This is a genomic window from Leuconostoc citreum (genome assembly GCF_007954785.1).
Classification (GTDB): domain Bacteria; phylum Bacillota; class Bacilli; order Lactobacillales; family Lactobacillaceae; genus Leuconostoc; species Leuconostoc citreum.
In genome coordinates, this window is sequence record NZ_CP042410.1 from 288,356 (window position 1) to 403,698 (window position 115,343).

Consider the following 115,343-nt stretch of genomic DNA (forward strand, 5'->3'; position numbering starts at 1 on the left):
GTTATTATGTTGTTATCGCCATTCTTGATTTATTGGGCAGCTGAAGATATTTTTCACTCATCAGGTGTGATTGCCGTGGTGGCTGGGGGAATCATTACCAAAATTTTGAGTGATCAACAGATTGATGCGCGTAACCCTGAAATTTCGGTGACAGCAGTGCGCACTTGGGAAATATTTGTTTATTTACTGAATGGCGTTATTTTTGTATTATTAGGCATCGAATTACCGCAAGCAATTGATGTTGTGATTAAAAGTTCGCAAATACATACCGGACGTGCCATTTTTTACGGCATTGCCGTTTGGGTAATTATTTTTGTTATTCGAACACTTTGGGCGTATGGTAATCAAGTGATGTTGTACATTAAAAATGGCGAACATAAGCCAGATATGAAAACGTCGTTAACACTTGGTTTATCTGGTGTACGTGGGGCAGTAACCATGGCCGCTGTTATGACCATTCCAACGGTTGTAGCCGATGGTTCAGAATTTCCACAACGTAATCTTCTCGTATTTGTGGCGGCAGTTGTTGTTATTGTGAGTTTATTGGTTGCTACCATAATGTTGCCATTTGTGACCAAGGAACGGTCAGCCCATGATTTTACGCAACCAGAAATGTTAGATGCAGAAGTAGATAGTACCAGTGAGGCGCACAAAGCAGATTTATCTGAAGCACAAGCACGTATTTTTGCGATGCAGATTGGTATTCAGACGTTACGTGAATCCCAGCGAGATGATAATCGTGCGATAGTTTACGAATTGGTGACACGTAAGCAGGGCACGATTACACAAATCCGTCGCCAAATGCCAATGGCACAAACCAAAAAGCCACTAAGTGATGATTCAGAGTTGCGCCGTGTTGCACTCGATGCACAACGTGATCGCCTGCAACAGCTTTTAGTTAATGAGGAAATATCGCCGTTAACATTTTCATCTCAATCACGACGTTTAGAGCGCTTGGAAAATTTGATTGCTACTGATAAGACATACAGAATGTCAACGCAATGGGCATGGGAACTCATCAGGCGTGGACTACGTAGTATCCGGATATGGTTCTCTGATGAAACAACTGATAAGGTAAAAAAAGAAACCTCGTTAGCAATTCGAGAAACCTCTAAAGCAGCGATAAAAAAATTATCAGAGCATATGACGCGTTATAATGGTGATACGGTGTCTCATCGTATTGAACGGCAAAATGCATATAATCTAATTGTCGCTTATCGTTATCGGATTGAACATGATAAGCATCTTGATACACCACAACAACGCGAAATCGACGAAAAGCTACGCATGGAGTTGGAATTAAAAGCGCTTAATGTTCAGCGTGAGACAATTCAAAATCTTTATGAACAAGGTAGAATTACGCGACAAGTAGGCATTAACATCAGGCAATTTATTAATTTTGCGGAAACCGCTGCATTAGCTGGTAAAAATGAATCATAGGTGCTTAATATACCATAAGACTTGTTCATAAATTAGGAAAAGGAATTTATATGTTACCATACTTAACAATCAGTAATATGATGCATGCTGTTGATATTGCTATCATTTGGTTTTTACTTTATAAGATTATTCAATTTGTTGAGGGCACACGTGCTTTGCAAATTTTGCTTGGCGTAGGCGCAGTTATCTTAATTAAAGTCATTAGTTGGTATTTGGGTCTAGGAACAGTATCTTGGGTAATGGATCAACTCATTACTTGGGCGCCAATTGCTTTGGTAGTCATTTTCCAACAAGAAATTCGCCGTGGCCTTGAAACATTAGGACGACGATTGACGCTCAGACGTGCACATATTGATAATACGTTTGAGCACCAGCTTATCAAAAGCTTAGATGTCGCATTACAATATATGTCAAAACGTCGTATTGGGGCTTTAATTACGATTCAAAGAGATGCACAACTTGACGAGTACATTAAGACAGGCATTAAGTTAGATGCCTATGTGACGGGGCAATTATTGATTAATACGTTTATTCCTAATACACCCTTGCATGATGGGGCTGTTATTATCAGTAAAGCGCGTGTGGCAGTCGCTTCAGCTTATTTACCATTATCTGAAAGTACACGTATTCCAAAAGAACTTGGTACGCGACATCGTGCAGCTGTAGGTATATCCGAGGCCAGTGATGCTATCACTGTTGTTGTGTCTGAAGAGACTGGCGAAATTTCGATTACACAAAATGGTGATTTATTACGGCATATGGATCAGGAAAGTTATATGAACTTTTTTGAAAAGCAATTCTTAGCTGAACGTACCGCACCTGTTAGGAATCGTCATTGGTGGCAAAGAGGGGGACGTGCACAGTGAAAAAGATTGGACAATCAAAAATTGTAAATCTCGTGATTTCTTTACTTATTGCATTGCTGTTGTTTGCCTATGTTATCAGTACAAAGTCAGGAGTAGCTAATTCAAGGGGAGCAGATAATTTTTCAACATTAATTCCTGAGAAAAAAGCAACGCTAAAAATCCCATTGAATTTGCAGTTTGATAGTGACCGTTATGTTGCAATTGGCGCGCCAACAACTGTACAAGTATCTATTGAGGGGGCAGGCGCTCTAATTTCGGCAGCACAAAGTCGTAATGATATACAGGCTAGTGCTGATTTAAGAGGCTTAGCCCCAGGAAAGCATACCGTTACAATCGCATTGCGCGGTGTGAATTCATCATTGACCTCAACCGTTGATCCTCAGAAGATAACGGTCACTATTGCTAAACGTACTACGACAACATTACCTGTCAATGTGACTTATGATAAAAATGCTATTGCAAAAGGCTATACGGTTAGCGATACAAGTGTTGATCCTAAGCGAGTGACTATTAGTGGCCCTAAGACTAATGTCGAGTCAGTTGCGACAGTGATAGCTCGGGTACCATTGCAAAATGGCGTCAAAGACACTGTGACGCAAAGTACACGGCTTGTTGCCCTTGACAAAAATGGTAACGAAGTAGAGGTTGGATTTAGCCAACGTGTGGTCAATGTGACCGTCAACATTGCACCAGAAGATTCAAAAAAACTACAGTTAAACGCAACGATAAAGAATGGGGATGCGAGTCAGTATCAAGTGACCTTTGACTCTAAAAATGTGACGGCATTCGGCTCTTCTGATATACTTAATGCTATGAATAGCATTAGTGTGCCAGTTGATGTGGCGAATATTCAAAATCAAGGTACTGTCAAAATCAATTTACCAAGCATTGACGGCATTGCTCGCTATGATTCATCGACGGTTACTGCTAACGTGACGCATAATGGTAGCAATACGAATAACGGTGGTTCGTCCGCCAAAGAGTCTACTAGTTCATCAAGCAGCAGTAATAGCAGTAGCAGTGCAAATTCAAGCAGTAAGTAAAGAAAATAGGACAAGAAGATGTCAGAAATTAAGTTAAAATATTTTGGAACAGATGGTGTACGTGGCATAGCTAACGAAACATTAACACCGGAATTGGCATTCCGCTTAGGACGAACTGGTGGGGCAATTTTAACACGCCACGCTGAATCAGATAAAAAGCCGGTTGTTATTGTGGGTCGAGATACACGTATTTCTGGTGATATGTTGCAACAAGCCATGATTGCCGGGTTCTTATCAGTTGGTATTGACGTGTTGCGGTTAGGGGTTATCACAACACCTGCTGTTGCTTTCTTAGTTCAGAATTTGGAAGCAGATGCGGGGGTACAAATCACTGCTTCGCATAATCCTGCTGCTGATAATGGCATTAAATTTTTTGGTAAGGATGGATTCAAGTTATCCGACGAATTGGAATATGAAATTGAACAATTATTGGATTCACCAGAAGACACTTTGCCACGACCAAGTGCTAATGGTTTAGGTGTTGCTAGTAATTATCCTGAAGGTGCTTTGAAGTACATGAGTTTTTTGCAGAAAACCATTCCAACGGATTTATCTGGTATGCAAGTTGCTTTAGATGGTGCTAATGGCGCAACAAGCGACTTACTGCCAAGATTGTTTGCAGATTTAAATGCGGATTTTGTGACTATGGGCACTGAACCCAATGGGCTTAACATTAATGATGGTGTGGGATCAACACATCCAGAAGCACTGGCCGACTTAGTAAAATCTAGTGAAGTGCAAGCTGGCTTAGCGTTTGATGGTGATGGTGATCGTTTAATTGCTGTAGATGAAAATGGTGACATTGTCGATGGCGATAAAATCATGTATATCACTGGCAAATTCATGAATGAACAAGGCCGATTAAAGCATAGTACTGTGGTATCAACTGTTATGAGTAATATCGGCTTTTATAAGGCATTAGCGGCTCATGACATGACGAGTGTGAAAACAGCAGTTGGTGACCGTTATGTTATGGCTGAAATGATTAAGTCTGGATACAATTTAGGCGGCGAACAATCTGGTCATATTATTTTTAGAGATTGGGCAGCTACTGGTGATGGCCTGCTGACAGCATTACAATTATTGTATGTTATGAAAGAAACTGGCCAAAAATTATCTGAATTAGCTGCTGATGTCCAAGTTTACCCACAAAAATTAGTTAATATCGCAGTTGCTGATAAAGTTGCTATACAAAAAAATCCAGCTGTCCTCGCAAAAATTGCTGAAGTAGAAGCTGAAATGGCTGGCGATGGTCGCGTGCTAGTTCGCCCGTCTGGCACAGAATCGTTACTACGTGTTATGGCGGAAGCACCAACAACTGAACTAGTTGAGAAATATGTTGAAGCTATTGCAGCGGTTGTAAGAGATCAAGCAAATGTATCATAAAGTAAGGAAGTGCCAAGTTTATTAAAAACGAGGTGCTTTTTTTGATATAATAAAGTGTAAAACTATATTTTCAAAGGAAAAAACCGTGTCACAAGACAGTTTTAAACAATATTTATTATCAGAGTTCAACATTCAATTTAATAATGAGACATTGTTGCTCGAAGCACTAACACAACGTAACTATCTGAATGAACATCCTGATGAACCAGGACGTGATTATCAAAGACTAGAGTTTTTAGGTGATTCAGTCATGCAGGTTTCTGTGGCAGAGTATCTTTTCAAGCGCTATCCTAATTGGCATGAAGGGCAATTAACGGAAATGCGTATTGCCATGGTTCAAACACGCTCTTTTGCTCATTTTTCCAGGGTAGCCCACTTAAATGAGGGTATTCGTTTAGGTAAGGGAGAAGAAATGTCGGGTGCACGTGATCGTGATTCCTTATTAGAAGACATTTGGGAAGCTTTTATTGGGGCCTTGTACTTAGATCAAGGATTCGAGGCAGTCAGAAAGTTTTTGGATCAGACATTGTTTGCTGCTGTAGATACGGATTTTTTTGATCGCTTTATTGATTTTAAAAGCCGTTTACAAGAGAAACTACAAAAAAACGGCGCTGTTGATATTGATTATCGGACTGAAAATGAACAGCAATTGTCTCATAACGCACAATTATTCGAGGCAAGTGTTTCTGTAGATGATCACGAATTAGCACGTGGAACAGGTAAGTCGATTAAAGACGCCGAAAAAGCGGCAGCGCGAGCGGCACTAAAATTATTGGAAGAAAAATAAGTTATGAAACTTAAATCACTCGAAATCAGTGGCTTTAAGTCTTTTGCTGATAAAACAATTATTGAATTTATGCCGGGTATGACAGGTATTGTTGGCCCCAATGGTTCTGGTAAGTCAAATATTATTGAAGCGATGCGTTGGGTAATGGGCGAGCAAAGCGCTAAAGATTTACGGGGCACTAAGATGACCGATGTGATTTTTGGCGGGACAAACATGCGGGGCGCGTTAAATCGGGCCGAAGTCTCAATGACTTTTGATAACACAGATCATTATGTTAATTCTGATTTTAGTGAAATTAGAATTACACGTAAACTTTATCGTTCTGGAGACAGTTCATATCAAATTAACGGTGTTGAAAGTCGCTTGAGAGATGTTCACGATTTGTTCATTGATACCGGTTTGGGCCGTGAGAGCTTTTCTATTATTTCTCAGGGTCGGGTTGAAAGCATATTCAATGCAAAACCAGAAAATCGGCGTGCCATTATTGAAGAAGTGGCTGGTGTTCATAAATATAAGCAAAATAAGGATCGGGCACAAAAGGAACTCACACAAACGCGGGACAATTTAGCACGTGTTGCAGATATCATACATGAAATTCAAGGGCGGATAGACCCACTCGCAGAACAATCAGCACAGGCAACTGATTATCTAGCACAGAAAGAACGCTTCGAAGCACTTAATCGTTTACAACTCGCCCTGACACATCATGACTTAGAGCTGAAAATTATTGAAGCCACGCGACGTGCTGAATCCAACGACGGGCTTGTCAATCAAGATAAAACTAAACTAGATGTGCTAAATAAAGCCTTGGCCGATAAACGTCAAGAACGTATCAGTGCACAATTATTACGTGATAAACTACAACAAAATATCTTACATGACACGCAAGTACGAGAACGTTTAATTGGTGCGAGCAATTTAAGTGCGCAACAAATCAAGTCACTGAACGATAGTCTAACAATTCAGGCACAACAGATAACACAGTTACAATCAGAACAAGATGATTTAACGAAGAAAAAAGACAGCCTGATAATAGAAAAGCAAAAACTGACAGTCGCTGCAGATGAATTAAAAACGCAACTCAAAAAATTTGACCGGCACCACCAGTTAGCGCAACAAAAAGACACGCAGCAAAAATTAGAACAGAATCGACATAATTATATTGAAGTAATGCAAGATATAGCAACTGTTCATAATACATTGCAGACTGAAGAAAAAGCCAAAAGCAACTTAACCGCGCGCTTGGCTAAATTGACTAATCAATTAGAAAGTGAAACGGCTGCTTTGCACGCATTGTCAGCTGATTTACCTAGCAGTGATTCGGAACAACAGACGAGTCAAGTATTAAAAGATTTGCAGAAAGCACTCGCCAATTGGCAACAACAAATTGACACTGCAGAAGCAAAATATCAGGCTGATGAACAAAACTGGTACCGATTGTTGAGCGATTTAAATAAGGTACGTAGCCAGTTGGATGCACGCAATGCACTTGATGAATATGCTGGCTTTTATCAAGGTGTTCGTGCATTAATGAAACCAGACATTCGTCAGGCTTATCCAGGCATTCAGGGTGTTGTTGCTGAATTGCTGACAGTACCGGTTGATTACACTTTGGCTATTGAGACTGCATTAGGGGGCGCTTTACAGCAAGTGGTTGTTGATACAACTGATACAGCTAAACAAGTTATTTCTTATTTGACGAAAAAACGTGCTGGTCGTGTGACAATTTTGCCGATGGATACCATGAAATCTCGACAGTTATCGGGACTTTATCATGTTGAGTCAATTAGCGGTTTCATTGGTGTGGCAGCTGACTTAGTGACAATGCCCAAAGATATGCGCCAAATCAAGTCTAATTTGCTTGGACAGACAGTTATTGCTAAGAATCTCGATGCGGCAACACACATTGCAAAGGCTGGGCAGCATCGTTTTCGTGTTGTGACATTAGATGGCCAGATTATTAATACTGGTGGTTCTTTGACCGGTGGTGCGAATCAGAAACAAGGGGCGACTATTTTAAGCCGACAAGCCGAAATAAATCATCTTAATCAACAAGTGGCGCAATTAACAGCCGCATCACAAAAACAAGAAAAGTCATTGCAAGAAGAACGCAAGCGTTTGAACGCGTTAAGAGAAGCTAGTCAGGCTGCAGAAACAAAATATGCAACGGCAAAAAATCAAGTGAACCAAGTAGATTATGAATTGACGCGACAGCAAGATGCCTTAAAACAGCAACAGCGTACAGTTGATGCGCTAAAGTTTGAATTGACTGATATCAAGGCACAACAAGCTGATCTTTTAGAAAAATTAGTTGCTGATGAAAAGTCATTGCAACGCTTAACCAATCAAAAAGCAACGTTAGAGTCAGAAGCTACTGAATTGAAAACAGCGTTAGCACACTTGTCAGAGCAATCACAGGTTGATCAAACACAACAAACGCTTGTTCAGACGCAACATGTTACAATGAAGACACGCGTTGATGGCTTAAATGAGCAGCTTGAACAACTCACTAACCAAAACGACACTGTAACAAATCGTTTGGCGGCATTACAAGCGCAACACAGCGCAATGAAAAAACAGCTTGTTATGGCGCAAGATAACGATGATCATGATGCAAAAGTGGCCAATATATCAGCGCGTTTAGTGCAAGCAGAAAATGATTTTGATAAGCAAACTGAACAGTTTAATAGTTTGACAGATGTCACAACGAGTTTAGAAGAACAATTCGAAGCTCAGCAAGCAAATTTACGAGTGCACATTACAGCTCAGAGTCAGACTGCTGCTGCCTTAGCACGATTGGAAACACAACTAGACAACATTAAAGGGCAATTATTGACACAATACGATTTAGTTGATATTAGTGATGTCTTAGGGCAACACCAAGTTGATGAACTACCAGAAATCACCTCACAATTGACGTTAGTCAAAAAAAGTTTGGATGAGATTGGATCGGTTAATATTGGCGCTATTACTGAATATGAAGAAGTCAAAACTAGATTTGATTTTCTAAATCAACAGCGAGATGATTTACAGTTAGCCAGCGATACGCTGTTACAGACCATTGATGAAATGGATGAAGAGGTGCAAGTGCGATTTAAAGCAACCTTTGACCAAATCGCGACACATTTTTCAGCAGTATTTTCTAAAATGTTTGGTGGCGGCCGAGCAGAAATTCGACTGACAGATTCAAAACATTTATTAACAACAGGCATCGATATTATTGCACAACCACCTGGTAAAAAGTTCCAACAAATGAGCTTACTTTCTGGTGGTGAAAAAGCTTTAACTGCTATTACGCTTCTATTTGCTATTTTACAAGTTAGACCGGTACCTTTCGTGGTATTAGATGAAGCAGAAGCAGCTTTAGATGAGGCAAACGTTGACCGCTTTGCGCAATATTTATATCATTTCTCAGGAGAGACACAATTTATTGTAATTACACATCGTAAAGGCACAATGATGAAAGCTAATCTTTTGTATGGGGTTACCATGCAAGAAGCAGGTATTTCCAAAATGATTGCGGTCGATTTAGATAAAGCAAGAGAAAGCGTGGGATAACTATGGGACTATTTGATATTTTCCGTAAGAAAAAAACTGATAATCAAGAAGAGGAAAGCAATCAACAAGCTAGCCGTGTATCGTCAGAATCGCTCTCAGATCAAACATCGGATCAATTGTTAGAAGAGCAACATGATGTACAATCAGAACTTGACAAATCTGAGGCACCGGTAGTAAAATCGCCAGAAACAGAAACAGAAACAGAAACAGAAACAGAAACAGAAACAGAAACAGAAACAGAAACAGAAACAGAAACAGAAACAGAAACAGAAACAGAAACAGAAACAGAAACAGAAACAGAAACAGAGTCAGAACAGCAGGTCTATAATAAGGGTCTGGAAAAAACGCGGACAGGCTTTGCCGCTCGTTTCAATAAGTTTTTAGCTAACTTCCGTTCAGTGGACGAAGATTTTTTTGAAGAGCTTGAAGAAACGTTAGTTGGTGCCGATGTAGGCTTTGATATGGCCATTAAAATTTCTGATGAATTACGTGAAGAGGTTAAATTAGAAAACGCTAAACGTAAAGAAGACGTACGTGATGTCATCATTAAGAAAATGGTTGATTTATATGAGGCTGACGGCGTTGATGAAGATGCAACAATGCACTTTAATGCGAACGGGACAACAGTTATTCTATTTGTCGGTGTCAATGGTGTGGGTAAAACCACAACTATCGGGAAGTTAGCTACAAAATATCGGCAACAAGGCAAATCGGTCTTGCTTGCTGCTGCAGACACATTCCGTGCGGGGGCAACAAAACAGTTACAAGAATGGGGCGAACGTGCTGGGGTACCGGTCGTTGCTGGAAAAGAAAAAGCAGATCCAGCTTCGGTAGTGTTTGAAGCTGTTGCCAAGGCACGGGATGAACATTATGACATTTTGTTTGTTGATACAGCTGGTCGTTTGCAGAACAATGTCAACTTGATGCAAGAGTTAGAAAAAATGAAACGCATTATACAACGTGAAATTCCGGATGCCCCACATGAGGTTTTGTTGGTCTTAGATGCCACAACAGGACAAAATGCGTTGCAGCAAGCAAAGCTTTTCAAAGATTCATCAGATGTGACAGGTATCGTACTGACTAAGATGGACGGTACTGCTAAGGGTGGTATTGTGTTTGCTATTCGTAGCGAGATGCATTTGCCTGTAAAATGGATTGGCTTTGGTGAAAAAGCGAGTGATTTGCGCGTATTCAAACCGGAGGAATTTATTTATAGCTTGTTTAAGGACTTGATTGAATGAATTTTGAAGAAAAAAATCGCATAAATGGGTTATTTGGTTTCTATGGTGAATTACTCACAACGAAACAGCAGGATTATTTGCGTTATTATTTTGAAGATGATTACTCGATTGTTGAAATTGCAGAAGCAGAGCTTGTCAGTCGACAAGCCGTCTCTGATAATATTAAGCGTGGCATTGATCAGCTTGTAAAATATGAACATGTCCTACATTTACAACGGAATTTTGAAGCCAGATCGGCAATTGAAAAGCAAGTACAAGCCTATATTGATTTACATTATCGTGACGATGAAACGTTGAAACAATTGGTTTCACAATTATTGGCACATGAAATAGAAGATTGACTTGTGGCGTGATACGCTAATAAATCAGGAGGAAATACACAACTCTTTAACGAGTTGTATAGTAAATATTATGGCTTTTGAAAATTTAACTGAACGCCTGTCCAAGGCAATGAAAAACTTAACCGGTCGTGGTCGTGTTAGTGAAGAAGATTTACGTGCAACGATGCGCGAAATACGGTTGGCCTTATTGGAGGCCGATGTCAATTATGAAACTGTCAAAAAGTTCGTAGCTAATGTTCGTGAGAAAGCGAGTGGTGCGGATATTTTAGAGGGTTTGAACCCAGCGCAACAAGTAGTTAAAATTGTCAATGATGAGTTAACAGCAACGATGGGTGAGGAAGCTGTCCCACTCAACAAATCCCCTAAAATCCCGACAGTTATTATGATGGCTGGATTACAAGGTGCCGGAAAAACAACGACGGTAGCCAAGTTAGCCTACAAATTAAAAAACGAACAGCATGCGCGACCATTACTCATTGCGGCCGATGTTTATCGCCCTGCTGCCATTGATCAATTAGAAATTTTGGGGCGTGATTTAGGTATTCCTGTCTTCCAATTGGGAACAGACATTAACCCACGTGACATTGTTCGACAAGGCCTAGCTGAGGCCCATAAAAATAAAAATGATTATGTTTTTATTGATACGGCTGGTCGCTTGCAAATTGATGAAACCTTAATGCAAGAATTAAAAGATATTGCCGATATTGCGTCACCAGACGAAATTTTATTGACAGTAGATGCTATGACCGGACAAAATGCGGCAGAAACGGCTAAAGGTTTCTCTGCTGCTTTGGACTTAACTGGTGTTGTTTTGACCAAGTTAGATGGCGACACGCGCGGTGGTGCAGCATTATCCATACGTGATGTTACTGGCAAGCCAATCAAGTTTATTGGTCAGGGCGAAAAGCCAACAGATTTGGATGTTTTTTATCCTGACAGAATGGCGTCACGTATCTTAGGCATGGGTGATGTGCTGACGTTGATTGAAAAAGCACAACGTGATTTTGATGAAGAAGCACAAGCTAAACAGCTAGAAAAGATGCGACAAAATACATTTGATTTCAATGATTTTGTTGCGCAACTTAAACAAGTACAAAAAATGGGTCCGATGGAAGATTTGTTAAAGATGATTCCAGGAATGGCAAATAATCCAGCCTTAGCTAATGTGAATATTGATGCTAAACAATTTTCTCATCTTGAAGCCATTGTTAGTTCAATGACACCAGCCGAACGTGAAAATCCTGACTTAATTAATCCTTCTCGTCGTCGTCGTTTGGCTGCCGGTGCTGGCCGACCAATTGTGGAAGTTAATCGCATGATTAAGCAATTTGACCAAATGCGTAAGATGATGAATCAAGCCACCAATGGTAATTTTGGGGGCCTTGATAAAATGATGGGTGGCTCGGGTATGGATATGTCTGCCATGATGGGCGGCATGGGTGGCGGTATGCCAAAAGGCAACTTTGGTCAAAAGGTTCAAAATTTTGCCATTAAACAAGCAGCTCGACGCTTACAAAAGGCAAAAAAGAAGCGCGGTAAAAAGTGATGAATAAATTGGCAATTGTGCTACCAATATTTGTATTTGTGGTGGTCTTGGGCTCGAATTTGCTAAACATGCCACACGTCTCAATTTTAACTATTTTATTATCAATTTTTTGGGCAGCTGTTGTAGCGTTAGTCATCTTTGGGCTAATTCGATTTTTATCATGGTGGATGTTACACTAATATGGGGGCTGATGTTGCAACGGTAGTGTACTGGATAGAATAAAGGAGAAATATGTCAGTCAAATTAATTGCTTCAGATCTTGATGCGACTTTTTTAAAAAGTGACAAGACCTTCAATGAACCACTTTTTCAACAAGTGCTCGATCAATTACATGCGCAAGGTGGTCAATTTATTGTGGCCACAGGAAATCATGTTCAAAAAGTGCACGACTATTTCAAAAATTTTAAAGGGCAATATCAGCTTATTGCTAATAACGGTGCAGAAGTGATTTTAGATGGCGAATTAAAGCACGTCTGGTCTGTACCTAATGAAGCGTTAGCTGTGATTGATAACTTAGCAGATAAGTTTACTGAAAGTTTGCAGTTGGGGGTATCATTCGTAGCCGCAAGACGTGCATATATGATTGTTAAACAACCTAATGATGAGTATCTATCTTGGGCACATACTTACTTTGAGAACTTGACCATTATTGAGTCTGTTGATGAAATTACTGAACCTATTTTAAAAATATCGCTGGTGCTGCCACAATTAGAATATGAGTTTATGCGTGAGGCAAAAGCTGTGTTAGGCAACAAGGTGCATGTAACGACCTCTGGTTATGGGGCAATTGACATTGTGAACCCAGATGTTAATAAGGCGAATGCCTTATCTTATATCGCAGAAACACTAGAGATAGCACCGGAAGAGATTATGGCCTTTGGCGATGGTCTCAATGATTTGGAAATGTTGGAGTATGTGGGGCAACCTGTTGCAATGACCAATGCCGACGAAGAATTATTTAAACATGATTTTGCGATTAGTGTTGCTGATAATGATCATGATGGTGTATTGCGAACCATACTAGAAAAAATTTAACACGCTGGTGCGTGTTTTTTTGTGGTTAAAATGTTATGATTAATTAGAAAAATAAGTATTTAATGAGAGTGGTGTTAATATGAAAGAAACAATCAAAAATATGGCAGCGTATGAAGCAGAATTACCTGTAGCAGAAGTGAAAGCAACTTATGGTGTCAGTCACGTGGCACGACTATCGGCCAACGAATCTCCATATGGCCCATCACCAAAGGTTGGTCCAGCAATCAGAGATGTATCAGATGATGTTTTAGGCTTTTATCCTGACGGGCAAGCCACAGCACTAAGACAGGCAGTTGCAAAGCTAGAGCAAGTGAACCCAGACTCACTTGTGTTCGGGGCAGGGGCTGACGAATTAATTGAGTTGTTGACGCGAGTTATCTTAACGCCAAATGATAACGTTATTGTGCCTAATCCTACGTTTGGTGAGTATGCCATGCACGCTCAAATTGAACAAGCGACAACTAAAAGTATTCCTGTGAATCAAGATACTGGGCATGTTGATTTTGATGCAATGTTTGATGCGGTCGATGAACATACCACGATGGTGTGGCTAGCTAATCCAAATAACCCAACAGGTGTTTTTGAGACAAGATCAGATATTTTATCTTTCTTGCAGAAATTACCACAATCAGTTGTTTTAGTTGTTGATGAAGCCTATTATGACTTCGTAGATCAAATAGATGCTACCGTTATACGAGACGTTAAGGATTATCCCAATCTAGTCGTTTTGCGTACCTTGTCGAAAGCTTATGGTCTGGCAAACCTGAGAATCGGCTATGGCGTCATGCAGGGACCACTTTATCAGGTTATACAGGCCGTACGTTTACCATATAATTTAAATACCTATCAAATCACAGGTGCAGTAGCTGCCCTTAGTGATCAACTTTATCTGCAATCAGTTGTCGCTAAGGTGAGATCTGAACGTGAAAAATTTGAACAATTTTTGACGAAACACCAGTTTAAGTATTATCAATCACAAACCAACTTTCTCTGGATTAAAGTTGGTGATGCGAAACGTGTTGGTGAGGCTCTTCTGTCAGAAGGGTATCAAATTAATGACCGCCTAAATGCCGAATGGATTCGCATTGCATTAGGAACTGTGTCTGATAATGAGGGGATGCAGCGCATTTTATTGAATTTTTAAAAAATAGCTAAGAGAATATGTTCTTCTCTTAGCTATTTTTATTTGTAATTCCTATTATTTAATTTTGCATGACAATATTAATAGCGTGTTACGATTCTACTATTTAATGTTAATAAAATTAATAAATATGGTATTATCTTATTGTGGTGATAGATGCACCAAATACTGTATCATGTTTGGTCACATGAAAGGGAGAGTAATTAATGAAACAACAAGAAACAGTTACCCGTAAAAAACTTTATAAATCCGGTAAGGTTTGGGTTGCAGCAGCTACTGCATTTGCGGTATTGGGGGTTTCAACTGTAACAACAGTCAATGCTGATACAAATCCGAATGTCGCTGTTAAGCAAATAAATAATACAGGAACCAATGATTCTGGCGAAAAAAAGGTACCGGTTCCATCAACTAATAATGATAGTTTGAAGCAAGGAACAGATGGTTTTTGGTATGATTCAGACGGCAATCGTGTCGATCAGAAGACCAATCAGATTCTGCTTACTGCGGAACAACTTAAAAAAAATAACGAAAAAAATTTATCAGTAATCAGTGATGATACATCAAAAAAAGATGATAAAAATATTTCTAAGCAGACCAAAATTGCTAATCAACAAACAGTAGATACTGCTAAAGGCCTGACTACCAGTAATTTATCTGATCCCATCACTGGGGGTCACTATGAAAATCACAATGGCTACTTTGTTTATATAGATGCTTCAGGAAAACAAGTAACAGGTTTGCAAAATATTGATGGTAATTTACAATATTTTGATGACAATGGATATCAAGTCAAGGGATCCTTCCGAGATGTCAACGGCAAGCATATCTATTTTGATTCAGTAACAGGGAAAGCTAGTTCAAATGTTGATATTGTTAACGGTAAAGCTCAAGGATATGATGCGCAAGGCAACCAATTAAAGAAAAGTTATGTCGCCGATAGTTCTGGGCAAACTTACTATTTTGATGGTAATGGCCAACCGTTAATCGGCTTGCAAACAATTGATGGGAACCTACAATATTTTAACCAACAAGGGGTTCAAATAAAGGGTGGTTTCCAAGATGTTAACAATAAACGTATTTATTTTGCACCAAACACAGGTAATGCCGTTGCCAATACTGAAATAATTAACGGTAAATTACAGGGCCGTGACGCAAATGGTAACCAGGTAAAGAATGCATTTAGTACAGATGTTGCAGGGAATACATTTTATTTTGACGCAAACGGTGTGATGTTAACAGGGTTGCAAACTATTTCAGGAAAGACATATTATCTTGATGAACAAGGCCACCTGAGAAAAAATTACGCGGGAACATTCAATAATCAGTTTATGTACTTCGATGCTGATACAGGTGCGGGTAAAACAGCGATTGAATATCAATTTGATCAAGGATTGGTATCACAAAGTAATGAAAATACTCCTCACAATGCCGCAAAGTCTTATGATAAAAGTAGTTTTGAAAATGTTGATGGTTACTTAACAGCAGATACATGGTATCGTCCAAACGATATTTTAAAAAATGGAGATACTTGGACGGCATCTACCGAAACTGATATGCGTCCGCTTTTAATGACATGGTGGCCTGACAAACAAACACAAGCAAATTACTTGAATTTTATGTCTAGTAAAGGACTTGGTATAACGACCACTTATACAGCAGCTACGTCACAAAAAACACTAAATGACGCAGCCTTTGTTATTCAAACAGCAATTGAACAACAAATATCTTTGAAAAAAAGTACTGAGTGGTTACGTGATGCAATTGATAGCTTTGTGACGACACAAGCTAATTGGAATAAACAGACAGAAGACGAAGCTTTTGATGGATTGCAGTGGCTTCAAGGGGGATTCCTAGCTTATCAAGATGATTCACATCGGACGCCGAATACTGATTCAGGAAATAACAGAAAACTAGGACGTCAACCAGTTAATATAGATGGTTCGAAAGATACAACTGATGGTAAAGGCTCTGAATTCTTATTAGCTAACGATATTGACAACTCAAATCCGATTGTTCAAGCTGAGCAGTTAAACTGGCTACACTATTTAATGAATTTTGGTAGTATTACAGGTAATAATGACAATGCGAATTTTGATGGCATTCGTGTAGATGCTGTTGATAATGTTGATGCCGATTTACTAAAAATAGCTGGCGATTATTTTAAAGCTCTATATGGTACAAATAAAAGTGACGCCAATGCCAATAAGCATTTGTCTATTTTAGAAGACTGGAATGGCAAAGATCCTCAGTATGTTAATCAACAGGGCAATGCGCAATTAACAATGGATTACACAGTTACTTCACAGTTTGGCAATTCTCTAACACATGGTGCCAACAACAGGAGTAACATGTGGTATTTCTTAGATACTGGCTATTATCTTAATGGAGATCTTAATAAGAAGATAGTAGATAAGAACCGTCAAAATTCTGGCACTTTAGTTAATAGAATTGCTAACGCAGGCGATACACAAGTTATTCCAAACTACAGTTTTATTAGAGCGCATGATTACGATGCTCAAGATCCAATTAGAAGAGCCATGATTGATCATGGTATTATTAAAAACATGCAGGATACCTTCACTTTTGACCAACTGGCTCAGGGAATGGAATTCTACTATCAAGATCAAAATAATCCGTCTGGTTTCAAAAAGTATAACGATTATAACTTACCTAGTGCCTATGCAATGTTGCTGACGAATAAGGATACTATTCCGCGTGTCTATTATGGAGATATGTATTACGAGGGTGGGCAATATATGCAAAATGAGACGATTTATAATCGTGTTATTTCAGCGTTGCTCAAAGCTAGAATAAAATATGTTTCTGGTGGGCAAACAATGGCTACCGATAGTTCTGGAAAAGACCTTAAAGATGGCGAAACTGATTTGTTAACAAGTGTTCGATTTGGTAAAGGAATTATGACATCAGATCAAACCACAACACAAGACAATAGCCAAGATTATAAAAATCAAGGCATCGGTGTCATTGTTGGTAATAACCCTGACCTTAAGTTGAACAATGATAAGACCATTACCTTGCATATGGGAAAGGCGCATAAGAATCAACTTTACCGTGCCTTAGCATTATCAAATGACTCAGGAATTGATGTTTATAATAGTGATGATGAAGCACCAACTTTGAGAACAAATGACAATGGTGACTTGATTTTCCATAAGACAAATACGTTTGTGAAGCAAGATGGAACTATTATAAATTACGAGATGAAGGGATCATTAAATGCTTTAATTTCGGGTTATTTAGGTGTCTGGGTGCCAGTTGGAGCTAGTGATTCACAAGATGCTCGTACAGTGGCAACTGAAGCATCATCAAGTAACGATGGTTCTGTATTTCATTCAAATGCTGCATTAGATTCTAATGTTATATATGAAGGTTTTTCAAACTTTCAAGCGATGCCGACTTCTCCTGAGCAAAGTACAAATGTTGTTATTGCAGCAAATGCTGAAATGTTTAAGAAATTAGGTATTACTAGTTTTGAGTTAGCACCTCAATATAGGTCTAGTGGTGACACTAATTACGGTGGCATGTCATTCTTAGATTCTTTCTTAAATAATGGTTATGCATTTACGGATAGATATGATTTAGGCTTTAACAAGGCAGACGGGACCCCTAACCCAACAAAGTATGGAACGGATCAGGATTTACGTAATGCAATAGAGGCATTACATAAAAACGGCATGCAGGCTATAGCTGATTGGGTTCCCGACCAAATATATGCTTTACCAGGAAAGGAAGTTGTTACTGCTACTAGAGTAGACGAACGGGGAAATCAACTAAAAGACACGGATTTTGTCAACTTACTCTATGTTGCTAATACTAAAAGTAGTGGTGTGGATTATCAGTCAAAGTATGGTGGCGAATTTTTAGATAAACTAAAAGAAGAGTATTCATCATTATTTAAACAGAACCAAGTATCGACAGGTCAGCCAATTGATGCTTCTACAAAAATTAAGCAATGGTCAGCTAAATATATGAACGGGACCAATATTTTACATCGGGGCGCTTATTATGTTTTGAAAGACTGGGCTACCAATCAGTATTTTAACATTGCAAAAACTGATGAAGTATTTTTGCCACTACAGTTACAGAATAAGGATTCTCAAACTGGTTTCATTAGTGATGCCTCTGGTGTGAAATACTACTCAATTAGCGGTTACCAAGCAAAAGATACTTTTATTGAAGATGGTAATGGTAATTGGTATTACTTTGATAAAGATGGTTACATGGCGCGTTCGCAGCAAGGCGAAAATCCTATAAGAACAGTCGAAACTAGTGTCAACACACGAAACGGTAATTATTACTTTATGCCAAATGGTGTCGAGTTGCGCAAAGGCTTTGGAACGGATAATAGTGGTAATGTCTATTATTTTGATGATCAAGGTAAGATGGTGAGAGATAAATACATTAACGATGATGCTAATAATTTTTATCACCTAAATGTTGATGGGACTATGTCTCGCGGACTATTTAAATTTGATTCTGATACTTTACAGTATTTTGCTAGTAATGGTGTCCAAATAAAAGATAGTTATGCGAAGGATAGTAAAGGCAATAAATATTATTTTGACTCAGCTACAGGAAATAACGATACTGTGAAAGCCCAAGCTTGGGATGGTAATGGCTACTATATTACTATTGATTCTGATGCGAACAATACAATTGGGGTTAACACAGACTACACTGCCTACATCACTAGCTCGCTACGCGAAGATGGCTTATTTGCTAACGCACCTTACGGTGTTGTAACAAAAGACCAAAATGGTAACGATCTTAAGTGGCAGTATATTAACCATACGAAACAGTACGAAGGGCAACAAGTGCAAGTCACGCGCCAGTACACAGATAGTAAGGGTGTGAGTTGGAACTTAATTACCTTTGCTGGTGGTGATTTACAAGGACAAAAGCTTTGGGTGGATAGTCGTGCGTTAACTATGACACCATTTAAAACGATGAACCAAATAAGCTTCATTAGTTATGCAAACCGCAATGACGGGTTGTTCTTGAATGCGCCATACCAAGTCAAGGGGTATCAATTAGCTGGGATGTCCAACCAATACAAGGGCCAACAAGTGACCATTGCCGGGGTGGCGAACGTTTCTGGTAAAGACTGGAGTCTGATTAGTTTTAATGGGACACAGTACTGGATTGATAGTCAGGCATTGAATACCAATTTCACACATGACATGAATCAAAAAGTCTTTGTCAATACAACTAGTAATCTTGATGGGTTATTCTTAAATGCGCCATACCGTCAACCGGGTTATAAGTTAGCCGGTTTGGCTAAAAATTACAACAACCAAACAGTTACCGTTAGTCAACAGTACTTTGATGATCAAGGCACGGTCTGGAGTCAGGTTGTCCTTGGGGGTCAGACGGTCTGGGTTGATAACCATGCATTGGCACAGATGCAAGTCAGTGATACAAGTCAACAGCTCTATGTGAATAGCAATGGTCGTAATGATGGGTTATTCTTGAATGCGCCATATCGTGGTCAAGGGTCACAACTCATAGGCATGACGGCAGATTACAATGGGCAACATGTACAAGTGACCAAGCAAGGGCAAGATGCCTACGGTGCACAATGGCGTCTTATTACGCTAAATAATCAACAGGTCTGGGTTGATAGTCGCGCTTTGAGCACAACAATCATGCAAGCCATGAATGATGATATGTATGTGAATAGCAACCAACGGACAGATGGTTTGTGGTTAAACGCACCTTATACGATGAGTGGGGCTAAATGGGCTGGTGATACGCGTTCGGCTAATGGGCGCTATGTCCATATTTCAAAAGCTTATTCAAACGAAGTCGGCAACACATATTACTTGACGAATTTGAATGGTCAAAGCACATGGATTGACAAGCGGGCGTTTACTGCGACCTTTGACCAGGTGGTGGCATTAAATGCAACGATTGTGGCACGCCAACGACCAGATGGGATGTTTAAGACAGCACCATATGGTGAAGCGGGGGCGCAGTTTGTCGATTATGTGACAAACTATAACCAGCAAACCGTGCCAGTAACAAAGCAACATTCAGATGCCCAGGGTAATCAATGGTACTTAGCGACAGTGAATGGGACACAATACTGGATTGATCAACGGTCATTTTCACCAGTAGTAACGAAGGTGGTTGATTATCAAGCTAAGATTGTGCCACGGACAACACGTGATGGTGTGTTTAGTGGCGCACCCTATGGGGAAGTGAATGCTAAGCTAGTTAACATGGCAACTGCGTATCAAAATCAAGTTGTCCATGCGACAGGAGAATATACGAGTGCTTCAGGGATCACATGGAGTCAGTTCGCGTTAAGCGGACAAGAAGACAAGCTATGGATTGATAAGCGTGCTTTGCAAGCTTAAGGGAAGGATTCAACAAAGGAGGGTAACATTATCAGCGGATGGTGTTACCTTTTTTTGTTGTGCTAAATATTTCTCGCATAATTGAGACAGTTTCATGACAAATAAGCAAAACTAGTGTCAATGCTTCGGTTATGGGGTAAACTACTATTAACTATATTTAAGAATGAAATAGATATTAGCTGAGATATCTTTGAGGATGATTATGTTTAGTAGCAAAAAAATATTTTTGTTAATTATGAGCTTTTTTTGTGTTGCAGCATTGTTGTATAATTCCCCATCTGTAAGTGGGAATAGCACAGGTGTGGTTATGAATGGTAATTTTAAGGATTGGGAAGGAAAGTATCAGAATGTGCGTGCCAATAGTGACGCCTTTAGGCATGTGGGTATTTGGGCAGATAAAGAGAATATTTACTTTTATATGGACTCGGCGCCAGATTTTAGGACTAATAACCAAGGAGGAGATAACCAACTCTATTTGAATACTGATTTTACTATAACTGTTGGAGATGAGGCATACCCAGTTAGTTCAGGACACGGATTCATGGATAACCAAATTATGAACTTTAATAATAGTTCTAAATCAATGAGCCAAGTATTTGATATTAAGTATTGGGTTTGGCGACAAGAGTATGGTTATCAACCACCTACAGTAGGTAAAGCCTATGCACAGCATATAGTTGCTGGTAACCGCTCAAATAACATTTTTGAGGCGCAAATCCCATTCTCTGCTTTAGGCATAAAAGAGATACCTGAGAATACAAAAATTGCGATTTCAAATGAGTCAATTTGGCGAGGAAACGTGTCAATTAATTATGCTGGTTCACCAACAGGGCCATGGTTACTTGCCGGTATTGGTTTGGTTTTTGCTGGTGGGGGCTATTACCTACAAAATCAGCGCCGAAAAAGGATTGCGGCATCATTAACAAACGAGGTAATCCATGCTTAATAATGCGGTTATTATTGGTCTAATTATTATTTGGGTCTATGTATTATCTGTTTTGAAGCGTGCTAAAACGGATGCTTTTTATTTTTTGGCTGGCAGCGCAGGCTTGTTCGTCATTCTTCTTTTATGGAGTAAACCTTATGGTGTCTGGTTGTTTTCGACCATTCTCACTTGGTCGGCCGGAGTTGTTGGTCATCTTACTGGCTTATTTGATACTTTCTATGCGTCACATGTTATTCAGGTGGTGGCGAATCATCATACCAGCATTTTATTGGTTGATTATGAATGTTCAGGCATTATTGAAACAACGGCATTTTGGGGATTAATTGCCTTTTATCCTGTGTATGATGCACAAAAGCGGTTAATGCTGGCGCTTATTGGGGCATTATGGTTTTTCCTTGCAAATACGTTACGACTATCTTTTGTTGCAATTGTAATTTATTATTTTGGCGATGGCGCTTTTTATGTTGCTCATTCAATTATCGGACGCCTGTTGTTCTATTCAATTGCAATCTTGCTTTATTATCTAGTCTTCACAAAGGGGCAACTTGTTAATCAAATGCTCAAAAAACAGGGATAAACTATGTCATTTTATTTACATCAATTTACTTATCAGTTAGGTTTTTGGTTCACTTGGTTGCTCATTCCGATTGTTGTGGAAATTTTCCCAGCTATTTATTTCAATCTAGTTTTGATAAAAACATCAAAAAAGCATCAAGTGATGCAAGAACCATTGAAATTACCAATGGTATCTATTGTATTACCTATATATAATTCAGGACAAACATTATACCAGTGTATTCAGTCGATTAGTCAATCAACCTATCCAAAACAATTAATCCAAATTATTGCCGTGAATAATCAAAGCACTGATAACAGTTTTACAGTGTTTAATCAGGCTCAAGCTGATTTCCCAATACTTAGAATGCAGTGGATGAACACAGATCAAGGTAAAGCGCGTGCACTAAATGCTGCTATTTATAATAGTATGGGGCAATATATTATTAATTTGGATACTGATGGTTGGTTAGAACCCAATGCCTTAAAACGGTTTGTGCTTTATTTTGAAAATCACTCAGAAATTGATGCAGCAACTGGTACGATTCTGACACAAAAAAAAATGATTCAAAAAACGCAAAGTAAATGGCTTAAATTGCTACAGTTAAACGAATATTTTGAGTATGCACAATCATTCTTATCGGGCCGTAGTATTGAAAACCGTGGTAATCGTTTGTTCACAATGTCAGGTGCATTTTCAGCGTTTAGACGAGATGTATTAGTTCAGACATTTATGTATAATGTTGACACGGTTGGTGAAGATACTGATATGACATTTCAACTGCGATTCCGCCTAGGCAAGCGTATAGGTTTCTGTGATGATGCCATGTTTTATGTTGAACCAATATCAGGTTATAGTGAACTTTATTTACAACGGCAGCGTTGGCAGCGTGGGCAAATTGAAGTCGCACAAAATTTCATGCAGAATAAGTTGAGTGTCCGTCAGATTTTTACTAACTTTATGATTAGTCGATTAATGATTGATCACACGTTTATATTTCCACGCTTGGTTTGGATTACTGGGCTTGCGATGTTATTATTTTTCGGTTACTCACCTGTCGTTGTGTCTATGTCAGTTGTGATGATGTACGTGTTATATGTTGCTTATGGGTTGATGAACTATACTAGTTCATATATGCTTTTGAAAGCGTTTCCCACTGAACGCGCTTACTTTAAAAATAAATGGTGGATAGCATTCACTATGCCACTTTATAATGGCATTAATACGTTAATTCGTTTTATTGGAATTATTAATACAATGACTAGAAATGCGGCTTGGCAGACAAAAACTTTTAAATCTGAAACACGTGATATTAAAAACATTCTGATGGCTGATTGGTCGCAGTTATGGAAGGATAAAAAATAGTTATGAGTAACAAGGTTTTAACATATAGGTTACGAACTTTTATTAATGCCACGCATGCAGTACGTTGGCAAGGAGTACAAGGTGTAGCACATCATCACACGTGGGAATTGATTTTGGATATCCAACCGATGACTTATCCACAACCAATGAAGTTTGAAGATATTGAGACAGTGATTAATGATAGCATTGCAGTTTTTTCAGGTGAATTTCTAAACACTGTCGCACCATTTGATGACATTAATCCAACGCTTGAAAATTTTGCCGAAGTGCTATTTGATATTTTAACTACAGCTTTACTCAAAATATCATGTCAATTGCTGGATTTGTCTGTCGGTGAATCGCCAACACGATTTATTAATATTGCTTTGGCGCAAGATTGAAGAGGTGGGTGGTGATGCGGACTAAATTACAACGGTGTGCTTATAATATACAAAAATGCCTAGATAGCATATATCTATTGTTTATTTTTATAACGTTATATTTTGCGGTGACTTCGACTAATTTGAATTTAAGAAGTAATTCAGGTGATGAATTTATTGGTATTGGCACGACTTGGGTATCCATCGTTTTTTTGTTGATAATCATTGCAATTGTATTGGCTTTTGCTGTTAATCAGACGTTTAGAACGCTTTGGCGACGAGTATTTATACAGCATGGCGTGCTAGTAGCCACTATCATGGTTGTTTTAGCATTACTTTGGCAATTAATTGTCATTCTACAGACACATCCAGCCATTGGTTTTGATCCCGGTGCCATTCATGAAGCATTGACGCAAACGAGTTCAGCTAATATAAGATCTTATTATAGCTACAATACGAACAATTTATCATTATTATTGATTCAACATGAAATTGCAAAAGTAATGCATAATACTTCTTGGCTAATGTTTGACTTAGTCAACTGGTTATTGTTAATTGGGACTGTCCTCGTTAATATGACGACAGTCTGGTTCGTTGATAAACGTAAATTAGCGATTGGCCTGTATACACATGCTGTTTGGTTAATGCTTTTTCCAATGGTGTTGGTACCTTATTCCGACATTTATGTTTTACCGTTTGTAGCGCTTTTGATACTGTGTTATGTAATCATATCAACAACAAAATGGCATATAGTGTTAAAGGTGGGCATCAGCATTATAGCTGGTTTGACCTTGTCTGGCATTTACTTTCTCAAACCCTCAGCAATGATTCCTATTATTGCTATATTTGTTGTAGAATTTTTACACATTTTGATAACTAGAAATAATAATCAAAAAATAATGTTGATGAAAATTTTAGTGGTGACTATATTTTTGCTGACAGCAGGATTCAGTTATCAGTTAGGCAACAAGGTATTACAAAATCAAACTTATATGGTGATTCAGAAAAATCGTACCTTACCACCAATTCATTTTATTAGTATGGGTGTGAGTGGCGATGGCGGTTATAATGCACAAGATGTTTTAGCAATGGCTAAACAACCTTCACAAGCTGCTATGTCACGCTATTCAAAAGACAAGTTAGTTGAAAGGTTACAACAGAAAGGGTTCATTGGCTATCTCATCTTTTTAATTCACAAACAAGATAAAAATACATCAGATGGTACATTTGCTTGGCTGAAAGAGGGACGCTTTATCATCGATAAACCAGCAAAAAATGGTGTAAAAAGTGTGATACAAAATATTATTTATCCAAGTGGACATTATCTTTCTGACTTTCATTTTATTGCGCAATTCTGGTGGGTTATGTGTATCGGAATTATTAGTCTGGGATGGCGGCAAAAAGACCGACTGACAGCTGTGTTACGGCTAGCTATTGTTGGGGGCTTTTTGTACCTGTTGATTTTTGAGGGCGGCCGCTCGCGATACATTATTCAGTTTTTACCGATATTTTTATTATTAACAGTGTTTGTTTGGCCACAAACAGTTGCACTAATTCAAGAGAAATTATCATGGCTTAATGTCAATAAAAAAAACATGTGATACTTTTTTAGAAACAACATTTTTTATTTGTTTTTCTATATCTTATCTCTCTTTTGTATGGTAAAATGTTTAGGTAAAAGGCGTTTATTGTTTTATTGTTCGTGTTTTACTAAAAAATAAAACGTGCCGTTACAGAGGGACACTCACGGATGGGCGCAAACAGGTGTTATCACGTTTGACTGACAACACTTTCTCCGACAAACCTATCCCGTCTGAAAGCAGCTGTGGCCGTACTAGGAGAAAAATATGTCTGGTGTAATTGTTGTTGGTTCGCAATGGGGCGATGAAGGTAAAGGTAAGATAGTAGACTTTTTTGCAGAGCATGCAGATGCAGTTGTGCGCTATCAAGGTGGCAATAATGCCGGTCATACTATCTGGCATGGCAATACAAAATTTGAGTTGTCAGCTTTACCTTCAGGAATCCTAACAGAAGGCCAATTAGCAGTTATTGGTAATGGTGTTGTGGTAAACCCTGAGGCTTTGCTTGCAGAAATTGCGGAAGTACAGTCTCAAGGTATTGCAATTGATAATTTGCGAATTTCAAATCGTGCGCATGTTATCATGCCTTATCACATTGCGCTTGATAAAGCTGCAGAATCATCAACAAATAATCGTATTGGTACAACTAAAAAAGGAATTGGTCCGGCTTATACAGATAAAATTTCACGTGTTGGTATTCGTGTGGCAGACTTAGTTGATCCTGATGTATTTGCTAAGTTGCTAAAAGAATACTTACCGTTTAAAAATGCACAATTGACCAAATTGTACAATGAAGAAGCACTGAACTACGATGACATTTATGAAACTTATGTTGAATATGGTCGTCAATTGGCACCATATGTGACTGATACTTCCTATTTGCTTGGTCAGATGATGGCCAACAAAAAGCGTGTCGTTTTTGAAGGTGCCCAAGGTATTATGCTTGATGTTGATCATGGCACTTATCCTTATGTTACTAGTTCAAATCCTACTGCTGGTGGGGTTATGAATGGTGCTGGCGTAGGACCAAAACAAATTCAAGACGTGGTTGGGGTCATCAAAGCCTATACGTCACGTGTGGGGGAAGGCCCTTTCCCAACGGAATTACATGACGACATTGCTGATCATATTCGTGAAGTTGGTCATGAATATGGGGTGGTTACTAAGCGACCACGTAGAATTGGTTGGTTAGATGCTGTTGCGTTGCGACATGCGGTACAAGTATCTGGCTTGACAAAGTTAGCAATTAACTCACTTGATGTTTTGACCGGATTAAAAACGCTTAAAATCGCTACATCATACACCTATAAAGGCGAAGAAATTCATCATTTTCCAGCATCAGACACATGGTTTGAAGGCTTAGATGTTAACTTTGAGACACTACCTGGATGGGATGAGGATATTACTGGTGTGCAATCATTTGATGAATTACCAGCTAATGCGCAAAACTATTTAAAGCGTATTTCTGATTTATTGTCGGTCGACTTGTTAAGCTTTGCTGTGGGACCAAAGCCTGAGGAAACCCATTTACTCAGTGACGTTTGGCAATAATGTCTTATAACTTAGAAGGTGAGTAAGCAATGGTAACATTACAAGCAGCAGATTTGTTATTCGTACGAAATCAACATGATGGCATGGATGATGCTATTGCAGCCGCAACTGGCGATTATGTTCATGTTGGTATTGTGGTTGATGAGACACATGTTATTCATGCTAGTCCAAAATATGGTGTGGCAACGCAAACACTGGCACAATTTTTGTCGGATTCACCACATCCTGATCTTTATCGACCAGAAATTCAAAAACATCAAGCTGAGAATGTGATTGCGCAAGCCAAGACATACGAAGGTTTATCTTATAATAAAACTTTTTATCCAGATGGTGACGGTATTTATTGTTCACAGTTAGTAGAATTAGCCTTTCAGGGTATGATTACATTTCCGACACAACCGTTACATTTTAATGATGATAAACAAGAAGTGTCAGATTATTGGCAGCATTATTATGACAAGCTAAATGTTGCTGTGCCAATTAACCAGCCTGGCTCAAACCCAGAAGCCATGGCAAAAGATAAAAATTTAAAGTTTATTGACAAATTGTAAAAAACACGATTCCGCAACGACTAATCATGAGTCGCTAAGAATCGTGTTTTTCTTATGCTTTAACAGGAGATGCTTGATTTTCAGTGATAACAATATGATTGGCATCATCTAAATCAGCAAGTAATACGGTACTTGCTGGATGTGCCAAGTAGTAATCTGCCAGTTGATCTGCAATCTTATCTTGCAAGACACGCCGCAGAGGTCTTGCCCCTAGTGCAGGATTATAACCAAGTTCAGCTAACTTAGCTTTTGCTGAATCGCTAACAATGACATTCAGATTATTATCAGCTAAATTAGCGTTCATGTCAGCTAGGAGTAAATCAACAATAGTCAGTAAATGCTTTTGAGTGAGTGTTTGGAATTCAATAATATCATCAAAACGGTTCAAAAATTCAGGACGGAAATAATTTTCTAGGTGTTGCAAAAGTCTGCTTTGCGCATCAACTTGATTGAAGCCCATTGGTGTATTACCAGTATCTGTTGAACCGGCATTAGAAGTCATAATAACAATAGTATCTTTGAAACTAACAACATGTCCTTGAGCATCCGTTAAGCGACCATCATCTAAAATCTGCAAGAACATATTCATGACATCAGGATGGGCTTTTTCAGCTTCATCAATTAAAACTAATGAATAAGGGTGACGGCGAACTTGCTCTGTTAATTGACCGGCTTCTTCATACCCAACATAACCAGCAGGAGCGCCAATGAGCTTAGATACGGCATGCTTTTCCATATATTCTGACATATCAAATCGAATTAAAGCGTCTTTGCTACCAAACATCTCTTGCGCTAACTGCTTGGCGAGCTCAGTCTTACCAACACCCGTTGGACCAACAAAGAGGAAAGAACCAATAGGACGACCAGATTTTGTTAAACCAATTCGGTTACGACGAATGGCTTTAGCAACCGTTGCCACTGCATCATCTTGTCCAATAATGTGCGTTGATAGATTTTGATCAAGTGTCTGTAGTTGATTAGCTTCGTTTTCTTTTAGTGCACCTACAGGAATATCGGTCTTATCTTCAATGATTTGTAAAATATCTTTTTCTGTAATTGCTTGAGGTTTAAACATTTCAGGGTGCGCCTCAACTTGCGCTTTCTGTGATGTTAGCTGGTTGGCTTGATCGCGCCAGTAGCTTGCTTTTTCAAAATCCTCTTTATCAATGGCTTCTTGCTTTAGGCTCTCAGCGTGATCAATTTTTGCCTGGATTGTTTTAGGGTCAGCGATTTTCATTGACAGGTTCTTACGTGAACCAGCTTCATCAATGAGATCAATGGCTTTATCAGGTAAAAAGCGTTCTGTGATATAACGATCTGAGAGCTCGACGGCAGCTGTTATTGCTTCGTCAGTAAACGCAACGTGATGATAATCTTCATATCGCTTTTGGATACCTTTTAAGATTGTAATTGTGGCTGACTTACTTGGTTCGTTAACCTGTACAGGTTGAAAACGACGCGCAATGGCACCGTCTTTTTCGATTTTACGGTACTCGTTTAAGGTTGTGGCACCAATGAGTTGAAATTCCCCTCGGGCCAGAGCTGGCTTTAATATATTGCCAGCATCCATACCGCCTTCAGCGTTACCAGCACCCATAATTTCATGTATTTCGTCGATGAATAAAATGACATCATCATTACTTGCCACTTCCTTCATTAGTTGACGCATACGTCCTTCAAATTGTCCTCGCATGGCTGTACCTTGTACCATGGCGGACATATCTAGACGAATCACTTCTTTGGAACGCAATTTTTCAGGGACTTTGTTAGCAACAATGGCTTGGGCCAAGCCTTCAACAACGGCCGTTTTACCAACACCTGCTTCACCGATTAAAACAGGATTGTTTTTTGTGCGTCGGTTTAAAATTTCAATTGTTCGGGAAATTTCTTGATCACGCCCGATAACAGGATCAAGCTTACCTTCACGGGCTTGCTGCGTTAGATTTATACCGTATTCTTCGAGTAAAGTAGGGCGTTTATTTTGTTTGTTTTTTTTATCTTGTGTTGTGTTTGACGTTGACTGGTTGGCTGAACTTGTTTGCATTTGTTCATTCATAGCCCGCATCATCTCATCAAAATTGATGTTACCAAATCCAAATGGGTCTTGTGATGCCATAATATCACCGTGTGTGATCCTGAAAAAACGTGATGCACACATTTTCCTTTCTTAATTATGTCTCAAGTATAGCACCTAAAGATTAAATTGCAATTAAAATTAGCACTCTTTTATTTAGAGTGCTAAAAAGAAAATGTTGTATAATAATTGTGAGGTAAAATTATGGATTATGAACAACAATTAAATGATTTGAGAGATGGTAAAATTGACGAATTAGCCATTACGCCAGAAACCTTTCCCGCCTTTCAAAAAGTTTGGCGTGACTTTCCGTCTCAAAATAAAATAAGAGGCGTTGCAAGTAAGCAGGGTCATGTTAAATATATTCGCGTAAATTAGTCGGCAATATCGTCGATTTTTATGCTACAATACTATAAGTTAAGCATTTTTAAGATATGCATATTTTAAAAAGTAAAAAGGGGCAGCGTCGTGGCATTTTCATTTGGACAACGAAACGTCGGTATCGATCTTGGTACTGCCAACACATACGTATATATTGAAGGTCGAGGCATTGTACTACGAGAACCTTCAGTGGTTGCACGTAATACGCAAACCAATGAGGTTGTAGCTGTCGGCTCTGAAGCAAAAGACATGCTCGGCCGTACACCAGCTAGTATCGCAGCTATTAGGCCAATGCGTGATGGTGTTATTGCAGACTATGATACAACTGTTGCAATGATTCGGTACTACCTTCAAAAGGCACTTGGTGGACGTATCGGTAAACCATACGTTACAGTTGGCGTACCTTCAGGTGTGACAGCTGTTGAACGTCGCGCCGTGATTGATGCCGCCCGTGTGGCCGGCGCACGCGACGCCTATGTTATTGAAGAACCATTTGCCGCTGCTGTTGGTGCAGGTTTGCCTGTAATGGATCCTACTGGTTCAATGGTGGTGGATATGGGTGGCGGTACTACTGATGTCGCTACTATTTCTTTGGGTGGTATTGTGTCGAGTCGTTCGATTCGTATTGCCGGAGATAAATTAGACGAATCAATTGCCAATTTTGTACGGAATAAGTACAATGTAACAATTGGCGAGCCAACTGCTGAACGTCTTAAGATAGAAATTGGCGCTGCGTCACTGGCGCTTGCACGCACATTACCAGATGCTTCCGTGCGTGGTCGAGATTTGTTAACTGGTTTACCTAAGACAATTGATGTGACTGCTGAAGATGTTGCTATGGCGATTCAAGAGCCTGTCAGAGAGATTGTTATCGCTATTCGCGAAACCTTGGAATCCACGCAACCTGAATTGGCAGCTGATGTCATTGATCATGGTATGGTGTTAACAGGTGGCGGCGCTATGTTGCGTGATATGGATAAAATTATTCAAGAAGCAACGAAGGTACCAGTTTTGATTGCAAACGAACCATTAGATGCAGTAGCTATTGGCACAGGCGAAGCCTTGAAGTCAATCGACGTTATGCGTCAAAATTAATCATTTATTAAGATAAAGAATTAACATTAGCGTGGCGGCTGGCGCTACGCTTTTATTTTTGAAAAAGGGGACAACAACATGCGTAAAATATTTTCTTCACGTACCGTTGTGACAATGATTATTGCGTTTATTGTGATTATCGGATTAATCACAGGTTCTAACTGGTTAGCAAAACGTACCAACACACCGCCTTTTATTCAACGTTTTGGTAACGATTTGGCTGGGGGAGTCAGTCGTATTATTGCGGTACCTACGACAGCAATTGGGCGAACAGCCAATAGTATCGGTAATTTATTAGATACTTTTAAAGAAAACCGCACGTTAAAGTCAAAGCTCGACCAGTTTGCGCAAGATAAGGTGCGACTACAAACCGTTGAAGAAGAAAATCGATCACTGAAAAAACAATTAGGGCTACAGGCGACTTTAACCGACTATAAAACAGTTTCTGCTGTGACAATTAGTCGTTCACCAACAACTTGGCAGTCACAATTAGTGATTAATAAAGGCACGAACACTGGCTTAAAAAAAGGTATGCCAGTGTTGTCAGGTGCTGGAATTATTGGTCGTATTAGCGAAGTCAATACAACAAATGCAAAAGTGGCTTTAATTTCAGACACCAGTGAAGATGCTAATCGCTTTGCCATCACGATTAAGGGTGGTAGTGGCGATGTTAATGGTATTGTGACTGGATTTAATCGAGAGAAAAATCAATTAATTATGGGACAGGTTACCTCAGATAGCACAATTAAATCAGGTGATTTGGTTGAAACGTCTGGTTTAGGTGGTGTGATACCTGCTGGACTGTACGTGGGTAAAGTTGCGCGTGTGACAAAGGACGACTACGGTTTGTCAAAACGTATATATATTGAACCAGCAGCTGATTTAGGCAATATTACCACGGTTATGGTTGCTGTATCTCAGTTAGGAGCAAAATAATGGCATTTTGGCAAATAACACGGCTAAGGGTTGTTTATCCCGTTTTACTTGTACTACTTCTTTTTGTTGATGGCGCTTTAATGGCTGGTATGGGCGGTATTTTTACCGCTTTTCCTTGGCATGTTTTACCAGTGACGACTTTAATTTGGTTATTTTACGGTGTGCAGTTTGACGTTGAGGCGGATCTACCGTTCTGGCTTTACACTGTCTTAGTGGGTATCTTATTTGATATGTATTATACTGGCATTTTTGGGACCTACACAGTAGCCTTTGTTGCCGCGACAGCTTTAATGAAACAACTTAAGCGAGTATTAGATGAACGCTTATTAAGTGGGGCAACAATCTTTCTCATCGGTCTAGTCGTCTATTTGTTGATAACTTACTTTGCTGGCTTTGTCATTGGGATTGCCAATGTCAGTGTTGCCACTTTTCTTCTGTATGAAGTGTTGCCCACGGTAATACTAAATACTATAATTGCCACAGTTGGCTATTATCCTGTCTGGTCACTTTTTCAGTTTTTAAGATAGGACTTGACAAGTTGGCATAAAAAGGATATATTATTGTCAATATTAAAAACGTTGAGCAGAAGAGTAGTTTGATTAATTTTTCAGAGAGTTTGCGGTTAGTGTGAGCAAATAAGTTATTCAGATGAACCACATCTGTGAGTATGTAGTTGAATTGAAGTAGGCTGCATCGGAAGTGCCCGTTATCGCATACAGTCTTTGGACTTATTGAGGTATTATCAGTGATGGTTAATACATTTAAGAGGTGGCACCGCGGTAACGCCCTCTGAGTAGTGATACTCGGAGGGCGTTTTTGCTACTATGACAAAGACTGAGTAAGTGATTTTGTGTGAGCAAGGTCAGAACATGAGGTGGCACCACGCTCGAGCGTCCTCTTGCAATATTTTGCAAGAGGGCTTTTTTAATATATAACATAATATTTAAATGTGATAAGGAGAAAAAAATGAACTATTTCCTCAATATTTTACCCAGCTTATTATCAGGCTTGAAAATGACACTGGGGGTGTTTTTTCTAACAATTGTTGGGTCTGTGCCACTAGGAATTATTGTTTCCCTAGGTATGAAGTCGGAGTACTTTACAATTCGTTGGCTAATTAATGGCTACATATGGATTATGCGAGGGACACCATTACTCCTTCAGCTCATATTTGTTTATTATGGTTTAGGCATGATGGGTATTACATTTCCTCGATTTGAAGCTGCTGCTATTGCCTTTATTATTAATTATGGCGCTTATCTAGCCGAAATATTCAGAGGGGGGCTACAAGCGGTACCCCGTGGTCAATATGATGCGGCTAAGGTTCTTGGGCTCAATAAAGTACAAACTTTTTTTAAGATTATATTGCCACAAGTTATTAAAATTGTTGTACCATCTTTTGGAAACGAGATTATCAATCTGGTGAAAGATACGTCGTTAGTTTATGTTATTGGTTTGGGTGATATTCTGCGCGCTGGTAACATTGCTGCAAGTAGAGATGTTACGCTAGTGCCTTACCTATTAGTCGGCATGATTTATCTGTTGATGACGGCAATTGTGACTGTGTTGCTAAAACAAAGTGAAAGTCGTTTGAATATTTGGAGGTAACTGATGTTAGAAATTAAAAACTTAACAAAAAAATATGCTGATAACACGATTTTTAAATCACTAGATTTAACTGTTCAGGATGGTGAAGTATTGAGTATTGTAGGCCCATCAGGTATTGGTAAAACAACCCTAATTAAAATATTAGCTGGCTTAGAAACAGCTGACAGTGGTGAAATTAAACTAAATCATGACGTGCTAGCAGTCGATGGTTCTAGATTTGATGCGAAAGTGGGCCTCATCTTTCAAGATTTTAACTTATTTCCAAATTATTCAGTTTTAGACAATGTGGCTTTGGCACCGATTAGTGTTATGAAATTATCGAAAAGCGAAGCAAGACAAGTAGCCAAACAATTATTGGAAACATTAGGTATGAGCGATAAAGTTGCCCTCTATCCTTTCCAGTTATCGGGCGGGCAAAAACAACGAGTGGCGATTGCGCGAGCACTAGCGATGCAACCGCAGATTTTGGCTTATGATGAACCAACGAGTGGGTTGGATGAAGCGTCAACACGTCAAGTGGCTGAGGTTGTTAAGACATTAAAACAACAAGGTGTGACGCAGATGATTATTACACATGATCAATTCTTTGCCGAATTAGTGTCTGATCGTGTATTCGACTTTGCAACGGAGGTGAAACGATAATGGTCAGTATGAAACGTAAAATCATTGTGAACACGTTGGTTGGTTTAGCTTTTTTAGCCATTGTTATTTGGGCAATTCTGTCCCTTGGCGTTGGTAATAAGCAGAACAAAGACACGCAAGCTACAGCGCAAAAAGATGATTGGCAACGTATTAAGCAAGAAAAACAAATTACTATCGGATTAGATGATACCTTTGTGCCAATGGGATTTAGAAACAAAGAAGGTAACATTGTGGGGTTTGATGTTGACCTAGCAAATGCAGTGTTTAAAAGCATGGATATTAAAGTTAAGTGGCAACCTATTGATTGGTCTATGAAAGAAACTGAACTAAACACGGGCAACATTGATGCGATTTGGAATGGTTATACTAAGACGACGGCGCGCGCTAAACAGGTGGCTTTTTCTGACACGTATCATCGGGCAACACAAGTTTTAGTGACATTAAAGAAAAATAATATTAATCACTTTTCAGACATGAAAGGTAAAGTATTAGGAGATCAAACGGCTTCGAGTGGCGATGAGGGCTTTAATAAATACCCTGATGTTTTAAAACAGTACGTTAAAGACCAAAAAGTTGTTGGTTATGATACTTTTGATAAAGCATTTAACGATCTAAATGCTGGAAGAATAGATGGGTTACTCATTGATGAAGATTATGCGCGTTACTATGTGGCCCATCAGCCAAACCCTAAAGATTATACTGTGACTGTTGGCGCATTTCCTGTTGATATGACAGCAGTTGGTTTCAGAAAATCGGATAATAAGTTGCGTGAAGCAGTTAATAAAGCTTTAACACAATTCAAAAAAGATGGCCGTTTACAACAAATTGAAAACAAATGGTTTGCTAATTAAAACACAAAATCAAAGCTAAACAATAGCTTTGATTTTTTCTTTAGAAAATAAAGATGATTTTGTCATGAATGTCTGAAAAATGTTACACTAGTAGTATTATGAGTTGAGAGTCGAGAGGTGACAAATGCTGAGAGATTCATTGTGGATAATTGTGATTTTGCTTTTAATCGTCAATACCCTCGGTGCCATCGTGACTGTATTCAGTCAGAAAAGAGATATTGCAACAATTTGGGCTTGGTTATTAGTGTTAATAACGATGCCGGTTGTTGGCTTCTTTATTTTTTTTCTAGTTGGCAGTCGTATTTCCAATAAGAAAATATTTCGTTTGCGAACCCAAGAACAACGTGGGTTAGAACAGATTGCTGACAACCAAAGGCAACAATTACAAAAAATTGAACAATTGCTACCTGTTCCAGATGCTGCGTCAGAGCTAGTCAATTTATTTTTGTCATCCGATGAGGCTGTTTTAACACGTGGAAACGATATTAAAGTTTATAATAATGGCCAAGATAAATTTGCGGCGCTGTTCGAAGATATTAGACAAGCCAAACATCATATTCATCTTGAGTATTTCACAATTTATGATGATCATATAGGCAATCAATTGATTGATTTATTGACTGCTAAAGCACAAGAAGGCGTTGAAGTTCGCGTGATATTTGATCAATTTGGCTCACATGGTCAGCACAGACGGTTATATAAACGCTTAAGGCTAGCCGGTGGTGTCGCTACATCATTTCTTATGAGACCGTTTCAATTGCTAACACTACGTTTTAACTTTCGAAATCATCGTAAGTTAGCCATTATTGATGGTATGATAGGGTATATTGGCGGTTTTAACGTGGGCGATCAATATCTTGGTCAATTCAAAAAATTTGGTCATTGGCGAGACACGCATTTGCGTATTCATGGTGATGCAGTCCTGTCTTTACAAAGTCGTTTTTTAATGGATTGGAATGCCACAGCCGAGCCTAATGAGCTGTTAGTTAAAACAACACAGTATTTTCCAGTGATATCAACATTACCTGGCCGTTCAATGGTTCAAATTGTATCGAGTGGGCCAGATAATGACATGAAGCAAATTAAACAGGGATTTATGCGAATGTTTGCTTCAGCTCGAACAGAAATAACAATTCAAACACCATATTTTATTCCGGATGCGGCTATTTTAGAGACATTAGAGATTGCTGTGATGTCAGGTGTACGTGTACGCCTAATGATTCCCGACCGCCCAGACCATCCTTTTGTGTATCGTGCAACGCAGTATTATGCGAAGGAATTAATTGATTTAGGTGCCGAAGTTTATCGTTATGATGGTGGCTTCTTGCATAGTAAGGTTGTTATCATTGATCATGAAATTGCCACAGTTGGTTCAGCGAATATGGATATTCGATCGTTTGCCTTGAATTTTGAGACCAACGCTTTCATGTATGACCCAGCGTTTGCTGGACAACTTGAAGCGCTTTTTGAACAAGATGTATCACAATCAACACAGTTAACAACTGTGGATTATGAGGAACAGTCTATTTGGATGACTATATTACAAAAATTCAGTCGTTTATTCTCACCAATACTATGAAAAAAATACAACTTAAACCAGGGGTGCACCTTGTTGTGATGCCCACAAAACAATTTAAAACACTAAATATTGCCGTCGATTTTGCAGCACCTTTGTTAGCAAGCACAACCTCGGCTAGGGCACTTTTGACGTACTTAACAGCGGTTAGTGCCCAAAAATATCCCAATCAACAAGCCGTGGCGCAAAAGACCATTGATTTATATGGTGCACAATATCAAACAGATGTCACGCGTTTTGGTCAGACACACCATATTCGCTATCAATTACAAATGCCAGCGCCCATTTATCTCAATTCTGCGGATGCAGGATATCATCTATTAACTGATGCTTTTGATTTTATGCGCGACATGATTTTTGAGCCCCTTGTTACTGACAAAGCTTTTAATCAGTCTGTGTTCCTGCAAGAGCAGCAAAGTTTAATCAACGAAATCGATGGCTTAATTGACGATAAAAAACGTTATGCAGCACTAAAACTCAGAGAATTAACTTATAGTTTACCCGCAATGCAACGGCCCACATTAGGGACGGTTGAAGATGTTAAAGCGTTAACACCGGCTAGTGTGTATAGTGCTTATCAAAGTATGGTGACATCAGACGAAATTAATATTATTGTATTTGGGGATGTGTCTGAAACCGACATTCTACCTCTCTTAGATAAATGGACACTTCATTCTCGTACACAGCAACCGCTTCAACCATTTTATAGGCAGGGTCTGCGCCCAGCTACGGTTGAAATTACTGAAACGCAAGCTAACTTAACACAGGCTGTCTTGATGTTAGCTTACCAGTTGAGTTTAGCGCCAGACGATCCTCAAAGATTTACAGCAGTTATTTTGAATGCGTTATTTGGTGGATCGCCTTTGTCCAAATTATTTGCAAATGTACGTGAAAAATCGTCGTTAGCCTACACTATTTATTCACGATGGCAGCATGATACAGGCTTTTTAACAGTAGCCGCCGGACTGGCCTCTGATAAAGTTGAGTTAGCTGATCGCATGATACAGGCAGAACTTCAGGCCATTAAGCAAGGAAATATCAAACGAGAAATTCTCGAAGCCATTAAAACGAGTGTTGTCAATGATTATTTAAGTCAACAAGATTCACCTAATAGTGAAATGACCTTGGCTTTCTCAAGATTATTAACACGACGTGAAACGCCAACAAATGAATGGGTTAATGCCATTATGGCAGTTTCTGTGGAAGATGTCGCACAGCTAGCGCAAGCAGTTGTTTTACAAACACGATTTACATTATTGCCTGAGGCAGTCGAATGAAAGAACAACACTATCAACAATTACAAGAACATGTATTAATTGAAACGCTAGATAATGGCTTAAAAGTGGTCATGATACCAAAAGAGAATTACCACAAGACTTTCGCCGTATTGACAACGCCATTTGGTTCATTAGATCGTCATTTTAAAATCAATAATTCAGAAGTAATTGATATTCCTTCTGGTACGGCTCATTTTTTGGAACACAAGCTTTTTGAAAAAGAAAGCGAGGATGCTTTTAAACGTTTCGGAGAATTAGGTGCTGATGCCAATGCTTTCACAACAGCTTATCAAACGAGTTATCTTTTTTCCACGACTGATAATTTTGAATTATCTTTGGTCCATTTACTAGATTTTGTTCAAACACCATATTTTAGTCTGCAAACGATTGCCAAGGAACAAGGTATTATTGGACAAGAGATACAAATGTATGAAGACGACCCCAACTGGATTGTATACATGGGATTATTGCAAATCCTGTATCCTAAGTCACCATTGGCTGATGATATTGCGGGAACACAAAAGACGATTTCAAAAATCACACCGCAATTGTTATATAATATTCACAAAGCTTTTTACCAACCAAAGCAGTTAACATTACAAATTGTTGGTCATTTTGAGCCAAAAACGGTACTGGCTTTAATTCGTGACAATCAAGCGCAAAAAAGTATTGAAGATATTCAAGTCGATAGTCTAGCTGATCAACTTGAAATACCAACTAAAGTCACAGAAATCAAACATTTCAATGTGGTGAGACCTAAGATTGCTTTGGGTATTCGTCTAGAAAATACTAATTTGAAGTCTATGGATGGTACCAAAGCAGGGTTAATAGCTGATATTTTAGCCGATATGATGTTTGGAGAGCAGACAGATTGGTATCAAAACCTGTATAATAAAGGTATCATCGATACTGAATTTGAGACATCATTTGATATAATCCGTGATTATCAATTTGTTAGTTTTTTTTCAGAAACGACGGAATATGAAGCTTTAACAGCAGCTATTCAAAATCAGATTGAAAATTATAAAGCGATATTGTTAGGACAAGAATCAATGTTTGAATCCTTAAAGCGGGCAACGCTGGGTGAGGGTATTCAGCGTCTCAATAGTTTGGAAAGTATAGCGTTACGAGGGGATGACGTCTTATTCAATCACAACTTGTTTGATAAAATTATGTTACTTCAAGCACTAACATATACCGACATATTAGACTTTGCTAACAAAATCTATCAAAATGTTACACTACAGCGCTTTATCTTGAAGAAATAATAACTGGGAAAATTATGAGTGAAACTTTAACGAATCAAATAGGGGAACAACTTAAAGCTGCTCGTCTAGCTAAAAATATGTCTTTGGATGATGTCCAACAGATTACAAAAATTCAAGTACGTTACCTTGAAGCCATTGAAAGTAATAATCTCAGTGTCTTACCAGGGGACTTTTATGTGCGCGCCTTTATTAGGCAATACGCGTTAGCCATGGGTTTGAATCCTGAAGATTTGTTGGGAGAAACACGCCCAGCTTCAATTTCACGAACAAATGATTTGAGTCGTGCGCACCGAGATAATGACGGTATTGTGCGTGCAGGAAATGATACACAATTATCCACAAAATCTCGTTTATCGAACTTGTTACCAACGATTTGGGTCATTTTATTAGTGGTCATTGGGTTAATTGTGGTATGGTTTGCTTTGACACACTTAACACAAGGCAAGCAGCAGTCAAATGACAGTGGCAATGTCTCAGTGTCAACATCAACGGTGCCAGCATCACAATCATCAAGCACAGCTGCTTCATCGTCAAGTCAAAAGGAAAAAAAGCCGGCTAAGCCAGCCTTGAATTTAGGAACGCCAGAGCAGAATACGGCGTTACAAACAACAATTTATAATATTTCTGGACAAAATAATACGGCGCATACTATCAAAATTAACGGTCAAGGTACAGGAACGAATGTTAAGGTGACAGTGGGACAAAATATTTTGTTTAATGAGATGGTTACCACAAATAAGTCAATTACTGTGCCTACTGGAACGAATGCTGTCAATGTTCAATTTACAAATGTTGGCAACGCAGTAATGACGCTTGACGATCAAAAAATATCAGTAATTAATACTGCGACACCGTTTTGGAATGTGTTAATTAACTTAAATAAGTAAAGAGGCAATGATGAATCTCCCTAATAAATTAACAGTTTTTCGAATTGTTTTAATCCCAGTTTTCATTCTTATTCTATCCGTACCCTATCAATGGTCGGTCATTAATATGGGATCTGTACATTTACCAGTTAATTGGCTAATTGCGGCAATTGTTTTTGCAGTGGCAGCGTTTACTGACTTTTTGGATGGTCAAATTGCGCGACGTCAACACCTTGTTACTAATTTTGGTAAATTTGCTGATCCTTTAGCAGATAAGTTACTGGTAATGACAGCGTTGATATTTTTAACGGGTTTCCATGTTGTACCAGCATGGATGACGGCAGTTATTATAATTCGTGAGTTAGCGATAACTGGTTTACGGACATTGATTGTTGAAAATAATGGGCAAGTGTTGGCAGCGCAGATGCCTGGAAAAATTAAGACATTTTCTCAAATGTTTGCCATTTTATTTTTGTATCTCAAAGACATGCCATTCACTTTTGTACATGTGCCTGTTGGTGGCATATTATTGTGGATTGCCGTTGTTTTCACCATCTACTCAGGGGTAGATTATTTTTGGCAAAATAGAGCAGTTTTTTCTGATGGTATGTAAAGCGCTAATAGCGCTTTTTTCGTCTAATAAAAGAAAGGGGAACATAAACGAACAATTGTTCGTTTATTTGCTTGCTTTTACTGTCATAAACAGGTAAACTAATGAAGTAAGATAAAAGGAGTAGCCACACATGGTCACAAAAAAGACGACTAAAAAAGATGATAAAGATAGCCAAGCTAAAGGCCGAAAAGCCGCTTTAGATGAAGCCTTAAAAAAAATTGAGAAAAATTTTGGTAAGGGTTCAGTCATGGTTTTAGGTGACAATGCTTTGACGCAAATTGAGACTTATCCTTCTGGGTCGGTTAAGCTAGATGTTGCGTTAGGTGTTGGTGGTTATCCCAAAGGCCGAATTATTGAAATATATGGACCAGAATCCTCTGGAAAAACAACTTTAGCTTTACATGCGGTGGCTGAAGTGCAAAAGGCTGGTGGTACAGCAGCTTATATCGATGCGGAAAACGCTTTAGATGTAAAGTACGCTGAGGCATTGGGCGTACAAAAAGATGAATTGCTGCTATCACAACCAGATACTGGCGAACAAGGCTTAGAAATTGCTGATGCGCTAGTACAATCAGGTGCGGTCGATATTATTGTTGTTGATTCAGTCGCAGCCCTTGTACCTCGAGCTGAAATTGAAGGTGAAATGGGTGATTCGCATGTTGGTTTGCAAGCACGATTAATGAGTCAAGCGCTTCGTAAATTAGCTGGGACTTTAAATCGCACAGGAACCATTGCTATTTTTATTAACCAAATTCGTGAAAAAATTGGTGTGATGTTTGGTAATCCTGAGACAACACCTGGTGGACGCGCGCTGAAGTTCTATTCAACAATTAGACTTGAAGTTCGTCGTTCAACTCAAATTAAAGATGGTACGGATGTTACAGGTAACCTCACTAAGGTGAAGGTTGTAAAGAATAAAGTTGCGCCACCATTTAAAGTGGCAGAAATTGACATCATGTATGGCAAAGGTGTTTCTCAAACTGGTGAAATTTTAGATTTAGGTGCAGAACAAGAAATTATTCGCAAAGCTGGCGCTTTTTACTACTATGACGATGTGAAAATTGGTCAAGGCCGTGAAAAGGCAAAAGAATTTTTGGATGATCCAGAAAATGCCGATATGCGACAAACAATCTATGAAAAAGTTCGCAATGCTTTTGGTATAGGTGATGGTGAAACAGCCGAATCCGATGAGACGACTGCAGACAAGCAAAAAGGCGCTGAGACGATAGAACTTGTTAGTGATACAGATGACTTGACAGATGAGCCAATTGTATAATTCCTGTAAAGAATAAAAGGAAACGCTAGGGCGTTTCCTTTTTTTTTGTTACAATGCAATTAAGTAAAGAATTGGAAGGACTGCGCGCCATAAAAGGTGTGTCTGGAAATCATGGCAAAAATTTTAGTAGTGGATGATGAAATCGCAATCTCAACGTTGTTAAAGTATAATTTAGAAGAAAATGGTTATGATGTCACGGTAGCTTCTGATGGCCAAACAGCTTATGATTTAGCCAAACAAGAAAGTTTTGACGCTATATTGTTGGATTTGATGTTACCGGTCATTGATGGTATGACGTTATTAAAAAATTTACGTCAAGATAAAGTGAGTACGCCAGTTATTTTGGTTACTGCAAAGGGCGACGAATTTGATCGCGTTTTCGGATTAGAATTGGGCGCAGACGATTATATTACTAAGCCTTTCAGTCCACGTGAAGTGGTGGCACGTGTCAAAGCTGTTCTTCGTCGTTCACAGGTAGATCATCAAGTTTTGGCTGAATCAGATGTCATTAAGGTTCAAAATGTCGTCATTGACGATAACAAAAAAGTTGTGACTAGGGACAATCAGATTTTAACTTTAACCCCCCGCGAGTATGAGTTATTACTTTATTTTGCTCACAGAATTGGACGTGTAATCGACAGAGAAACAATTTTGACAGCTGTTTGGGGTTATGAATTCACTGGTGAAAGTCGAATGGTTGACATGCATATCAGTAATTTAAGAGAAAAAATCGAAACCAATCCTAAATCGCCACAATTATTAAAAACGGTTCGTGGGTTTGGCTATACATTAGTTGTGTAAGTCGTTATGTAAAGACGTTTTTACAAACATTTACATAACGACAACACTTTTGATGGGGATTCTTTGACATAAGGTATGTAGTATATAACTTGTAAGCAAGGACAGGCACCCAAGAGCCTCTACTACAACCCCTGTTTACACTACATACGCTTCTTTGAAGCCTAGTCAAAGGGAGAATCACTCATGAACAAAACAGTTGTCGGAATCGTAGGCGGTGTCGTTGTAATCGCAGCGGGTTTCGCGTTGTATAGTAGTGCCAATCATTCAGGTAATAGTGGTGCTAAAACATCATCAAGTGCAACAACCAAAGTTAGTGGTAAAGTGCTTGCTTTAGGTTCAACAGCTTTGCAGCCATTAGCTGAACAAGTTGCAACGTCTTTCCAAGAAAAAAATCCTGGTGCTACAATTACGGTTCAGGGTGGCGGTTCAGGCGCTGGTTTGAGTCAAGTTTCAAGTGGGTCAGCCCAAATCGGTAACTCAGATGTCTTTGCTGAAGAAAAGTCTGGTGTTGACGCATCAAAACTACAAGATCATAAGGTAGCAGTGGTGGGTATTGCTCCAGTTGTTAACTCTGAAGTACAAGTATCTAGCTTGTCAAAAGATCAGTTACGCGATATCTTCACAGGGAAAGTCACTAACTGGAAAGAAGTTGGTGGTAAAGATGAAAAAATTGTTGTGATTAACCGTGCAACTGGTTCAGGCACACGTGCGGTCTTTGAAAAGAATGTCTTAAACGGGCAAGCAGCCATTAAGACAACAGAACAAGATTCAAACGGTACGGTGCAAAAGATTGTTTCAACAACACCTGGTGCTATCTCATACCTAGCATTTGCTTACCTAGATGCTTCAGGTATCAAGGCACTGAATATTGATAAAGTAACTCCTGATAAGAAAAATGTCGAAGATAATTCATGGCCAATTTGGGCTTATGAACATATGTACACTAAGGGTTCCGCAACAGGAACAACTAAAGCATTCTTAGACTATTTCTTGACAAAAGATGTTCAAAAGACGTTAGTTCCTAAGTTGGGTTATATCGGCTTAACTGATATGAGGGTAACTCGTGACGCTGCTGGTAAGGTTACAAATAATTAAAAGATTCAAATTAACAAAGCTCGCGATAGCGAGCTTTTTTGTTATGATATAAATGAGGTAAAGACTAGATGAAAAAAAATAGCCTAAAATTTTTGAGTTTTTTATGTGTGAATATGAGCGTCATTTTATTGTTTAGCGTGTTGTTATTTCATCTCAGTGTTAAACAATGGCTTCTTTTATTATTGGCGATTTTTTTAGCAACTATTGGCGAATATGCTGTCTCACTTTTTTGGAATGGGCGAAGACAACGTGAAATAGATGTTATGACAAACCGCATGTTAGCGACTCAAAATAATGAAGAGCCACGTGGTGTATTAGCTGAACCACAATCACCCTACTATGATTTAATCAATGCCTTTAACCAGTTGCAAAGCTATGTTAAACATATGCAATCGACGATGCAACGTGATCTAGCAAATTATCAATCTTTATTAACTAGTTTACCCGTTGGCGTTATTCATGTTAACCGGCGGCATATTATCGATGTTTTTAATCAAACAGCAGCGGATTTATTAGCTGTAGATCGTCCTGAAACACCTATTGCTGAGAGCTTAGTAATTCGCCAATTTGCCTTATCAGAGCTAATTACTCAAACTTTTAATACCCAGCAAAACCAGCAAGCGATCTTAAATTTGGCAGTTGACAACGGTATGAAACAGTATGAAGTGAGCACATTTTATCAAAAAGGCGATGTTCAGCACGCTGAAGTCATGATTATTTTATATGATTTAACAACTGTTCTTCAAATTGAGCGTATGCAGTCTGACTTTCTAGCGAATGCGTCACACGAATTAAAAACACCTTTAACAGCTATTACAGGATTTATAGAGACACTTCAAGGTCCTGCTGGTGAAGATGCAACCACACGGCAACAATTCTTGCAAATTGTCTCTGACGAAGCACAACGACTATCCTTGTTAGTGAATGATATTTTGTCTTTATCACGTGCACAGCAACGTGATGATACACTACAAAAAGAATTAACAATTAGTGACATGATTGATAAACAATGGGAACAAATTGGAACACTCTACACAGATAAGGCCATTACTCTAAGAAACGATGTACCACGGGATTTTGTTGTCCATAGCATTTACGCAGATGTTAATACAATTTTGCAGAATTTATTAGTTAATGCTGTGAAATATAATGTTCAGGGTGGTAGCATTCAAGTGACAGCATTTAAGGACCATCAACATTGGCAATTGAATATTAAAGATACTGGCATTGGTATCCCAACGAGTCAGCAATCACGCATATTTGAACGCTTTTATCGTGGGGATGAATCACGACAACGTAAAATTGCAAATGGAACGGGTCTTGGCCTGGCAATTGTTAATGAAATCGTCAGTAAGCATAACGGGACGATTAAGGTTCAGTCACAAGTCGGTGTTGGAACAGTTATGAGTATGACGATGCCATTGTAAACGTTTCCTTTACGATTTCTTTACATAAGACCGTAGTGACATTTACATTGTTTTAAGATAATAGAGGAGTAGTAGTTAAATCTTGGGAGGCATGAATATGTCGAAATCGCATCGCGGAACAATTGTGTCTGCAATTGTAGCCGTGGGTATTGTTGCGGCTATTGGAACAGCTTATGCAACACGTGACAAAGGAAATTCTGGCACATCTATCACAGCAGTTGGTTCAACGGCGTTGCAGCCATTTGTTGAATCAGCAGGCGAAGAGTATGCAAAGGAGAACCTAGGCACATTCATTAACGTACAAGGTGGTGGTACTGGTACGGGATTAAGTCAAGTTGCACAAGGTGCAGTTGATTTAGGTAATTCTGATGTGTTTGCAGAAGAAAAAGCTGGTATTGACGCTAAAAAATTAGTTGATCATCAAGTAGCTGTTGTCGGTATTGCGCCATTGCTAAATAAAGACAATGGTGTTAGTAATTTAACCACTAATCAGTTACGTGACATTTTCACAGGTAAAGTAACCAATTGGCAGCAGGTAGGTGGCAAAAATATAAACATCGTCATTATTAACCGTGCAGCTGGTTCGGGGACACGTGCCACTTTTGAAAAGTGGGGACTAGGTGGCGCGCAAAGCCTTTCCGCGCAAGAACAAGATTCTTCTGGTATGGTGCGTTCCATTGTTGCAACAACACCAGGAGCCGTTTCATATGCTTCGTTTGGTTATATTGACCGTTCAGTCACTGCACCTTCGGTAGATAACATTGCCCCTACTAATGCAAATGTTATTGACGGTAGATACCCAATTTGGTCTTATGAGCATGTTTATACGAAGGGTAGACCTAATAAAGAAGTCGCGCGCTTCTTAGATTACTTAATGTCAAAGAAAATACAAAAGACACTAGTGCCAGAGCTGGGCTATATTTCAATTCACGATATGCATGTGACGCGACAATTAGATGGACAATTAGTTAAAAAATAAAGTTTAAGATTCAATTAGAAGAGAACATGAGATATGATACCTGTGTTCACAAATCCTGAATATAGGCTAAGTCATACTTTGGAGAAAAAATGGATAACATTACACAGAAGTTGATGCAAAAATCTGAATCAACGAAAAAAGATTCAATGGGCCGAGCAGTTAGTTTGGCAGCCTTAGCCCTTATTGTAATAGTCGTTGTATCGATTTTTGCTTTCGTTATGAGCCGCGGATTGTCAACATTTTTACATGATGGCGTTAGCGTGAAAGATTTCCTATTTGGCACCAATTGGAATCCATCCGTTATAGATCCACACACTAAGCAACCCTATATTGGGGCGTTGCCAATGATCTTGGGATCGTTTTTGGTTACCTTATTAGCAGCTATTGTAGCTACACCATTTGCAATTGGGACATCACTGTTTATGACAGAAATTGCCCAAAAACGTGGTGCTAAAATTATGCAACCAATTATAGAGTTGTTGGTAGGTATCCCATCGGTTGTTTATGGTTTTATTGGTTTGACAGTAGTTGTACCCTTTATTCGAGCAACTTTTGGTGGCTCAGGATTTGGTATTTTGTCTGGTACGATTGTCTTGTTTGTTATGATTTTACCAACAATTACTTCTATGACAGTCGACACATTGAAGTCGGTGCCACGTCATTATCGTGAATCAGCGTTGGCAATTGGGGCAACGCGTTGGCAAATGATTTACAAAGTCGTTTTACGCGCGGCAACACCTGGTATTCTAACAGCAATTGTCTTTGGTATGGCACGTGCTTTTGGAGAGGCTTTGGCTGTTCAAATGGTCATTGGAAATGCGGCATTGATGCCTCATAATCTGATTTCTCCAGCTTCAACGTTAACATCTGTTTTGACAATGGGTATTGGTAATACAGTGATGGGATCGTTACAAAACAATGTTTTGTGGACGTTGGCTATGATTTTATTGCTGATGTCACTGGTCTTTAATTTGATTGTTCGCGCTATTGGACGCAGAGGAGAAATGAAATAATGAACGCAAAAACTGCTGATAAAATAGCCACCGGCGTTATTTATGCCATTTCAGGCATTGTTGCTTTAATTCTTATTGCAATGCTTGCCTTTATTTTAGTCCGTGGCGTGCCACATTTGTCATGGCACTTTTTAACATCACCAGCAAAGGCCTTTGAAGCCGGCGGTGGTATTGGCATACAATTATTTAATTCATTTTACTTATTAATTTTGGCGATGATTATTAGTTTTCCTATTGCGCTGGGCGCTGCCATTTATTTGAATGAATACGCACGTAAGGGTAAATTCACCACGATTGTTCGTACAGCAATTGAAATTCTAAGTTCTTTGCCTTCTGTTGTTGTGGGACTGTTTGGCTTCTTGTTGTTCGTTGTTAAATTTCATTTTGGTTTTTCAATTCTATCTGGTGCTGTGGCGTTAACATTGTTTAACTTACCATTGCTAACGCGTTCAATTGAAACCAGCTTGGCGCAAATCCCTAATTTGCAACGCGAAGCAGGTTCAGCGCTTGGCTTGTCTCGATGGGAAACCGTCATCCATGTTATTTTACCAGCGGCTGTCCCATCAATTGTGACCGGTGTGGTGCTATCTGCAGGTCGTGTTTTTGGTGAAGCTGCCGCGCTAATTTATACGGCTGGTCAATCTGCACCAGCTTTGAATTTTGCTGACTGGAATCCATTTAATATTTCTAGCCCACTAAATCCAATGCGACCAGCAGAAACATTAGCGGTTCACATTTGGAAAATCAACTCTGAAGGTATTATGCCAGATGTCAGTGCAGTCTCAGCGGGGGCTTCAGCTGTTTTGATTATTGTTGTCTTACTATTCAACTTTAGTGCGCGCAAGATTGGTGCTAAGTTACATCAGAAACTGACAAGTGCCTAAATAGTGCTGGGTTAGTAAGGATACTAATAATGAAGTGGCTATGAACAATTATTTGATGTGAATAGCATGATGGAGAAAATATGGCTAACAATATTGACTTGAAACCAGTCAGTGAATTTATTTCAGAAAATGCACCAGAACGTTTTATTTATGATATGCCAGCGGAAAAACACGAAGTGGCTATCTCAACAAAAAATTTACAAGTATTTTATGGTGATAACCTTGCCTTGAGTGAAGGCGACTTGTCATTTGAACGCTATAAGATTACGAGTTTAATTGGCGCATCAGGATCCGGTAAATCAACATTTTTACGTTCATTAAATCGTATGAATGATGGTGTAGCGACCGTTAAAGGAAATATCATGTATCGTGGCGTTGACATCAATACTAAGGCAATTGATGTTTATGAAATGCGTCGTCATATTGGCATGGTATTTCAACGACCAAATCCCTTTGCCAAGTCAATCTATAATAATATTACTTTTGCATTGACACAACGTGGGGTGACCAAGAAGCAAGAGCTAGACGAAATTGTTGAAACAAGTTTGCGGCAAGCAGCGCTATGGGATGAAGTTAAAGACGAATTGAACAAGTCGGCATTAGCATTATCTGGTGGGCAGGCACAGCGGTTAGTTATCGCTCGTGCACTGGCATTAAAGCCAGATATTCTATTACTGGATGAACCCTCTAGTGCATTAGACCCAATTTCATCGGCACAAGTGGAAGATACATTATTGGAACTCAAAAATAAGTATACAATTATTATTGTGACTCATAATATGCAACAAGCAGCGCGAATTAGTGATTATACAGCTTTCTTCCATATGGGAAAAGTAATTGAATATGATTTAACACGTAAAATATTCACGCGACCAAAAGTTGCGTTAACAAATGATTATATATCGGGGAACTTCGGATGACAGAGACAAAACAAAACAACATTCTGGAAACACGTGATGTTAAGTTGTGGTATGGTCAAAAAGAAGCATTGCATGGTATTAATTTAAGTTTTCCTGAAAAGGGTATTACTGCATTAATTGGGCCATCTGGATCAGGTAAATCAACTTATTTACGGGCATTGAATCGGATGCATGATCTGGAAGACAATATTACGGTTACGGGGACGTTTGATTTTAAGGGCACCGACATTTACGCACCAACAACAGATACGGTTGAACTTCGTAAACGTATAGGAATGGTATTCCAACAACCCAACCCATTTCCATTTTCAATCTATGAAAACGTTATTTTCGGCCTGCGTCTGGCTGGTGTTAAAGATAAAGCTGTGTTAGATGAAGCAGTTGAAAAAGCATTAAGGCAAGCCTCTGTCTGGGACGAAGTCAAAGATGATTTGCATAAATCGGCATTGGGCCTTTCAGGAGGTCAGCAACAACGTGTTTCAATTGCACGTGTCTTAGCAACTTCGCCTGATTTGTTATTGTTAGATGAGCCAACATCAGCCTTAGATCCAGTATCAAGTCACAATATTGAAGAAACACTATTGAATTTGAGAAACGATTATGCGATGATTATTGTTACACACTCAATGTCACAGGCATCTCGTTTATCAGATCGTACTGCTTTTTTCTTAAGTGGTGATTTGATTGAAGTAGATGCGACAAAGCATATTTTCCTAAATCCCCAGAGACAAGAAACACAAGATTATGTGAGTGGCCGATTTGGTTAATAACTAAAAGTTTAACAATAAGGAGAAGTATGATGCGTCGATTATTTGATGAAGAATTAGCTGATTTGGATAACTCATTTACTGAAATGGGTATGCTTGTTGCACAAACGATACAAAAGTCCGTGCAATCATTTGTCGATCATGATCGTGAAGGGGCAAGAGCCATTCTTGATAATGATCACCAGATTAACGAACGAGAAGCAGCAATTGAAAAGAAAACCTTTGAGATGATTGCTTTGTATCAACCAGTGACAACTGATTTGCGTGAAATTGTGACTATCTTAAAAGCAGTCTCTGTTCTTGAAAGAATGGGTGATCAGGCCAGAAATATTGCCAATTCAACGATTCGCGTGAAGGGGACAAAACATATTGCCAACGTTGAAGAAAAACTTGGTGAAATGGGAACACAAGTAGCTAAGATGGTTTCTGCAGTCATGGATTACTATGTTAAAAATGATGCACTTGGTGCTGAATCAATTGCTGAAGAAAATCAATCATTATCAAAGCGGGCAGCACAAGTGCGTTCAGATTCAGTTGAAGGCATGAAAGAAGATGCTGAATTAGTTGATTCGGCAGCTGATTATCTGGTTATTGCTGGTTATCTCAAGCGTATAGGTGACTATACTACTGATATCGCTGAGTGGATTGTTTATAAGCGCACAGGTAAAATCATTGAGTTAAACCCAGGTTATAATTACTTTATTTAATATTATTTTACGAGATGAATGACTGAACGCTAAGTTTAGTCATTTTTTGTTTATCAGACGTCTTTTTGGTATAATGAAACTACTGGCACGAGTGAATAAGTGCATTGCAACAATGCGTTAAGCGCTTACACTAGTCAATGAAGGGAGGCTTCAATGCGTTTTCTTGCACGATTAGCAACAACAATGTTGGCCTTCTTAGTTATCGGCGCGTTATTTCCAAACGGATTTAGAGTTGATAATTGGTTAACTGCACTCGGGGCGGCGTTAGTGTTAGCAATATTAAACACCATTATTAAGCCGATCTTAGTGTTGCTTACCTTACCGCTAACGATTCTTACATTTGGCTTATTCACAATAATTATTAATGCCGTAATGCTTGAATTGACTGCCGACTTGGTTGGTGGATTCGATTTTGAAAGTTTTGGATGGGCAATTTTAACAGCAATTATTTTATCAGTTGTGAATACTATTTTAACAACTGATGTGTATATGGATTCAGGAAGATAACAGCATGGCACAAAATTCAGTTACAGTAAAACAGTTAGTGGACAATACACGGTTAGAAATTGTCGCTGGCAATCAATATTTAGAACGGCCAATTACAACATCAGATATTTCACGACCTGGCTTGGAAATGACAGGTTATTTTAATTATTATGCTCCTGAACGTGTGCAATTATTGGGTATTACTGAAACATCGTTTTCTGAACGTATGGGGCATGAAGAATTGTTGATGGTTTATCGACGTATGGCTGATGCTGCGACACCAGCATTTGTCGTTTCTACCGGTTTGCCAATCAGTGATGAACTCAAACAAGCGGCTGATGAAGCAAAAATTCCTATATTAACCTCAACGTTGACTTCATCACGAATTCTATCTAATATGACATATTATCTCGGTGGACAACTAGCACCACGTGAAAACGTTCACGGTGTGCTGATAGATGTCCACGGATTAGGTGTTTTGATTACTGGTGATGCGGGTATAGGAAAAACTGAAGCAGCGCTAGAACTCATACAACAAGATAAAGCACGTTTGGTCGCTGATGATCGCGTTGATATTTATCAAGAAGATGAAGAGCGTTTAATTGGTGAGCCCAATGGTGTGTTACGCAATATGATGGAAGTGCGTGGTGTTGGTATTATTGATGTTCAACAAGTATATGGTGCCGTTTCAGTACGATCACACGCAACGATTGCCTTAAACATTCATTTATCAAATGGTAAGATTGGTGAAGCTAATTTTGACCGACTAGGGAATGATAACGACACATTAGAAATTTTGGGTGTCAAAATTAAGCGTATGGTCGTACCGGTCACACCGGGGCGAAATACAGCCAGCGTGATTGATGCCGCTGCGGTTAAGTTCCGTACAGCTAATATGGGTATTGACGCACTCAAAACGTTGGAAGAGCGAATGTCTGCCGAAATGATTAAAAACGAAAAGAAAGACTTGGAGAACAAAAATGACTAAAATTGCTGTGCTGGGCGCTGGCTCATGGGGGACAGCACTAGCCAATACTGCTGCTGAAAATGGTCATGATGTTCGCTTATGGACGCACCACTCTGATCAAGCAGTAGAAATTAATCACAACAAAACAAATACAAAATATTTACCAGATGCAACGCTCTCAGAGCAGTTATTTGCTACTGATGATATGGCAGTTGCCGTAAAAGATAGTGATATTGTGTTATGTGTTGTTCCAACTAAGGCTGTACGGGAGGTTGCTAAACAGTTGGCTGATACACTGGCACAGTTAAATCACCAGGTTATTTTGGCACATGCGACAAAAGGACTTGAGCAGGGCACTTATAAACGCATTTCTGAGATGTTATCGGAAGAAATACCGGAAACCTACCGTTCTGCATTAGTCGTTGTATCTGGCCCATCACATGCAGAAGATGTTATAACACATGATTTGACAGCAGTTTCTATTGGTGGAAGTGATGAAAATGCAACTAAGCTGCTACAGCGCGTGTTGTCAAACAAAACGTTTAGAGCTTATACCAATCATGACTTACTTGGTTCCGAATTGTTTGCTGCATTAAAAAATATTGTTGCTATAGGATCAGGTGCTTTAGTTGGTTTAGGTTACGGTGCAAATGCACAAGCTGCGCTTTTGACTAGAAGTTTAGTTGAGATGCGTCAGTTGGGCCTAGCAATGGGGGCACAAGAAAAAACATTGTATGAACTAGCCGGTATCGGTGATTTAATTGTGACGGGCATGTCACCAAATTCTCGTAACTATCGTGCTGGCTTAGGATTAGGTCAGGGAAAAAGCTTAAAGCAAGTGTCTGATGACATGGGCATGGTAATTGAGGGTGTCAACACAACGAAAGCAGTATATGATTTTTCACAACAGTACCATGTGGACATGCCGATTACCAAAGCAATTTATCAGGTTTTGTATGACAATAAACCGTTATCTGAAGCCATTAATGATTTGATGTCACGGCCTTTGAAATCTGAAGACGCGTTGTAACTATGATGAAGTGTTAAGAAAGAGAGTAAACTATCATGAAACCAGTACGTAAAGCAGTTATTCCAGCCGCAGGATTAGGCACACGTTTCCTGCCAGCAACAAAGGCACTTGCCAAAGAGATGCTCCCAATTGTTGATACGCCAACAATTGAATATATTGTGCGTGAAGCCATCGCCTCAGGAATTGAAGATATTGTGATTGTTGATGGTAAGTCAAAGCGCTCAATTGAAGATCATTTTGATTCTAATCCTGAACTAGAGAATAATCTGCGTGAAAAAGGTAAAGATGAACTATTAAAGATTGTTCAAGAAACTACCGATATTAACATGTACTTTATTCGTCAGTCACATCCGAATGGGTTAGGCGATGCTGTTTTGACTGCAAAAGCTTTTATCGGCGACGAGCCATTTGTCGTGTTACTAGGTGATGACTTAATGCAGGATGAAGTACCACTCACAAAGCAACTAATAGAACGTTATGAAGAAACTGGCGAATCAACGCTAGCGGTTATGAAGGTACCACATGATCAAGTTTCTGAGTACGGGGTAATTGATCCAGCTGCTGAAGCTTCTGATGGTTTATACCGTGTTAAGACATTTGTGGAGAAGCCTAAGCCAGAAGATGCACCATCTGATTTGGCGATTATTGGTCGCTACTTGTTGACACCAGAAATTTTTGAAGAATTAGAAAATACGAAACCTGGTAAAGGTAATGAAATCCAATTGACTGATGCAATTGATTCTTTGAACAATCGTCAACACGTTTATGCACATGAATTTAAAGGTAGCCGATATGACATCGGATCTAAGATTGGTTTCTTAGAAACTAATATTGAATTTGGTTTGAAGCATCCACAGACACGTGATCAGTTGCGTGCTTATATTAAGGAATTAGCTGCAAAATTATAAATTGATACCACATTGTCAGTGTAAACATTTGATTAGACAAAGACCGTTGTTTTGTGTAAAATTATACTAATAAAAGGTAAGTAAAGTGAGGCGTGTCAAATGGCAGATTTAAAACGATATGATGTTATCATAGTGGGTGCTGGACCAGCAGGAATGACAGCGGCGACGTATGCGTCACGGGCTAATTTGTCTGTGCTGATGTTAGACCGTGGTATTTATGGTGGCCAAATGAATAACACTGCTGACGTTGAAAATTATCCCGGATTTGATACAATTCTTGGACCGGATTTAGCTGAAAAAATGTATGCGTCTTCTACTCAATTTGGCGCTGAATATGGCTTTGGTAGTGTGGAAAGTGTTGAATTGCAAGGACAAGACAGGATTGTTCATACAGATATGGGCGACTATGTGACGAAAGCAATTATTATTGCCACAGGTTCAGAACATATTCATTTAGGAGTTGATGGCGAAGAACAATACCAAGGACGTGGTGTGAGTTATTGTGCCGTTTGTGATGGGGCCTTTTTCCGTGATGAGGATGTGTTAGTTATCGGTGGTGGTGATTCAGCTATTGAAGAGGGTCTCTATCTTACTAATTTAGCCAAATCAGTTACTGTATTGCATCGCCGTGATAAGTTACGTGCACAGCAAATTATTCAGGATCGTGCCTTTGATAATGAAAAAATGGCATTTCGGTGGCATACAGAAGTACTGAAAATCACTGGAGACGATGAAAAGGTAACTGGTGTAGATGTTATTAATAACCAAACACAAGAAGTGTCGCACATTGATGCCAGCGGTATCTTTATATATGTTGGCTTGATGGCAAATACACAAGGGTTTGAAAATCTCAATATTACAGACAGCGAAGGCTGGATTCTAACCAACGAAAAAATGGAAACGACCATTCCGGGTGTCTTTGCTGTTGGTGATGTTCGTGCAAAGACATTACGTCAGATTACAACAGCAGTTGGCGATGGTGGTATTGCTGGACAGGCAGCTTATGACTATATTAGTAGTTTGCCATCTGTCAATGAGGCAACAACCAACGTAAAAGCAAATTCTTAGAATTTGCTTTTTTTGTTAAATTTAATAAGCTTTATTTTATCTTGTTTTTTTCTCATAAATAGTTGCTATAGACAGTTTTTATATGATTTGAAAAACTTATGAAAATTCATGTAAATTAACATTACTATTTTCATAGTGGAAAACGTTTGACAATTGAGGTGCAAGCGGTTACAATTATTTGTGTTGACTTGCACAAAGAAATTTTAATACAAAAAGGAACCGGTTCTATTTTAACGAGAACTGAAGGAGAGAATCATGAAGAGTCAAGATAAATGGATTACTAAAGTTGCTTTCTTAGGTATTTCATTCATGTTAACTAGTGCGTATGCCATTAACGGGGCACTACCACAGATGACTAAATCATTAGGTGTTTCGGCGACAGAAGTACAGGCGCTTGCAACAACACCCTCAATCGTTGTCACAGTATTTGTACTGTTAAGTTCGTTCATTGCTGCTAAACTAGGCGACAAAAAGACAATTATACTCGGTATGTTACTTGTCGGCTTTGCTGGTATCGTGCCATTTTTCGTCTCATCGTATGCAGCAATTTTAGTTTCTAGAATGGTATTGGGCGCTGGCTTTGGTATTTTTAATTCACTAGCAGTCTCAATGATTGCCGTGATGTATCAAGGGCAAACACGTGCCACGATGTTAGGTTGGCGTGCCGCCGTGGAACAAATTGGACAAGCTGTGTTAACTTTTGTTGCAGGCTTATTGTTGAATTTTGGCTGGCATACAACGTTCTTAGTTTATCTTTTAGCTTTCCCAATCTTATACTTATTCTACGTTCGTGTACCAGATACGACAGAAATGTTGGCAGAGGCAGAAGAAAAGCAAGGAAAAGCTGCTAAAAAAAGTCTAGAAGGACCGAAAAAAATTAGTCCAGTTGTTTGGATATTAACTTTATTTGCAGCTTTCTTAGTTATTGATTACATGGCTATTCAACTTAGCTTTCCATTCATGGCACAGAGTCTAGGCGTAAATGGTATGGTTGTGTCAACAATTTTGTCCTTCATGTTGGTGGCTGCAATGGTTGGTGGCATAGTATATGGCACAATCCAAAAACTGTTTGGACGTTTTACATTACAAGTGGGCTTGATTTTGATGGCCATTTCCAATTACCTAGTCGCTTTTTCAAACCATAATTTTGTTATGTTAACGATTGGTGTACTGCTCATTGGCTTCCCAATGCAATTGATTTCACCATTTATTTTTAGTCAATTACCTAATCTAGCACCACTTAAGAAACAACCATTTGTGACATCAATTATTTTGATTGGTTTTAACGTTGGTGTCTTCGTTGAACCGTTTATTATTTCATTTTTGGCCGGCATTATGGGCAATCATACAAGTAATGTTGCAGCGGCGGCATATACAACAATTCCGCTGCTCGGTGTCATTCTATTAATTATTGCGGTGATTACTTTTTTCACTAATCGTAAGCGCTCGGCATAATGACAGAGCACCTGCGCTGCTAGACGGCGCAATATAAATAGTCTAAGTTTATAAAGTTTACAACTGTGTTTTTAAAAGGAGAACAAAAAACATGAAAAAGCTTACCAATGAAGCAATGCTAATTACATATGCTGACTCACTTGGAAAGAATTTAAAAGAATTAAATCAAGTTTTGTCAAATGAACTTGATGGTGTTGTTGGTGGTGTCCACGTGTTGCCATTTTTCCCTTCAACAGGTGATCGCGGATTCGCCCCTGAAGAATACGAAACAGTCGACCCAAAGTTTGGTGACTGGTCAGATATCGATAAGTTAGCAGAAAAATATTACTTGATGTTTGATTTCATGTTGAATCATATTTCACCACAATCAAAGTATTTCCAAGACTTCTTAGAAAAGAAAGAAGCATCAGAATATTATGACATGTTCTTGAAGTATTCTGAATTTTGGCCTGAAAACCGTCCTACTGAAGCTGATATTGATTTGATTTACAAGCGTAAGGATAAGGCACCATTTGCACCCGTAACATTTGCTGATGGTACAACCGATCAAGTATGGAACACTTTCGGTGACCAACAAATGGATTTGGATGTCACTAAAGAAGTAACTAAAAAGTTCATCAAAGACTCATTGGTTAATTTGGCACATCATGGTGCATCTGTTATTCGTTTAGATGCCTTTGCTTATGCGATTAAAAAGTTGGATACAAATGATTTCTTCGTTGAACCGGAAATTTGGAACATCTTAGATGAAGTTCGTGAAATCCTGGCAGCGGAAGGATCAGAAGTGTTGCCAGAAATCCATGAACACTACAAGATTGTCCGTAAGATTACTGAACATGACATGTATTCATATGACTTTGCTTTGCCATTAATCACGTTGTATTCATTGTACTCAGGAAAGACAAATCGTTTAGCTGATTGGTTACGTCAAAGCCCAATGAAGCAGTTTACAACCTTGGATACACACGATGGTATTGGTGTTGTTGATGCTAAGGACTTGTTGACACAAGAAGAAACTGACTTTACAACTGAAGAAATGTACAAAGTTGGTGCCAACGTTAAGAAGATTTTCTCATCAGCAGCTTATAACAACTTAGACATTTACCAAATTAACACGACTTATTACTCAGCATTAGGAAACGATGACGCTGCTTACTTGCTAGCACGTGCAGCTCAAATTTTTGCACCAGGTATTCCACAAATTTATTATGTTGGTTTGCTTGCGGGTGAAAATGATATTGAGTTACTAGAAAGCTCAAAAGAAGGCCGTAACATTAACCGTCATTATTATGATTTGGCTGAAATTGCTGAAACAACAAAGCGTCCGGTTGTTTCAAACTTGTTTAACTTGCTACGTTTCCGTAACACAAGCTCAGCGTTTGATTTAGATGGTATAATCGATGTGGTCAATGATGGTGAAAACGAATTGACAATCACACGTACGTCTGCAGATGGTAAGACAACAGCTGTGTTGGATGCTAATTTTGAAACAAAACAATTTACTGTAACAGAAAATGGTGTTGAAATTTTCGCTACAAAGTAAAGACGTCAAGAAAAGCGCCTCGGCGCTTTTTTGGTATAATAGAGGCAAATAAAGGATAACGTTATGCTCATACTTGCTTCTAATTTACCTCACTTTTTAACAGATATTCTTTCAGCGGATAATCCGTTTTCAATGACTAAGCTCGTGATTCTTTTTTTGCTTATTTTTATTGAGACAGCAGGTATTGTGACTGGTTTCATACCAGGGGACACAATATTAACCACTGCTGGTGGACTTGCAGGAACACATCATAATTTCGGCGAATTAATGGCTTATATTGCTATTTTTTCACTGGCTTCTTTTTTGGGCGATGCCGTCAATTATTGGTTCGGTGCCTTTTTGATGAAACAGATTAGTAAAATCCCGTTTTTAAAGCGACACCTACAGGGAGAAATGTTAGATAAATTAGCTACTAATTTTCATCCAAAGCGTTGGCTATTATTTGTTGTTTTAGGACGCTTTTTACCTTTCATTCGTGTTGTTGTACCGCTATTAGCAAGAAGATTAGGACTGCCATTTGTGAGCTATATTCGCATGTCGGCTTTTGCGAGTGTATTGTGGTCTGCAGTCATTGTTTCTGCAGGATACTTCATTGGACACCTAGATATACCGTCAGATATGCTGTTAATTATAGTTGTAGGCATAGCGATCGTCTTTATCGTGGCTTTAAGAATCCCAAAATTTAGACAAGCAATCGTTAACTTGTTTGTTCGGAAATAATCAAATTTTGTTATAATAAAGCTAGAATACACATAGGAGAAAATCATGAGCTATCAAGAACAATTAGCAAAATGGGAAGCAGCAGTTTTGCCAGAATATTTGGCCAAGGATTTGGCGCACTATACACCTGAAGAGCAAGAAGATGCGTTTTACCAGAATTTGAGTTTTGGTACAGCTGGCATGCGTGGTGTTTTGGGTGCCGGCACAAATCGTATGAATATTTACACAGTTCGTCAAGTCACTGAGGCATTAGCGCGTTATATTGACGCCCAGGGCAATGCTGCAAAGACTAGTGGTGTTGTTATCAGTTTTGATTCGCGACACTTTTCACCAGAATTTGCTTCAGATGCAGCGCAGGTTTTATCTGCACATGGTATTAAAGCCTATTTGTTTAGCAGTTTACGACCAACACCGGAGTTGTCTTTTGCTGTACGCGAACTTGGCACATTTGCGGGCATTATGATTACAGCATCGCACAATCCTAAAGAATATAATGGCTATAAAGTATACGGAGCGGATGGTGGACAAATGGTGCCAGAAGCTGTTGAGGCGGTTGTTTCAGAACTTGAAAATATACAAGATGTCTTTACGATCGCTTTAGATGAATCAAATGCGCATGTGCAAGTTATTGATTCAGAAATTGATGATAAGTATTTAGCTAACGTTGCCACAGTAACGGTTAACCCAGAGTTGGTTGCTAAGGAAGGGGCTTCGTTGAAATTTGTTTATTCACCGCTACATGGCACAGGACAGTATATTGGTGAAAAAGCACTACAACAAGCTGGTTTTACAAACTATACCATTGTAAAAGAGCAAGCGGTGATTGACGGAGATTTCCCAACAGTTAAGAAGCCAAACCCAGAAGATGCAGCAGCCTTAGTTATGGCTATTGATTATGCTAAGCGTGAAGGGGCTGATGCGGTTGTGGCGACTGATCCCGATGCAGATCGTATGGGAGCAGCTGTCAAATTAGCTGATGACACATTCCAAGTCTTAACAGGGAACCAAATTGCGGCTGTGCTTGTGAATTATCTTTTGACGGCAAAGAAAGAAACAAATACATTACCAGAAAATGGTGCTATTGTGACTTCAATTGTTTCTTCACGTTTTGCTTCTAAAATCGCGACTAGTTTTGGGGTAACAACAGCAGACGTCTTGACAGGGTTCAAGTACATTGCTGCAACGATTGATGAGTATGAAGCAACTAAATCACATCAATTCTTATTTGGCTTTGAAGAGAGTTTTGGTTACCTGGTTAAGCCATTTGCCCATGACAAGGATGCTATTCAAGCTCTTGTGTTATTTGCTGAAGTAGCAGCATATTATAAGTCACAAGGCAAGACGTTCGCCGACGGCCTACAAGAGTTATTTGAAAAGTTTGGTTACTTTGAAGAAAAGACAATTAGCCTAGACTTTCCAGGGATACATGGCAATGATGAAATGTCAGCCATTATCAGTAAGTTCCGTAATGAACAGCCGAAGACAATTGGTGGTGTGGCAGTCAATCGTGTACAAGATTTTTCAACGGCAACTGAAACATCAGCAGGCGGTCAACAAAAAACATTACCACAGCCAAAAGCTAATGTCTTGAAATATTGGTTAGCAGATGGTTCTTGGGTGGCTGTGCGTCCTTCAGGTACTGAACCAAAATTGAAATTCTACATTGGTGTTGAATCCGATAGTCAAGCGACATCACAAGCTAAAATTGATGTTATTTCGGAAGATTTGATGCGCTTTGCAAAGTAATTCTGGACAAGTAATAAGTTATTTGATATAATTAAAAAAGCCGTAATGGCAATATTAACGATAATCCGCTGTGCGTCAAGCCTAAGGGCAAGTGTAAGATTGTCGACTAGGAGAATGACCAATGCGTCAAAATACTATTTTAGAGAATGTGACATCAGCACAATTGCGTTCTGATATTCCTGAGTTCCGTGCCGGTGATACAGTTAAGGTTTATGCCAAAATTGTCGAAGGTTCACGTGAACGTATCCAATTGTTTGAAGGCGTTGTCATCAAGCGTAAGGGTTCAGGTATTCAAGCAACATATACTGTTCGTAAGATTTCATCAGGTGTAGGTGTGGAACGTACTTTCCCATTACATTCACCTCGTGTTGAAAAGATTGAAGTTGTACGCTTTGGTGCGGTTCGCCGTGCTAAGTTGTACTACTTGCGTGCTTTGCAAGGTAAAGCCGCTCGTATCAAGGAACGTCGTCGCGACGTATAATCCTAAAAAGGCACCCATTGCGGGTGCTTTTTTACTACAATTTTTATGCCACTACAGCTCAAGTATAGCGGTGGTCTGTGTAATATTTGCGTAACACAATAGCAAAGGTATTGATATGGATACCAATCTCTGAGGGTATATAATAGTTACATACTCGAATAATATTTGAGTTTCATTACTCCCCTAGTAATGTTTCAATCAGCCCCCCAATTACTGATTGATTTTAATGATAGCGCGAGCTATCTTCCCTCTGACCATTGCCCTCTTCGGTCAGAGGGATTTTTTTGTGCCGACTGCTGAAAAACGAACTTATGTTCGCTTATTGATGTTATAATGTTGATATGGCAGAATTCTTAATAACAACTGATTTAAGGAAAATATTACACGTTGACATTGATGCTTTTTATGCGCAAGTAGAAATGCGGGATAATCCTGAGCTGCGCAATCGGCCACTAATAATTTCGCGTGATCCTGCAGAAACAGGTGGACGTGGTGTGGTCGCGACGGCTAATTATGTTGCACGAGCGCTAGGTGTGCACTCTGCCATGAGTGCAGTTGAAGCACGGCAGTTAGCGCCAGAGGGCGTCTTTCTATCGCCAAATTTCAAAAAATATAGGCAAGTATCAAAAACGATTCATCACATTTTTCACACGTTTACCGAAAAAATTGAACCCGTTGCACTTGATGAGGCTTATTTAGATATGACAGATTCACACTTGTCTGGGGCGAGTATAGCCGCACAAATTAGACATCAAATTTTAAAAGAAACGGGTTTGACCAGTTCAATAGGTATTTCACACAATAAGTTACTTGCTAAGCTAGGATCCGAGTTTAACAAACCAAATGGTGTCACGGTTATTACACACGATAACATGTTGTCCTTTTTAGCTGAACTACCGATAGGCGACTTTCGTGGGGTAGGTGCGAAGACAAAAGCAAAATTTTCAGTGTTAAAAGTTGAAAATGGATTACAATTACGTCAATTACCTAAAGAAACACTGAGGGGATTGTTTGGTAAGATGGGTGAGAACTTATACTGGCAAACACGAGGCGTGCATTTTGGGGAAGTGCAGTGGCAACGTCAGCAACAGTCAGTGGGAAAAGAAGCTACTTTTAGGTATTTTATCCACAATGAAATTGATGTCCATAAAGCCTTTAAGCAACTAGCCAATGAGATGATAGCCGCTTTAAAAGGAAAACAATTAACCGGACGTACATTAAATATCAAAATAAGAGATGATGCATTTAATACAATTACGCGTGCGATCACTAGAGAAACACCATGGCCATTATCTGAAACACTCATAACACAAACGGCTCAGAGTGTGTTTGAGGAAGTTATTCAAACACCTTTTTCAGTAAGGTTGCTGGGCTTGTCTATTAGTAACTTACAATCGAGTACATTTGAAGAAATGACATTGTTTTAAACATGGTATACTTATTGAAGGCGTAATGAAGCAGATAAATGATTACGATTCAGAAAGACGAATTAATGGCACGAATTGAAGAAGAAATTTTAACACAAATTAAACGATATGATACGATTATTATTCATCGGCATCAACGACCAGATCCTGATGCGTATGGCTCACAATTAGGATTAAAGGCTATTTTACAAGCTAGTTTTCCGAAAAAGAAAATTTATGCAGTTGGTAAGGCCGTAGCAGGCTTGTCATGGATGTCACAGGATGAAATATTTATGGATGACATACCTGATAAGGCATACAACAATGCGTTAGTAATCATGGTTGATACAGCAAATGCACCTCGAATTGATGATCAACGGTGGCCTAATGGTTTAGAAACAATTAAAATTGACCACCATCCAAATGACGAACCTTATGGCGATTGGCAATGGGTAAAAGAAGGTCATTCGGCAACGAGTACTATGATTTACGAATTTTACGAAGTGTTGAAAGATCAAGGCTTGGTTATGAATGCCAAAGCCGCACGACTACTTTATACAGGTATTGTAGGTGACACTGGCCGCTTTATGTATAGCATGGATAAAGAAACATTCCGTGTTGTATCAGAGCTTTTTAATTATGATTTTGATTATGAGGCTGTTCTTTACAATATGACAACTATGACAGAGAATGCTGCCAAGTTATCAGGCTATGTACTGCAAAATTTGACGATTCTACCATCAGGGTTTGCTTATATCATTTTAACGAATGAACTAATTGCTTCATATAACTTACGTGACGCTGGAACGGCTTTTGTTGTGTCGTTGCCGTCAAAAATTGATCAGGTGAAAGCTTGGGCGATTTTCGAGGAGCAAGATGAGGGTAATTACCGAGTAAGATTACGTTCACGAACAGTTGTGATTAATAAAATTGCTAACCAATTTGAAGGTGGTGGGCATGCAATGGCCTCAGGTGCATGGGCACAAACGACAAACGATATTACGCGCCTAGTCGACATGGTTGATGGGAAATTAATGGCAGAAAATCACATGACAGATAAAAGTAAATAACATGATATGTATTGAAAGCAGAGGAAATTAATGGCAGAAAAAGCAAATCAATTTGGACAATTTAATTTAAAATCAGACATTATTTCAGCACTAACAGCTATTGGTTTTATACAACCAACTGCAGTTCAGGCTAAATTAATCCCGGCCGTTTTACAAGGGCACGATGTTGTTGGCCAGTCGCAAACAGGTTCAGGTAAGACGCATACTTTTTTGATTCCAATTATTAATCAGTTGGAGCAAGGAAAGAATTACGTACAAGCGGTAATTACAACACCTTCGCGTGAACTTGCTGCACAAATTACAAAAGCGGCGAAGCAGTTTGCTGATAAGTTGCCTTACGAGGTAACAATTTCGGAATTTGTTGGTGGCACAGATAAGCTACGACAAGTTAAACAACTGGAAAATAATCAACCACAGATTATTATTGGGACACCAGGGCGTATAAAAGATTTAGTTTCCTCTGGTGCGCTAAAATTGCATGCAGTTAAAACATTAGTTGTTGATGAAGCGGACATGACATTGGATATGGGTTTCTTAAATGAAGTGGACTATATTGCAGGTGCTATGCCAGAAAAATTGCAAACGCTAGTTTTCAGTGCAACCATGCCAGAAAAACTCAAGCCGTTCTTAAAAAAATATTTGGATAATCCTAAATTCGAAGCAATTCCTGTTTCAACTGTTATTGCCGAAACAATCGACAACTGGTTGCTAGCTACAAAATCAAAAGATAAAAATGATGTCATTTATCAGATCCTAAGTATTAGCAATCCCTATTTAGCACTTGTTTTTGCCAACACAAAGGATCGCGCTAAAGAGATAGCTAGCAATTTACGTAGTAAAGGCTTAAAAGTCGCTGAGATTCATGGGGATATTGAGCCAAGAGAACGTCGGCGTGTCATGAAAGCGATTCAAAACTTAGATTATCAATATGTTGTGGCAACTGATTTAGCAGCTCGAGGTATTGATATTGAAGGTGTATCGCATGTGATTAATGATGATATACCTGGTGAACTTGAATTCTTTGTTCACCGTGTTGGCCGTACAGGGCGCAATGGTATGCCAGGATTGGCAATTACCTTGTATGGACCAGATGAAGAAGATGAAGTAGTAGAGCTTGAATCATTGGGAATTGATTTTAAAGCAAAACAAATTAAAGATAATCAAATTATTGATGTTAAAGATCGTCGTGCACGTAAACAGCGTGTGGCAACGACTAAAAAGCTTGACCCAACAATGGTTGGCATGGTTAAAAAGAAAAAGAAAATTGTTAAACCAGGTTATAAGCGACGAATTAAATCAGCTATTCAACGTAAGAACCAAATGGATCGACGTATTTCTCAACGTGAAGAAATGCGTGCAGTGCGTAAGGCTAACAAAAAACGTGGTGACGCATAAAAACCTTGATAACGCTTGTTATCAAGGTTTTTTTACTGTTTTCTATCAGAACGTGCTAATGGCTTGAGAATATTTGATTCAATTAAGCTAACAACTTCAGGATTTTCTGGCAGGCTTGAATGCTGAGCATTGTCGCCGGAAACAGTAATTTGAGTATATGATTTAACAGCTTTTTGGTAAATATATTTACCCGCAATCACACTTTGAACCGGTACGATACCGTCATCAGTATAATCTTCAGTACCAGCAACAGAATACATGGTTAAATCTTTGGGTAGCTGATTGTTGCCACTAATGAGATCATTAAGCATTTCAGTTCGGCGTTGTAAGGAAGATTCTGAGAAATTAAAAGGTGTACCGAGCGTCATGAGTATTGGAATATTAAAATCATCGTCAGCATGGTATTTTTCTAAATAAATAGTCCAATCAAGACCACCATTAGAATGCCCAACTGCAGAGAATGTTTGAAAATGATAGCGATCTTGCAGGGTGTCTAGTGCTTTAGCTAACCATGATGCTTGCTTTTTAATATGGTCATAACCATCTTGATTATCTTCAAAACCAATAACAATAAAAGGCTGTCGGTCATTGGCATTAATACTACCTAGAAAAGTTAATTGGCCACTAGTGCTGACCTGAACTTTGAGCACACTATGCGGCGCACCCTTGGCATTGATGGTGGCAAATAAATCATCAAATCGGTTAATCGTGGCCTCGGAACCTGGAACAAAAATCGTGGGCACCATTCGGGAATTCTGTATTTTGGCTTGGCTAGTTGTTGTTTTTGCAACCCAATGTTGACCATAAAAACCTAATGCAATTATAAGCATCAGACTAACAGTTAAAATGAACTTATTTCTCATAAGAAACCCCCTCGGTCAAGCGATGAACAAATGGGCGGTAGATAACGATACTTAATATGAAGACGGCAACGGTAACTAACGTTGAACGTATTGGCGTTGTACTGGCAATTGTTGGTAACAGTAGATTAGGAATATTCATTGGTGTTGGGTAAACAACGGGTTGAATGAAATGGGTGGCGATAGCAACATACCCAATGAGTTGACTAATAACTGAAACCAAAAGCATAGGCACTAACATGAGTGGCCTAAGAAATAGCGGAACGCCAGCGAGTAACAAAGTGTTATCATCAAACAGACTAGGGAACCAAGTGATGAGGCCTAATTTTTGGTGCTTCCTTGAGGTAGCGAATAACAGCAATAAACTAATGACTAAAGTATTACCAATGCCACCAAATAGAGTGAAAGCACCGTAAGTACTGTATAGATTTTCGGGATACGGTAAGACTTTATGACCTGTGCTTAGGACGGCATCTAAATTAGCGATAACAGTGTTTAAGGTTGTTTGATCATCAGTCAGTTCTGAAGGCAGTGCAAAGCCAAAAACGAACAGCAAGGGTGAAAGAATTGAAACAGCGAGTAAACCCCAGAAGGTGGTGAAAAATGTTTTAGATAGCAGGACAGATATGGTAGTTTGAAAATGTGGGATGGCAATTAATTGCCGCAATAACCAACTCATTAAGATAATTAAGACGGCCCAGACTAAATAGCGATAGGCATAAGGTGACGTATCAGGATTGACCCATTTTTTTTGAAACCAGCAATAGGTTGTGACACTAAATAAGACAGTAACACTCATGAGTAAGTATTGCGTTGTATTATATGTAGGAATCTGATTTTTACCGACTAATAATAAATAAATGGCAATAAAATTCGTTAAGATGGGCAAACTGGTATTTGTAATACCTTTGGTTGTGAGGTAGTGTTGTGTGAGTGCAATGACAAAAATCATCACGATGGCAGCATCTAAGAAGGTTAACCCAATACGCATGTGGTTAGATATAACCTTTGTTATTGGCGGATAGTTGTCGACCATGCGACCGATAAAGTTATCAGGGGCAAAGATTAATCGAAATAGAAGATGCGCATAGACATCAATTACTAATATAGGTCTAAGTTGCTGTAACGCGGTCTTGACTGCCTGCATGGTTGCATGCTGATAGACAATATTATCCCAACGTTGTGATTGATTAACAAGCGTTTTAAGCATGGCATATCTCCGAATGATGTAATCTGTATTGTAATAATTTGCTACAAAACGAGCATGTTTGTGCTATAATTAATTCAATTGTGTTTTATAGTAGTTCCAAATATGTACTATGTTGATTATACATGAAATCACAGATACGGGGGTAACCTGAAATGATTAAACAATTTTTTCAACGTCCGGTTGTCAATTTTATTGCACGGACGCTGTTCTATTTTATTGTCATTCTAACGCTTGTGTACCTTTATAGTTATTCAGGTGTAGGTGGCGGTAAGTTTATTTATAACGAATTTTAATTTAGGAAAATAATATGATGATTAAAAATGTCATTGAAACAATTGATAGTTTCGCTGAAACACAGGGGGATACAATTGCTTATGATGAATTAGGTGTACAACACACTTATGCACAACTGAAAGATGCCTCTGATGCTTTAGCAGCATTTATTGAGACGCAAGATATTGCTGAAAAGGCGCCAATTATGATTTATGGCGGTCAACAATTTGATATGATAGCTAGTTTTTTGGCTAGTGTGAAGTCAGGACACGCCTATGTGCCAGTTGATGTTAACTCAGCTGAAGAGCGTTTGACAGATATTATAGAGATTGGGCAACCAGCTTTGATAATTGCGGTAGATGATTTGCCTATTACAGTTACTAAGGTGCCGGTAGTTAAAAAAGAAGCATTGCGCGCAATTTTTGAAGCCAAAACATCGTTTACATTGAGTCAGCCAGTTAGTGGCGATGACAATTTCTATATTATTTTCACTTCTGGGACAACTGGTAAGCCGAAAGGCGTTCAAATTTCACATGATAATTTGTTGAGTTTTTCAAATTGGATGTTGGGGGATGACTTCGCTTGGGAATCTGGTAGCAATGTCTTGTCACAACCGCCATATTCTTTTGACTTATCGGTTATGGATTGGGTGCCGGCTTTATTGTCGCATGGGACATTAAAAGCTTTGCCTAAACAAACGGCTGATGATTTTAAATCACTATTTAAGACATTGCCAACGTTGAATTTGCATAAGTGGGTCTCAACACCATCTTTTGCCGACGTTGCGTTATTAGATCCAGAATTTAAGCAATCAGTACATCCCAATTTAAGCGCTTTCTTCTTCTGTGGTGAGGTATTGACCAAAACAACTGCTGAGAAACTGCTAGCACGTTTTCCCGATGCGCATATCTATAATACTTATGGCCCTACTGAAGCCACTGTTGCGGTAACTAGCATACCGATTACTCAGACTGTCATCGCTAACAACAACAAGATGCCAATCGGCTATGTCAAAGCTGACACTGAGATTGTTATTCAAGATGCTGATGGCGAGATGGTTGCCGATGGTGAGCCAGGTGAAATTATTATTGTTGGGCCATCGGTATCAAAGGGTTATCTCAATAATCCTGAGAAGACAGCGGCAGCGTTTACTACAGTTAACGGCCAACAAGCCTATCGTACTGGTGACTTAGCTATTCGTGATAAGGATGGTTTACTACACTATAAGGGCCGTAGTGATTTTCAAATTAAATTGCATGGCTTCAGAATTGAATTAGAAGAAGTTGCTCAGCAATTACAACAAAGTCAGTGGGTGGAACAGGCTGTTGCCATCCCTAGGTATGATGCCGATGGTAAAGTAAAACAATTATTAGCAATTATTGTTGCAAAAGATAATGATTTTGAAAAACCTATTCTACTAACCAATGCAATCAAGGCGGAGTTGGAAAATATTATGATGCCATATATGGTACCAAGCCGCTTCATGTATCGCGAAAGTCTGCCATTGACGCCGAATGGTAAGATTGATTTGAAAGGGTTGATTGCTGAGGTGAATGGCAATGCTTAATTTACAACCCTATGCTGATCCAAAATATTTTGTGATTTTACTACTAGCACTTGCACCGCTTGCTATTGGCTTATACTTTGGCAAGCGTTTTGCTTGGTATGAAGTCATCGTGTCGTTTGCGTTTATTTTCCTAATGTTCAATGGCAAGAAATACCATGAAGGCTATGCTATTATCGGGTTCATGATATGGCAGTGGCTACTTGTTTGGGGCTATACGCTATATCGAAAGAAAGCCAATAATACGGTCGTATTTTACGTCGTAACGTTACTGGCGATATTGCCATTATTCTTAGTTAAACTGTCTGCACCAACACACTGGACACATGTGGCCACGTTGTTAGGTTTTCTAGGTATTTCGTATTTGACATTTCGTTCAGTTGGTATGATTTTAGAGACGCGTGATGGCTCGATTAAAGAATTTAATCCTTGGTTATTTTTACGTTTTATGCTCTTTATGCCAACTATTTCGTCAGGACCAATTGACCGATATCGCCGTTTTATAGCAGACGTGACTTCGGTACCAGATCGTGACAAGTATCTAAAAATGTTAGAAAAGGCTGTTTGGTATTTCTTCCTCGGCTTTTTGTATAATTTTGTTATATCGGCCTATTTTTTCCAGAGTTTTGTTTTACCTCAGGTTAAAAGTTTGGCAATTGAATCGGCCAGTGTACACGGTGGCTTAACATGGTGGTTAGTGCCAGTGATGTACGCTTCAGGTTTGAATTTGTTCTTCAACTTTGCCGGCTATTCATTATTTGCTGTTGCAACAAGTTATGTTATGGGTATTGAAGTCCCTATGAACTTTAATAAGCCATTTTTGTCAAAAAACTTGAAAGAATTCTGGAATCGTTGGCACATGACTTTGTCATTCTGGTTCCGTGATTATATTTTCATGCGATTTGTTTTTCTCATTATGAAGAAAAAATGGATTAAAAGCCGTGTAACAACCTCGAATTTAGCATACATTTTTAATATGTTAGTGATGGGATTTTGGCACGGCTTACACTGGTATTATATTGTTTATGGCTTATTCCATGGTGTCGGATTAGTGATTAATGATGCATGGTTGCGTTATAAGAAGAAACACAATGTACCGCACAACAAATTTACAGAAGCACTAGCCATTTTCATTACATTTAATGTGGTTATGGTAAGTTTCTTAATATTCGATGGTTTCTTAGACAAATTGTGGTTTAAGTAAACGTATTTAAAAGAAAGAGGAAATAACAATGGCAGTAAAAGAAGAAGTAGTTGAAATTTTAAATACAATTATTGGTGAAGATATTTCAGATCAAATGGACGATGACTTTTTTGAAAGTGGTCTGCTTGACTCAATGTCAACAGTTGAGTTGTTACTTGATCTTGAAAGTAAGTTCAATATTCAAGCACCTGTATCAGAGTTTAACCGTGACGAATGGAACACGCCCAATAAAGTGATTGCTAAAGTTGAATCATTAATCGGGTAAATCGCATGAAAAAACGAGGATTATGGTGGATTTTTGGACCGGTAATCATTGCGTTTGTATTAATTGGCGCACTTTTTTTGGCACCGTTTTCCTTAAATCACATCACACAAAATGATATCCGTGAAGCATCTGTTTCGTTTTCGAAAAATGTGTTCAAGGGTGAAGCGATTAAAACTGCAGCGTTTAATGATAAATCTAAACGATATGTGCCTTTTTTTGGCTCGAGTGAGTTGTTACGTTTAGATACGATGCACCCATCTATGCTTGCTGCAAAGTATCATCGTAATTATCAACCTTTTTTACTAGGACAAGCTGGCACAGAAGCACTAACGCATTATCTAAGCATGCAAGAAATGCCCAATGGTTTGCATAAAAAACAAGCTGTATTTATTATTTCACAGCAATGGTTTACGAAAAAAAATTCTAAAGTTTCTTTTTCTGAATTTTATTCACCGTTACAAACGGCTAATTGGTTGCAACGAATTGATCGTATTACACCGACTGACCGTTTCATAGCAGATCGTTTACTACGTGAAAAGCAAGTCAAAAATAATGCCGTTTATAACCGTCTAGTAACAAAAATTAGTAATAACCAACCACTATCAAACGCCGATAAAAATATATTAAGCGTTCGGCATCGTATGTTATTACGGGAAGATCAATTATTTTCTAATTTCTCAGCATCTAATAATTGGAAAAATCGTGTCAAGCCCGCTATTGGTCGCTTACCCGATAAGGATGATGCAGCAACACTGCTAAGCGAAGCGACAAAATTAGGTGAGCAAGAGACAACAAACAATAATTTTCAAATTAAGAATTCATTTTATAAATACCGTATTAAACTTAATTTGAAAAGATTAAAAAATTCACAACGCAATTTTGACTATCGTGAATCCGAAGAATATTCTGATTTGCAAGCTGTATTAGCTGAGTTTGCTAAGCAGCATACAGATGTGTTATTTATCATCCAACCAGTTAATCAACGTTGGACCGATTATACAGGTTTGCGTAAAGAAATGTATTATCAAAGTGTCGATAAAGTTAAAAAACAGTTAACTTCTCAAGGCTTTAATAATATTGCAGACTTTTCACGTGATGGGGGTCAAAATTATTTCATGCAAGATACGATTCATCTTGGTTGGAATGGTTGGGTAGCAGCAGATCAAAAAATCAACCCATTTTTGACAAAGGGTTATCAGCCAGTTAATTACCATATTAACAATAACTATCTTTCAACGCGTTGGCAAAATCTTTCGCCAACACCTGAAAATTTGAAATCGTTTAAATAAAAAAGATGTGCCACTTTTGGGGCACATCTTTTTTTTGTTATGAGAAAGGTGATTGCGAATCTTTATTGGTGTTTGTTGGAAAGTTAAAAGGGTCAATTTCTTCTTCACTGGATAGTGCACTCAAGCTGGTTCGTTCTTCTGCAGGTGATATGACATCATCGAATTTAAAAGCCAGTAGTGAGTCAGTAATTGATTGTTCCCTCGATATATCACCATCATCGCGCAGTTCAACTAATTTTGCGTGCTCAACGCTAGCGTGCGTCTTTTTGAGAAATGATTCGCGAGCGGCAACACGTTGTTTAATATCAGAAACGTCAACAGTTTCATTTAAATCAGTGACGACTTCAAAGCTGACACCGATATTTTTTTTCATGATTTTGAAAGTTGCTTCAGCAATGGCGCCTGTTTGTACTTCAAGTTGTTGTGCTAAAAATCCTGCCTCGAGACTGAAGTCAGCTGTCTTGTCGCGTGCTAAACGTTGCTGTACTAAATCACCTGTGAGGAACCAGCGTTGATTTTTACTATCTTGAGAGGCAATTTCTAAATCTCCAAAACCAGCATTTTTAAAAAAATCTACAACTGAGGCAAGTGCATCTGTTGGGAATTGACGAGCAATTTCTTTACCGGCCCAGTAGAGAATGTGTGGATAATCCTCTTGCAGTAAATTTTTAAGTAAGCCGTCACGTAAGAGGGTTAGAGCAAAACTGTTAACTTGAAAATTTGTTTGTAAAATTTTATCGTAATCGTTGATATTCATGAACTTGTTTGACCTTTCAGACTTTTATTATACCAAACTTTACGGCCTAAAAGCTTGCATTCTTTGCATTTAAAGGCATAATTATAGATATGAATAAAAATAATCCAATCGGTTTTGTTGATTCTGGTGTTGGTGGTCTAACAGTTATCAAAGAAGCTCAGAAACAACTACCCAACGAACAATTTATCTTTATTGGTGATACAGCACGAATGCCTTATGGCCCACGGCCTACTGAAGAGGTTGTGCGTTATACCTTTCAAATGGCAAATTACCTCGTCGAGCAAAAGCATATTAAGTTGCTGGTTATTGCTTGTAATACTGCAACAGCACGCGTATTGTCTCAGTTACAGAGGACATTAGCTATTCCTGTCATTGGGGTTATTCAACCAGGTGCTTGGGCTGCCACTAAAACAACTAAAAATAATCGCATAGGCATTATTGCAACACAGGGAACTGTCGATTCCGGTGCCTATGATAATGAGATTCACGCTTTTCGTGATGACGTTCAGATAACGTCACAAGCTGAGCCTGAATTTGTTCAGTTAGTTGAGTCGAATAAATATCATGAGGCAGCAACGAGGAATATCGTTAGTCAGCATCTTGAACATATGAAGAGCCAAGATGTCGATACGTTGATACTTGGATGTACACACTTTCCTTTATTAGCGCCTTTTATTGAATCGGCCATGGGGCCACAGGTTACTTTAATAGATGCTGGACGTGAGACCGTTCGCGTGATTCAAGAAGCCTTGCTTATGCATGATTTATATACAAGTGTCGCACATTCACATAGTAAAGATATTTACTATACAACAGGGAATACAGCAAATTTTCGTATCATAGCGACCGATTGGTTAGATTTACCAGACGCTTTAGATGTACGACACCTTAATATAGTAGAAAACGATAGGCAACAATATTTGGAGGAACAAGATGGCAAGACTAATTTTAGCCAGTAACAATGCGCACAAAATTAGTGAGCTAAAGGCAATGTTGGCAATGTTGCATATTGAACTCACTGTTGTCCCATTGAACGAATTAGACAGTAACATACCAGAAATAGTCGAGAATGGGAAAACTTTTGAGGAAAATGCCACGATAAAAGTTCAGACTATTGCCAAAGTGGCACCCAATGATTATATTTTGGCTGATGATTCTGGTTTGTCTGTTGATGCCTTAGCCGGTCAACCAGGAGTTTATTCGGCGCGCTATGCGGGCGATCATGATGATGAAGCAAATATCGATAAAGTGTTGACAAAATTATCTGGTGAAAAGAATCGTACAGCACATTTTAATAGTGTGCTAGTGTTGATTGATAATCATGGCCGTCGGTTAGTTGCTAATGGTCAAGTTGATGGACAAATTACCACAGCGCGTCGTGGTAATAACGGTTTTGGGTATGATCCCATTTTCTTTGTACCCCAATTTGATAAAACTTTTGCTGAACTGACTGCTGAAGAAAAAAATCATGTTAGTCATCGAGGGTTGGCGCTCAAGTCTTTGGGACAGCAACTACCAGATTGGTTGAAAGGATAGGATAAATGACGAAGTTTCTTATTGTATCGGATACGCATGGTGATCGAGATATACTCGTTGATATTTTTAATCATTGGCAGTCAAATGTTGCAGCTGTTTTTTATAATGGCGATTCAGAGTTATCAGCCAATGACAGTGTATTTGACGGCGTCTCAACTGTGATTGGTAATATGGATACCGATGATGATTTTGTTGCAGCACGGGTTACAACTATTGCGGGCACGACTTTTTTTCAGACACACGGGCATTTATATAATGTACGTTCGTTGGATTCTTGGGCTAATTTAACCGTGATGAACCAACTTGCTAAGGAAGCGAAAGCGCAAATTGTGTTGTTTGGCCATACACATATCGATGGCGTGGCGATGTTTGACGATAAATTATTTATTAATCCAGGTTCGATTAGTTTGCCAAAGGGATCACATATCGCTATTGGTGGCACTTATGCAGTATTAACAGTGTCCGATACAGCTTACTCTGTGGCATTTTATAATCGGCAGCATGAGGAAATTCCTGCATTAACGCAATCGTTCAATCGCTAATGGCTGAATCCTGAATAAACGTGATAAAATTGTAACTATGGGAAATCAACAAGAACCACAATTTAACCAATGGTATGATGAAAATACTGAAGTAGATAGCTTGTTACGTCATGCTGCCGCCAATGAGGCGGAACAGCATGATGAACTGTCGCTAAGACCCCAGTTTTTGCGTGAATATATTGGGCAAGCTGCCTTGAAAGAGGAACTGTCTGTTTATATTTCGGCGGCCAAGCAGCGTGAAGAGGCACTTGACCATGTCTTATTATTTGGACCACCAGGGCTGGGGAAGACTACGCTGGCTATGATCATTGCTAACGAGATGGGGGTTCATATTAAAACCACCTCAGGGCCAGCAATTGAGAAGCCAGGCGACCTAGTGGCGTTGTTAAATGAATTAGAACCAGGCGATATCTTATTTATTGATGAGATTCATCGCTTACCAACAAACGTTGAAGAAATTATGTATTCTGCCATGGAGGATTATTTTGTAGACATTATGGTTGGACAAGGGCCGACAGCGCGTGCCGTGCATTTTCCTCTGCCACCTTTTACTCTCATCGGCGCAACAACACGTCCAGGTATGTTATCTAAGCCATTGCGCGATCGTTTTGGGATTATGAGTGCGATGTCATATTATACGCCAGAGGAACTACAAGAAATCGTTGTCAGGTCATCTGATATCTTTAAGGCGCCCATTAAACCGGAAGGGGCTTACGAAATTGCTTTGCGTTCACGCGGAACACCAAGAATTGCTAACCGGCTGTTAAAACGCGTGCGTGATTTTGCGCAAGTCCAAGGTAAAGCAGCCATTGATCGGGTAATTGTTGATATTGCCTTAGATAAGTTGCGTGTTGATAATCGTGGTCTAGATGAAACAGATCATAAATTATTAGATACAATGATTACGTACTATCAAGGTGGTCCGGTTGGCTTAAATACGCTTGCTGCTAATATTGGTGAGGAAGCAGAGACGCTTGAATCCATGGTTGAACCTTACTTATTACAAATTGGTTTTTTACAGCGCACACCAAGGGGACGAGTTGTTACTGAAGCAGCTTATGCGCATCTCAATATCCCGTACCAAAGGAAAATGTAATGGATTATATTATCTCTGATACGCATTTCAATCATGAAAAAATTCTTTATTTTGATAAATCACGTGCAGAATCATTAAAATTATTGGGAATAGCACCTACTATTTCAGAAATGGATCGCTATTTAGAAAAAATTTGGAATGATACAGTGACTGATGAAGACACTGTATATTTTTTGGGTGATTTGGGGATGTTTCGCAAAAAGCAAGATTTTGTGGCACAACTGGCTCGCCTGCGGGGTAAAAAAATATTATTTAAGGGTAATCATGATCATACTGATCAGCTGAAATCAGCGTATAAAGCGCCGGAGGCTCAAGTCATTGAAGTTGTTGAGACAGCAAAATCACTCAAGATTGATGGTCGGCAAGTTTGGTTGAGTCACTACGCTGTTGATTTACCATACCCATTATTATCACTTCATGGGCACATTCATGAAGCAGAATATCAGCGTGATAATATGATTAATTTATCACTTGACTCAGCCTATATGCAAACAAGGGTATTTGGACAGCCTATTAGTTTTGAGGCGCTTAGTCCGTTACTATCACAACGTATTGCAGCAATTTCAGAAACCTATCAAATAGAATCTGAGAATAAACGTTATGATCGTTTGGTTGAGCGTGCATTTGATGAGAAAATCACCATCAACAAACCAACAGCAACACAACGTCATGAATTAGCACTGCTCGTTGATTATCTGAATAAAAATGATTTAACTTATGCGACTGTTCTAAAACAGTTTAATATTCCAAATGACAATAAAGTGTTATCCGAAAAAGAAAAAGAGAAAGTAAACTTGACAGGGTTTGAATTTGAAAAGCAAACTGGTATGTCAGGTAATACAGGTATAAAAGATGACTGATGAGAAACATTACCAATTGGCGGACTTTGATTATGATTTGCCAGAAGCATTAATTGCGCAAACACCTTTAAAGCAGCGTGATGCTTCACGTTTACTGGTACTAGATGCTGATACAGGCGCTTATCAAGACAAGCATTTTTACGACATTTTAGATTACGTGAATCCTGGTGATGCCATTGTCATGAATAACTCACGTGTTTTGCCAGCAAGATTACATGGTGTACGTCCAGAAACTGGTGGACATGCTGAAGTCCTGCTATTACGCCAAGATCATGGGGATGTATGGGAGACATTGGTGCGACCAGCCAAGAAATCACCTGTTGGTTCGACTATTGTGTTTGGTGATGATGTGACACAGCCAATCATGACAGCAACGGTTGTCGGCGAGCTAGAACATGGTGGTCGATATGTCGAATTCCATTATGATGGCATTTTTATGGCGCTATTAGATAAATTAGGTGAGATGCCACTACCGCCTTATATTAAAGAGAAGTTGGCTGACCAAGAACGCTATCAAACGGTCTATTCGAAAGTTGATGGTTCAGCTGCAGCGCCAACAGCTGGATTACATTGGACACCTGAGTTGCTTAATCAAGTCCGGGCTAAAGGAGTTAAAACAGTTGAATTAACGCTTCATGTGGGGCTAGGCACTTTCCGACCGGTAGAGGAAGAAAATATTGAAGACCACAAAATGCATTCAGAGTTCTATCAATTAAGCCAAGATGCAGCGGATACATTAAACCAGGTACGTGAAAATGGCGGACGCATTATTGCCACGGGGACAACATCTATTCGTACTTTGGAAACAATTGGGTCAAAATTTGAGGGCAAATTGCAAGCAGATTCAGGCTGGACAGATATTTTCATTAAGCCAGGGTACAAGTGGACAACTGTTGATGCATTTATTACTAATTTCCATTTGCCAAAGTCAACTTTGGTTATGTTGGTTGCTGCGTTTACGGGTCGTGACAATATTCTAAATGCCTATCAACATGCTGTTGCTGAACAATATCGTTTCTTTAGTTTCGGGGATGCGATGTTTATTAAGCGCGACAAATAATTTTACAGTGGCTTAAAGAGCACATGTCTACATAAGGAGAGACACGATGTATGAATATATTAATGGCTTGATTACAAACATTTATCCCGCTTATCTAGTGATTGCTGATCGCAGTGGTGTTGGTTACAAATTATTCGTAGCCAACCCATATCGCTTTGAACAAAATGTTGAATCTCACGTCTATGTTGAACAAATTGTTCGTGAAAATGAAATGACATTATACGGGTTTATAGACGAAAACGAAAAATATTTGTTTAATAAACTGCTCAATGTTTCTGGTATTGGACCTAAAAGCGCCTTAGCTATCTTAGCAAGTGATGATGCTGCAGGATTAGTAACAGCTGTGGCCAATGATGATGCATCTTATTTAACACAATTTCCTGGCGTGGGTAAAAAGACAGCCCAACAAATTGTGTTGGATTTGAAGGGAAAGTTAGATGATTTGGCATTATCAGCAGGTATGACGGTAGAAACAGTCCCTACAACTGATAATCAGGCATTGGCTGATGCTTTGGCAGCACTGGAATCGTTGGGCTATAGTGCGAAAGACGTCGCTAAATTACAGACAGTTTTGGCTAATCAAAAGGATACAACAGACGGGTATATTCGCTCAGCGTTGAAGTTTTTGGTGAAATAATATAAAAAACACATGACCAGATGGCCATGTGTTTTTTATTAACGAATTGTTTTCAAAGCATCATTAATTTGATTTAAAATAATAGTTTGATTTTCTGGTATTTCCAAATCGTATGTCTGGAGATCTACTTTTATTTTTGGTGAGGCATCATAATTGTCAAACCACTCACGGTAAGCTGACCAAATGCGGAAATAGTATTGACGTAAGTCGTCATTATTGTCGAATTGTTCGTAATCGCGGCCACGTTTTTTGATACGATAAAGAATGGTCTCAAAATCTGTTTCAGCATAAACTAACAAATCAGGTGACTTTTTAGGTAATTTTTGCAGTTCGGACATCATATTATTTAATAACTGTGTATAAACTGACATTTCAGCATCTGTAATATTACCATCTTTGTGGTTCTCAGATGTAAATAATGCGTCTTCATAAATCGAACGATCTAAAACATTATTATCATCTGCTAATGCCTGCTTAATCATATCAAATCGACGATTTAAGAAGTAAATCTGTAATAAAAAACCGTATTGCTTTGGATCAGAATAATAAAGTGGCAAAACCGGATTATCACCAACCGGTTCATAAAATGCTTTTGTGCCAAAATTTTCAGCGATTAAACTTGTTAATGTTGTTTTACCAACGCCAATCATACCTGCGGTAATAATCACCATGACGACCTCCAATATTTTAGTAGCTTAATAACTATACAAAAAAACCGTCCAAACAACAAGTACGGTTGTCGGACGGTTTTAAGTCAAAAAGCGAACATTAAGCTTTTTTCTGTGCTTCAAGCAAGTCACGGATTTCAGCTAATACTTCTAATTCTGGATTGGCTTTAACTTCTTCTTTTTTGTTTGTACGCAGGATACGATTAACAAATTTCACCAAGAGAAAGACGACAAAGGCAGTAATTAAGAAGTTAATGACGTCATTCAAAAAAGCACCATATTTGAATGTTAATTCCTTAGTAACGACTAATTTTAAGTTTTGAAGATCTGAGGTGCCACCGGTGAAAAATGTGATAATAGGACTGATTAAGTTATTGGTTAATGACTTGACAATACCAGTGAAAGCACCACCGATAATGACACCAACGGCTAAATCAAGCACGTTGCCGCGCATGATAAATGTCTTGAATTCTGATAACATACTAAAATATCCCCTTATATGAGCCTTAATATCAGGCTACATACTTCCTTTCCTTACTGAATACTAACTTCTATTTTACCTAACAATTAGCTATTTACCAAATTAAGCCGTTGAATTTAGGCCTTTTTTAGCTAATTTGAGATTAACTTAAAGTTTGTTATATCACAAGAATTGATAATGACCGTCTTTCTCATGAAAGAAACCGCTAACCATGATAAAATAAACGTAATTGTTTTGAAGGAGATTTGTTATGACTGAAAAAGATCAATTAACACTATGGCATGAACAACTGATTGCCATTATTAAAGATATTAATACGCCACATACACTTGGCGGTATTACAAATGACGCTAACCGTGCGCATGATTCGCGCTTAGCACGACGGGCATTAGATAATTTAATTGTGTTGAGTGAAGAAATCAATGCTAAACGACAATAAGTAATCATGGGGGCCTGGGGGGCAATATGATATCTAAATATGCACAATATTTACCAAAACGTGCGAAAATCGTCTGGGTGTTGGACGATTTAATAGGGATGCTAGTGTTGGGCCTAGCGTTATTAGTCCTTAATTTATGCTTAGGGACGCAGTGGCCAAGTACCATTATCATGGTTTTAAATATAATGTTAATTGTGATTATTGGTTTGGTCATTGGTCATCTATTACTGATACCGTACTATTATCGTTTTCACCGTTATGCTTTAGATGATACAGCTATTTTAATTTATAAAGGCTTTTTTCTTAGAAAAACAGAAGCGATACCACTTAATCGTATTCAAAATGTTGATACGACTCAGGGGCCATTACTTCAGTTTTTTCATTTAAAGAGACTGGTTATTGTGACAGCGGCACATAGTTTTTCGATTGCAGCAGTTGATGAGCAAGTTGCGCAAACATTGCGTGAACGATTGATTTTAGCGGCAAGACAAGCGCGTGAGGTTAATAATGATGACTAAATCTGCTCATCAACCTGTTGTTGCTGTTATTGCCGAAATCATTATGACAGTACGAGAATTCTTTTTTGTCGTGTTGTTTTTGTTTTTTGGTCACACGCGTAGTATGACGAGTCGCTTAATCGTCATTGTTGGCTTAATCTTGTTAGCAATACTTTTTGGTGTTTTACGATGGTGGTTTTTTACATATGACGTGACACCTCATGAAATAACACTCAAGAAAGGGGTGTTCATTAGAAAATATGTACATATGCCTTTCGAGCGAATACAGACGATTACACGTACACAACCATTTTATTTTCAGCCATTTGATGTTTATCGGGTAAGTATCGAGACATCTGGCAAAAAAGATGATCGTTTAGTTTTTAGTGCGTTACGCTTAACTCAAATTGAAGTGATCGAACAATATCGTCAGCAATCACAAACGAAAACAACTGAGTCCAAGGAAGTACCAAAGGCCGATCATGTTTACCATATCCAGACATCTGAACTTGTCGTGTTTGCTTTGACATCATTAGGGAGTTTGGGCATTTTTGGTGCCTTAGCAACAGTCATTTCTGAATTGAGTATGCATATGCCACAGGATTTAGTGGCAAAGTTTGATCACTGGTTTTCAGGTCAAACGTTTGCAGGGTATATCATGATTTTGGCTGTCATCTTAATTGTCAGTTTAGTCATTGCCTTTGCACGAATTTATAACCGCTATTATCACTTTACATTGACACGATTTGGCGTTCATCTAGCCATCACACAAGGTTTATTGACTAAAAAAGAAATACAGTTGCGCTTATCGCGTATTCAAGCCGTACACTACGAGCAATCTTTATTAAGACATTGGGTAAACCTCGCAACAATCAATGTCTTGTTAGCTTCATCAGGCCGAGGGGATAAAGAGAAACAGGATAAAACGACGATTATACCTGTTGTCAGTAGTTCAAAAGTGTATCATTTGTTGTCTGATTTCTTACCTAGTTATCGGTTGATTACACCAAAAAAGACTATTGGTATTGACCATGCTATGTTTTATGAGCTACGTTATGAGGTGCTCATGAGCCTAATCTATTTAACTTTGCCGACTGTGATTTATTTTGGTTGCGCTTATGTCTGGCATTGGCCGACAATTTATAGTGTCATTGGTATTTTCATATTGTCTGTTTTAATAATTTATGTCATGATATGTGCGGCTGTTCGCATGACAGACCAGCGATTAGTCATTGAACAAGAAACATTAACCCTTCAAACATCTCAATGGCTGACCAAACATGTGTATACAATTCCTCGTGACAAGATTCAAGGGGCGAAAGCAACGCAAAGTTACTTTATGATTAAGTCACAAGCACAACATCTTCGTGTTATAATTCGGAATGGCGATGGGGCTAAAATGATTGACATGCGTTATTTACCAGAAGCAGAAGTAGAAAGGATTATACGTTGGATAACACATGTCAAGTAAAAAACCTTGACATAAGATTGGTTTAGTGGGATACTATTAGTTGTAAATAAAGTGCAAAAAGCACAAAAGAAATTTGGAGGACATTAATATGTCAGTAAAAATCCGTTTGAAGCGTATGGGTGCTAAGAAGCGTCCTTTCTACCGTGTTGTTATCGCTGATTCACGTTCACCTCGTGATGGCCGTTTCATCGAAACAGTTGGAACATACAACCCAATTGCACAACCAGCAGAAATCAAGCTTGATGAAGCAAAGATTTTGACATGGTTGAGCAATGGTGCGCAACCATCAGATACTGCACGTAACTTGTTGAGCAATGCAGGTATTTTAGCAAAGTTTGCTGAAATGAAGGCTGCTAAGAAGTCAACTGCTGCAAAGCCTGCAGCATCAGCTACAAAGCCAACAGAAAAGAATACTGTTGCCGAAATCAAAGCTTATTTGGATGCTCAAGGCACTCAATATGCATCATCAGCTAAGAAAGCCGATTTGTTAGCATTGGTATAATTGATAATATTGTATGATTTGAAAGTGATAATTGCGCTAATTTGTTAGCATAGTTATCACTTTTTGTATGTAATATAATGCTGACGACTAAGTTTTGAGATGGTATAATGATGGTGTCCAAGTTTTGAAAGTGCTTTCTTTAACTTTGACATTATGGAGAAAACACATGTTAGCAAAACCTAAGCTGTTTTTAGATATGGATAATGTGCTTGTGGACACGTTGTCTGTTTTAAATACCCTTGATATGGCGCAATTCCAGGTAGATAAACCAGACCAAATTCCTGGTATTTTTCGTCATTTACCACCAATGCCCGACGCTGTTGAAAGCATTAATGTTTTGGCAGCAGATTTTGAGTTGTACATTTTATCAACTGCACCATGGCGTAATCCCAGTGCTTGGCAAGATAAACTTCTATGGTTGACAGATCATTTTGGGAATGATAATAATAGCCCTTTTTATAAGCGTGTTATTTTAACACATGATAAAGGAATCGTTCATAAGACCGGTGGTATTTTGTTGGATGATCGACCTTATCATGGTGCTAGTCAGTGGCAAGATAATACAGTGGATAGTTTATGGCTGCAGTATGGCTACGATACTAATCTTGTTTGGTCAAAAGACTTAGTTGCATACCTTCAAGCAGTTGCAAAATCGTATCAATTATCAGGCGAGTTACGAATGAGCGCTGAAAATATTGCAAAAGATAAGCATTATCAATTATTTGGGCACACAGAAACTTTTGAAAAAGCACCTTGGGAATAAACTATTAAAAAGCAATCAAGAATTGATTGCTTTTTTTGTGACATGTTATGACTATTTATGACACAAAAAGCTTGCAAAAAATATTAAAAGCAGTTATTATTAAATCGTAAAGAAAGCGCTTACAAATAGTGAGGACAAACATGATTGTCGCAGAACGTAAGAAACAAATTTTAAAAATCATCCAAAAAAATCAATTTATTTCGCTACAAGAACTCAAAAAGGTAACAAAGACATCATTGTCTACGGTGCGTCGAGATTTGGATATTTTGGCTGCTGATGGGTTAGTACGTCGTGTACACGGTGGTGTTGAATGGATAGAGCCGAGCCGTGGTAGTTTACCGGTGAGTGAACGTTTATCACTGTATCAAGCAACGAAACAAAAAATTGCGCAACGCGCAGCACAACAATTACAAGGTGGTGAAATTATATTTCTTGATGCCGGCACAACGACAGGAGAACTTATTCCATATTTAGCAGATAAAAAACCTGCAGTGACAGTCGTCACGAATTCAGTCCATCATGCAGCCCAACTATCCGATTTGATGATACCCGTAATGATTATTGGTGGGCAAGTAAAGCAGACAACTGATGCGGTTATTGGCGCAGCAGCTGTTAATCAAATCAATCATATGGTATTTAATGTTAGTTTTGTTGGGGCCGATGGTCTGTCGGTCGAATTTGGCTTAACGACACCAGATTTAGAGGAAGCAGCAATAAAAAAAGCTGTTGTTGAGCGGTCACAGGTGAGCTATGTGTTGGCTGATAATAGCAAAATTGGAACGGCTGCCTTTGCAAAAGCAGTTGATTTAGAGCGTGTTGTCTTAGTAACATCAGCTCTAACCAATCAGCAGTGGCAAGTATTAAGCCAAGCTATGACAGTAATAGATGCGGAGGAAAATAAATGATTTATACAGTCACCTTAAATCCTTCTTTGGATTATATTACGCGGCTAACACATCTTAAACTAGGCGAAACAAATCGCTCAGATTCGCAAATAATGTATCCCGGAGGTAAAGGTATTAATGTTAGCCGATTATTGGCACATCTAGCTATTGCTAACACGGCTTGGGGGTTTTTGGGTGGTTATACTGGTCAGCATCTGCAAGCTACCTTATCTGAATCGCATATTCACCAAAATTTTACAACAATTGCTGGCAATACACGTATTAATATTAAGATAAAAGCAGCTGAAGAAACCGAGATTAATGCTACAGGGCCTCATATTAGTGATGACGAAGTGGCGCTATTTCTCTCACATTTTGATGTATTAACAGCTCAAGATATTGTGATTTTATCAGGCAGTGTGCCTAAAAATTTAAATGATACAATTTATCAAAAAATGCTAGACAAAATTCAAGAGCAACAGGCAGCATTTGTTATCGATACCACAGGGGAACAATTACAATTAGCTTTACGCCGTCAACCATTATTGGTCAAACCTAACCGTGCAGAACTGGCACAGCTTTATCAGGTGCCACTTACGCAACCCAAAGAGGTTATACGTTGGGGACAGCAATTATTGAAAGATGGCGCAAGATATGCGATTGTTTCATTAGCAGGGGATGGGGCGTTATTATTTACGACAACAGGGCAATATTTTGCACAACCGGTTGTCGGTAAAGTGGCAAATTCCGTTGGTGCTGGGGATTCAATGATTGCTGGCTTTGTTGGCACTTGGTTAACAACAGGAGATGTAATGGCAAGTTTTAGAATGGCGGTAGCTAGTGGGACAGCCACCGCATTCAGTGATGATATTGCAACGCAAGAAAAGATTAATGCAGTTTATGAACAAGTGATTGTCACACCATATGATATGTGAGGAAACATCATGAAAATTAGTGAATTGTTAGTACCCGAAGTAATGATTTTAGATTTAAAGGCAAAGACTAAACAAGCAGCTTTTGAAGAAATGATTAATCGGTTGTATGAAGCTGGTCGTATTACTGATAAAAAAGTATTTTTGGAAGGTATTTTGGCTCGTGAATCACAAACGACGACTGGTTTGGGTGATGGCATTGCGATGCCACATGCTAAAAATAGTGCCGTAAAAATGCCAACAGTTGCTTTTGCACGATCAACCGCTGGCGTAGACTATCAAGCTATGGATGGACAGCCAGTGCATTTGTTATTTATGATTGCTGTGCCAGCAAATGCTAATAATACCCATTTGGAGGCGCTAGCCAGCTTATCACGTTATCTGCTACAAGATGGCTTTATGGATAAACTCAAGCAGGCAACAACACCCGATGATGTGGTGAATTTATTTACAACTCAAGAAACGGCACCAAATACAGCACATGTTGAAGATGACGCCCCATATTTGGTAGCGGTTACTGCATGTACAACTGGCATCGCGCATACTTATATGGCTGAAGAAGCATTAAAAAAAGAAGCTGATAAGCTAGGTATTCGTATTAAAGTGGAAACAAATGGTGCTGGTGGGGTTGGAAATAAGTTAACCGACTCTGATATTGCGCATGCACAGGGTGTCATTATTGCCGCAGATAAAAAAGTCGAGATGGCACGTTTTGATGGAAAACCCTTGATTAATCGGCCTGTAGCCGATGGCATTCGCAAACCAGACGAGTTAATTGAATTAGCACTACGGCAAACTGCACCAATATATCATAGTCAAGAGGCCAAAACGACAAACTCTTCGGAAACAACACAATCCATTGGTAAAGCATTCTACCGTCATTTGATGAGTGGCGTCTCAAGTATGTTGCCATTCGTTATTGGTGGTGGTATTGCCATTGCATTTGCTTTTCTAATTGATCAAAGCTTAGGTGTGCCAAAAGATGCATTGTCTAGTTTAGGAACTTATCATCCAATTGCTGCTTTTTTTAAGCAGATTGGTGGGGCAGCCTTTGGCTTTATGTTACCAGTTCTTGCTGGATACATTGCTTATTCAATTGCTGAAAAGCCTGGACTCGTTGCTGGATTTGTTGCCGGTGCACTAGCTGCCAATGGTTATAATCTGTATAATGTTGGCCTTGATGTTAAGCATATGCCTATTCCATCAGGATTTCTAGGCGCACTTGTCGGCGGATTCTTAGCCGGCGGTATCATGTTATTACTAAAAAAACTTTTCCAAAGTTTGCCGAAATCTTTGGACGGCATTAAATCCATCTTGTTCTATCCGGTCTTAGGTGTCTTGTTAACTGGATTTGCGATGTTACTGATTAATATTCCAATGTCTGCAATCAACACAGGATTGAATCATTTTTTGTCAGGCTTAAGTGGAACCAACGCTGTTTTGCTAGGTATTATTCTTGGTGGCATGATGGCCATTGATATGGGTGGACCGGTTAATAAAGCGGCTTACGTGTTTGGTACTGGGACTTTAGCTGCAACAGTTGCTACTGGTGGGTCCAATATTATGGCCGCAGTGATGGCTGGTGGCATGGTGCCACCGTTGGCAGTCTTTGTGGCAACGCTAATTTTCAAGCAGAAATTTGATCAACAAGAACGACAAGCTGGTTTGACAAACATTGTGATGGGCCTGTCGTTTATCACTGAGGGTGCCATTCTCTTTGCAGCGGCAGATCCAGCACGCGCTATCCCAAGTTTTATGGTCGGTTCAGCAGTTGCTGGGGGGTTAGTTGGTTTGACTGGTATTAAATTATTAGCCCCACATGCTGGTATCTTTGTTATTGCACTAACGAGTTCACCATTACTTTACCTTGTGTTTATCGGCATTGGTGCCATTATTTTTGGTGTTATTTTCGGTTTGTTGAAGAAAGGTTAATGGCATGTTAAGTAGAGATTATTGTTATACTATCAGATACTTTTCATGGTAAAATAATAACATGATTATTTACGACACAATGAAATTTAAGAATTGGCAGTTAACCCTTTTTAAAGATAACGATGCGATTGTCTTTATTAGTTTTGCTGATGATGGTGTTGCTGAATTTTCATTACAATATCCCCGCATGAAGCTTCAATACGCTAAAATACCAGAGTTGCGCTATTTTGAACAATATTTATCTGGTGAACGTGTTGATTTTAAAAGGCTTAACGTGGCTTACCTATCAGGAACCCCTTTTCAAATTAATGTCTGGCATGCTTTGCACGAGATGGGCAAGGATGAAAAACTTACTTATCAGCAGTTAGCACAACGTGCTGGACAGCCAACAGCTATTCGAGCTGTGGCTAGTGCTGTTGGTAAAAATCCGTTAACTATTATTAACCCATGTCATCGTATACTACCAAAAAATGGTGGTGTTGGTCAGTATCGGTATGGGCAAGCATTAAAAAAATTACTCATCTCATTAGATGATAGTGAAACAACACAATAGTTTTAAAATAAATTAATCATTTTTGTTTTGTAAGCTGAGTTTTTTTTAACCCAAACTTAAATGAAGCTAATTGATAAAAACGTGGCTGGGAAAAAACTAATTCCAGACTATAAAAAATAAAGGGACTTTGGAAAAACACTCCAAAGTCCCTTTAACTATGTACACAGGAAGTAAATTCCTGTTATGATGTTAGCGACAAAACCAAACAACAAAACAGTAAAGGAGTTTCCTTCCATGTACAAGAATTATAACACAGCACAAACTAGCATCGCTTTAAACTTAAATTTTGATATTCCTAATAACCATATTGCGAGACTAATTGATATGTTTGTTGAGACAATTCCGCATAATATTATTGAAACCTCTGTGGCGACCACCGGTCGTCCTGCTTATCATCCGGCTATGTTAATAAAAATGTTCCTTTTCGCGTATTCTCGCAAAGTATTTTCTGGACGTAGAATTGTTGAAATGAATACCGAAAATATTCCAATGAAATGGTTGAGTCAAGATGCCACAATTTCTTACAAAACAATCAATAATTTTCGATCCAGTAAAGAAGTTTCTAACTTAATCAAGATTTCCTTTATTTACTTTACCAAGTTGTTAGCCGACAACGGTATGATTGAAGATGAGGCCTTATTTATTGATGGTACGAAGATTGAAGCCGATGCAAATAAGTACTCATTTACTTGGAAACGTGCAGTTGATAAATTCTATCCAAAACTAAAAGAAAAAATTGTGCTCCTTTATGAAGAATTGATTGAAAATCAAGTTGTCAAAGAAATGGAGAAAGAATACCTAACGTCTAGCGATGGATTAGCTGAGATTTTAGAAAAAACACACGATGAAATTACTCACTTAGATTATGTCATTGAACAAGAACCGAAGGTTATCAAAGGTGGCTCTAAGAATAAACAACAGCGGCGAAAACTCAAAAAATTAGCGCACAAAATGGAAAATGATTATTTGCCCCGAGCAAAAAAGTACGAAGAAGCTGAACGCCTTTTTAATGGTCGGAACTTTTTTTCAAAAACCGACCATGATGCTACCTTTATGCGTATGAAGGAAGATCCAATGATGAATAGTCAATTAAAGCCTGGATATAATTTACAGGCTGCCACTAATGGACAGTTCGTGCTAAATTACGGAATTTTCTCGAATCCGACGGATACGAGAACTTTATTACCATTTTTATCTGACATGCATTCACTCGATTTGTTTAAATACATCGTGGCGGATGCAGGTTACGGTAGTGAATCTAATTATTCCGCGATTGTCGACGATTTTGATAAGACACCACTGATACCGTATGGTATGTATGAAAAGGAACAGAAGCGCAAATTTAAAAATGATCCTACACGAATACACAATTGGAAGTACAATGCCGCAGACGATTACTATACGGATCATTTGAGTGTTAAATTCAGTTTTAAACGATACAGTATTCGTCATGATAAATATGGATACGAACGACAGTTCAAAATTTATGAAGCGGATAAAACACAGGAAACATTCAAGCTAGATGAACTAGCTAAAACCCCTAAGGGAAGGCAACGACAGGTTGCCTATAATACAACTTGGAACTACTTTAAAAATTATGTTAAGGATTTACTTTCATCTGATCAAGGCTCAGAGATTTATTCGCATCGTAAGTATGATGTTGAGCCAATGTTTGGCAGAATGAAGTCCATTTTTGGTGTGCGCAGAACTCATCTTAGAGGGAAACAGCCTGTGGAAAATGAATTGGGTATTCTATTAATGACAATGAATCTAACAAAATTAGCGGGAATTTTAACCAAAGCAACCGCTAATTTTTCACATAAACAATTATCAAATATAAAAAAAACAAAAAACCGACCAAAAATTCTATTAATTATAGAATTCTTGGTCGATTTTTCTATAGCTGGTTAGTTTTTTCCCAGCCACGTTTTTGTTTCGTTACTGACTGCACAATGAAATCACTAGGCCTTATTATGACAGACGTTATAAGAAAAATAGACGGTTTTACTCACGCATTTGAGCATACTGTAAGGCAATACGTTTAAAAATATTTTTGAGGTGACAATCATCTAAAATAGTTAATATTGTGTAGGCTTGATCAATTTTGTGTTGCTCATTTCTGTATAACCCGATTAAAAACAGCAACCAAACTTGGTGCGTTAAGCTATCCTCTAAAGGTATATCTTCTATTTTTTTGATAATCCATTCAATAATAATTGGCTTATTTTGGAGAAGACTCGTTTCAAAAAACGGATAATAAGATTAGTAATATTATCCAGTTGGCTATATTGCACTGTCTCATAAATATATTGGCCTAGAATATCGGAGATATAGGGTCTAACTAGTGTGACCGGTAACATGTTCACTGTGCATTCTAGTAAATAGATGTCGTACAATTGCCAGCTAATGAGCTTGTTGAAATAGTCAATCAATATATTTTGATCTGTTGCTGATGCGATTCTAAATTTAGTGTGGTAGATATTTGCTTTCAGCATTAAGATATCATGCTTATTGTTTAAAGTTAATGTCTTTCTCAGTTTTAGTTCATTATACATTGCATATAAGCCGTCAATGTCATTATGAAGGTACTTATAATTTAATTTATTTCGAAAGTTAACGATATTAAAATCGATTTCAAAATTGTTAGAAAAATATTCATCGATGGTGATGTCTAGCTCTTTGCAAATAAAATAAATTGATCGTGCATTAGGTAGAATTTGGCCACTTTCAATTCTAGAAACCATAGCTTGTGAACCGATAAAGGCACCTAACTGTTTTTGAGATAAGTTTTTTAATTTTCGACGTTCTTTGATAATGTTTGTTTCTTTCCGCATAATAGTCTCCATTGCTTTCAAAATAATAATAGTTAATTATTATCATGGAACAATCAATATTTTATTTATATTCACTATTGAATATCCTTTTTTGCATAAATCTCTAGAGCCGATTTTTTGGGTTATACAATGAATTGGTAAAGGTTAATCATTTTTACAAAACCATGGTGGTCTTTTATTTTTTCTAAAATTACCGAACTAGAGGAAGAGAAAAGGAGCAATAGTTGTATGAGAGACATGAGGGTAATTTGTGACCGTAAAAAATTGTACAAATCGGGCAAAGTACTAGTAACAGCCGGTATTTTTGCTTTGATGATGTTTGGCGTCACAACTGCTAGTGTTAGTGCAAATACGATTGCAGTTGACACGAATCATAGCCGTACTTCAGCACAGATTAATAAGAGTGCCGTTGATAAAGTTAATGATGACAAGACTACTTTAGGAGCGGCAAAAGTAGTGGCAGTAGCCACAACGCCAGCGACACCTGCAACGGACAGGGCAGTAGATACAATGCCAGCGACCGCTGCAACAGATAAGGCGGTAGATACAACGCCAGCGACACCTGCAGCAGATAAGCTAGCAAATACAACGCCAGCAACGGACAAGGCAGTAGCCACAACGCCAGCGACACCTGCAGCAAATAAAGCAGCAGACACGAGTAGTATTCATGATCAACCGTTAGATACAAATGTGCCAACTGATAAATCAGCAAACCTCGTCTCGACAACACAAAAAAGTACGGATAATCAACAAGTTAAGTCTACAGAAACATCTCATCTTCAAGAAATCAACGGTAAAACCTATTTTCTTGATGACAATGGTCAAGTTAAAAAGAACTTCACCGCTATTATTGACGGTAAAGTTCTATACTTTGATAAAACATCCGGCGAATTGACCGCAAATGCACCGCAAGTTACTAAGAGCTTAGTAAATATTGATAATGCACATAACGCGGCTCATGATCTCACAGCTGATAACTTCACAAATGTCGACGGTTACTTAACAGCTAACAGTTGGTATCGGCCTAAGGACATCTTAAGAAACGGAACGACCTGGACACCAACAACAGCAGAAGATTTTCGACCATTACTCATGTCTTGGTGGCCGGATAAGAATACGCAGGTAGCTTATCTACAATATATGCAGTCAGTTGGCATGCTACCTGACGATGTTAAAATATTAAATGATGATAATATGAGCACATTGACTGATGCTGCTATGACTGTTCAAAAGAATATCGAATCGCGAATTGGTGTATCTGGAAAAACTGATTGGCTCAAGCAAGATATGAACAAACTGATTGATTCACAGGCAAATTGGAATATTGATAGTGAATCAAAGGGTAATTATCATTTACAGGGTGGGGCATTGTTATATGTGAATGATGACAAAACACCTAACGCGAACTCAGATTACCGTCTGTTAAACCGTACACCAACCAACCAAACCAGCCAAATTACTGATCCAAGTAAACAAGGTGGATATGAGATGTTATTAGCTAATGATGTTGATAATTCTAACCCTGTTGTACAAGCTGAGCAATTGAACTGGCTTCACTACATAATGAACATTGGTACTATAGCTCAGAACGACCCAACAGCTAATTTTGACGGTTATCGTGTTGATGCGGTTGATAACGTTGATGCCGATCTCTTACAAATTGCTGGTGATTACTTTAAAGCTGCATACGGTACTGGTAAAACTGAGGCAAACGCAAATAATCATATTTCGATCTTGGAAGATTGGGATAATAATGATTCTGCGTACATTAAAGCCCACGGGAACAACCAATTGACAATGGATTTTCCAGCACACTTGGCTTTGAAATACGCCTTGAACATGCCTCTTGCCGCATAAAGTGGCCTAGAACCGCTAATTAATACAAGTCTTGTTAAGCGCGGGAAAGATGCCACAGAAAATGAAGCACAACCAAACTATGCCTTTATCCGTGCCCATGATAGTGAAGTGCAGACCGTTATTGCACAAATTATTAAGGATAAAATTAACACAAAATCAGACGGCTTAACTGTAACACCAGATGAGATTCAGCAAGCTTTCACTATTTACAACGCCGATGAATTAAAAGCAGATAAGGAATATACAGCATACAATATTCCTGCTTCTTACGCTGTATTGTTGACAAACAAGGATACTGTGCCACGTGTTTATTATGGTGATCTGTTTTCTGATGATGGACAGTATATGTCACAGAAGTCACCATACTATGACGCCATTACGTCACTTTTGAAAAGCCGTATCAAATATGTTGCTGGTGGTCAAAGCATGAATATGACGTACTTGCATGAGTGCTTTGATCCAGCAAAAAATGAGACAAAGCCACAAGGTGTCTTAACATCAGTACGTTACGGTAAAGGTGCGATGACGGCTGACGATTTGGGTAATAGTGACATACGTCAACAAGGTATTGGTTTGGTGATTAATAATAAGCCATTCTTGAATTTAAATGATGATGAACAAATTGTGCTCAATATGGGTGCTGCTCACAAAAATCAAGCTTACCGACCACTTATGTTGACAACAAAATCTGGTCTTCAAATTTACGATAAGGATGCCGGAGCGCCAGTTGTTTATACTAACGATGCTGGTCAACTTATTTTTAAGTCAGATATAGTCTATGGTGTCAGCAATCCACAGGTATCTGGTTATTTTGCTGCATGGGTACCAGTCGGTGCGAGTGATAGTCAAGATGCTAGAACACAAAGCAGCCAGTCAGAAACTAAGGATGGCGATGTCTATCATTCAAATGCTGCACTTGATTCTAATGTAATTTATGAAGGCTTCTCGAATTTCCAAGCAATGCCTGAAAAGAATGATGACTTCACCAACGTAAAAATTGCTCAAAATGCTAAATTGTTTAAAGATTTAGGGATTACAAGCTTTGAATTAGCACCGCAATATCGTTCAAGTACAGATAATAGTTTTTTGGATTCGGTTATTCAAAACGGCTATGCCTTTACTGATCGATATGATGTTGGGTATAATACGCCAACAAAATATGGTACAGTTGATCAACTTCTAGATAGTCTAAGAGCATTACACGCACAAGGTATTCAGGCTATTAATGACTGGGTACCTGATCAAATTTATAATTTACCTGGTGAACAAATCGTCACCGCAGTTCGTACAAATGGTTCAGGTAAGTACGATTATGATTCTGTGATTAATAACACGCTCTACGATTCACGAACAGTTGGGGGCGGCGAATACCAAGAAAAGTTTGGTGGCCTGTTCTTAGACCAGTTGAAAAAAGATTATCCTAGCTTGTTTGAAACTAAGCAGATATCAACAAATCAGCCGATGAATCCGGATGTTAAAATTAAAGAATGGTCTGCAAAGTACTTTAATGGTTCAAACATTCAAGGTCGTGGCGCTTGGTATGTACTTAAAGATTGGGCAACAAATCAATATTTCAATGTGTCTAGTGATAATGGATTCTTTCCTAAACAATTACTAGGTGAAAAAACAAGCACAGGCTTTGCAACAGAAAATGGTAAGACTTCTTTCTACTCAACAAGTGGTTATCAAGCTAAAGATACCTTTATTCAAGATGGGACAAATTGGTATTACTTTGATAATGCAGGCTATATGTTGACAGGTAAACAAAATATCCACGATAAAAATTATTATTTCTTACCTAATGGTGTGGAACTTCAAGATGCTTACCTTTTTTTGATGGTAATCAAGAATTTTACTATAATAAAGCTGGGGAACAAATTATGAACCAGTATTATCAATATAGTCAAAATCAATGGCATTATTTCTTTGAAAATGGTCGTATGGCAATTGGCCTGACAGAAGTTCCGAACGCTGATGGCACACATGTTACACAATATTTTGATGCTAATGGTGTCCAAATTAAAGGCACAGCTATAAAAGATCAGAATAATCAATTACGCTATTTTGATGAGGCCACAGGTAATATGGTGGTTAATTCATGGGGACAGTTAGCAGATAAGTCTTGGCTTTACCTTAATGCACAAGGCGTTGCTGTGACTGGTAACCAAAAAATTGATGGGGAAGAGTACTACTTCAATGCTGATGGTAAGCAAGTTAAAGGCAATGCAATCATCGATAATAATGGTGATCAACGTTATTATGATGGTGATAAGGGTGTCATGGCAGTTAATTTATGGGGTGAGTTGCCAGATGGCTCATGGTTATATTTGAATGACAAAGGTATTGCTGTAACAGGCCGTCAAGTCATTAATAATCAAGTTAATTTCTTTGGTAATGATGGTAAGCAAATCAAAGATGCCTTTAAATTATTATCCGATGGTTCATGGGTATATTTGGATGATAAGGGCCTGATAACAACTGGAGCCAAAGTTATCAATGGTCTAAATATGTTTTTTGATAAAGACGGTCATCAAATCAAAGGTGATGCCAGCACAGATGCCAATGGTAAGCGCCATTATTATGACAAAAATGATGGTCATCTTGTCACAAATTCATGGGGTGAGTTGCCAGATGGTTCATGGTTATACCTAGATGAACAAGGTGATACTGTTACTGGTCAATGTGTGATTGATGGCAAGACACGCTATTTTGATGAAGATGGCAAACAAATTAAAAATAGCCTAAAAACGCTGGCCAATGGCGATAAGATTTATCTTGATGGTGATGGGGTTGCTGCAACAGGCTTACAACATGTGGGCGATAAAATCATGTATTTTGATGAAGATGGTAAACAAGTTGTTAGCAAGTTTGTATCAGCAAAAGATGGTTCATGGTATTACTTAAATCAGGATGGTGTTGCCGCGGTTGGTCCAAGCAGCATTAATGGACAATCACTTTACTTTGATCAAGAGGGTAAACAAGTTAAATATAATGAAGTCCGTAATAGTGATGGGACAACAAACTATTACACAGGATTAACGGGCGAAAAGTTAACGCAAGACTTCGGTAAACTACCAGATGGGTCATGGATTTATCTTGATGCGCAAGGGCATACAGTAACTGGCGCACAAATCATTAACGGCCAAAATCTTTACTTTAAGGCTGACGGCCAGCAAGTTAAAGGTCATGCTTATACTGACCAATTAGGTCATATGCGTTTTTATGATCCTGATTCAGGTGATATGTTGAGTAATCGCTTTGAACAAATCACACCCGGTGTATGGGCTTACTTTGGTGCTGATGGTGTGGCCATAACTGGACAACATGACATAAATGGTCAGAAGTTATTCTTTGATGAGACAGGATATCAAGTTAAAGGTTCGCAACGTACAATAGATGGTACGTTATACAGCTTCGATTCTCAAACTGGTAACCAAAAACCCGTACAGACAACATTGTTGCCACAAGCAGGTCACTATATCACGAAAAATGGTAACGATTGGCAGTATGATACCAATGGTGAAATAGCGAAGGGTCTGCGTCAAGATAGCAATGGTAAGTTGCGTTACTTTGATTTGACAACCGGCATACAAGCGAAAGGTCAATTTGTTACAATTGGCCAAGAAACTTATTACTTTAGTAAAGATCACGGGGATGCGCAGTTATTGCCAATGGTTATTACTGAAGGGCATTACGGTACAATAACACTCAAGCAAGGTCAAGACACCAAAACAGCCTGGGTTTACCGTGATCAAAATAATACTATTTTGAAGGGATTGCAAAATATCAATGGCATATTGCAATTCTTTGATCCATATACAGGTGAACAACTTAAAGGTGGCGTAGCAAAGTATGACGACAAGCTCTTTTACTTTGAATCAGGTAAAGGTAATCTTGTTAGCACCGTAGCGGGTGACTATCAGGATGGTCATTACATTTCCCAAGATGGCCAAACACGTTACGCAGATAAGCAAAATCATCTTGTAATGGGACTTGTTACTGTTAATGGGGCATTACAATACTTTGATAACGCTACTGGTAACCAAATAAAAAATCAACAAGTTATTGTTGATGGCAAGACGTACTATTTTGACGATAAAGGCAATGGTGAATACTTATTCACTAATACATTAGATATGTCTACTAATGCTTTTTCTGCCAAAAATGTTGCATTTAATCATGACAGTAGCAGTTTCGACCATACTGTTGATGGCTTCTTGACGGCAGATACTTGGTATCGACCAAAGTCAATTTTGGCTAACGGGACAACTTGGCGTGATTCGACTGATAAGGATATGCGACCATTAATCACTGTTTGGTGGCCAAATAAGAATGTTCAAGTCAACTATCTCAACTTCATGAAAGCAAATGGATTGTTGACAACAGCAGCACAATACACACTACATTCAGATCAATATGATTTGAACCAAGCTGCACAAGATGTTCAAGTGGCCATTGAAAAGCGCATTGCGTCAGAGCATGGCACAGAATGGTTAAAGAAATTGTTGTTTGAATCACAAAATAATAACCCATCATTTGTGAAGCAACAATTCATTTGGAATAAGGATTCTGAATATCATGGTGGTGGTGATGCTTGGTTCCAAGGTGGTTATCTGAAGTATGGCAATAACCCACTCACACCAACAACTAATTCTGATTATCGTCAACCTGGTAATGCATTTGACTTCTTGCTAGCCAACGACGTGGATAATTCTAATCCTGTTGTGCAAGCTGAAAACTTAAACTGGTTACATTACTTAATGAACTTTGGCACCATCACTGCGGGTCAAGATGACGCTAATTTTGATAGTATTCGTATTGACGCTGTCGACTTTATTCATAATGATACAATCCAACGTACTTATGATTATCTTCGTGATGCTTATCAAGTGCAACAAAGTGAAGCCAAAGCAAACCAGCACATTTCATTGGTTGAAGCTGGCTTAGACGCGGGTACATCAACGATTCATAATGATGCGTTAATTGAGTCAAACCTCCGTGAAGCAGCGACATTGTCGTTAACAAATGAACCTGGTAAAAATAAACCATTGACGAATATGCTACAAGACGTTGACGGTGGTACGCTTATCGCCGACCATACGCAGAATAGTACAGAAAATCAGGCGACACCAAACTATTCAATTATTCACGCGCACGATAAAGGTGTGCAAGAAAAAGTCGGTGCAGCCATTACTGATGCTACTGGTGCTGATTGGACGAACTTTACAGATGAATAGTTAAAAGCCGGATTAGAGCTATTCTATAAGGATCAGCGTGCAACAAACAAAAAGTATAATAGTTATAATATACCAAGTATTTATGCCTTGATGTTGACAAACAAAGATACTGTTCCTCGTATGTATTATGGGGATATGTATCAAGATGACGGACAGTATATGGCAAACAAGAGCATCTACTATGATGCCTTAGTGTCATTAATGACGGCTCGTAAAAGCTATGTCAGCGGTGGTCAAACTATGAGTGTTGACAATCATGGTTTGTTGAAGAGTGTCCGCTTTGGAAAAGATGCGATGATAGCTAATGATTTAGGTACATCAGCTACGCGTACTGAGGGGCTTGGTGTCATCATTGGTAATGATCCAAAGTTGCAACTTAATGATTCGGATAAAGTGACACTGGATATGGGTGCAGCACATAAAAATCAAAAGTATCGCGCAGTTATCTTAACAACACGTGATGGTTTGGCAACCTTTAATTCAGATCAAGCACCAACAGCTTGGACAAACGATCAAGGAACGTTAACATTCTCAAATCAAGAGATTAACGGGCAAGACAATACACAAATTCGTGGTGTTGCTAATCCGCAAGTTTCTGGTTATCTAGCTGTTTGGGTGCCTGTGGGTGCATCAGACAATCAAGATGCCCGTACAGCAGCAACGGCAACAGAAAACCATGATGGTAAAGTATTACATTCGAATGCGGCATTAGATTCTAACCTTATTTATGAAGGTTTCTCTAACTTCCAGCCTAAGGCAACAACGCATGATGAACTTACGAACGTTGTAATTGCTAAAAATGCCGATGTCTTCAATAATTGGGGTATTACGAGTTTTGAAATGGCACCACAGTACCGTTCAAGTGGGGACCATACATTCTTGGATTCAACGATTGATAATGGTTATGCCTTCACTGATCGCTATGACTTAGGTTTCAATACACCAACAAAGTATGGCACTGATGGTGATTTGCGTGCAGCGATTCAAGCGCTACATCATGCTAATATGCAAGTTATGGCTGACGTTGTTGATAACCAGGTCTATAACTTATCTGGTAAAGAAGTTGTTTCAGCAACACGAGCAGGTGTTTATGGTAATGACGATGCCACTGGCTTTGGAACGCAACTCTATGTGACTAACTCCGTTGGTGGTGGTCAATACCAAGAAAAATATGCTGGACAATACTTAGAAGCTCTGAAAGCAAAGTATCCAGACCTCTTTGAGGGTAAGGCCTATGATTATTGGTATAAGAACTATGCAAATGATGGATCAAATCCTTACTATACATTGTCACACGGTGACCGTGAATCTATCCCAGCAGATGTTGCTATTAAGCAATGGTCAGCTAAGTATATGAACGGCACGAACGTTTTGGGCAATGGTATGGGTTATGTATTGAAGGATTGGCATAATGGTCAATATTTCAAGCTTGATGGTGATAAATCAACATTACCTCAAATTTAATTTATTTTGATAGGGAACGATTATCTTATCAAATTGTAGTGACAAAAGTCGCAGATATTGAATCCAATATCTGCGATTTTTCGTCTGTAAAGCTATGCTATAATAACGTTATGATAAAAGAAAATTATTTTAAAGTTGGCACAATTGTCAACACCCACGGTATTCGTGGCGAAGTGAAGATTATGGCCATTACTGATTTTGCCGTCGATCGTTTTAAAAAAGGTGCAGCATTACAAATTGAAACCAAGCAAGGCTTTGTGCCGGTGACTGTACAATCGTCACGTTTACACAAAAATATGTGGTTGGTATTATTTGAAGGCGTCACAAATATTAACGAGATTGAAAAATATAAAACCAACGACATCTACGTTTATGGCGAAGCACGTGAAGCACTTGGTGATGATGAATATTATTACGATGAAATTATTGATAGTCGTGTTGTGAGTCTGTCTGGTGAAGCAATCGGTGTTGTGTCTGAAATTATGACAACAGGGGCCAATGATGTTTGGGTCGTTAAACGACAAGGTCAGTCAGATGCGCTTATTCCTATGATTGATGATGTTGTCAAGTCAGTTGATGTGGCCAATAAGCTGATTACCATTGATGTGTTGGAAGGATTGTTAGATTAATGCGTATTGATGTTTTAAGTCTATTCCCAGATATGTTTACGCCGTTAAAGCAATCTATATTGGGTAAAGCGATTGACAAGGGGGCATTAGATTTTCATGTCACTGATTTTCGTGACTACACTGAAAACAAGCATAATAATGTCGATGATTATCCATTTGGTGGTGGTGCAGGCATGTTGCTCATGGCGCAACCTATCTTTGATGCTATGGCTGCGGTAGAAAAAGCGGCCGGTGATAAAGGTCACGTTGTCTTGCTGGATCCTGCTGGGCGTAAATTTGACCATCATGTTGCCGAAGAATTAGCACAGAAATCGCATCTCACTTTTATTGCCGGACATTATGAGGGCTATGATGAGCGTATTCGTGAACTAGTCGATGATGAAATTTCACTTGGTGATTATGTATTGACTGGCGGTGAGCTTGGCGCAATGGTGATTATTGATGCGACAGCGCGCTTTTTGCCAGATGTTTTAGGCAATCAAGTGAGTGCTGAAGAGGACTCATTTCAAGATAATTTACTTGAATTTCCACAGTACACTCGGCCCGCAGACTTCCGTGGGCGTAAGGTGCCGGATGTCTTAATGAGTGGCAATCATGCTAAAATTGCTGAGTGGCGTTTAAAGGAGTCCTTGCGTCGGACATGGCAGAGACGACCAGACTTGCTAGAAAACCGTGTTCTTACACAGACAGAACGCGATTTACTCGATGATGTCAAGCATGAGTAAGCTGAGCTAATAAGCATTGACAAAATTTTTATATGGCAGGCCATTAACGAACAATAATGATTGTTCGTTTTTTTATATTGTGATTATTTTCTCATTTTTCGTCTAAAATGACTAACGTTAAGCAATTACTAAATAACAAATACTGACACGAATGTTTCATATTTGTAATATAAATGACATTAAGCGGTGGTAAGGTAACTATATACATATATTATTAAATAATTATTCGCATGAATAACTCATCATGTGAAAGGAAGATTGGAAGCGGGATGATTGATTTACATAGCCATCTACTACCGGGAATAGATGATGGTTCTCAATCAATGCAGGCATCCCTTCAGCTAGCGCGTGACGCAGTTGGAGAGGGTGTTGAAGCAGCATTGATGACACCACACCATATGAACGGTCAGTTTGTGAACCACAAGCGTGATGTCGTTGCCTTAACGACAAAGTTTCAAATGGCACTTGAACAAGAAAAAATACCACTGCAAGTTTTTCCATCGCAGGAAGTACGCATTAATGGTGAGTTGTTGATAGCTTTAGATCAAGATGACATTCTGTTTGCCGATGAAAGTAACCGGTACCTGTTACTTGAATTTCCAGATGATGACGTACCGGCATACAGTGCCGATATGATTTTTAATATCATGCAGCGAGGCATTATCGTCCAAATTGCGCATCCAGAGCGAAATGCGAAAATCATGTCGCAGCCAGATATCTTATATCAACTTATTGAGAAAGGTGCTGTTGCCCAGATAACAGCTAGTTCCTATGTTGGGGCCTTTGGTAAAAAGGTGCAAAAGTTTGCAGAGACAATTATTGCCCATCATTTAGGGCATGTTTTTGTTTCGGATGCCCACGATTTACCAAACCGTACGTACCACATGGCAACGGCTATGATGAAGCTTGAACAGCAGATGGGGGCAGATTATCAACAGATGTTTGCTGAGAATGCTGAGGCGATACTCGATGGCAATCCGGTGGCACGGTTGCTACCTGAAAAAATTGTTAAACGTCGTTTTTTTAATGGATTTTAAATACATAATAAAGGATTAATAAATAATGAATAACGTACTTGAGTTACGACAACTATGGGACATTATCCGTAAGCATTTTTTTGCCATTTTTTTTATGGCGTTAATTGGTGCCGGTATTGGCTATGGTATTGCTAAGTTTTTAATCGCGCCCACTTACAGTGCATCAACGAGCATGCTAGTTAACCGATCGACAGATAATACACAATCAGGCGTCAATTTGTCAGACCAACAGGCTGATGTTCAAATTATTAATACATATAAGAATTTAGTGATTTCAAGTAATGTTTTGGGAGATGTGGCTAATAAATTAAAACAGCCTAAAACAGTTGTTGTTCAACCGGGTAAGCCTGCTGTATATGACACATTAGCAGATGGTACACGTCGCTTAGTATCGCCCGAACAAAAAGAAATCACAAGAACTTCCTCGCAACCTACTTATGATCTCACGGTTGACCAATTAAAGAAGATGGTCTCAGTTTCTAATCAACAAAACTCACAGGTATTTGCTATTAATGTGACGTCAAAAGACCCAAAACAGGCAGCACTTGTCGCTAATACTGTTGCTGATTCTTTTAAAGCCAAAATTGGTGGCTTTATGAAGATTAATAACGTGTCGATTATTGATTCAGCCAAAATAGATAATAAACCTGTTGGACCAAAAATACAGATATTCATGTTAGCCGGATTAATTATTTTAGGCGGCTTGGCCTTCCTAGTTGCTTTGGTTCGCGAATTATCTGATACGACAATCAAATCGCCTGATGAAGTTTCACAGCTATTTGGCTTTACCAATCTTGGTGTCGTTAGTCATATTAAAGGCATGAAGCATTTTGATATGGCACCAACAGTTCAAAGTATGTCAGATGATGGCAAAGCAATGCATTCACGTTCACGGCTCAGTCGTTTGAACAAGGATTAATAGGGGAGAACAGACAATGGCCTTTTTTAAGAAAAACAAAGCACTAGGTGATGGGTTATCTGCCGAAACAATGACTAAAGGTGCCAGACTGATTGCTGCTGCTGAACCGAAAAATCCAGTTTCAGAGCAATTTAGAACGTTACGGACGAATATTGATTTTGCCTCAGTTGCCAAGGGGAATGTCAAGACACTGCTCGTTTCCTCTGCTTTACCTTCAGAAGGAAAATCAACAATTACGGCAAACCTAGCCGTTGTTTACGCACAACAAGGTAAGCGTGTCTTATTAGTTGATGCAGATTTGCGACGTCCAACAGTCGCAATCACTTTTGATGTGACTGATAATCATGGGTTAACGAATTATCTTGCGGATGTCCATAGCGAACTTGGTTCGATTATTCATCATACACGTATGGATACGTTAGACGTGATTACTTCAGGTCCAGTACCACCTAATCCAGCTGAATTGCTAGCGTCAGCGCGTATGACGACGCTAATTACGCAACTAAGAGATCATTATGATCTCGTGATTTTTGATGTCCCGCCATTTTTGATGGTAACTGATGCACAGGTATTGATGAGCAGAATGGATGGTGTTGCTATTGTTGTCAGTGGTGGTAAAACAACCAAAGGTGCGTTACAGCGCACATCTGAAATTCTGAAAATCGCCGAAGCACCGGTAGTAGGCTTCATTTATAATGATCAGAATCAGAAGAAAAAAGCTGGGAGTGGCTATGGGTATGGCTACGGTTATGGAGATGCCAAAAGCTGATTTGTTTTTACCATCGCTAAGAGAGGAGAGATGAGATGGGGCTATACAGAAAAGTTGTTAAGCGGTTAATTGATACTACCGTAGCAATTATCTTTGGTATCGTATTAATTGTTCCGTTTTTTATTGTGGCAATTTTAATAAAACTAACTTCTAAGGGCCCAATTTTTTTCAAGCAAAAACGCTACGGAAAAAATTCTGTACCATTTACTTTATATAAATTTCGTTCGATGACAGATGGCGCACCAGTCAAGGCAAATTCTGAATTTTCGGATATTAAAAGCTATGTGACACCATTTGGGATGTTTATAAGAAAAACATCGATTGATGAATTACCACAGCTTATTAACATTATTAAAGGCGAAATGAGTTTTATCGGACCACGTCCATTAGCAATAACAGATAAAAAAGTTCTGAGATTACGTCGTCAGAATGGTGGGGATCAAGTGTTGCCAGGTATTTCTGGCTTAGCTCAAGTCAATGGCAGAAATAATATTACGGATGAGGATAAAGCGGCTTATGATGCTAAGTATGCTAGTCATGTTAGTGCACGAGTGGATATCTTGTTAGTGATAGAGACTTTTATTTCGGTAGTTAAACGTGATGGGGTTTTTAAAAATAAAACAGTAGAGATTGAAAAAAAGGATATATAACTTGTGACTAAAAAAGTATTAATGTTGGCAGCTAAAGCTAATATGATTCAACAGTTTAATCATCGCAATATAAAGATATTACAAGAATTGGGTTATGAAGTGCATGTCGCCACTAATATGGTTGACTTTGGTTCGATGTCATATGAAGAAAATGAACGTTTTAAACAATGGATGATTGATAATGAGATTTTTTCGCACCAAGTTGATTTTGAGCGACGGATGGGTTCTGTTCTAGGAAATATGCGATCATTGAAGCAACTTAATAACTTATTTAGTACACATGATTTTGTTTTTGTTCATGTACATTCGCCTCTTGGTAGTGTATTAGGAAGAATCATCGCAAAAAAATTTAAAGTGCCTGTAATTTACACTGTTCATGGTTTTCATTTTTTTAGAGGTTCATCAAAGAAAAGTTGGATTATGTTTTATCCATTAGAGTGGTTATTGTCTTTTATAACAAACGTAATGATTGCAATTAACGATGAAGACTATAATTTAGCAAAAAGGCATATGCATGCTAAAAATCTAGTGAAAATTAATGGCATTGGGGTGGATGTATATAAGGCGCAAAGTGTGCCTGAGGAATACAAACAGTTAGCACGTAAACGTATTCGTGAGGAACTCAAGATTCCGGAAAGTGCTTTCTTAATTTTATCAATTGGAGAATTGAGCGATCGTAAAAATCATAAAGTTGTGTTAGATGCGTTAAGATTGATGTCTCCTGAAGATAGAAATAACATATATTATATTATTGCTGGAACAGGAAGGAATGGGATTGAACTAAAAAAAATAGCTAATAGCTTTAAATTTTCTGATAATTTTGAATTGTTGGGATACAGAAATGATATTCATGATATTAATTACGCTAGTGATGTTTTTATATTTCCATCATTACAAGAGGGTTTAGGTGTTGCTGGTTTAGAAGCAGTTGTTGATGGAACATATTTAATCGGCAGTAATGTACGTGGTATACGTGACTATGTATTGAATGAATCAATAGGAACAACTTTCTCGCCAAAAGATCCAAATATTCTTGCTACTATTATAAATGAGAAAGTAAAAAATAATTGTAAAAATAATAATATAAGAGATAATGACAAACTAATTAATTTTGACAAAAGAAAAGTTGATTATGAAATGAAGAAAATTTATGAGTAAACAAGATAAAATAGTAGGTTTAAATAAGTCAAAAAAGGTTGTATTTCACTTTTTAAATACTGGAAATTATTCCGGTGCTGAGAACGTTGTAATTAATATAGCGAATATGGTAGATAATTATGAGCATGTTTATGTTTCCCCTGATGGAAAAATAAACGAAATTTTAAAGGGAAATAATATTAGACATATATCAATTAAAAAGTTATCTTTAAAGAGCTTTTATTTTGTCATAAAAAAATATGAACCAGATATTGTTCATCTTCATGATTTCAAGGCAAGCATTATTGGAGGTTTCTTGCACAATCATATACGAAGATATGGGGGAAGAATTGTATCCCAAATTCACAAAAATGATAAACGCATGGCAAAATGGTCAATGATTTCCGTGTTATATGGTTCAGTATTAAATTGTTTTGACAGAGTTGTTGTCGTTTCTGAATCTGTAGTGAATGAATATATATTTAGAAATAAATTGAAAAATAAATCGATTGTTGTTAGCAATATTGTAGATTATCACAAAATGCTTTGTTTTTCTAAAAAAAATAACCCAAAAAGTTTTGACATTGTTTACGTAGCAAGAATGTCAGATGAAAAAGGACCCATGAGGTTTCTTGATATAATTGATAGTGTTAATCAAAAAAGAGCAGTTACTGTTGTTTGGATAGGTGACGGACAACTAAAAGAACAAATAGAAGCCATTATAAAAACGAAACATTTGGATAAGGTAATTAAATTAATTGGTTTTCAAAGTAACCCATATCCATTCATAAGAAAATCAAAAATTGCAATTTTAACTTCAAAGTTCGAAGGCTTTGGATTAAGTGCGTTGGAAGCTCAATTAATGGGAAACCCGGTGGTAGCAACAAATGTTGGTGGATTAAGTAATATTATTAATTCAGAGACTGGATTATTAACAAATGATAACACTGCTTTTGTCAATGAAATTGTAAAACTATTGGAAAATAAAAACTATTATAAAATGAAGCATGAGGCTGCATTAAAGCATTCTCAGGTAGTAAATGATATTGATGAATTTATAAGAGTATTTACACAAATATACGAGGTAGGTTGACAAGTTATGAATATTAGGAAACCTAGGCTTATAATCAAAATTTGGTTTTTCCTTTTTATATTTTGGGGTATCTATACTCCTGTCGCAAATATAATTGGTCCTGAAATCACAGCTATTTCATTTGTTCTTTTTGATTTTATTTTGTTATTATTAGCAATAATAACGCGAATTAACTTATTTTATTTACTTGAGACAAGCAAAATATTTTTTTTGATGATAGCTATATTTCTAGCGTCAATTTACGTTGGTTTTAGATCGTCTCTTTCTGGGAACGATACGAGATTATTTCAAAATTTACAAATAGAGTTACAGATAGTCTTTTTTTTCTTGATCTTGGTACTAATGTACTATAGGTTTGGTTTTACAAAATTTGACATTCTTAAATTATTTTTAGATGTAGCATTTTTTCAATCAGTTGTGTCAATATTTATGCTTTTGTCACCTGCTTTGCATAACATAGCATTAAATCTTTATTATGCTGGTCGTCCAGAAAATGTTTTTATAAATGCAAAAAGAATATACGGCTTTTCAAGCGAGTATACATTCACGACACCGATTGTAAATGGAATACTTGGAGTAATATCAGTTTTTTTGACTATAAAAAAATCAAAATTTTTCTTAATATATTTGCTGCCAATTTTATTATTAGTTTTACTTAATGGAAGAACAGGACTAGTTATTTTTTTTGTAGGAACAATGATAGTTATTATAAAAAATTCGAAGAATATTTTTAGATTGTGTATTTTGTTGGTTATAAGTATTCTCGGTATTGGTTTTTCGTTTTATTCGTTAAGTATACTATCTCCAGATACTTTTACTTGGATAATTAGTTTTTTTGATGATACATCTAATTTATTAAATGGTAATCTGACTGGTAATTATGCTGAACTAGGTATGCAATATCCTTTTCAAAATCTATTATTTGGTTATGGTTTTCGTATATATGATTTAAATTCTATCGTCTCCAATATAACAATTCTAACTCGATCTGACATAGGGTATGCTAATGATTTATTCTTAGGTGGAGTAGTATATATAGTATTATTGTATATTCCAATTTTATTGTATGTATATAACTCTGATAAGCAAGATAATAATTTTAAAAGAAGTGGAATTTCTTTATTTTTTGTCATTGCTATGTTAATAGCAGATTATAAAGGAGAGGCAATGCGTAATGGGAACTTGTTATTAATGGTAGTTACCTTAGCAATGTTGATTAGAATCCCTAAAAATATGAAACTAGAGGAGCAGACCTATGGAAAATTGTAAGGTATCTGTAATTATTCCGGTTTATCAAGAGAACATAAATTTTATTCAGCAAAGTGTTCAATCAATTTTAAATCAAACATATAATAATATAGAAGTACTAATTGGCTTAGATGATCCTAAAAACCTTATGGCAATAGAATTTTTAAAAGATTTAGTAACAAAAAATAAAAATGTACAACTAATTATTAACGAAAAGAATTTGGGGTTGGCTGCTAATTTAAATAATTTAATCAAACAATCTACAGGTGAATTTATCGCTCGAATGGATGCAGATGATATAGCATTTGAAACGAGAATTTCCGATCAATTATTTTTTGTGCAAAAGAACGATCTTAATTTTTTATCTGGGGCATATGATTCAATTAATGAAAGTGGACAAGTAATTAAATTAGGTAAAAAAAACGATTTACTGGATAATAAAATTAGGACTATAGAAAAATATGGAAACATACTTGCTCACCCATTATGGTTGGTGCGAAGAAATATTTTAATCAAGTTACAATATAGAAAATTGGAACCAGTCGAAGACTACGATCTGATTGCTAGGGCAATGCTGGACACAAATATAAAGTTTGGTTACATAGGAACCCCGCTACTGAAATATAGAGTCCGTCAAAATAGTGAGTCTCATAAAAATCCATCAAGGTCTGTAATGATGTCCCTTGAAATAAGTAAATTTGTTAGAAGAAAAAAAACACCTGATATTAATAAAATAATAATTCAGAAAAAAAAATCAAACATCAAACAGAAAATAAAGCTGATTAAAATCATGATGTTAATTCGGTATAAAATAGTAAGAGTTATTGTTGAAAAATTTTAAAAAAAAAGTTATAAATTATAGTTGAAGTCAGATTTCTTTTTAGAAAATGTTATTTATTGTTCATTTTTGTAAATAACTGGGAATTTAGATTTTTATATGTTTATTAAAAAGCTAACTGATGTTGTTTGAAAAAACAATTACAAATAATTTAAACATTTAAGTCTGACAGATTTTTTGTTAAATTTGCTGAAGTTAAATGGTTCAATATTATAAATAATCGAAATTAGTGTCTGTGACCGATATTACAAAGATTAGTAATAATAATAATAATAAAATTTTGTTTCATATCTTATATTTTTACATATCCATACTAAAGAAGTTATCAAATTAAATTAAACGGAAAGTTACTGAAATGCGTAAATCACATTTACATTATGCTATTTTAAATATGGGCGCAAGCGGTGCGACGACAGTACTTAAAATTATTTTAGGCTTTGTTTCACGTACTATATTTATTCAGATATTAGGATCACAATTATTGGGTCTTAATGGATTATTGACTAGTGTATTGACAACACTATCACTTGCTGAAATGGGAATAGGAAACGCAATTATATACTCACTCTATAGACCTGTTGCACAAAAAAAATGGTCAGTAGTTAGAGCAATTATGGAGTTGTATCGTAAAATTTACCGAATTTTAGCTGTGTTAATTTTGTTAATTGGTCTTGCGATAATTCCTTTCTTACCCATATTAACTGGGAGCAGCATACATAATGTAACACTATATTATTCTATACTCTTATTTAACAGTGTTATAAGTTATTTATTAACTTATAACAGGTCATTAATGATAGCTAACGAACGTAACTATATTGTGTCGCTTGTGGATTTGGGTAGTGTATTATTTACAACAATATTACAAATAATAACGTTGTTTATTTTTAAAAACTATTCGCTTTATCTAATTATCCAAGTGTTGTTTACTTTCTGTGGAAATATAGTATTAACATGCCTAGTTAGAAAGGGCTACAGGAATCAACTTCAAAATACAGTGAAAATAAAAGTACCTGCTGATATTGTTAGTAAGTTAAAAAAGAATGTAATTGGAACATTTGCTAATAAAGTAGGAGATGTTGCAGTGAATGGAACAGTTAATGTTCTCATTGCCATGTTCATTAACTTGTCAACTGTTGGTATATATAGTAATTATCAATTAATTATCTCAGCTTTGCAATCAATACTTTTTAATATTTCCAACGCTTTAACTTCTACAATTGGAAGCATTGCGGCTTCCACTGAGTCTTCTAACAAATCTTCTGGTTTGTTTTTTAAACATCAATTTATGAATTATTCATTAACATTTTTTTCTTCGGCCTTGTTATTGGTCTGTTTGCCTCAGTTTATTAAGTTGTGGATTGGAAATCATTATTTGTTATCCATGCAAATCACTATAATGATGGTTATTATATTTATTGTAAATACACTTAGATATACTTGTCTAGTGTTTATTGATGCGTATGGATTAGCGTACGAACAAAAAATAAAGCCTTTTTTAGAGGCAGTAATTAACTTGTTGCTATCAATAATCTTTTTAAAATTTTTCAAGCTAGGCATATTTGGAATTTTATTATCTTCTATTCTAACCGGGTTATTGATTGCTACTACCTATGAGGCTTATGTTGTATTTCACTATGGATTACAAAAAAAAGTTTTCTTATTCTATAAAAAATACATTAGGATTGTGCTTGAAATAACATTTAATTTGGTTGCAGTGTATTCATTAACATCTGTTGTTAATGGGAAATTACTCATTTCAAATTTCAACATATTAATTGTAAATACTTTAATCACACTTTCAGTTTCAATAATTACATATATTTTATTCAACATTAAGAACTCTCAATTTGTTCAATTAAGGCAAAACATGTTAGAACGCTTCAAATAAACAAATTACTTGGAGTAGCGTAATTTTTGAATTGTTTTATTTTCAGGAAAAGCTTTTATGAACAAAAATATGTAGTAATTATCAGATAAGCTAACTTCCAATCTTTAATTTCACAATTAACAATTGTGAAATGCATTACCACTAAAAATTTTGTTTTATTATTATATTTAGACATGAATTACCATACTTGATCATTCCGCTGATTAACTAATGTAACTTGTCAAACAAATAGCTATTGTATATGGTAGAATTTTGAAGTGAGTGGGAAACAAATTATTAATTACAAGGAACATACTAAAAAGTATTCAAAGGGCACAAAAATGACAGATCAATTTTTTGAAAAAGAACTTGCGGCAAGGGAAATTACTGATATTTCCGGTATGATTGAATTTGATATTCCAGTTCACGGGGACAACCGTGGTTGGTTCAAAGAAAATTTCCAAAAAGAAAAAATGGTACCGTTAGGTTTTCCAATAGATTTTTTTGCGGCGGATAAGCTACAAAATAATGTCTCGTTATCCAGACAAGGGGTTTTACGTGGCTTACACGCTGAACCATGGGATAAGTACATCTCTGTAGCCGATAATGGTAAGGTACTTGGGGCATGGGTTGACTTGCGTGAGGGCGAGTCATTTGGTCACGTCTACCAGACAGTGATTGATGCCAGTAAGGGTATTTTCGTTCCACGTGGTGTTGCGAATGGCTTTCAAGTATTAAGCGAGACGGTTTCATATTCATATCTAGTGAACGATTATTGGGCATTAGATCTCAAGCCAAAATATGCCTTTGTAAACTATGCAGATCCTACTTTAGGGATTGCATGGGATGATGTCGACAATGCTGAAGTAAGTGAAGCTGACAAAAATCATCCTATGCTGAAAGATGTGATGCCATTAATTGCAGAAAAATTATAATTGTAGTAAAATTTATTGTTCTAACGTATAATATAATAATAAGCAACACATTAGAACCTATCTAGGAGAAATCATGACTGACTATAAGAATATTTTGGTAACCGGTGGTGCCGGATTTATTGGTGCGAATTTTGTACGCTATATTGTTCAAGAACATCCTGACATTTTTGTGACTGTGCTTGATAAGTTAACTTATGCTGGGAATCGTGCGAATTTAGCTGGATTACCAGAAGATCGTGTTAAGCTCGTTGTTGGTGATATTGCCGATGCACCACTTGTTGATCAACTTGTTTCTGAGACTGATGCTGTCATTCATTATGCTGCCGAATCTCATAATGATAACTCATTGCAAGATCCATCACCATTCGTACAGACGAATATCATTGGCACCTATACATTACTTGAAGCAGTTCGTAAGTACAACAAGCGCTTCCATCATGTATCCACTGATGAAGTTTATGGTGATTTACCACTTCGTGAAGACTTACCAGGCCATGGTGAAGGTGTTGGCGAAAAGTTTACCCCAGAATCACCATACCGGCCATCAAGTCCTTATTCATCAACAAAGGCAGGGTCTGATTTGCTTGTCCGTGCCTGGGTACGTTCATTTGGGGTCCAAGCAACAATTTCTAATACCTCTAATAACTACGGGCCCTACCAACACATTGAAAAGTTCATTCCTCGTCAAGTAACTAGTATTTTAAGTGGCATTAAGCCAAAACTATATGGTAATGGTAAAAATGTCCGTGACTGGATTCATACATACGATCATGCTACAGCCGTATGGGCTATCTTAACCAAAGGTAAGATTGGTGAAACATATCTTGTTGGCGCTGATGGTGAGAAGGACAATATCACAGTGTTGCGCGCCATTCTCAAAGACATGGGCAAGCCAGAAGATGATTTTGATTTTGTACAAGATCGTTCTGGTCACGATTTGCGTTATGCTATTGATGCTACAAAGATACATGAAGAGCTCGGTTGGCGCCCTAAGTATACTGATTTTGCTAGTGGATTAGCACATACAATTCAATGGTATACTGACAATCAAGACTGGTGGCAAGCAGAAAAGGCTGAAGTTGAAGCCAAGTATGCTAAAAATAATCAATAATGATACTGCAAAACTCACATCTTGTGAGTTTTTTGTCTAAGAGGAGAAAGATAATATGACGTACTTGATTACCGGAGCCAATGGGCAATTAGGACAAGAACTACAAAAGTTATGCAATGAACGTGACATAGATTTTGTTGCTTTTGATTCTAAGCAGTTAGATATTACTGATAGAGAAGCTGTATTTGAAGCTTTTGCGCGTGTACAACCTGATGTGGTATATCACGCTGCAGCTTACACAAAAGTTGATCTTGCTGAAGATGATGGCCGAACAGTGAACTGGCAAGTCAATGTTAATGGCACCAAGAATGTTGCCGATGCGGCACATCACTATCAGGCGAAATTGGTTGCTGTGTCAACAGATTATGTTTTTGAGGGGACAAGTGAAACAGCTTATCAAGAAACAGATGCTGTTAACCCACAAAATGCTTACGGACGTGCCAAGTTAGCTGGCGAATTGGCAGTCACTGAGAGTGGTGCTAATGCCTATATTGTACGGACAAGTTGGGTATTTGGTGAGTTTGGTAATAATTTTGTTTATACCATGCAACGTCTGGCCGAAAACCATCCACGACTGACGGTTGTTAACGACCAATTGGGACGGCCAACTTGGACACGGACACTGGCTGAATTTATGTTATATCTTATTGATAATCAAGCAAACTATGGCATCTATCATTTGTCCAATGATGATGTTGCCACATGGTTTGATTTTGCGCGTGAAATATTGAAAGATCATCCAGTGACAGTTTCACCGGTTACCAGTGCAGAGTTTCCCCAAAAAGCGTACCGGCCAAAAAAGTCAGTCATGAGCTTAGACAAAGCAAAAGCCACTGGCTTTGAAATACCAACTTGGCGTAATGCATTAAGTATGTTTTTAGAAAGCATAAAATGAACCATTAAAAAAGCGACCAACGAAAAATTGGTCGCTTTTTTTATTCTATTGCTCAGGCAAATAATTTTTTAGTTGCGCGTAGCAATGTTTTTATGTCACGATCATATCTTGGTGTGTCAACTAAGTGAGACATCGGGATACCAGCAAAATGATAGGCAGCAATTTCACCGGAACGAACAGCACTTTGTTCGGTAAAAATCATTTGGTAAGGTTGTTCCACAAATTCACCGGTAAAAGCCAAATTGGTTGCATGCTCGGGAATCACTTCTGGGCGGTCAATTTTAGCTCGATTATTGAACAAAGCTGAGGCGTAAGGCATATATACTGGAATATTATTGATGACACTTGCTAATATATCATCTTCTTTCTCCTTGATATTGACAGGGCCGGAATCAACTGCTGAGAGATGTGCAATCAGCTCGAGTAACATTTCCTTACCGGTCAATTCAATATAAGGCTTACCAAATAATAGGCTGTTGCGTCTTGGATATAAGAAGTAACCCCAAAAAACTGTTTCATTAGGTTTTTGACTAGTGAAGTGGGGCTGGTGATGAACAACAATTGACATGTCAACGTCAATCTGATCTAGTGGTGTGATGGGGGTGGTAGATAAGAATGAATTCAGCGCATTACCAGGTAATTGCGTTGTGATACGCGTAATTTCATTTAATAGCAGATGGTCTTTAGTTGTTAAAGTAAAGCTAACCCATTCACTTGCATCACGGTCAGCAAAGAATTTATCAGGGTTACCCAGATTATAGAAATGTTCAGTAGCTTGGCGCCATAAGCTTGAAGCTGCACCGTAATCCATATTTTCTGGTGCTGGTGTGTCATAGTCACCAAGAGTTGCTGAATCAGTAATAGAACCATTGGTGAAAATGACAGCAGTATCGTCATCAATAACGACATGTTCTTTTTGATTCGTTGTCGTGTTCACCATTTGTAGACCCTTGACAGTAATTTCATCGGTCATTGTCGTATCTTTAAATTCAAATGCAGTGACACGGCGATTAAGAATAATCTGGCAACCATTAGCTTTCAGGTAATTGATTAGTGGCAGCATAATGCTTTCGTATTGATTATAACGTGTTCGGTTCACGCCAACTAAGTGTTCAATTTGTGTAAATTCATAAATCATTTGGTGCATATAACGCCGTAATTCTTGGGCCGAGCTACGTGTACGAAAGGCAAATGTCGTTTCCCACATGAACCAAAAGTTTGTTTCAAAGAAGTGCGAATCATCGGCAAAATAATCTGTAATAGTGACGTTATCTAGTTTTGTTTCTTCGTCATCAGGCATGAGAATTAATTGTGTTAATAATTTACGGTCTGCCTGATTAAAGCCTAATTTGCTAGCATTCAAAATGCCTCGACCAGGTTGCAATAAACGTGCTTTATCAAATGTCGGGTGCTTGGCATCAAAATCGCGTGTGTCCTCTGCCGCAGTCATATTAGGTTCGGTCATCGAAGGAATACGATCCAGTAGATCCATGAGGTCAACGTAAGTACGGTAATTTAACATACGACCACCACGAGCAAGATAACCTTTGGTATTAGATAATGGATGATTTTTATTCCAATAGTCGTCGACGACTGAATCAGTGCTATCCCCATCATTTGAACCATGTTGATCTAGCGCATAAAAGGTAATATTTTCTCCAGACCAGTGGCCTTCTTGAATTAAGTAGACAGCCGCCGCCATATTGGCTATACCGGCACCAATCATTACAGCTTTATTTTTACGCATAATCAATCTCCAATCTGATATTTTTTACAGGACAATATTATCGCTTAGCTCTCAAATTTCTTATAGCTATCTAAATCGTCACCCTTAAATAGTGATAATTTTTTAGCGGTATAACCACCATAGACTAGCAGAGAAACACAAGCTAAACCTAAAACGATAACGTACTTTTTCATAAGAATATCCACCTTTCAATTAGTAGGTCTTTCTAATGATTATTATAATCTTATCAGTAATAAATGTCTTTGGACGAAATAGCTTATTTGCCTAGTTGCTTATGTGTTTATTTTTATTAATGATGAATTCAATGGTGCCGTCCAGAATAGCTGTTGCGCGGGAGACTAATATATCTTTTGGTGTGTCGCAATCAGTCAGTAGCCATTTAATAATTTGCGATGCAATGGCGCTACCGTAAAAATCAACTAAATCTTGTGCGAGTAATGGTGTAACATCGTCATCGATGGTAACTACAACAGACTGCACCATTTGCGCGCCGAGTTCAAATAGAAAAGTTTCCAGTAAGTCACGTTGGTGTGAGTGTAATGCTTCCAGGCAAAGGGCTTTGTTTGCCAAGATGTAATTTAAAGCAATTGCATACTTTGCTGCCCAATTTTTAGCGGTAAGGTGATCTTGCACTTGTGAAATAATATCTTGTTCTAACGTCCAGCGTAAAAGATCATAAATATCACCAAAATGATAATAAAATGTATTACGATTAACTTGTGCTTTTGTAGCCAATGCGTCAATTGTAATTTTGTCGAGTGGTGTTGTTTGAACAAGTGTTTTTAGAGCGAAAGCGAGATCTTTTTTCGCCTGTGTGGACATAACTAACTCCTTTAATCCTTGTAATTTCACGACGATTATACCAGTTTTTCTGGTTAGGCGTGTGATAAATGTTCTCAAAAGCGTCCAGCTTAACATGATATACTATTAACTAACATCTGCTAATGTGACATGGGGTCTAGATAAAGGAAAAATATGCTAAAACCGGCAAATTTGCAAGCACTCGTCTCACAATTAAATCACAGTAACGCTGATGCGCGACAGTATTTAGCTAATCTAGGAAATACAAC

Annotated in this window: 102 protein-coding genes, 1 pseudogene and 1 other annotated feature (2 of these 104 running past the window's edge); of the genes and pseudogenes, 93 read left to right on the forward strand and 10 right to left on the reverse strand. The window is 38.2% G+C overall.

Annotated features, from left to right (window positions below; translation table 11 throughout):
- The 20 genes from FGL72_RS01440 to FGL72_RS01535 form a co-directional block, all read left to right on the forward strand.
- Window positions 1-1,440, forward strand: the 3' portion of a protein-coding gene (locus FGL72_RS01440; protein WP_146992357.1) for a Na+/H+ antiporter. Its footprint begins 657 nt before the window's first position; the window shows 1,440 of its 2,097 coding nt (coding positions 658-2,097); its start codon lies off the left edge, out of view; its stop codon occupies window positions 1,438-1,440.
- A gap of 50 nt (window positions 1,441-1,490) precedes the next feature.
- Window positions 1,491-2,306: a diadenylate cyclase CdaA gene (gene cdaA, locus FGL72_RS01445; protein WP_004903559.1), complete on the forward strand. Its 816-nt coding sequence runs from the start codon at window positions 1,491-1,493 to the stop codon at window positions 2,304-2,306.
- Entirely contained in the window at window positions 2,303-3,349 is a 1,047-nt protein-coding gene (locus FGL72_RS01450; RefSeq protein ID WP_146992360.1) for a CdaR family protein, read from the forward strand. Before cdaA ends, FGL72_RS01450 begins: the two co-directional genes overlap by 4 nt.
- Window positions 3,350-3,367: 18 nt before the next feature.
- Window positions 3,368-4,735, forward strand: coding sequence for a phosphoglucosamine mutase (gene glmM / locus FGL72_RS01455; RefSeq protein ID WP_146992362.1), 1,368 nt, complete (start codon window positions 3,368-3,370; stop codon window positions 4,733-4,735).
- An 85-nt stretch (window positions 4,736-4,820) separates the two neighbouring features.
- On the forward strand, window positions 4,821-5,522 hold the full coding sequence (gene rnc, locus FGL72_RS01460) for a ribonuclease III (RefSeq protein ID WP_004903552.1): 702 nt from the start codon (window positions 4,821-4,823) through the stop codon (window positions 5,520-5,522).
- A 3-nt stretch (window positions 5,523-5,525) separates the two neighbouring features.
- Window positions 5,526-9,080: a chromosome segregation protein SMC gene (smc, locus tag FGL72_RS01465; protein ID WP_146992365.1), complete on the forward strand. Its 3,555-nt coding sequence runs from the start codon at window positions 5,526-5,528 to the stop codon at window positions 9,078-9,080.
- Window positions 9,081-9,082: 2 nt separating this feature from the next.
- Window positions 9,083-10,321, forward strand: a complete 1,239-nt coding sequence (gene ftsY / locus FGL72_RS01470) for a signal recognition particle-docking protein FtsY (RefSeq protein WP_146992367.1) — start codon at window positions 9,083-9,085, stop codon at window positions 10,319-10,321.
- Window positions 10,318-10,662 (forward strand): YlxM family DNA-binding protein, encoded by a 345-nt coding sequence (gene ylxM, locus FGL72_RS01475; RefSeq protein WP_004909011.1) that lies wholly within the window; start codon window positions 10,318-10,320, stop codon window positions 10,660-10,662. The genes ftsY and ylxM overlap by 4 nt, the downstream gene beginning before the upstream one ends.
- A 70-nt stretch (window positions 10,663-10,732) precedes the next feature.
- Window positions 10,733-12,208: a signal recognition particle protein gene (ffh, locus tag FGL72_RS01480; protein ID WP_004903790.1), complete on the forward strand. Its 1,476-nt coding sequence runs from the start codon at window positions 10,733-10,735 to the stop codon at window positions 12,206-12,208.
- Complete coding sequence (locus tag FGL72_RS01485) at window positions 12,208-12,387, forward strand: hypothetical protein (protein WP_004903787.1); 180 nt, start codon at window positions 12,208-12,210, stop codon at window positions 12,385-12,387. The genes ffh and FGL72_RS01485 overlap by 1 nt, the downstream gene beginning before the upstream one ends.
- A gap of 52 nt (window positions 12,388-12,439) precedes the next feature.
- Window positions 12,440-13,243, forward strand: a complete 804-nt coding sequence (locus FGL72_RS01490) for a Cof-type HAD-IIB family hydrolase (RefSeq protein ID WP_004909008.1) — start codon at window positions 12,440-12,442, stop codon at window positions 13,241-13,243.
- Between the two features lie 79 nt (window positions 13,244-13,322).
- Entirely contained in the window at window positions 13,323-14,387 is a 1,065-nt protein-coding gene (gene hisC, locus FGL72_RS01495; RefSeq protein ID WP_146992369.1) for a histidinol-phosphate transaminase, read from the forward strand.
- Between the two features lie 203 nt (window positions 14,388-14,590).
- Window positions 14,591-20,764 carry a glycoside hydrolase family 70 protein gene (locus FGL72_RS01500; RefSeq protein WP_146992371.1) on the forward strand — a complete coding sequence of 2,058 codons (6,174 nt, stop codon included), beginning with the start codon at window positions 14,591-14,593 and terminating at the stop codon, window positions 20,762-20,764.
- A gap of 307 nt (window positions 20,765-21,071) precedes the next feature.
- Complete coding sequence (locus FGL72_RS01505) at window positions 21,072-21,710, forward strand: Firmicu-CTERM sorting domain-containing protein (RefSeq protein WP_243130148.1); 639 nt, start codon at window positions 21,072-21,074, stop codon at window positions 21,708-21,710.
- A complete protein-coding gene (gene xrtG / locus FGL72_RS01510; RefSeq protein WP_004902005.1) occupies window positions 21,703-22,287 on the forward strand; it encodes an exosortase family protein XrtG in 585 nt (194 codons plus the stop codon). Before FGL72_RS01505 ends, xrtG begins: the two co-directional genes overlap by 8 nt.
- Window positions 22,288-22,290: 3 nt before the next feature.
- The gene (locus FGL72_RS01515; protein WP_146992373.1) at window positions 22,291-23,631 is read left to right on the forward strand and encodes a TIGR03111 family XrtG-associated glycosyltransferase; all 1,341 of its coding nucleotides are present in this window, start codon (window positions 22,291-22,293) and stop codon (window positions 23,629-23,631) included.
- 2 nt (window positions 23,632-23,633) lie between these two features.
- Window positions 23,634-24,011, forward strand: a complete 378-nt coding sequence (locus tag FGL72_RS01520; protein ID WP_146992375.1) for a 6-carboxytetrahydropterin synthase — start codon at window positions 23,634-23,636, stop codon at window positions 24,009-24,011.
- A gap of 14 nt (window positions 24,012-24,025) precedes the next feature.
- Window positions 24,026-25,591 (forward strand): TIGR03766 family XrtG-associated glycosyltransferase, encoded by a 1,566-nt coding sequence (locus FGL72_RS01525; RefSeq protein ID WP_279235121.1) that lies wholly within the window; start codon window positions 24,026-24,028, stop codon window positions 25,589-25,591.
- Window positions 25,592-25,837: 246 nt separating this feature from the next.
- Window positions 25,838-27,121 carry an adenylosuccinate synthase gene (locus FGL72_RS01530; RefSeq protein ID WP_004908014.1) on the forward strand — a complete coding sequence of 428 codons (1,284 nt, stop codon included), beginning with the start codon at window positions 25,838-25,840 and terminating at the stop codon, window positions 27,119-27,121.
- 29 nt (window positions 27,122-27,150) lie between these two features.
- Entirely contained in the window at window positions 27,151-27,672 is a 522-nt protein-coding gene (locus FGL72_RS01535; protein ID WP_004901994.1) for a YiiX/YebB-like N1pC/P60 family cysteine hydrolase, read from the forward strand.
- 52 nt (window positions 27,673-27,724) lie between these two features.
- Here FGL72_RS01535 and FGL72_RS01540 read toward each other — a convergent pair whose 3' ends face one another.
- The gene (locus FGL72_RS01540; protein WP_146992379.1) at window positions 27,725-29,788 is read right to left on the reverse strand and encodes an ATP-dependent Clp protease ATP-binding subunit; all 2,064 of its coding nucleotides are present in this window, start codon (window positions 29,786-29,788) and stop codon (window positions 27,725-27,727) included.
- A 162-nt stretch (window positions 29,789-29,950) separates the two neighbouring features.
- Between FGL72_RS01540 and FGL72_RS09700 the strand changes: the two genes are divergently transcribed.
- The 35 genes from FGL72_RS09700 to FGL72_RS01710 all read left to right on the forward strand — a co-directional run bounded on the left by FGL72_RS09700 (window position 29,951) and on the right by FGL72_RS01710 (window position 65,003).
- Entirely contained in the window at window positions 29,951-30,124 is a 174-nt protein-coding gene (locus FGL72_RS09700; protein ID WP_004901989.1) for a hypothetical protein, read from the forward strand.
- 90 nt (window positions 30,125-30,214) lie between these two features.
- A complete protein-coding gene (locus tag FGL72_RS01545; RefSeq protein ID WP_004901987.1) occupies window positions 30,215-31,222 on the forward strand; it encodes a rod shape-determining protein in 1,008 nt (335 codons plus the stop codon).
- A 78-nt stretch (window positions 31,223-31,300) separates the two neighbouring features.
- Window positions 31,301-32,158: a rod shape-determining protein MreC gene (gene mreC / locus FGL72_RS01550; RefSeq protein ID WP_146992381.1), complete on the forward strand. Its 858-nt coding sequence runs from the start codon at window positions 31,301-31,303 to the stop codon at window positions 32,156-32,158.
- Window positions 32,158-32,685 (forward strand): rod shape-determining protein MreD, encoded by a 528-nt coding sequence (mreD, locus tag FGL72_RS01555; RefSeq protein WP_004908010.1) that lies wholly within the window; start codon window positions 32,158-32,160, stop codon window positions 32,683-32,685. Before mreC ends, mreD begins: the two co-directional genes overlap by 1 nt.
- Window positions 32,686-32,727: 42 nt before the next feature.
- Window positions 32,728-32,951 (forward strand) — a binding site (T-box leader).
- A gap of 173 nt (window positions 32,952-33,124) precedes the next feature.
- Complete coding sequence (locus FGL72_RS01560; protein ID WP_004901980.1) at window positions 33,125-33,766, forward strand: amino acid ABC transporter permease; 642 nt, start codon at window positions 33,125-33,127, stop codon at window positions 33,764-33,766.
- Between the two features lie 3 nt (window positions 33,767-33,769).
- Window positions 33,770-34,408 (forward strand): amino acid ABC transporter ATP-binding protein, encoded by a 639-nt coding sequence (locus FGL72_RS01565; protein ID WP_146992383.1) that lies wholly within the window; start codon window positions 33,770-33,772, stop codon window positions 34,406-34,408.
- On the forward strand, window positions 34,408-35,259 hold the full coding sequence (locus tag FGL72_RS01570; RefSeq protein ID WP_146972727.1) for an amino acid ABC transporter substrate-binding protein: 852 nt from the start codon (window positions 34,408-34,410) through the stop codon (window positions 35,257-35,259). Before FGL72_RS01565 ends, FGL72_RS01570 begins: the two co-directional genes overlap by 1 nt.
- A 124-nt stretch (window positions 35,260-35,383) precedes the next feature.
- Complete coding sequence (gene cls / locus FGL72_RS01575) at window positions 35,384-36,838, forward strand: cardiolipin synthase (RefSeq protein WP_004908005.1); 1,455 nt, start codon at window positions 35,384-35,386, stop codon at window positions 36,836-36,838.
- Entirely contained in the window at window positions 36,835-38,112 is a 1,278-nt protein-coding gene (yfmF, locus tag FGL72_RS01580; protein ID WP_146992385.1) for an EF-P 5-aminopentanol modification-associated protein YfmF, read from the forward strand. Before cls ends, yfmF begins: the two co-directional genes overlap by 4 nt.
- Window positions 38,109-39,380, forward strand: coding sequence for an EF-P 5-aminopentanol modification-associated protein YfmH (gene yfmH, locus FGL72_RS01585; RefSeq protein WP_146992387.1), 1,272 nt, complete (start codon window positions 38,109-38,111; stop codon window positions 39,378-39,380). The genes yfmF and yfmH overlap by 4 nt, the downstream gene beginning before the upstream one ends.
- A gap of 14 nt (window positions 39,381-39,394) precedes the next feature.
- Complete coding sequence (locus FGL72_RS01590) at window positions 39,395-40,267, forward strand: helix-turn-helix domain-containing protein (protein ID WP_004904929.1); 873 nt, start codon at window positions 39,395-39,397, stop codon at window positions 40,265-40,267.
- Between the two features lie 10 nt (window positions 40,268-40,277).
- Entirely contained in the window at window positions 40,278-40,859 is a 582-nt protein-coding gene (gene pgsA, locus FGL72_RS01595; RefSeq protein WP_012305368.1) for a CDP-diacylglycerol--glycerol-3-phosphate 3-phosphatidyltransferase, read from the forward strand.
- Window positions 40,860-40,989: 130 nt separating this feature from the next.
- A complete protein-coding gene (gene recA / locus FGL72_RS01600; RefSeq protein ID WP_146992389.1) occupies window positions 40,990-42,135 on the forward strand; it encodes a recombinase RecA in 1,146 nt (381 codons plus the stop codon).
- A 111-nt stretch (window positions 42,136-42,246) separates the two neighbouring features.
- The gene (locus FGL72_RS01605) at window positions 42,247-42,936 is read left to right on the forward strand and encodes a response regulator transcription factor (RefSeq protein ID WP_048801499.1); all 690 of its coding nucleotides are present in this window, start codon (window positions 42,247-42,249) and stop codon (window positions 42,934-42,936) included.
- Window positions 42,937-43,119: 183 nt separating this feature from the next.
- Window positions 43,120-44,031 (forward strand): phosphate ABC transporter substrate-binding protein, encoded by a 912-nt coding sequence (locus tag FGL72_RS01610; protein WP_146992392.1) that lies wholly within the window; start codon window positions 43,120-43,122, stop codon window positions 44,029-44,031.
- 113 nt (window positions 44,032-44,144) lie between these two features.
- A complete protein-coding gene (locus tag FGL72_RS01615; protein ID WP_099045062.1) occupies window positions 44,145-45,458 on the forward strand; it encodes a sensor histidine kinase in 1,314 nt (437 codons plus the stop codon).
- Window positions 45,459-45,555: 97 nt separating this feature from the next.
- A complete protein-coding gene (locus tag FGL72_RS01620) occupies window positions 45,556-46,437 on the forward strand; it encodes a phosphate ABC transporter substrate-binding protein PstS family protein (RefSeq protein WP_012305365.1) in 882 nt (293 codons plus the stop codon).
- Window positions 46,438-46,526: 89 nt separating this feature from the next.
- Window positions 46,527-47,450, forward strand: coding sequence for a phosphate ABC transporter permease subunit PstC (gene pstC, locus FGL72_RS01625; RefSeq protein WP_004901956.1), 924 nt, complete (start codon window positions 46,527-46,529; stop codon window positions 47,448-47,450).
- The gene (gene pstA / locus FGL72_RS01630) at window positions 47,450-48,334 is read left to right on the forward strand and encodes a phosphate ABC transporter permease PstA (RefSeq protein WP_004901954.1); all 885 of its coding nucleotides are present in this window, start codon (window positions 47,450-47,452) and stop codon (window positions 48,332-48,334) included. Before pstC ends, pstA begins: the two co-directional genes overlap by 1 nt.
- Window positions 48,335-48,414: 80 nt before the next feature.
- Window positions 48,415-49,254, forward strand: coding sequence for a phosphate ABC transporter ATP-binding protein PstB (pstB, locus tag FGL72_RS01635; protein WP_004901951.1), 840 nt, complete (start codon window positions 48,415-48,417; stop codon window positions 49,252-49,254).
- The gene (gene pstB / locus FGL72_RS01640) at window positions 49,251-50,021 is read left to right on the forward strand and encodes a phosphate ABC transporter ATP-binding protein PstB (RefSeq protein WP_004901948.1); all 771 of its coding nucleotides are present in this window, start codon (window positions 49,251-49,253) and stop codon (window positions 50,019-50,021) included. The genes pstB (FGL72_RS01635) and pstB (FGL72_RS01640) overlap by 4 nt, the downstream gene beginning before the upstream one ends.
- Before the next feature lie 32 nt (window positions 50,022-50,053).
- Window positions 50,054-50,728: a phosphate signaling complex protein PhoU gene (phoU, locus tag FGL72_RS01645; RefSeq protein ID WP_004901946.1), complete on the forward strand. Its 675-nt coding sequence runs from the start codon at window positions 50,054-50,056 to the stop codon at window positions 50,726-50,728.
- 153 nt (window positions 50,729-50,881) lie between these two features.
- A complete protein-coding gene (locus tag FGL72_RS01650) occupies window positions 50,882-51,235 on the forward strand; it encodes a phage holin family protein (protein ID WP_146992394.1) in 354 nt (117 codons plus the stop codon).
- 4 nt (window positions 51,236-51,239) lie between these two features.
- Entirely contained in the window at window positions 51,240-52,202 is a 963-nt protein-coding gene (hprK, locus tag FGL72_RS01655) for an HPr(Ser) kinase/phosphatase (protein WP_004901943.1), read from the forward strand.
- A complete protein-coding gene (locus FGL72_RS01660) occupies window positions 52,195-53,211 on the forward strand; it encodes an NAD(P)H-dependent glycerol-3-phosphate dehydrogenase (RefSeq protein ID WP_146992397.1) in 1,017 nt (338 codons plus the stop codon). Before hprK ends, FGL72_RS01660 begins: the two co-directional genes overlap by 8 nt.
- A 35-nt stretch (window positions 53,212-53,246) precedes the next feature.
- Window positions 53,247-54,119 (forward strand): UTP--glucose-1-phosphate uridylyltransferase GalU, encoded by an 873-nt coding sequence (gene galU, locus FGL72_RS01665; protein ID WP_004901937.1) that lies wholly within the window; start codon window positions 53,247-53,249, stop codon window positions 54,117-54,119.
- A gap of 99 nt (window positions 54,120-54,218) precedes the next feature.
- Window positions 54,219-55,187, forward strand: a complete 969-nt coding sequence (gene trxB, locus FGL72_RS01670; RefSeq protein ID WP_146992399.1) for a thioredoxin-disulfide reductase — start codon at window positions 54,219-54,221, stop codon at window positions 55,185-55,187.
- Between the two features lie 255 nt (window positions 55,188-55,442).
- Window positions 55,443-56,642: an MFS transporter gene (locus FGL72_RS01675; protein WP_146992401.1), complete on the forward strand. Its 1,200-nt coding sequence runs from the start codon at window positions 55,443-55,445 to the stop codon at window positions 56,640-56,642.
- Window positions 56,643-56,733: 91 nt separating this feature from the next.
- On the forward strand, window positions 56,734-58,185 hold the full coding sequence (gene gtfA, locus FGL72_RS01680) for a sucrose phosphorylase (RefSeq protein ID WP_146992404.1): 1,452 nt from the start codon (window positions 56,734-56,736) through the stop codon (window positions 58,183-58,185).
- Between the two features lie 63 nt (window positions 58,186-58,248).
- Entirely contained in the window at window positions 58,249-58,905 is a 657-nt protein-coding gene (locus FGL72_RS01685; protein WP_146992406.1) for a DedA family protein, read from the forward strand.
- Between the two features lie 45 nt (window positions 58,906-58,950).
- Complete coding sequence (locus FGL72_RS01690) at window positions 58,951-60,651, forward strand: phospho-sugar mutase (protein ID WP_146992407.1); 1,701 nt, start codon at window positions 58,951-58,953, stop codon at window positions 60,649-60,651.
- Between the two features lie 121 nt (window positions 60,652-60,772).
- Window positions 60,773-61,132: a 50S ribosomal protein L19 gene (gene rplS, locus FGL72_RS01695; protein ID WP_004901922.1), complete on the forward strand. Its 360-nt coding sequence runs from the start codon at window positions 60,773-60,775 to the stop codon at window positions 61,130-61,132.
- A gap of 341 nt (window positions 61,133-61,473) precedes the next feature.
- Window positions 61,474-62,559 (forward strand): DNA polymerase IV, encoded by a 1,086-nt coding sequence (gene dinB / locus FGL72_RS01700; RefSeq protein WP_146992409.1) that lies wholly within the window; start codon window positions 61,474-61,476, stop codon window positions 62,557-62,559.
- A 65-nt stretch (window positions 62,560-62,624) separates the two neighbouring features.
- Window positions 62,625-63,608, forward strand: coding sequence for a DHH family phosphoesterase (locus FGL72_RS01705; protein ID WP_146992955.1), 984 nt, complete (start codon window positions 62,625-62,627; stop codon window positions 63,606-63,608).
- Window positions 63,609-63,638: 30 nt separating this feature from the next.
- Complete coding sequence (locus tag FGL72_RS01710) at window positions 63,639-65,003, forward strand: DEAD/DEAH box helicase (RefSeq protein ID WP_004901919.1); 1,365 nt, start codon at window positions 63,639-63,641, stop codon at window positions 65,001-65,003.
- A 32-nt stretch (window positions 65,004-65,035) separates the two neighbouring features.
- Here the strand turns inward: FGL72_RS01710 and FGL72_RS01715 are convergent, their stop codons facing one another.
- Window positions 65,036-65,866, reverse strand: coding sequence for an alpha/beta hydrolase (locus FGL72_RS01715; protein WP_004904904.1), 831 nt, complete (start codon window positions 65,864-65,866; stop codon window positions 65,036-65,038).
- On the reverse strand, window positions 65,856-67,073 hold the full coding sequence (locus tag FGL72_RS01720) for a PTS sugar transporter subunit IIC (RefSeq protein ID WP_004901913.1): 1,218 nt from the start codon (window positions 67,071-67,073) through the stop codon (window positions 65,856-65,858). Before FGL72_RS01720 ends, FGL72_RS01715 begins: the two co-directional genes overlap by 11 nt.
- Before the next feature lie 152 nt (window positions 67,074-67,225).
- Between FGL72_RS01720 and FGL72_RS01725 the strand changes: the two genes are divergently transcribed.
- Genes FGL72_RS01725 through dltD form a run of 5 tightly spaced genes read left to right on the forward strand, consistent with a single transcriptional unit; the run spans window position 67,226 to window position 71,668 of the window.
- Entirely contained in the window at window positions 67,226-67,366 is a 141-nt protein-coding gene (locus tag FGL72_RS01725) for a teichoic acid D-Ala incorporation-associated protein DltX (RefSeq protein WP_004901910.1), read from the forward strand.
- A 14-nt stretch (window positions 67,367-67,380) separates the two neighbouring features.
- Entirely contained in the window at window positions 67,381-68,913 is a 1,533-nt protein-coding gene (gene dltA / locus FGL72_RS01730) for a D-alanine--poly(phosphoribitol) ligase subunit DltA (protein WP_146992412.1), read from the forward strand.
- Window positions 68,906-70,114, forward strand: a complete 1,209-nt coding sequence (gene dltB, locus FGL72_RS01735; protein ID WP_004901907.1) for a D-alanyl-lipoteichoic acid biosynthesis protein DltB — start codon at window positions 68,906-68,908, stop codon at window positions 70,112-70,114. The genes dltA and dltB overlap by 8 nt, the downstream gene beginning before the upstream one ends.
- A 28-nt stretch (window positions 70,115-70,142) precedes the next feature.
- Window positions 70,143-70,379, forward strand: coding sequence for a D-alanine--poly(phosphoribitol) ligase subunit DltC (dltC, locus tag FGL72_RS01740; protein WP_004901903.1), 237 nt, complete (start codon window positions 70,143-70,145; stop codon window positions 70,377-70,379).
- 5 nt (window positions 70,380-70,384) lie between these two features.
- Window positions 70,385-71,668, forward strand: a complete 1,284-nt coding sequence (gene dltD / locus FGL72_RS01745) for a D-alanyl-lipoteichoic acid biosynthesis protein DltD (RefSeq protein ID WP_004901900.1) — start codon at window positions 70,385-70,387, stop codon at window positions 71,666-71,668.
- A 37-nt stretch (window positions 71,669-71,705) separates the two neighbouring features.
- Here dltD and FGL72_RS01750 read toward each other — a convergent pair whose 3' ends face one another.
- A complete protein-coding gene (locus FGL72_RS01750; RefSeq protein ID WP_146992414.1) occupies window positions 71,706-72,425 on the reverse strand; it encodes a YslB family protein in 720 nt (239 codons plus the stop codon).
- Window positions 72,426-72,514: 89 nt separating this feature from the next.
- On the opposite strand from FGL72_RS01750, the gene racE reads away from it, so the two are divergent.
- Genes racE through ruvA form a run of 7 tightly spaced genes read left to right on the forward strand, consistent with a single transcriptional unit; the run spans window position 72,515 to window position 78,156 of the window.
- Window positions 72,515-73,384: a glutamate racemase gene (racE, locus tag FGL72_RS01755; protein ID WP_040190458.1), complete on the forward strand. Its 870-nt coding sequence runs from the start codon at window positions 72,515-72,517 to the stop codon at window positions 73,382-73,384.
- Entirely contained in the window at window positions 73,359-73,961 is a 603-nt protein-coding gene (locus FGL72_RS01760) for an XTP/dITP diphosphatase (RefSeq protein WP_036061027.1), read from the forward strand. The genes racE and FGL72_RS01760 overlap by 26 nt, the downstream gene beginning before the upstream one ends.
- 5 nt (window positions 73,962-73,966) lie before the next feature.
- On the forward strand, window positions 73,967-74,503 hold the full coding sequence (locus tag FGL72_RS01765) for a YfcE family phosphodiesterase (protein ID WP_012305356.1): 537 nt from the start codon (window positions 73,967-73,969) through the stop codon (window positions 74,501-74,503).
- 37 nt (window positions 74,504-74,540) lie between these two features.
- The gene (gene ruvB / locus FGL72_RS01770; RefSeq protein WP_004901887.1) at window positions 74,541-75,599 is read left to right on the forward strand and encodes a Holliday junction branch migration DNA helicase RuvB; all 1,059 of its coding nucleotides are present in this window, start codon (window positions 74,541-74,543) and stop codon (window positions 75,597-75,599) included.
- Window positions 75,599-76,459 (forward strand): metallophosphoesterase family protein, encoded by an 861-nt coding sequence (locus FGL72_RS01775; protein ID WP_146992416.1) that lies wholly within the window; start codon window positions 75,599-75,601, stop codon window positions 76,457-76,459. The genes ruvB and FGL72_RS01775 overlap by 1 nt, the downstream gene beginning before the upstream one ends.
- Window positions 76,452-77,519 carry a tRNA preQ1(34) S-adenosylmethionine ribosyltransferase-isomerase QueA gene (gene queA, locus FGL72_RS01780; RefSeq protein WP_040177228.1) on the forward strand — a complete coding sequence of 356 codons (1,068 nt, stop codon included), beginning with the start codon at window positions 76,452-76,454 and terminating at the stop codon, window positions 77,517-77,519. Before FGL72_RS01775 ends, queA begins: the two co-directional genes overlap by 8 nt.
- 46 nt (window positions 77,520-77,565) lie before the next feature.
- Window positions 77,566-78,156, forward strand: a complete 591-nt coding sequence (ruvA, locus tag FGL72_RS01785) for a Holliday junction branch migration protein RuvA (protein WP_004904886.1) — start codon at window positions 77,566-77,568, stop codon at window positions 78,154-78,156.
- 38 nt (window positions 78,157-78,194) lie between these two features.
- Here ruvA and FGL72_RS01790 read toward each other — a convergent pair whose 3' ends face one another.
- Both FGL72_RS01790 and mscL read right to left on the reverse strand, forming a co-directional pair.
- Window positions 78,195-78,827 carry a deoxynucleoside kinase gene (locus FGL72_RS01790; RefSeq protein WP_004901879.1) on the reverse strand — a complete coding sequence of 211 codons (633 nt, stop codon included), beginning with the start codon at window positions 78,825-78,827 and terminating at the stop codon, window positions 78,195-78,197.
- A gap of 97 nt (window positions 78,828-78,924) precedes the next feature.
- Complete coding sequence (gene mscL, locus FGL72_RS01795) at window positions 78,925-79,305, reverse strand: large-conductance mechanosensitive channel protein MscL (protein WP_004901876.1); 381 nt, start codon at window positions 79,303-79,305, stop codon at window positions 78,925-78,927.
- Window positions 79,306-79,555: 250 nt separating this feature from the next.
- Between mscL and FGL72_RS01800 the strand changes: the two genes are divergently transcribed.
- The 10 genes from FGL72_RS01800 to FGL72_RS01845 all read left to right on the forward strand — a co-directional run bounded on the left by FGL72_RS01800 (window position 79,556) and on the right by FGL72_RS01845 (window position 89,189).
- Window positions 79,556-79,744 carry a hypothetical protein gene (locus FGL72_RS01800; RefSeq protein WP_004901874.1) on the forward strand — a complete coding sequence of 63 codons (189 nt, stop codon included), beginning with the start codon at window positions 79,556-79,558 and terminating at the stop codon, window positions 79,742-79,744.
- Window positions 79,745-79,770: 26 nt separating this feature from the next.
- Window positions 79,771-80,262 carry a PH domain-containing protein gene (locus tag FGL72_RS01805; RefSeq protein ID WP_099044624.1) on the forward strand — a complete coding sequence of 164 codons (492 nt, stop codon included), beginning with the start codon at window positions 79,771-79,773 and terminating at the stop codon, window positions 80,260-80,262.
- Window positions 80,252-81,712 carry a PH domain-containing protein gene (locus tag FGL72_RS01810; protein WP_146992419.1) on the forward strand — a complete coding sequence of 487 codons (1,461 nt, stop codon included), beginning with the start codon at window positions 80,252-80,254 and terminating at the stop codon, window positions 81,710-81,712. Before FGL72_RS01805 ends, FGL72_RS01810 begins: the two co-directional genes overlap by 11 nt.
- A gap of 88 nt (window positions 81,713-81,800) precedes the next feature.
- Complete coding sequence (gene rpsP, locus FGL72_RS01815; protein WP_004904880.1) at window positions 81,801-82,214, forward strand: 30S ribosomal protein S16; 414 nt, start codon at window positions 81,801-81,803, stop codon at window positions 82,212-82,214.
- A gap of 166 nt (window positions 82,215-82,380) precedes the next feature.
- Complete coding sequence (locus tag FGL72_RS01820; RefSeq protein WP_139988312.1) at window positions 82,381-82,977, forward strand: 5' nucleotidase, NT5C type; 597 nt, start codon at window positions 82,381-82,383, stop codon at window positions 82,975-82,977.
- 140 nt (window positions 82,978-83,117) lie between these two features.
- Window positions 83,118-83,882 (forward strand): DeoR/GlpR family DNA-binding transcription regulator, encoded by a 765-nt coding sequence (locus FGL72_RS01825; RefSeq protein ID WP_004904876.1) that lies wholly within the window; start codon window positions 83,118-83,120, stop codon window positions 83,880-83,882.
- Window positions 83,879-84,796 carry a 1-phosphofructokinase gene (pfkB, locus tag FGL72_RS01830; RefSeq protein ID WP_146992421.1) on the forward strand — a complete coding sequence of 306 codons (918 nt, stop codon included), beginning with the start codon at window positions 83,879-83,881 and terminating at the stop codon, window positions 84,794-84,796. The genes FGL72_RS01825 and pfkB overlap by 4 nt, the downstream gene beginning before the upstream one ends.
- A gap of 9 nt (window positions 84,797-84,805) precedes the next feature.
- Window positions 84,806-86,725, forward strand: a complete 1,920-nt coding sequence (locus tag FGL72_RS01835; protein WP_146992424.1) for a PTS fructose transporter subunit IIABC — start codon at window positions 84,806-84,808, stop codon at window positions 86,723-86,725.
- A gap of 61 nt (window positions 86,726-86,786) precedes the next feature.
- Window positions 86,787-87,278, forward strand: coding sequence for a methylated-DNA--[protein]-cysteine S-methyltransferase (locus FGL72_RS01840; protein ID WP_146992426.1), 492 nt, complete (start codon window positions 86,787-86,789; stop codon window positions 87,276-87,278).
- Between the two features lie 234 nt (window positions 87,279-87,512).
- Window positions 87,513-89,189, forward strand: a complete 1,677-nt coding sequence (locus tag FGL72_RS01845; protein WP_243130150.1) for an IS1182 family transposase — start codon at window positions 87,513-87,515, stop codon at window positions 89,187-89,189.
- A gap of 275 nt (window positions 89,190-89,464) precedes the next feature.
- Here the strand turns inward: FGL72_RS01845 and FGL72_RS01850 are convergent, their stop codons facing one another.
- Window positions 89,465-90,112: a helix-turn-helix domain-containing protein gene (locus FGL72_RS01850; RefSeq protein ID WP_243130151.1), complete on the reverse strand. Its 648-nt coding sequence runs from the start codon at window positions 90,110-90,112 to the stop codon at window positions 89,465-89,467.
- Between the two features lie 228 nt (window positions 90,113-90,340).
- Between FGL72_RS01850 and FGL72_RS09935 the strand changes: the two are divergent.
- The 15 genes and pseudogenes from FGL72_RS09935 (at window position 90,341) to rfbD (ending at window position 112,526) form a co-directional block, all read left to right on the forward strand.
- Window positions 90,341-98,670 (forward strand): annotated as a pseudogene (locus FGL72_RS09935) (glycoside hydrolase family 70 protein).
- A 110-nt stretch (window positions 98,671-98,780) separates the two neighbouring features.
- Window positions 98,781-99,299: a ribosome maturation factor RimM gene (gene rimM, locus FGL72_RS01860; RefSeq protein WP_146992428.1), complete on the forward strand. Its 519-nt coding sequence runs from the start codon at window positions 98,781-98,783 to the stop codon at window positions 99,297-99,299.
- Window positions 99,299-100,024 carry a tRNA (guanosine(37)-N1)-methyltransferase TrmD gene (trmD, locus tag FGL72_RS01865; RefSeq protein ID WP_040190438.1) on the forward strand — a complete coding sequence of 242 codons (726 nt, stop codon included), beginning with the start codon at window positions 99,299-99,301 and terminating at the stop codon, window positions 100,022-100,024. The genes rimM and trmD overlap by 1 nt, the downstream gene beginning before the upstream one ends.
- Window positions 100,025-100,293: 269 nt before the next feature.
- Window positions 100,294-101,061: a tyrosine-protein phosphatase gene (locus tag FGL72_RS01870; protein ID WP_146992430.1), complete on the forward strand. Its 768-nt coding sequence runs from the start codon at window positions 100,294-100,296 to the stop codon at window positions 101,059-101,061.
- Between the two features lie 25 nt (window positions 101,062-101,086).
- On the forward strand, window positions 101,087-101,980 hold the full coding sequence (locus tag FGL72_RS01875) for a YveK family protein (RefSeq protein WP_146992432.1): 894 nt from the start codon (window positions 101,087-101,089) through the stop codon (window positions 101,978-101,980).
- 16 nt (window positions 101,981-101,996) lie between these two features.
- Entirely contained in the window at window positions 101,997-102,749 is a 753-nt protein-coding gene (locus FGL72_RS01880; RefSeq protein ID WP_146992434.1) for a CpsD/CapB family tyrosine-protein kinase, read from the forward strand.
- Between the two features lie 35 nt (window positions 102,750-102,784).
- Window positions 102,785-103,399: a sugar transferase gene (locus FGL72_RS01885; RefSeq protein ID WP_146992437.1), complete on the forward strand. Its 615-nt coding sequence runs from the start codon at window positions 102,785-102,787 to the stop codon at window positions 103,397-103,399.
- Window positions 103,400-103,402: 3 nt separating this feature from the next.
- A complete protein-coding gene (locus FGL72_RS01890) occupies window positions 103,403-104,557 on the forward strand; it encodes a glycosyltransferase (protein WP_146992439.1) in 1,155 nt (384 codons plus the stop codon).
- Window positions 104,550-105,629 carry a glycosyltransferase gene (locus FGL72_RS01895; RefSeq protein ID WP_146992441.1) on the forward strand — a complete coding sequence of 360 codons (1,080 nt, stop codon included), beginning with the start codon at window positions 104,550-104,552 and terminating at the stop codon, window positions 105,627-105,629. The genes FGL72_RS01890 and FGL72_RS01895 overlap by 8 nt, the downstream gene beginning before the upstream one ends.
- A 6-nt stretch (window positions 105,630-105,635) precedes the next feature.
- A complete protein-coding gene (locus FGL72_RS01900; RefSeq protein ID WP_146992443.1) occupies window positions 105,636-106,898 on the forward strand; it encodes a hypothetical protein in 1,263 nt (420 codons plus the stop codon).
- On the forward strand, window positions 106,885-107,718 hold the full coding sequence (locus FGL72_RS01905; protein WP_146992445.1) for a glycosyltransferase: 834 nt from the start codon (window positions 106,885-106,887) through the stop codon (window positions 107,716-107,718). The genes FGL72_RS01900 and FGL72_RS01905 overlap by 14 nt, the downstream gene beginning before the upstream one ends.
- Window positions 107,719-108,070: 352 nt before the next feature.
- Window positions 108,071-109,606 carry a lipopolysaccharide biosynthesis protein gene (locus FGL72_RS01910; protein ID WP_146992447.1) on the forward strand — a complete coding sequence of 512 codons (1,536 nt, stop codon included), beginning with the start codon at window positions 108,071-108,073 and terminating at the stop codon, window positions 109,604-109,606.
- 320 nt (window positions 109,607-109,926) lie between these two features.
- A complete protein-coding gene (locus FGL72_RS01915) occupies window positions 109,927-110,520 on the forward strand; it encodes a dTDP-4-dehydrorhamnose 3,5-epimerase family protein (RefSeq protein ID WP_146992449.1) in 594 nt (197 codons plus the stop codon).
- A 73-nt stretch (window positions 110,521-110,593) separates the two neighbouring features.
- On the forward strand, window positions 110,594-111,631 hold the full coding sequence (rfbB, locus tag FGL72_RS01920) for a dTDP-glucose 4,6-dehydratase (protein WP_146992451.1): 1,038 nt from the start codon (window positions 110,594-110,596) through the stop codon (window positions 111,629-111,631).
- A 55-nt stretch (window positions 111,632-111,686) separates the two neighbouring features.
- The gene (rfbD, locus tag FGL72_RS01925) at window positions 111,687-112,526 is read left to right on the forward strand and encodes a dTDP-4-dehydrorhamnose reductase (RefSeq protein WP_146992453.1); all 840 of its coding nucleotides are present in this window, start codon (window positions 111,687-111,689) and stop codon (window positions 112,524-112,526) included.
- Window positions 112,527-112,578: 52 nt separating this feature from the next.
- Here rfbD and FGL72_RS01930 read toward each other — a convergent pair whose 3' ends face one another.
- The 3 genes from FGL72_RS01930 to FGL72_RS01935 form a co-directional block, all read right to left on the reverse strand.
- The gene (locus tag FGL72_RS01930) at window positions 112,579-114,273 is read right to left on the reverse strand and encodes an oleate hydratase (protein ID WP_146992455.1); all 1,695 of its coding nucleotides are present in this window, start codon (window positions 114,271-114,273) and stop codon (window positions 112,579-112,581) included.
- Window positions 114,274-114,317: 44 nt separating this feature from the next.
- A complete protein-coding gene (locus FGL72_RS09885; RefSeq protein WP_276508164.1) occupies window positions 114,318-114,446 on the reverse strand; it encodes a hypothetical protein in 129 nt (42 codons plus the stop codon).
- Between the two features lie 91 nt (window positions 114,447-114,537).
- A complete protein-coding gene (locus FGL72_RS01935) occupies window positions 114,538-115,095 on the reverse strand; it encodes a TetR/AcrR family transcriptional regulator C-terminal domain-containing protein (protein WP_146992458.1) in 558 nt (185 codons plus the stop codon).
- A 153-nt stretch (window positions 115,096-115,248) separates the two neighbouring features.
- Here FGL72_RS01935 and FGL72_RS01940 point away from each other — a divergent pair, with 153 nt between their 5' ends.
- A protein-coding gene (locus tag FGL72_RS01940) for an aspartate aminotransferase (RefSeq protein ID WP_146992460.1) crosses the window boundary here: on the forward strand, window positions 115,249-115,343 show its 5' portion. 967 nt of this gene lie beyond the right edge of the window; the window shows 95 of its 1,062 coding nt (coding positions 1-95); it begins with the start codon at window positions 115,249-115,251; its stop codon lies off the right edge, out of view.

Excerpts from the sequence above, each read along its gene's own strand:
- cdaA (WP_004903559.1), top strand. The coding sequence starts at position 1,491 with ATGTTACCATACTTAACAATCAGTAATATGATGCATGCTGTTGATATT.
- glmM (WP_146992362.1), top strand. The coding sequence starts at position 3,368 with ATGTCAGAAATTAAGTTAAAATATTTTGGAACAGATGGTGTACGTGGC.
- smc (WP_146992365.1), top strand. The coding sequence starts at position 5,526 with ATGAAACTTAAATCACTCGAAATCAGTGGCTTTAAGTCTTTTGCTGAT.
- ftsY (WP_146992367.1), top strand. The coding sequence starts at position 9,083 with ATGGGACTATTTGATATTTTCCGTAAGAAAAAAACTGATAATCAAGAA.
- ylxM (WP_004909011.1), top strand. The coding sequence starts at position 10,318 with ATGAATTTTGAAGAAAAAAATCGCATAAATGGGTTATTTGGTTTCTAT.
- ffh (WP_004903790.1), top strand. The coding sequence starts at position 10,733 with ATGGCTTTTGAAAATTTAACTGAACGCCTGTCCAAGGCAATGAAAAAC.
- FGL72_RS01485 (WP_004903787.1), top strand. The coding sequence starts at position 12,208 with ATGAATAAATTGGCAATTGTGCTACCAATATTTGTATTTGTGGTGGTC.
- FGL72_RS01490 (WP_004909008.1), top strand. The coding sequence starts at position 12,440 with ATGTCAGTCAAATTAATTGCTTCAGATCTTGATGCGACTTTTTTAAAA.
- hisC (WP_146992369.1), top strand. The coding sequence starts at position 13,323 with ATGAAAGAAACAATCAAAAATATGGCAGCGTATGAAGCAGAATTACCT.
- FGL72_RS01500 (WP_146992371.1), top strand. The coding sequence starts at position 14,591 with ATGAAACAACAAGAAACAGTTACCCGTAAAAAACTTTATAAATCCGGT.
- FGL72_RS01505 (WP_243130148.1), top strand. The coding sequence starts at position 21,072 with ATGAATGGTAATTTTAAGGATTGGGAAGGAAAGTATCAGAATGTGCGT.
- xrtG (WP_004902005.1), top strand. The coding sequence starts at position 21,703 with ATGCTTAATAATGCGGTTATTATTGGTCTAATTATTATTTGGGTCTAT.
- FGL72_RS01515 (WP_146992373.1), top strand. The coding sequence starts at position 22,291 with ATGTCATTTTATTTACATCAATTTACTTATCAGTTAGGTTTTTGGTTC.
- FGL72_RS01520 (WP_146992375.1), top strand. The coding sequence starts at position 23,634 with ATGAGTAACAAGGTTTTAACATATAGGTTACGAACTTTTATTAATGCC.
- FGL72_RS01525 (WP_279235121.1), top strand. The coding sequence starts at position 24,026 with ATGCGGACTAAATTACAACGGTGTGCTTATAATATACAAAAATGCCTA.
- FGL72_RS01530 (WP_004908014.1), top strand. The coding sequence starts at position 25,838 with ATGTCTGGTGTAATTGTTGTTGGTTCGCAATGGGGCGATGAAGGTAAA.
- FGL72_RS01535 (WP_004901994.1), top strand. The coding sequence starts at position 27,151 with ATGGTAACATTACAAGCAGCAGATTTGTTATTCGTACGAAATCAACAT.
- FGL72_RS01540 (WP_146992379.1), bottom strand. The coding sequence starts at position 29,788 with ATGGCATCACAAGACCCATTTGGATTTGGTAACATCAATTTTGATGAG.
- FGL72_RS09700 (WP_004901989.1), top strand. The coding sequence starts at position 29,951 with ATGGATTATGAACAACAATTAAATGATTTGAGAGATGGTAAAATTGAC.
- mreC (WP_146992381.1), top strand. The coding sequence starts at position 31,301 with ATGCGTAAAATATTTTCTTCACGTACCGTTGTGACAATGATTATTGCG.
- mreD (WP_004908010.1), top strand. The coding sequence starts at position 32,158 with ATGGCATTTTGGCAAATAACACGGCTAAGGGTTGTTTATCCCGTTTTA.
- FGL72_RS01560 (WP_004901980.1), top strand. The coding sequence starts at position 33,125 with ATGAACTATTTCCTCAATATTTTACCCAGCTTATTATCAGGCTTGAAA.
- FGL72_RS01565 (WP_146992383.1), top strand. The coding sequence starts at position 33,770 with ATGTTAGAAATTAAAAACTTAACAAAAAAATATGCTGATAACACGATT.
- FGL72_RS01570 (WP_146972727.1), top strand. The coding sequence starts at position 34,408 with ATGGTCAGTATGAAACGTAAAATCATTGTGAACACGTTGGTTGGTTTA.
- cls (WP_004908005.1), top strand. The coding sequence starts at position 35,384 with ATGCTGAGAGATTCATTGTGGATAATTGTGATTTTGCTTTTAATCGTC.
- yfmF (WP_146992385.1), top strand. The coding sequence starts at position 36,835 with ATGAAAAAAATACAACTTAAACCAGGGGTGCACCTTGTTGTGATGCCC.
- yfmH (WP_146992387.1), top strand. The coding sequence starts at position 38,109 with ATGAAAGAACAACACTATCAACAATTACAAGAACATGTATTAATTGAA.
- FGL72_RS01590 (WP_004904929.1), top strand. The coding sequence starts at position 39,395 with ATGAGTGAAACTTTAACGAATCAAATAGGGGAACAACTTAAAGCTGCT.
- pgsA (WP_012305368.1), top strand. The coding sequence starts at position 40,278 with ATGAATCTCCCTAATAAATTAACAGTTTTTCGAATTGTTTTAATCCCA.
- recA (WP_146992389.1), top strand. The coding sequence starts at position 40,990 with ATGGTCACAAAAAAGACGACTAAAAAAGATGATAAAGATAGCCAAGCT.
- FGL72_RS01605 (WP_048801499.1), top strand. The coding sequence starts at position 42,247 with ATGGCAAAAATTTTAGTAGTGGATGATGAAATCGCAATCTCAACGTTG.
- FGL72_RS01610 (WP_146992392.1), top strand. The coding sequence starts at position 43,120 with ATGAACAAAACAGTTGTCGGAATCGTAGGCGGTGTCGTTGTAATCGCA.
- FGL72_RS01615 (WP_099045062.1), top strand. The coding sequence starts at position 44,145 with ATGAGCGTCATTTTATTGTTTAGCGTGTTGTTATTTCATCTCAGTGTT.
- FGL72_RS01620 (WP_012305365.1), top strand. The coding sequence starts at position 45,556 with ATGTCGAAATCGCATCGCGGAACAATTGTGTCTGCAATTGTAGCCGTG.
- pstC (WP_004901956.1), top strand. The coding sequence starts at position 46,527 with ATGGATAACATTACACAGAAGTTGATGCAAAAATCTGAATCAACGAAA.
- pstA (WP_004901954.1), top strand. The coding sequence starts at position 47,450 with ATGAACGCAAAAACTGCTGATAAAATAGCCACCGGCGTTATTTATGCC.
- pstB (WP_004901951.1), top strand. The coding sequence starts at position 48,415 with ATGGCTAACAATATTGACTTGAAACCAGTCAGTGAATTTATTTCAGAA.
- pstB (WP_004901948.1), top strand. The coding sequence starts at position 49,251 with ATGACAGAGACAAAACAAAACAACATTCTGGAAACACGTGATGTTAAG.
- phoU (WP_004901946.1), top strand. The coding sequence starts at position 50,054 with ATGCGTCGATTATTTGATGAAGAATTAGCTGATTTGGATAACTCATTT.
- FGL72_RS01650 (WP_146992394.1), top strand. The coding sequence starts at position 50,882 with ATGCGTTTTCTTGCACGATTAGCAACAACAATGTTGGCCTTCTTAGTT.
- hprK (WP_004901943.1), top strand. The coding sequence starts at position 51,240 with ATGGCACAAAATTCAGTTACAGTAAAACAGTTAGTGGACAATACACGG.
- FGL72_RS01660 (WP_146992397.1), top strand. The coding sequence starts at position 52,195 with ATGACTAAAATTGCTGTGCTGGGCGCTGGCTCATGGGGGACAGCACTA.
- galU (WP_004901937.1), top strand. The coding sequence starts at position 53,247 with ATGAAACCAGTACGTAAAGCAGTTATTCCAGCCGCAGGATTAGGCACA.
- trxB (WP_146992399.1), top strand. The coding sequence starts at position 54,219 with ATGGCAGATTTAAAACGATATGATGTTATCATAGTGGGTGCTGGACCA.
- FGL72_RS01675 (WP_146992401.1), top strand. The coding sequence starts at position 55,443 with ATGAAGAGTCAAGATAAATGGATTACTAAAGTTGCTTTCTTAGGTATT.
- gtfA (WP_146992404.1), top strand. The coding sequence starts at position 56,734 with ATGAAAAAGCTTACCAATGAAGCAATGCTAATTACATATGCTGACTCA.
- FGL72_RS01685 (WP_146992406.1), top strand. The coding sequence starts at position 58,249 with ATGCTCATACTTGCTTCTAATTTACCTCACTTTTTAACAGATATTCTT.
- FGL72_RS01690 (WP_146992407.1), top strand. The coding sequence starts at position 58,951 with ATGAGCTATCAAGAACAATTAGCAAAATGGGAAGCAGCAGTTTTGCCA.
- rplS (WP_004901922.1), top strand. The coding sequence starts at position 60,773 with ATGCGTCAAAATACTATTTTAGAGAATGTGACATCAGCACAATTGCGT.
- dinB (WP_146992409.1), top strand. The coding sequence starts at position 61,474 with ATGGCAGAATTCTTAATAACAACTGATTTAAGGAAAATATTACACGTT.
- FGL72_RS01705 (WP_146992955.1), top strand. The coding sequence starts at position 62,625 with ATGGCACGAATTGAAGAAGAAATTTTAACACAAATTAAACGATATGAT.
- FGL72_RS01710 (WP_004901919.1), top strand. The coding sequence starts at position 63,639 with ATGGCAGAAAAAGCAAATCAATTTGGACAATTTAATTTAAAATCAGAC.
- FGL72_RS01715 (WP_004904904.1), bottom strand. The coding sequence starts at position 65,866 with ATGAGAAATAAGTTCATTTTAACTGTTAGTCTGATGCTTATAATTGCA.
- FGL72_RS01720 (WP_004901913.1), bottom strand. The coding sequence starts at position 67,073 with ATGCTTAAAACGCTTGTTAATCAATCACAACGTTGGGATAATATTGTC.
- FGL72_RS01725 (WP_004901910.1), top strand. The coding sequence starts at position 67,226 with ATGATTAAACAATTTTTTCAACGTCCGGTTGTCAATTTTATTGCACGG.
- dltA (WP_146992412.1), top strand. The coding sequence starts at position 67,381 with ATGATGATTAAAAATGTCATTGAAACAATTGATAGTTTCGCTGAAACA.
- dltB (WP_004901907.1), top strand. The coding sequence starts at position 68,906 with ATGCTTAATTTACAACCCTATGCTGATCCAAAATATTTTGTGATTTTA.
- dltC (WP_004901903.1), top strand. The coding sequence starts at position 70,143 with ATGGCAGTAAAAGAAGAAGTAGTTGAAATTTTAAATACAATTATTGGT.
- dltD (WP_004901900.1), top strand. The coding sequence starts at position 70,385 with ATGAAAAAACGAGGATTATGGTGGATTTTTGGACCGGTAATCATTGCG.
- FGL72_RS01750 (WP_146992414.1), bottom strand. The coding sequence starts at position 72,425 with ATGAATATCAACGATTACGATAAAATTTTACAAACAAATTTTCAAGTT.
- racE (WP_040190458.1), top strand. The coding sequence starts at position 72,515 with ATGAATAAAAATAATCCAATCGGTTTTGTTGATTCTGGTGTTGGTGGT.
- FGL72_RS01760 (WP_036061027.1), top strand. The coding sequence starts at position 73,359 with ATGGCAAGACTAATTTTAGCCAGTAACAATGCGCACAAAATTAGTGAG.
- FGL72_RS01765 (WP_012305356.1), top strand. The coding sequence starts at position 73,967 with ATGACGAAGTTTCTTATTGTATCGGATACGCATGGTGATCGAGATATA.
- ruvB (WP_004901887.1), top strand. The coding sequence starts at position 74,541 with ATGGGAAATCAACAAGAACCACAATTTAACCAATGGTATGATGAAAAT.
- FGL72_RS01775 (WP_146992416.1), top strand. The coding sequence starts at position 75,599 with ATGGATTATATTATCTCTGATACGCATTTCAATCATGAAAAAATTCTT.
- queA (WP_040177228.1), top strand. The coding sequence starts at position 76,452 with ATGACTGATGAGAAACATTACCAATTGGCGGACTTTGATTATGATTTG.
- ruvA (WP_004904886.1), top strand. The coding sequence starts at position 77,566 with ATGTATGAATATATTAATGGCTTGATTACAAACATTTATCCCGCTTAT.
- FGL72_RS01790 (WP_004901879.1), bottom strand. The coding sequence starts at position 78,827 with ATGGTGATTATTACCGCAGGTATGATTGGCGTTGGTAAAACAACATTA.
- mscL (WP_004901876.1), bottom strand. The coding sequence starts at position 79,305 with ATGTTATCAGAATTCAAGACATTTATCATGCGCGGCAACGTGCTTGAT.
- FGL72_RS01800 (WP_004901874.1), top strand. The coding sequence starts at position 79,556 with ATGACTGAAAAAGATCAATTAACACTATGGCATGAACAACTGATTGCC.
- FGL72_RS01805 (WP_099044624.1), top strand. The coding sequence starts at position 79,771 with ATGATATCTAAATATGCACAATATTTACCAAAACGTGCGAAAATCGTC.
- FGL72_RS01810 (WP_146992419.1), top strand. The coding sequence starts at position 80,252 with ATGATGACTAAATCTGCTCATCAACCTGTTGTTGCTGTTATTGCCGAA.
- rpsP (WP_004904880.1), top strand. The coding sequence starts at position 81,801 with ATGTCAGTAAAAATCCGTTTGAAGCGTATGGGTGCTAAGAAGCGTCCT.
- FGL72_RS01820 (WP_139988312.1), top strand. The coding sequence starts at position 82,381 with ATGTTAGCAAAACCTAAGCTGTTTTTAGATATGGATAATGTGCTTGTG.
- FGL72_RS01825 (WP_004904876.1), top strand. The coding sequence starts at position 83,118 with ATGATTGTCGCAGAACGTAAGAAACAAATTTTAAAAATCATCCAAAAA.
- pfkB (WP_146992421.1), top strand. The coding sequence starts at position 83,879 with ATGATTTATACAGTCACCTTAAATCCTTCTTTGGATTATATTACGCGG.
- FGL72_RS01835 (WP_146992424.1), top strand. The coding sequence starts at position 84,806 with ATGAAAATTAGTGAATTGTTAGTACCCGAAGTAATGATTTTAGATTTA.
- FGL72_RS01840 (WP_146992426.1), top strand. The coding sequence starts at position 86,787 with ATGATTATTTACGACACAATGAAATTTAAGAATTGGCAGTTAACCCTT.
- FGL72_RS01845 (WP_243130150.1), top strand. The coding sequence starts at position 87,513 with ATGTACAAGAATTATAACACAGCACAAACTAGCATCGCTTTAAACTTA.
- FGL72_RS01850 (WP_243130151.1), bottom strand. The coding sequence starts at position 90,112 with ATGCGGAAAGAAACAAACATTATCAAAGAACGTCGAAAATTAAAAAAC.
- rimM (WP_146992428.1), top strand. The coding sequence starts at position 98,781 with ATGATAAAAGAAAATTATTTTAAAGTTGGCACAATTGTCAACACCCAC.
- trmD (WP_040190438.1), top strand. The coding sequence starts at position 99,299 with ATGCGTATTGATGTTTTAAGTCTATTCCCAGATATGTTTACGCCGTTA.
- FGL72_RS01870 (WP_146992430.1), top strand. The coding sequence starts at position 100,294 with ATGATTGATTTACATAGCCATCTACTACCGGGAATAGATGATGGTTCT.
- FGL72_RS01875 (WP_146992432.1), top strand. The coding sequence starts at position 101,087 with ATGAATAACGTACTTGAGTTACGACAACTATGGGACATTATCCGTAAG.
- FGL72_RS01880 (WP_146992434.1), top strand. The coding sequence starts at position 101,997 with ATGGCCTTTTTTAAGAAAAACAAAGCACTAGGTGATGGGTTATCTGCC.
- FGL72_RS01885 (WP_146992437.1), top strand. The coding sequence starts at position 102,785 with ATGGGGCTATACAGAAAAGTTGTTAAGCGGTTAATTGATACTACCGTA.
- FGL72_RS01895 (WP_146992441.1), top strand. The coding sequence starts at position 104,550 with ATGAGTAAACAAGATAAAATAGTAGGTTTAAATAAGTCAAAAAAGGTT.
- FGL72_RS01900 (WP_146992443.1), top strand. The coding sequence starts at position 105,636 with ATGAATATTAGGAAACCTAGGCTTATAATCAAAATTTGGTTTTTCCTT.
- FGL72_RS01905 (WP_146992445.1), top strand. The coding sequence starts at position 106,885 with ATGGAAAATTGTAAGGTATCTGTAATTATTCCGGTTTATCAAGAGAAC.
- FGL72_RS01910 (WP_146992447.1), top strand. The coding sequence starts at position 108,071 with ATGCGTAAATCACATTTACATTATGCTATTTTAAATATGGGCGCAAGC.
- FGL72_RS01915 (WP_146992449.1), top strand. The coding sequence starts at position 109,927 with ATGACAGATCAATTTTTTGAAAAAGAACTTGCGGCAAGGGAAATTACT.
- rfbB (WP_146992451.1), top strand. The coding sequence starts at position 110,594 with ATGACTGACTATAAGAATATTTTGGTAACCGGTGGTGCCGGATTTATT.
- rfbD (WP_146992453.1), top strand. The coding sequence starts at position 111,687 with ATGACGTACTTGATTACCGGAGCCAATGGGCAATTAGGACAAGAACTA.
- FGL72_RS01930 (WP_146992455.1), bottom strand. The coding sequence starts at position 114,273 with ATGCGTAAAAATAAAGCTGTAATGATTGGTGCCGGTATAGCCAATATG.
- FGL72_RS09885 (WP_276508164.1), bottom strand. The coding sequence starts at position 114,446 with ATGAAAAAGTACGTTATCGTTTTAGGTTTAGCTTGTGTTTCTCTGCTA.
- FGL72_RS01935 (WP_146992458.1), bottom strand. The coding sequence starts at position 115,095 with ATGTCCACACAGGCGAAAAAAGATCTCGCTTTCGCTCTAAAAACACTT.